The organism is Arthrobacter sp. TJ-270 (assembly GCF_058269075.1).
Genome location: NZ_JBZCNB010000007.1, coordinates 1 through 115,343, shown reverse-complemented (window position 1 = coordinate 115,343; position 115,343 = coordinate 1). Strand labels below are relative to the sequence as shown.

Genomic DNA, 115,343 nt, shown 5'->3' with positions numbered 1-115,343 from the left:
GGAGGACCTGCCCGGGCACGGCGATGCAGTACGTGTCCGCTTCCCTGAGTCTTCATAGATTCTGCGGTTCATCGGCAAGCGGGGCGACCACTACATGTAGTAATGACACTGTTGTAGTTTCACTACATCTAGTTCTAGAATGAGTTGATGGCACGGCTGCAAAAGCCGTCTGTTATCCGATCAAATGGTCAATTCGCTTGAGCTGAGACGAGGTGTGGCATGTACTGTCCGTTCTGCCGCAGTTCCGACTCCCGGGTCGTGGACAGCCGGCTGACTGATGACGGATCAGCAATTCGCCGTCGTCGGCAGTGCCCTGAATGCGGCAAGCGCTTCACGACGGTGGAGACCACCAGCCTGGCTGTCATCAAGCGTTCGGGAGTGGCCGAGCCATTCAGCAGGAGCAAGGTGATCAGCGGCGTGCGCAAGGCGTGTCAGGGCCGTCCGGTCACGGAAGATGACCTGGCCCTTCTGGCGCAGGAAGTCGAGGAGTCCATCCGTGCCAGCGGCGTCGCAGAGATTGATGCCCACGAGGTTGGCCTGGCTATCCTCGGGCCACTCCAGAAGCTGGACCAGGTAGCCTACCTTCGCTTCGCCAGCGTGTACCAGGGCTTCGACTCGCTTGAGGACTTCGAGAAGGCTATCGAGAAACTTCGCCGCGAAGCGGAGAATGCGGCGGGCAAGGTTCCCGCCGGCACACAACGGCCGCTTACGGCCACCTGATCTCCGGTGGTGGCCGCGGAGGGGAAGCCGCTGCCACCACCGGCACCAACAAGGCCGTGCTTCAGGCCGCTGGAACCACGGCCGCCTGCATTACTTCACTTCGATGGGCTGCGCCTCGACGGGCTCGCTTTTGAAGTGAAGCGCCGCCTGCAGTGCTGCTCCGACAATGCCTGCATGGTTCCGCAGCTCTGCAGGGATGATGGGCGTGCGCAGCGACAGGTTGGGCAGGAAGTCCTTGCTGCGCTTGGAAATGCCGCCGCCCACAATGAAGAGTTCGGGCGAAAACAGGAACTCGACGTGTGAGAAGTAGCGCTGCAGTTTGACGGAGTACTCCTCCCAGTCCAGCCCCAGTCGTTCGCGGGCAACGGCTGATGCCTGGGTTTCGGCGTCGTGTCCGTCGATCTCGAGGTGCCCGAGCTCCGCATTTGGAACGAGCTTGCCGTCGAAGATGAAGGCCGAACCTATGCCGGTGCCGAGGGTGATCACAAGGACCGTACCGTTGACGCCCTTGCCGGCACCGTACTGAACCTCTGCAAGACCGGCGGCGTCCGCGTCATTGATGACGTGCACATCACGGCCAAGGACCCTGGTGAACAGGGCATCAACGTCGGTGTCGATCCAGCTCTCGTCGACGTTGGCCGCTGAGCGTGCAACACCGTGCTGGATGATCGCCGGGAAGGTCACTCCGATGGGCAGCGATTGCGGCGGCGCACCTTCCCGGGTGGACAGCTCGGCGACGATGTCGGCGACGACGACGGCGACTGCCTCCGGTGTGGCCGGCCGCGGCGTCTCCACACGGAATCGATCGCCCAGAATCGCCCCGGCGGCAAGGTCGACAATGCCGCCCTTGATGCCGGTGCCGCCGATATCAATACCAATAACCGTGGAGGGCAGCTTCCTGCCGTCCTTCTTCTTGTCGCTGTTCTTGCCCATGATTCTCCAGGGATCGTTTCGAGTGTGTTCGGTCAGCGCACAGGGTGGCGCGCAAGTGCTGCTGGTCTTGCTAGAGGAGCGTCAGCACGTCGGCGCCGGTCTCGGTCACCACCAGCGTGTGCTCGAACTGGGCGGTGCGCTTCCGGTCCTTGGTAACGACGGTCCAGTCATCGGCCCACATGTCCCACTCGATGGTTCCGAGGGTAAGCATGGGTTCAATGGTGAAGACCATCCCGGGTTCGATGATCCGGTTGTAGGCCGGCGCGGCATCATAATGGGGAATGATCAGCCCCGTGTGGAAGGCTTCGCCGACTCCGTGACCTGTGAAGTCCCGCACAACACCGTAGCCGAACCTCTTCGCGTAGGACTCAATGGCACGGCCGATGACGTTTATTTCGCGCCCGGGCGCAACCACCTTGATTGCCCTGTTCAGGGACTCCTGGGTGCGCTCGACCAGCAGACGCGATTCTTCGTCGACCTCGCCGACCAGGAACGTGTAGTTGGTGTCCCCGTGCACACCGTCAATGTAGGCGGTGATGTCAATGTTGATGATGTCGCCGTCGGTGAGCACAGTCGAGTCTGGAATGCCGTGACAGATGACCTCGTTGAGCGAGGAGCACAGCGACTTCGGGAACCCGCGGTAACCGAGCGTGGACGGGTAGGCTCCATGGTCGATTATGAACTGGTGCCCGACTGCATCCAGCTCATCTGTGGTGACGCCCGGCTTGATGTGGCGGCCGACCTCCTGAATAGCCTGTGCTGCGATCTTGCCCGCCCGACGGATCCGCTCGATCATCTCAGGGGACTTGACCTCGGACCCTTCGAACTTCGCGGGACCCGGCCGGCCCACATACTCCGGGCGCTGAATCGACGACGGCACCTTGCGGGGAGGGCTGAGGGTCCCCTGCGTGAGCGTGCCGACGGGTGCGGTAGAGGAATGGTGGGGCATACGCTAGATCCTATCGGTGTGGAACCACGGAGCCGAAAGTGAAAGTAAGACTAAGGAGGCCGCGATGGTGGAGTACTGGTATAACGTCCGAACGCATGAGGTTGAAGAGGACGCACAGTCCGACTGGAGCCAGCTCATTGGGCCATACCCCACACGGGCGGAAGCGGAGCGGGCGTTGGAAAAGGTACAGGAGCGCAACCGGGCCTGGGAGGCTCAGGATGAAGAATAGCGCGCCGCGGACCCCAAAGGGGTCTGCCTAGAAACTGTGCTCCGGGCCGGGAAAACTCCCGTCCCGGACCTGGTCGCCGTAAGCACGGGCAGCATCGGCGAGGACCGAGCGGACATCCGCGAACTGTTTGACGAACTTGGCCTGCTTACCCGAGCGCATGCCGGCCATGTCCTGCCACACCAGCACTTGCCCGGTGGTTGCCGAACCCGCCCCGATACCGATGGTCGGCACACTGACCGTCCGGTCAATTTCAGCCGCGACGTCGGCGGGCACCATTTCCATCAGCACGCAGAAGGCTCCCGCTTCGGCGAGGGCGACGGCGTCGTCAACCACTTGCCGGGCGGCGTCGCCCCTGCCCTGGACGCGGTAGCCGCCGAGTGAATGCTCGCTCTGCGGCGTGAAGCCGACGTGAGCCATAACGGGAATGCCTGCACGGACGATGGCGCGCACAGTATCCGCGTAATTGGCTCCACCTTCCATCTTCACGGCGTGCACGAGGCCTTCCTTCATCAGACGAACGGACGATTCGACGCCCTGCGCAGGAGAAACCTCATAGCTCCCGAACGGCAGGTCCGCGATCACAAGCGCGCGGCTCGCGCCCCTTGCCACTGCTCGGGAGAACAGGATCATCTCGTCGAGAGTGATAGGCAGGGTGGTGGCGTGACCCAATACGTTGTTCGCCGCTGAGTCCCCGACAAGGAGCACCTCTATACCGGCAGCATCGAAAATCTCGGCAGCGTACTGGTCGTAGGCTGTGAGCATGGCAAAGCGCCTGCCCTCGTCTTTCGCGGCCTGCAGATGATGGGTCCGGATCCGGGCCACCGGCGGGGAGGACGGCGTGCTGCCGGGCAGCGATCCGGTGCCGTAAGGGGCTGGGATTTCCGCGGAATTCATGACCACGAGCCTACTTCACGGGTAATGCCCGCGTAACACAAGCCCCGCATACTGTACGGGGCGTGGTTCCGGGGGACGAGGTTCCGCGTTGGCGTGGCATTGTCAGTAAAGTGAGCAGCGGACTGCGGAGCAGACGCTCCGGTTGTGCGGGAGACCGTCGCGGCCGACGGGCAGTGGGAAAAGCTGTGAAGTGGGAAAGAGGTTGGAATGGATCGTCAGCAGGAGTTCGTCCTACGCACCATCGAGGAACGTGACGTCCGTTTCGTGCGGCTCTGGTTCACCGACGTCGTTGGCTCGCTGAAGTCGGTGGCGCTCGCGCCGGCGGAGGTAGAGGGTGCGTTCGAGGAGGGCCTCGGCTTCGACGGATCCTCGATCGAAGGGCTGGCGCGGGTCTTCGAGTCGGACATGCTCGCCCAGCCGGATCCCTCCACCTTCCAGATTCTTCCGTGGCGCGGTGAGAAAGAGCAGACGTCCCGGATGTTCTGCGACATCCTCACTCCCGACGGCCAGCCGTCGTCGGCCGATCCGCGTGGAGTGCTGAAGCGGACCCTGGCCAAAGCCGCCGACATGGGTTTCACGTGCTACACGCACCCAGAGATCGAGTTCTACCTGCTCAAGTCGGACGAGCTTGGCCCGGACGGCCAGCCCGTTCCCGTGGATCAGGCGGGATACTTCGACCACGTACCCGGCGGGGTTGCCCAGGACTTCCGGCGGACCGCCGTCGCGATGCTCGAGTCAGTCGGCATTTCAGTCGAGTTCAGCCACCATGAGGCAGGCCCGGGGCAGAACGAGATCGACCTCCGCTACGCCGACGCACTGCAGACCGCAGACAACATCATGACGTTCCGCACGGTGATCAAGGAGGTGGCGCTGACGCAGAACAGCTACGCAACGTTCATGCCCAAGCCTTTCTCCGACCACCCCGGCTCCGGCATGCACACACACTTTTCGCTGTTCGAGGGTGACACCAATGCGTTCTTCGAAGCGGGCGCCGAGTTCCAGCTCTCGAAAACGGCACGCCAGTTCATCGCCGGCATCCTGCACCATGCACCTGAATTCACCGCAGTAACGAACCAGTTCGTCAACTCCTACAAACGCCTGTGGGGCGGCGGTGAAGCTCCGAGCTACCTGTCCTGGGGACACAACAACCGATCCGCCCTGGTGCGGGTCCCGCTGTACAAGCCGAACAAGGGCCAGTCCGCACGCATCGAGTACCGCGGCATAGACTCGGCCACCAACCCTTACCTTGCATACTCTGTGCTGCTCGGTGCGGGCCTGAAGGGTATTGAAGAGGGCTACGATCTGCCGCCCGGAGCCGAAGACGACGTCTGGAGCCTCACAGCAGCGGAACGGCGTGCAATGGGCCACGATCCGTTGCCGGCCAGCCTGCACGACGCCGTCCGTGCCATGGAGGATTCCGAACTGGTTGCCGAAATCCTCGGCGAGCAGGTGTATGAGAATTTTCTCCGCAACAAACGTGCCGAGTGGCATGACTACCGGATCCAGGTGACCCCTTACGAACTGAGGCGCAACCTCGGGATCCTCTAGCCCGAAAGAAGCAGTACATGAGCCTGAACAGGGAACTGATCAGCAGGGGATTCACGGACCTCGACAAGAGCAGCCGCTTCCTCGCCGCTGCCGAACTTCGCGATATCCCCGAGGACAGGCTCTTCGCAGGGCTCATCCATGCCGCGAATCCCGACCTTGCGCTCCAGTCACTCGTGCGACTGCTCGCGGTCCAGCCGGGGATTCGCGACCTGTTGCAGGAGGACGACGCTGACCCGGAAGCGCTGTTCCGCCTGCTCGGAGCCTCCGAAGCTCTCGCGGAATTCCTGATGCGTCATCCGGAGCACGCCGATGTGGTCCGGATGAGGACCAGCGCTGAACCCGGAAGGGTGGACGCAGCATCACTGCGGACCTCCCTGCTGGATTCCGTCGGCGCAGACGCCCGGGACAGTAATCCCGTAGCCGCTCAGACGGGGGAGGAAGCGTACCGCGCCTTGCGAACGCGCTACCGTCGCCATCTCACTGAACTGGCCATTCGGGACCTTGGTGCTGCGTCGCCGACCGATTTCCTTCCATCTGTCGGACAGGAACTTGCCGACCTCGCGGCAGCGGCGCTCGAAGCAGCTCTCGCGGTCGCACGCGCGGAACTTGCGGCGACCTTCCCTTCCGGGGATATTGCGTCCGTCCGGCTGGCCGTGATCGGGATGGGCAAATGCGGGGCAGGCGAACTCAACTACATCTCCGACGTCGACGTCATCTATGTCATCGAGGCGGATGGTCTGGGAGAGGACACCGCCGTCCGGATTGGGACAAGCCTTGCGGCGGGCATCTCGCGCGCAGTGACCTCGGCTGGCCGGGAACCGGGGCTCTGGGAGGTCGACGCGAACCTGCGCCCCGAGGGCAAGGACGGCCCACTGGTCCGCACCCTCGACTCGCATCTGATGTACTACGCGCGCTGGGCTCAGACCTGGGAGTTCCAGGCGCTGCTCAAGGCCCGTCCCATCGCAGGTGATCCGGGGCTGGGCGCGAGTTATGCTGCGGCGGTATCCGACCTGGTCTGGACGTCGTCGGAACGCGAGGGTTTCGTCGAGTCGGTGCAGGGAATGAGAAGGCGGGTCACGGACAATATCCCGTCCCACGAGGTCAACCGGCAGCTGAAGTTGGGCGCGGGCGGCCTTCGGGATGTCGAATTCACTGTGCAGCTGCTGCAGCTGGTCCACGGCAAAGTTGATGAATCACTCCGTACCCGAGCCACTACGGCAGCAATAGCAGCGCTGAGTTCGGCGGGCTATATCGGTCGGCGGGATGCCCGGGAGTTCGATGAGGCTTACCGGTTCCTCCGTGTGCTTGAACACCGAATTCAGCTCGTTCAGATGCGCCGCACCCACCTCATGCCTGAGGATGAGGCGAACCTCAAGGCGCTGGCGAAATCTTCGGCCAGCTCCCTGCTGGAGACGCGCCCGACGGCGGCTGCGCTCACCGAACAGTGGCACCAGACCAAGCGGCTTGTGCGGCGGTTGCATGAAGCGATCTTCTACCGGCCGCTGCTGAACGCCGCGGCAAACCTCAGTGCTGACGAGGTCCGTCTGACGCCGGAGGCCGCCCGCGCCCGGCTGGCGGCGCTCGGCTATCTAGATCCGCGCGGAGCGATGCGCCATATTGAGGCATTGACCACGGGGATCAGCCGTCGGTCGGCGTTGCAGCGGCAGTTGCTGCCGGTGCTCCTTGACTGGCTCGCCGACGGCGTGGACCCGGACGCCGGCCTGCTCGGATTCCGGCGCCTGAGCGAGTCGCTGGGGGAGACGCACTGGTATCTGGGGATGCTCAGAGACTCGAGGGCCGCAGCCGAGCGTTTGTGTCACATTCTTTCCTCAAGTCGTTTCATCACAGACCTGCTCGAGGTCTCTCCTGAATCGACAAAGTGGCTTGGCTCCGACGAAAAGCTGTTGCCGCTGCCGTTCGAGACTCAATGGCAGGAAATCCAGTCAAAGATGTCCCGACACCCAGCACCAAAGGAGGCGATGCGCCTCATCCGGCTGATCCGGCGCCGGGAGATTTTGCGGATCGCAATCGCGGACAGCTCAGGGTTGCTGACTCAGGAGGATGTGGGTCCGGCGCTGGCGGACGCCGATCGGGCGGCCGTCCTCGGCGCGCTCAACGTTGCCGAAGCGGAGGTGTACGCCGGGGAGCAACCGCTGACCGACGTCGTCGTCATCGCCATGGGACGCCAGGGCGGACGCGAGATCACCTATGGATCCGACGCCGACGTCATGTATGTGCACCGGCCGCGTGACGGAGCCGACCCCGCGGCCGCGCAGACCCAGGCCGAGGGAATCGTCGGTCAACTGCGCCAGCTACTGCAGCAGCCCTGCACGCCGCCGATACTCGCGGAACGGGTCCTCGAGGTGGACGCGGACCTGCGGCCAGAGGGCAAGCAGGGACCCATGGTGCGCTCCCTGGAGTCTTTCCGTGAGTACTACCGGCGCTGGTCCCTGGTCTGGGAGTCGCAGGCACTGCTGCGCGCGCTGCCCATGGCAGGCAATGACCAGCTGGCCGCCGACTTTGTGCAGCTCATTGATCCGCTGCGCTACGAGCGGGACGTTACGGAAGCCGACCTGCGCGAGATACGGCGCATCAAGGCGCGCATGGAATCCGAACGGCTGCCGCGCGGCGCGGACCCATCGCGCCATCTGAAGCTGGGCAGAGGAGGGCTGAGTGACGTTGAGTGGCTCATCCAGCTACTGCAATTGCAGCACGCCCGCGGTATACCGGCGCTGCGGACCACCTCAACCCTAGAGGCGATGGTGGCGGCGGAGGAGCACGGGCTCCTGCCGGCCGACGACGTCGCTACCCTGCGAGCGAGCTGGCGGCTCGCCTCCCGTGTGAGGGCTGCTAACACTGTGTGGGGTGGCAAGCAGTCCGATGTGTTGCCGTCCTCCCGCCGCGACCTCGAAGCGGTGGCCCGCTGGTGCGGCTACGGACCGGGGAAAGGGACGCAGCTTGAAGAGGACTATCTGCGGTTGACCCGCCGGAGTCGCGCGATTTTCGAGCGCTATTTCTACGGCTACGGCGACTGACGCCGTCGCACCTTAAACAGCAGAAGGGCCGCACCGAAATGCGACCCTTCTGCTGTTGTCTGTCTTATTAGACGCCGTAGTACAGCTCGAACTCATACGGGTTCGGGCGTAGGGCGAGCGGGGTGATCTCCACTTCGCGCTTGTACGCGATCCAGGTGTCGATCAGGTCCTGGGTGAATACACCGCCTGCCTGAAGGAACTCGTTATCGGCTTCCAGGGCCAGGAGCGCTTCCTCGAGGGAACCCGGAGCCTTCTGGATGTCCTTGGCCTCCTCGGCGGGGAGCTCGTAGAGGTCCTTGTCGATCGGGTCCGCCGGCTCGATCCGGTTCTTGATTCCGTCAAGGCCGGCCATCAGCTGCGCCGCGAAGGCCAGGTAAGGGTTGGAGGACGGATCCGGAGCGCGGAACTCGATGCGCTTCGCCTTCGGGTTGGAACCGGTGATCGGGATCCGGATGCCGGCCGATCGGTTACCCTGCGAGTACACCATGTTGACGGGGGCCTCAAAGCCCTTGACCAGACGGCGGTACGAGTTGACCGTCGGGTTGGTGAAGGCGAGTACTGCCGAAGCGTGTTTGAGGAGCCCGCCGATGTACCAGCGGGCAAGATCCGAGAGCCCGGCGTAGCCACGCTCGTCGTAGAACAACGGATCGCCGTTGCTCCACAGTGACTGGTGGCAGTGCATGCCGGACCCGTTGTCGCCGAAGATCGGCTTGGGCATGAACGTCGCTGACTTCCCCCAAGCGTTGGCAACATTTTTGATGATGTACTTGAACTTTTGCAGGTCGTCAGCTGCGTGCACCATGGTGGTGAACTTGTAGTTGATCTCGGCCTGACCTGCACCGCCGACCTCGTGATGCGAACGCTCAACCTCAAGGCCGACCGCGTCCAGCTCGACACACATTGCGTCGCGGAGGTCAGCTTGCTTGTCCACGGGAGCTACGGGGAAGTAGCCGCCCTTGAACGGGGTCTTGTAGCCGAGGTTGCCGCCGACTTCCTCACGGCCGGTGTTCCACGGCGCTTCGATCGAGTCGACCTTGTAGAAGCTGCCCTGCGGGCTGGACTCGTACTGAACGTTCTCGAAGATGTAGAACTCTGCCTCGGGAGCGAAGAACGCGGTGTCCGCGATGCCAGTCGATGCCAGGTACGCCTCCGCACGCTCGGCGACGCCACGCGGATCGCGGTGGTAAGGGTCACCGGTGCGGGGATTCACGATGGAGAAGTTCAGCGCAAGGGTCTTTTCGATCCGGAACGGGTCGATGAATGCGGTGGTAACGTCCGGAATCAGCTGCATGTCGGATTCCGCAATGCCCTGGAAACCGCGGATGGACGATCCGTCGAACAGCTGGCCGTGGATGAAGAAGTCAGCATCGACGGACTTCGCAGGGACGTTGAAGTGCTGCTGCACGCCTGGAAGATCGGTGAAACGAATATCGACAAACTTCACATCTTCGTCGGCGATGTACTTGAGGACTTCGTCCGCATTTTTGAACATCGGATTATGCTCCTAACGCATATTCGGGGGAGAGCGACCGGGGCCGGTAGCGCGGGGGAAACGCCGCAAGGCTTAACCTGCTGCGGTCGCAACAGCCTCCACACTATGAATGCGCAGTTACCCACTGGTGTCGCAAATGTTTCCGGCATGTAACTTAAGTGGGGCGCCGCGCATCGGTGCTCGTGTTACACCCTATCGGTTTCTACACTGCACTCCTCTCGGCACACCACTGGTTGCGGCGGCGTATGCTGCCGGCGTGTGCCCGTTCGCGAGCCCTCGGGGCGGCGAGGCACGCAGGTAGAGTGGAGAGGTGATAGACCGCAGAGACATCAGTTCTTGGCTGGAAGGGCCTCCGTCGCGTGGTGAAGGCCACTGGCCTGGTCAGCGCCTCGGCAGGCCGAGGGTCGGCGCCGGGTCCATTGCCCGCCCGGGACGCAGGCTGGGTGCACTTTTAGTCGACTGGGCGCTGAGCAGCCTGATCTCGGCAGCATTCTTCAACTACGACAGCTTGGCAACACTCGGCATTTTCGCGCTTGAACAGATGCTGCTGGTCGGCACGCTCGGATACAGCATTGGGCACCGCGCCTTCGACATGCAGGTACAGAGACTGGAAGGCAAGCCAGCTGGCCTCGGCGCCGCCATCGTGCGCACGCTTTTGATCTGTCTGGTGATTCCCGCGGTGGTTTTCGATGAGGATCAGCGCGGATTGCATGACCGGGCCGTCGGCACGGTGCTGGTGCGGATCTAGCGCTGGTGCGTACTTAGCCGGTGCGGATCAGGAGCACCGGCCCGCTCATCTAGCGGCCCCGGGCTGCCTTGCGGTCCGGGCGCGCTTTGAAGGGATCTACGCCCTTGGGGATGGGCATCCGTGTTGCAAGCGCGCTGAGACGCTTGTCGACGGCGGATACTTCCTGTTTGGTGAGGTTCTTCTTCATCTTCTGCAGCGTCTTGGAGAGGCGCTGCAGTGGGACCTGGCCTTCGCCTTTGCCGGCGTGTACCACGTGGACCGGGACACCAGGAACGATCCTGTTCATTTTGACCCGCTCCGCGTTGACCAGCGGCTTGACGCGGGTGATCGGACCTTCGGCGACGAGTACGATCCCCGGGCGTCCGATTGCGCGGAAGACGGCATCCTGGGTGCGGGCGTTCACAGCCACCGGCTCATCCTTCAGGATCCAGCCACGGCGCAACACGCTGAGGGCCGCTCCTGCACCTCCGGGCTTTCCCTCGATCTGCGCGAAGGCAGCGCGTTCCGCGCGCCTGGACAGAATGAAGAGTGCAGCCAGGAATGCCAGCGGGACGGCGATGAGGAGCATAGTGATTACGTTGTTGATGAGGAATCCGACGAGGAGTCCGACGGCAACTACGGCCAGGAAGGCCAGCACCATAATCCAGACAACGTTGGGATCGTTGCGCCGCGTCATCGCGAACACTTCACCGATCCGCTTGAATGTCCCCGGCTTCTTCGGGGGTTTGTCCGCCTTCGGTTTACGCGAGAAAGGACGGCGCCGTCGCTTCGATCCGTCAGCGTCGAAAGGAGTGCTGGAACTGTTGTCAGTACTGTTGGCCATAGTGCCTTAAGTCTACGGGATACCCAACGCGCATCGGACGTTCGCGCGTTGGCGCGAACGTCCGATGAACTGATGGATCAGCTGTTGCCGTGTTACCCGGCGAGGAGGCTGGACGCTTCCTGGAGGGTGCTTCCCGAGTCCTCGATGTGGGCCAGCTCCGGTGGGAGCTCGAGACCCTTCTTGCGCATCGCCCGTGCCCAGAGCCGGCCAGCGCGGTAGGAGGATCGAACCAATGGGCCGCTCATGACACCCAGGAAGCCGATCTCGTCTGCCTCCTGCTGAAGCTCCACGAATTCCTGTGGTTTGACCCAGCGGTCCACCGGGAGGTGTCGTTCGCTGGGACGCAGATACTGGGTGATGGTGATCAGATCGCAGCCGGCAGCGTGAAGGTCCCGGAGCGCTTCCGAGATTTCGGCGCGGGTCTCGCCCATGCCGAGAATGAGGTTGGACTTCGTGACCATGCCCTGGTCTCTGCCCTGCGTGATGACATCCAGCGAACGCTCGTAACGGAACGCGGGACGAATTCGCTTGAAGATGCGCGGGACTGTCTCCACATTGTGCGCGAAGACCTCCGGGCGTGCCTCGCAGATGCCGGTGATGTGTTCCGGATTGCCCGAGAAGTCAGGAATCAGAATCTCGACGCCGGTTCCCGGGTTGAGCGCATGGATCTGGCGGATGGTCTCGGCGTAGAGCCACACTCCCTCGTCCTCGAGGTCGTCGCGTGCCACTCCTGTGACCGTTGCGTAACGCAGGTTCATTGACTGGACCGATTGGGCAACCTTGAACGGCTCACTGCGGTCAAGAGGAGCCGGCCGTCCGGTGTCAATCTGGCAGAAGTCACAGCGTCGGGTGCATTCGGAGCCGCCGATCAGGAATGTTGCTTCCCGGTCTTCCCAGCATTCGAAAATGTTGGGACATCCCGCTTCCTCGCAGACGGTGTGCAGTCCTTCCTTTTTCACCAGGTTCTTCATGGCCACGAATTCGGGACCGATATTTACCTTGGCTTTGATCCAGTCAGGCTTGCGCTCGACTGGAACGGCTGCGTTACGTGCTTCGACGCGCAGCAGGCGTCTTCCCTCGGGGGCCAGACTCACAGTAAAGCTCCTTCCGGCCGGTCGTTGGCGACGGCCTGTGCTGTCCCGGGTACTAGGGGGTTGCCTTCGGCACCGAGCACCAGTGACGTCTCATTGTTGCGCAGTTCTTCTTCGATCCGAGAAACGATGTCGGCGGGCAACACCGTCCGGCCGAGTTCCTGGGAGATGCTCGTTACTCCGGCGTCCGTGATTCCGCAGGGCACGATCTGGGCGAAAGGCGAGAGGTCATTACTGCAGTTGATTGCAAATCCATGCATAGTCACCCGCCGGTTGATGCGAATTCCGATGGCAGCAATCTTCCGTGCCGGTCCGCGGTGATCGGCGGCCAGCCACACGCCCGACCTCCCCTCGATACGAATGCCCGTGATGCCGTAGTCGCTCAAAACGGCAATGATGACATCCTCGAGGATGCCCACGTAGTCAGCGACGCGGGTGGGTTCGGGAAGGGCAAGGATGGGATAGCCCACCAGCTGGCCCGGTCCGTGCCAGGTCAGTTTGCCGCCCCGGTCCACTGGAACAACGGGAGTGCCGTCGAAAGGCTTTTCGTGCTCTTCGGTCCGTTTTCCCGCGGTGTATACGGGGGAGTGCTCGAGGAGGAGAACGGTACTCGGCGACGTCCCTGCAACAACCGATTCATGCAGAGCCTTCTGCCGGTCCCATCCTTCGAGATAGTCGACGAAGTGGGGGTCGAATCCGATTCGGGCGAACTCCAGAGTCATTCCTCAAGGGTAGACCCGGGCAGCGGTGTTCTCACATTCGCAGAGATGGAGGGGGTGTGGATAACTCCTGCACGGTGAACGGTGATGGCCAAGACTGGTGATTATGGATAATTTCCTTCGCCAAACCGCAGCTGGGCAGGCAGCGGGGTCCACGTGCAACCCCGAGCCGCAAGCGCCCCCGAGGCTAGGCGGTTACCGTACCAGGAGGCTGCTCGGCGTTGGCAGAAGCTCACGAGTCTGGTTGGTAGAGGAGGAGCGCACAGGTGCCAGCAGGGCACTGAAAGTATTTCCCGGCCCCCCGGACGACGAGGAACAGCTGGCACAGCTCAATCGGGAGAGCACAGTGTTGGGCACACTGGACCACCCACACCTCCTGGGAATCCATGGCGTCGTCTCCACGGACCAGGGCTCGGCGATCCTCATGGAATACGCCGGTGGCGGTTCGCTGCTGAATCTCGTGACAGCCCGCGGGCGCTTGAGCGTCGGCGAATGTATCACCGTCCTCGCGCCGATTGCCCAGGCGCTGGCATTCCTCCACGCCGCATCCGTTCAGCACGGTGATGTGTCGCCGGGAAATGTGTTGTTCACGGCAGAAGGGAGACCGCTACTCGCTGACCTGGGAGTGGGCCGCCTTCTCGGTGAAGCGAATGTACGTGCCGCCGGCACACCGGGTTTCGGTGAAGAAGCCCATGGAGAAGGCCATGCCGCCGGTTTCGCCTCCGATGTGTTCTCGCTCGCTGCGGTCGGCTGGTACTCGCTAACCGGGAGCCCGCCCGGACGGGGGACGGACCGGGCGCCGCTCAGCTTGCTCGTGCCTGAAGTACCGCTGGAACTGCTCCACATTCTTGAAGCCGGGTTACACGAAGATTCGGAAGAACGCCCCACCGCTGCCGAAATGGCGGAGACTGTCTTGCGCTCGGCAGCTCCGCAGCCTCTGGACCTCGTAACTGCGGTGCATCCCTCTGTTCTCCCTGAGCTGCTTACCCGGCGCGCTGCAGCCAACAAAGTGGAGAGTCCACGGCGCGGGTTTTCCGTGGTTCTCGAGCGGTTTCGCTCAAGCAGGCCCGCACCGCGGGGTGTTGAGTTACGCCCCCAGCCCCGAGAGGCGGGTCGCCGAAGAGTACGGGTTCTTCGGCAGCCACGCATCCCTCCGAGCGCAGCGGTGCCGCGGGTCGCTGCCGCACTGCTTGTGCTGTGCGGAGCGCTGCTGGGCGGCCCGTACCTTCTCAAAGAGATCGGACTAACAACGGGTGGGGCGGCTCAGGAGCCAGTAGCGGTTGAGGAAGTGAGCGGAGCGAAGAGCGGTTCGACTGGACAGGCGCCGGGCACGGAACTCTCTGCCGAGATGCGGGAAAGGCTGGACGACGCGGATCCGGTTAAGGCCCTTTCCGCCCTTATAACAGTGAGAGCAATGGTCCTGACAACTGGAAATGCCGGGCTCCTGTCACACGTGAACGTCAACGAATCAGAGGCAATGAAGGCTGACCAGGAGCTCCTGTCGGGGCTCAATGAGCGCGGCCACGTATTCAGGGGTCTGAGCATCCGCCTTCAGGAGGCAGTTCTCACGTACTCGATCAACGTTCCGGAAGGCGCAACAGCCGTGAGTGCGACGGTGATCATGTCGGGATACACGGAGATGGACAGCGCAGGCGCAGCGGTGCGCCAGGTCACCGATTCGACGCCGCAGGAACTCGTCTTTGTGCTCGTGAAGCAGGAGGAGACGTGGAAAATCGCCGGTGTGCACAACCAGGGCGGCGTCTGAGAGCCCTACTCCCGTGTGGTTATGATCGGGTAATGGCTCCCTCTCACTATCTGCGCTATCCGCATCTGTCCGGTGATCTCGTCACATTCGCAGCAGAAAACGACATTTGGGTTGCTCCGGTGTCCGGAGGACGCGCCTGGCGGATATCGGCGCTCCAGCAGCCAGTGCGGAGTCCGAGATTTTCGCCTGACGGGTCCACCATCGCGTGGACAGTGGTACAGGGCGCTGCACCCGAGATTGTTGCAGCCGATACCGACGGCGGCAATTTTCGCCGACTCACATACTGGGGCCACCAGAGCACCAGGGTGAAGGGTTTCACCGCGGACGGTCAGATCATTGCAACGAGCGCATTCCGCCACGAGGACCCACGGCACACCTGGGCGTACAAACTGCCTGCCGATGGTTCCCCGGGCAGCGTTGTGCCCTACGGACCCCTCGACGCCATCGTCTACGGCGAAGCGGTCGGGGATGAGCGTCCTGTCGTCATCGGCAGCGTGATCACCCGGGAACAGGCCTGGTGGAAGCGCTACCGCGGGGGTACTGCGGGCAAGTTCTGGATCGATGCGGACGGGTCGGGTGATTTTAGCCGCTTCCTTCCCGAACTGGACGGCAACCTGGCGGATCCCATGTGGGTTGGCGGGCGGCTGGCGTTTCTGTCCGACCACGAGGGATACGGCAACCTTTATTCGGTGAGTGCGAACGGCCAGGACCTTCGGCGCCACACGGACCATGAGGAGTTCTACGTTCGGCACGCAAGCACTGATGGGAGTCGTGTGGTGTACGAATCGGCGGGAACGCTTTGGCTTCTCGACAAACTCGACACCGAAGCGCAGCTTTTGGACATCACGCTGGGTTCGGCTTCCACCGGCCGCCGCCCCCAGCCGCTCAACGTCGCGCGCCATCTTGCAGCCGCAGTTCCGGTCGATGACGGGCGGGCCAGCGTCGTTGAGTCGCACGGAACTCTCCACCTGCTCACCCATCGTGACGGGCCTTCCAGGGTTGTGGACGCAACCGCGGGCGTGCGTGCCCGGCTCGGCAAGCCCATGGGAGTTGACAGAGTTGCGTACATTGCTGACCATGACGGTGAAGAGTCGCTGTACATCCGCAATGTGTTCGAGGTCGACCTTCCTGCCGGGAACGATCATGGCCTTCCGGAAGCCCGCACAGCGGATGACGGTTTGCCGGCGCCCGTGCCGGCTGCCCAACGGGATGGTTCCAGCGGAGACCAGGAGGCTGCCGAGCCGGACCCCACTGCTGATGCTGGAGCGCCGGACGCCGCCGTCGTCGTCGCGCAGGACCAGGCCGGCAGCGCCGCACTGTCCCGCATTCCCTTTGAAGGGAAGTTCAGGGCGAGCAATCTTGCGGTGAGTCCCGATGGCAAGGTCATCGCGGTCGCAGGCGAGATGGGGGAAATACTCGTCCATGAGGTGGGCAGCGCCGATTTCTTCACCCTGTCGACGACGTCCCACGGCGCAATCGACGACCTCGCATTCTCTCCTGACTCCGCCTGGCTGGTCTGGGCGGAGCCCGTAACGGGCGAGGGAGCACGCACCCGCATCCGGTTGGCCCGAGCCGCTAGGGATGCACAGATCCTCAACGTAACCGATGGGCGCTTCCGTGACCACGCGCCGTCATTCACGCCCGACTGCCGGTTCATTGCCTTCCTTTCAGACCGCAGCTTCGATCCGGTGTATGACACCCACCGTTTCGATCTCAGCTTTCCCAGCTCAACCAAACCGTTCCTAGTGGCGCTTGCTGCCGGTACGGCTTCACCGTTCGGACCGGCAGTTCACGACCGGCCGGCGCCTGCTGCCGAGAAGGACGAGTCCGGGCCTGTCGTCGAGGTTGCGGCGGAACGCCTTGCCGAACGGATCATCCCTGTGCCGGTGCCGCAGGGGTCGTATGAGGGCCTGCGGGCCATCGAGAACGCGCTGCTCTGGGTAGCAGCCGACACAATGGGGATCACCGGAGACGGCCGCGCCACCACCGATGCCAAGGAGCCTGCCAAGCGGCTCGAACGCTTCGACATGGTCAAGCGGGAAACGATAACGCTGGTGCAGGAGGCGGACTCCTTTGAGGTCAGCGGCGACGGCAAACGGGCTGTGGTCATCCGCGCCGGAGCCGTTACAGCGGTGCCGACGTCCGGTCCGGCTGATCCTGATTCAACCGAGCGGGTCACTGTGGACCTCAACCGCATCCGCGTTCTGCTCGATCCGCCCAGCGTATGGCGTCAGGCTTTCGAGGACGCCTGGCGTCTCCAGAGGGACTTCTTCTGGGCCGAGGACATGGGAGGCCTTGACTGGGAGACTGTAGGTGATCGCTACCGGCCGCTGTTGGACCGCATCGGGTCACACGATGACCTTGTGGATGTCCTCTGGGAGCTTCATGGTGAACTCGGTACGTCCCACGCCTATGTAACCCCGGCACTTGTCAGCGAGCCGGGCGCCGGCGCGCAGGGTTTCCTCGGTGCCGAGCTCAGTCGGTCCGAGCGCGGCTGGCGGGTGGACCGTATCTTCGCCGGCGAATCGTCGGACCCGCAGGCGGCCGCGCCGCTGGCTGCTCCCGGAGTGGCCGTGGAACCCGGAGATATCATCCAGGCGGTCGACGGCGTTCCTGTTCCTCCCGAACTTGGCCCGTCTGTCCTTCTGACCGGAGCGGGCGGGCGCGCTGTTGAGCTCACGGTCGCAAGACACGACGACGACGGCGGTCAGCCTGCAATGCGCAGAGTGGCGGTCGTCCCGCTGCGCAGCGAAGAACGGCTCCGCTACCAGAACTGGGTGAACGCGAACCGCACGATCGTGCACGAGGCCTCCGACGAGCGCTTCGGATACCTCCACATCCCCGACATGGTTGCACGCGGGTGGGCGCAGCTGCACAGGGACCTCGACCGCGAGACCGCTCGTGACGGGCTCATCATCGATGTGCGTCGCAATCGCGGAGGGCACACGTCGCAATTGGTGGCGGAACTCATCGGACGCAAGGTCACTGCCTGGTCGCTTCCGCGAGGCGAACAGCCCGGAACCTACCCCGCGCACGCACCCCGTGGCCCCGTAGTGATCCTGACCGATGAGTTCGCAGGGTCCGACGGCGACATCATCACGCAGGTCGCGAAGCTTCGGGGCATCGGGCCGGTCATCGGTACGCGCACGTGGGGCGGCGTCGTCGGGATTGACGGGCGGTTCAAGCTGGCTGACGGTACCGGTGTCACGCAACCCCGCTACGCCTTCTGGATGACCGGAGGCGTGGACTGGGGCGTGGAGAACTACGGAGTGGATCCAGATATCGAGGTGCCGTTTCCACCGCACGCTTACGCCTCCCAGGAGGATCCGCAGCTGGAGCACGCCGTCGGTATTCTCCGCGAGATGCTGGAGGAACTGCCTACGGACGTGCCGCCGGTCCGGAACAACTACCCGAACCTGGCTCCACCGCCGCTCCCGCCCCGCCGCTGAATACCGGCAATACACAGGGCGCCCCGTTCACCGCTGACGGTGAAGGGGGCGCCGTGCTTATTGCGTGGTGGTACGGGGATCAGGACTCGAGAGTGGCGTCCAGAGAAATGTCCTTGACAGCCGCGAGGGCCTGCGACACGGGGCACCCGTTCTTCGCATCGTTTGCGAGGCGCTGGAAGTCCTCCTCACTCAGGTCGGGCACAGATGCCTTCACCGTCAGACGGATGGCAGTGATGCCGGCGCCCGGCTGGAAATCGACCTCGGCATTGGTCTCAATGCGCTCAGCGGTCTTACCTTCCTCACTCAGCGCAAGGCTGAATGCCATGGAAAAGCATGCCGAGTGTGCAGCTGCAATCAGTTCTTCCGGGCTCGTCTTGCCTTCAGCCTGCTCCGCGCGGGCCTTCCACGTGACGTCGTAGGTGCCGACGCCGGACGTGTCGAGTGATACCTGCCCTGATCCAGTGGGCAGATCGCCGGACCAGATAGCGTGTGCTGAGCGTGTGGTAGCCATGAGTTCTCCTGTTCAATGGTTGAATCATGCGCACCGGACGGGAAGTCCGGTGTTTCCCCATCAGTTCGACAGGGAAGTCTGTGCGGCCACGTGAAAGACAGAAAGCAGCGCCCCGAGAAACCGGAACGCTGCCTTCTACATTTCCGTGGCGATTACAGGCCGAGATCGGCCTCGAATGCCCCATCCTCAAGACGGGTCTTCAACGACTGCAGGAACCTGCCCGCGTCTGCGCCGTCCACCAGACGGTGATCATAGGTGAGGCACAGGTACATCATGGAACGGATCGCGATGGTGTCTTCACCGTCAGCGTCGGTAACCACCACCGGACGCTTGACGATGGCACCTGTTCCCAGGATGCCGACCTGCGGCTGGTTGATGATCGGAGTGTCGAACAGGGCCCCGACGGAACCAATGTTGGTGATGGTGAAGGTTCCACCGGAAAGCTCATCGGGTCCGATCTGACCGGTGCGGGTGCGTGCACCAACATCGGCGATCTTCTTGGCAAGACCAGCCAGATTGAGGTTGCCGGCATCGTTGATGACCGGGACCAGCAGGCCCTTTTCGGTGTCCACCGCGATAGCCAGATGCTCGGCGTCGTGGTAAGTGACTTCCTTGGCATCTTCGTCGAACGATGCATTCAGTTTGGCGTGCTGCTTCAGCGCCTCCGTCACTGCCTTGGCAATGAAAGGCAGGAAGGTCAGCTTGGCTCCATTCTGCGCCTGGAAGTTGTCCTTGGCCTTCGAGCGGAGGCGGGCTACTCGAGTCATGTCGACCTCGATGACTTGGGTGAGCTGCGCAGAAGCTTCCAGCGACTCCCGCATGCGCCGTGCGATGGTCTGGCGGATCCGCGGAGCCTTCTCTACGGTGCCACGCAGCTTTGAGGCCGCCGGAGCAGCAGGTGCGGGTGACGCTGCGGCTGAGGCAGCACTCGGGGTCTCCTGCTTCGGGGTCTTCTCGGCTTCGGCAGCCTCGAGGACATCCTGCTTGCGGATGCGTCCGCCAACGCCCGTGCCCTTGATCGAGCCCAGATCCACGCCGTGCTGATTGGCCAGCTTGCGAACCAGGGGAGTGACGTATACGGAATCCGTTCCGAAGGACTCCTCCTTCGGCTTCTGCGCGGCTGCGGGTGCCGGAGTTTCCTCGGCCGGAGTCGGCTCGGCGCTCTTGGCCGGTTCCGGCTGGGACTCCGTCTGGGCCGCCGGCTCAGCTGCGGGCTCCTCGCGCTCGGTTGAAGGCGCAGCGGCAACTGGTTCGGCCGACTTCGGCTCAGCCTGCGCTGGGGCGGCGCTGCCGGAGCCGATCACGGCGAGTACAGATCCCACTTCAGCAGTCTCGTCCTCGTTGACCCGGATCTCCTGCAGCGTTCCGGCAACGGGGGAGGGAATCTCGGTGTCTACCTTGTCGGTGGAGACCTCGAGGAGCGGCTCATCAACCTCTACCTCGTCGCCGACTGCCTTGAGCCAGCGCGTGACGGTTCCTTCGGTGACGCTTTCTCCGAGCGCGGGCAGAGTAACTTCGGTTCCCTGTCCGCCGCCCTCGCTGCCACCGGAATCTGAGGGCTGTTCCTTGGCCGGGGCGGCTGCTTCTTCGCCGCCCTGTCCCTCTGATTCCGCAGACTGCTCCTGCTGGTCTTCCTCTGCAGGAGCCTCCGTAGCAGACCCGCCGTCATCCGAACTTCCAGAACCACCCGAACCGTCGCCGATCTTCACGAGAGGAGCACCTACCTCGGCGGTCTCGTCTTCGGCGACAAGGATCTCCTCGATGACACCGGCAATCGGGGATGGGATCTCTGTATCGACCTTGTCGGTTGAGACCTCGAGCAGGGGCTCGTCAACCTCAACGCGGTCGCCGACCTGCTTGAGCCAACGGGTAACGGTACCCTCAGTGACGCTCTCGCCCAGGGCCGGTAAGTTCACGGATTCAGACATGGTGTCCGGTTCTCCTTGTTCGTTCTACCTTCGACCGCCGGTACCGGGAACAGCCGGTCGGTGTGAGGTTGCCAGTGATGCTTTATGGGAGGTTGGTGCAGGTTCAAGCGGCAGCGGAAGCTGCGGTCAGCCGTGGAGCGGTTTGCCGGCGAGGGCGAGGTGGGCCTCGCCCAGGGACTCGTTCTGGGTGGGGTGTGCGTGAACCAGTTGGGCCACGTCCTCCGGGTAAGCTTCCCAGTTCACAATGAGCTGGGCCTCGCCGATCTGCTCGCCCATCCGGGTGCCGATCATGTGGACGCCGACGATCGGACCATCTTTCTCGCGGACCAGCTTTACGATGCCTCCGGTACCGAGAATGGAGCTCTTGCCGTTGCCCGCGAGGTTATATTCCTGTGTATCGACCTTGTCATCGCCCAACTTCTCCTTGGCCGCCTTCTCAGTGAGGCCGACCGAAGCGATCTCCGGTTCACAGTAGGTGACTTTCGGAATGTTGATGTCTTCAACGACGACCGGCTTGAGCCCCGCGATTTCCTCCGCGACAAAGATGCCCTGCTGATAGCCCCGGTGCGCAAGCTGCAGGCCGGGGACGATGTCGCCCACAGCGTAGATGTTGCCGACACCCGTGTGCAGACGCTCGTCGGTGATAACAAAACCGCGGTCGAGGGTGATGCCGGCGTCCTCGTAGCCCAGGCCGTCCGTGACGGGGCCGCGGCCGACTGCAACCAGCAGCAGATCCGCCTCGAAAGTCTTGCCGTCGGCGAGGATGACCTTGACGCCGTCCTCGCTCTGCTCGACCTTTTCGAAGAAGGTGCCGGTGTTGAACTTTATGCCGCGCTTCTTGAAAGCGCGCTCGAGGTTCTTGACGATCACGGCATCTTCATTGGGAACCAGCGATGGCAGGCCTTCAATGATGGTGACGTCGACGCCGAATGACTTCCAGACAGAGGCGAATTCGCAACCGATAACACCGCCGCCAAGCACGATCGCGCTTGAGGGGATGGTGTCCATGGTGAGGGCCTGGTCCGAGGTGATGACCTTGCCGCCGATTTCGAGACCGGGGAGCGAACGTGAGTACGAGCCGGTAGCAAGAACGATGTTCTTGCCGGTGTAGGTGGTGCCGTCAACCTCAACGGTGTTCTGTCCGGTCAGCCGGCCTGCGCCTTCAATGACGGTAATGCCCTTGGACTTGATGAGTCCCTGCAGGCCCTTGTATTTGCCGGCAATGATGCCGTCCTTGTAGGCGTTCACGGCCGTCATGTCGATGGATTCGAAGGTGGCCTTGATGCCGTACTTCTCAGCGGACCGCGCGCTGTCTGCAACCTCGGCTGAATGCAGCAGGGCTTTCGTGGGGATACATCCGTTGTGAAGGCAGGTTCCTCCGAGCTTGGCCTTCTCAACCAGCCCGACAGTGAAGCCGAGCTGAACGGCTCGAAGGGCGGCGGCGTAGCCGCCGCTGCCTCCGCCCAATATCAGGATGTCGAATTCTTGCGCAGTTGCCGTATCGGCCACTTGGACGCTCCCTCGCGTGATCGGTGACGCACTTAGGTTCGCGCGTCTATTGATGTCTGGCGGAATGCTTGGTGTGATCTGGGTTCACCCTATCGCCAGATCACACCATCAGCCACTTGATGAAGGCTGAAGCACACCCCTATGTGTCGAGTCTCACCCCGGGGCGTGCAGGTTCAGGCGGACTGTTTCTCGGCGCGCTCGACGACGTCCTCCACGTAGCCCAGGAGGGTACGAACCCCCACACCTGTGGCGCCCTTCGGCGTGTAACCGTAGGCACCGCCCTCATTGAAGGCAGGACCGGCAATATCGAGGTGTGCCCAGGGAATTTTCTCCCCGTCCACTTCACCGATGAACTCCCGGAGGAACACCGCAGCGGTCATCATGCCACCAAATTTCTCCCCGATGTTTGCGATGTCAGCCACTGTCGAATCGAGGCTCGGACGCAGTTCCTCCGGCAGAGGCATGGGCCAGAACTGCTCACCCACGCGATCGGCAGCAGCTTTCACGGCGTCCCGGACGCCGTCATCACCCATCACCCCCGAGACGCGTTTGCCGAGGGCGACCATCTGGGCGCCCGTGAGCGTGGCTACGTCGATGATGGCATCGGGGTACTCGGCGCTGGCAGCGGCCAGCGCATCAGCCATGACCAGGCGCCCCTCGGCATCGGTGTTGAGTACCTCTACGGTCCGGCCGCCGAAGGTGGTGAGTACGTCTGAAGGCCGCTGAGCCGTGCCGGACGGCATATTCTCCGCCAGACACAACCAGCCGGTGACGCTTACCGGGAGGCCGAGCTGGGCGATTGCCGCGACAGCGGTGAGCACGACGGCGGCGCCTGCCATGTCCAGCTTCATCGTCTGCATCCCGGCACCCGGCTTCAGGGACAGGCCGCCGGAGTCAAACGTGATGCCCTTGCCTACGAACGCGAGGTTGATCTTCGACTTGGCGGGTGTGTACTCAAGCTTTACGAGCCTCGGCGGACGGGACGAGCCCTTGCCAACGCCGAGAATGCCGCCGTAGCCGTCCCTCTCAAGCTTCTTCTCGTCCAGGACGGTCACCTTGACGGGCAGGCCTTTGACATGGTCCCGTGCGAACTGTGCGAACGACTCGGGGTAGAGGTGGCTCGGCGGTTGGTTGACAAGGGTACGGGTCACATTGACGCCCCGTACGAGTGCCTCCACCCGGTCAAGGGCTGCCCGCAGGGAACGGTCCTCAGCAGCCGGAGTGAGAATCGCGACACGCGAGAGGGTCTTTGCCGAGGGCCGCGGAGCCTTGCCGCCGACTGCCGTGTAGTGCTCCGTGTATGTATAGCTACCGAGCAGGATGCCCTCGGCTACGGCAGCGGCCTGCTCAACGGTGGCTGCGGGAAGTGCAACAGCAATGCTTTCCACACCGCCCAGCTGCCGTGCGGCGGCTCCAGCCGCACGGCGCAGTGTCTCATCGGAGAGCGGGGTACCCGGTGCGCTGCGTCCGGTGCCGGCAAGGACGAGCACGTCCGCTCCGGTCTCGGGCAGTCCAGGGAAACGGCGCACTTCGTCAGCAGCTCCGGTAACTCCCAGCGAGGGGAGGGTGTCGGTCAGTGCCCGGGCGGATTTCGCCGAGAGTGGGCTGTCCAGGAGGATCGGACCGTCCGGGCTCTGGCCGGTGCCGATCACCAGCACCTCGCACTCGGATTTCTTGATGTCCCGGGAGACTGCGGTCAGGTGAATATCGCGGGTATTGCTCACGAAGGTTCGTCCTCGCTTCCGATGGCTGGAGATTACTGCAGGGGCGTGCGGGTTTCGCCACGCTCTTGGGGTTCCTACCGATCGTAGTCGCACCCTGTGACATGCGTCCTATGGACGCGTTCAGGGGAATGAGTACGAGCTGCGGGGGTGTTAGACAACTGAGATCTACAGGCGATCAACTAGGGTTGACAACCAGAGTGGTACCTACTGTGACGAAGGATCGCGGCATCGGCGGCGATCCTATTTACCTGAGCTGAGGAGGAAGCAATGTTGGAGCCGCTAAGCCTTTACAACGTGAGCAACTCAATCAGCGAAGATCCGACCCTGCGGGGACTTCCACTGATCGCTGGGTTCACCGGTTTTGTCGATGCCGGCCAGGTGGTCGCACAAGTACGCGATGAGCTGCTGGGTTCCCTAAACAATGAGGTGCTGGCGGTTTTCGACACCGACCAACTCATTGATTACCGCAGTCGCCGCCCACGCATCACGTTTGAGCAGGATCATCTCAGGGATTATCAGCCTCCGGCGCTTGAGCTTCGGGTACTTCAGGACGGGTTGGGGGAGAGGTTTCTACTGCTGAGCGGCATGGAACCGGACCTTCAATGGGAAAGGTTCTGCGCCGCCGTCGGACAGTTGATCTCCCTGCTTGAGGTGCCGCTGGTCGCCTGGGTCCATTCGCTGCCCATGCCTGTTCCCCATACGCGCCCGCTTGGCGTGACGGTACACGGAAACCGGGGTGACCTGATCGAGGGGATGGGCTCCGCCTGGAAACCCACTGCGGAGCTGCAGTCCTCTGTTGGCCATCTTCTTGAACTGCGTCTCACGGAAACGGGACACGACGTCGTCGGTTACGTGGTGCACGTGCCGCATTATCTGGCGGAGGCCGAGTACCCGCCTGCCGCGGTGACTGCCCTGGAGTACCTTGGCGCATCCATCGGCCGCGTCCTGCCCACCGACCGGATGCGGGAAGCCGGCCGGGACGTGGAGCGGCAGATCACACGGCAGGTGGACAATTCAGCCGAGGTGCAGGGGGTGGTGTCCTCGCTGGAGAAGCGCTACGACGAGCATACGGATGGCTCCCGGCGTTCCCTGCTGGTCAAGCAGAACATGGAATTGGCCAGCGCCGAAGAGCTCGCAGCCGCCGTTGAGGCCTTCCTGGCCGGACCGCGCGCAGCCGACGAGCTCGCCGATACGCTGAACAGCGCAGACGAAGATGAATTCCCCGAGCCTGGCAGCGCGGCTCCCGAGCCGACCACTGACGACGACGGTTCCCCGGCAACCGGTGAAGACGGAGGGGAACGGGCTGGGGACTGATTCGGAACACCGGACGGACCGGCGTGCCTGGGTGGTATGGGCCGCCGGAGTCCTGGCGTACCTGATAGCGGTCACCCAGCGCACTTCTTTCGGGGTCGCAGGTATTGAGGCAACTGAACGTTTCGATGCCACAGCGTCCGCGTTGGCTGTCTTCACTGTGGCGCAGCTCGTGGTCTACGCAGGAATGCAGATCCCGGTAGGGGTGCTGGTCGACCGGTTTGGACCGCGCGTCATGATTGTCAGCGGGGCCGTCCTGATGGCGTTGGGACAGACCCAGCTTGCCTTCGCTGAGTCCATCACGGCGGGAATCGTTGGACGCCTGTTGGTTGGCGGCGGCGACGCCATGACGTTTGTCGCGGTGCTCAGGCTGCTGCCTGCCTGGTTCGAAACCCGGAAAATTCCGGTGCTGACCCAACTGACAGGCATCCTCGGCCAGCTCGGGCAGATCCTCAGTGTCGTACCCTTCCTCGCCATACTGCAGGTCGTGGGATGGAGCAGCGCTTTTCTCTCCGCAGCCGGGCTCGGCATCCTTGCGGCTGCACTGGGCCTGACACTGATCCGTGATCACCCGGAAGGAAGCGACCAGCGAAACCGGATATCCCTGCGGCAGACCGGCGTCTCTCTGTCGGAGGCATGGAAGCAACCTGGAACCCGCCTCGGCCTGTGGTGCCACTTCACGACGCAGTTCTCGGGAACGGTCTTCGTCCTCATCTGGGGCTACCCCTACCTGGTGAGCGCGCAGGAACTCGCGGCTCCGACGGCTTCACTGCTGATGACGCTCTTCGTGGTGGTCGGCATGATCTGCGGGCCGCTTCTTGGCGTTTACGTTGCCAGGCATCCGCTGCGCCGCTCGACCATGGTCCTGGCAATCACGGCGGTCACCGCACTTGCCTGGCTGGTGGTTCTGACCTATCCGGGTCGAGCGCCAGTCTGGCTGCTTGTGCTGCTGGTCGTGACGCTGGCGGTCGGGGGACCTGGATCCATGATCGGCTTCGACTTCGCCAGGACGTTCAATCCGGCGTCCCGCCTCGGGACCGCAACCGGCATTGTGAACATCGGTGGATTCACAGCGGCCCTCCTCACAATGTTCGCCGTGGGGCTTGTTCTCGATGTGCTGCTGGCAAGCGGCTTCTCCAACGGCGACCTGTATGCCCTGGATTCCTTCCGGATCGCTTTTTCGGTGCAGTTCCTTGTCCTTGGAATCGGTACGGTCGCGATCGTGGTGCTCCGTCGCCGGGTTCGTGCCCAGCTGGCGCGTCAGTCGATCATTGTGCCCCCGCTTCGGCAGGCGATCGCAAGGGAACTACGACGACGCCGCGAAGCCCGCAGGTAGCGACCCTTCCTCCACACCGGCTTGGTTCATGGCAGTTACCCACATAGCGCGGCAACAGCGTCTCCGGTCCCGGCTGCGGTATCAGAGTCGTAAGCATGACAGCTAACGCATCCCGTTCCGACGCACCCATCAAGGTCAGCTCTCCCGCCGACATCCTCAGCTACGTCCCGCACGTCCTCGGCTTTCAGCCGCGCGAGAGCCTGGTGTTCCTCACCATGTCGGGCAAGCGCGTCGGCGCCACCCTCCGCCTGGACCTTCCGTCCCCGGACACGGATCCTTTGGACTACGCGGCAACAGTCCGGGACTACCTTGAATCCGATTCGTCGGCCGACGGCGCGTTGATGGTCATTTACACCGACACCGCATGGGCGGAGCCCGACGCGCCGCCACATGCTCCAATGGTCCATTGCCTCGATCTGGTCCTTGACGCAGCAGGCCTGACCCTGCTGGACGGGTGGCTGGTCAGCTCCACACACTGGCGGGACTACTTCTGCGAGGACGCGTCATGCTGTCCATGGCCGGGGCACCCTCTTACCCGCATCACTGAGAGCATCCTCAACGCTGAGTTGGTCTTCCAGGGAAGCACGTACGCCGAATCGCTGGAAGCGGCCTTGGGCACTGTCGACGCCGTTCACAATGAAGAGGTCCACAGACTCACTTCCGCCTACATGGAGCGATGGCACGGCAAATGGGACAGGTCCAGTCTGGGCCGTGACAGCCTTTTGCTTTGGAATGCACTCATCACTGACGAGGGGGAGGCAGCGAGCACCGGGGAAGCGCCGGAAGTGATCGCCTTTCTCCTTGCCGGGCTCGCCAGCGCTCCTGTGCGCGACAGCGTCATCGTGCTGGCTGCCGTCGGCCTCAGTGCCGCCCAGGCGGCGGCTGTCGATGGTGGCGTCCTGCCGGCAGACCCGGAGGAGGTGGGCCTCCCGGCGGCCTGCGAAGTGATGAAGAGGGGTCTGCATGCGGGTGAAGCCGCGGAACCGGCGCGCGTGGAGGCAGAGGCTGCAGGGAACCCTGCCCTTCTCTTCCGGGAGGTTTTCCTTGCCACGCTCGGCACGCCCGACTGGAACCGCCTGGATGCGGCACACGCCCTCTTCCTGAGGCTGACGGCCGTAGCAAGCGGGCAGCCGCGGGCTGCTCTCCTCAGCATCCTCGGCTGGCTTGAGTGGGCACGTGGCAGGGGCTCCCGTGCGCACCATTATCTTCAGGAGGCGCTCGACGAGGCCCCGGGATATACCCTCGCTGAACTCCTGCTGGCGTTGGTCGGCACCGGGTCACTCGCTCAATGGGCTCGCCGGCGCGAAACTGCCTGGACTTCGGATTCCCGCCGCGCCGCCTAAGCGGGCCGATACATCCGGCATGCTCTGGGAACGGCTCTTACGCGGTACGGGTGCAGGTTGGCAGAGCGATCTACGCGAGAGCCGGGGTGCCCCGATCCTACGTCCAGGAATTACGTGCCTTCCGCAAAGCGTGCGACAATGGAATTTGAGACCCGGTTGGGTTCGTGTTTCAGATCGACGCGCAATAGATTTGCGGATGTGGTGTTCACACCACTGCATCTCCGCAAGGGAATAGCGCACTCGGCGGAGCTGTTGTATGTATCAACAGTTTCCGAAGATGGGTCTGATTTCAAACACGGACTTGACAGGGTCATAGTGGTGTTGCCCCCTTGGTGGCGCCGCAAACCGCCGTATGAAAGGTTCTTGAGTGTCGGCCAAGAAGACAACAGCACCGGTGTTAACCGAACCCGGTACAACTGCAACCAAGCGCAAAGCCTCCGCCGCGAAACCGGCGTCGAAGGCTGGTACCGCGCGCGGTGCCAAGCGCGCGGCAAACGAGAGCAGTGTAAACACGAAGGCTCCCGCGGAGGATCTTCCCGAGCAGGAGATCGAGCCCGGAGCTGCGGACGTCGACAGTGCAGACACCGACGCAGCCGAACCGGAGGTTGCGGAAGCACCCACCGGCAGCGGCTTCGTCTATTCGGACGCTGACGACGACGACGCGCCCGCGCAGCAGGTGGTTTCCGCTGGCGCCACCGCGGACCCGGTCAAGGATTACCTGAAGCAAATCGGCAAGGTAGCGCTGCTCAATGCTGAGCAGGAAGTCGATCTGGCCCTGCGCATCGAGGCTGGTCTCTTCGCCGAGGAGAAGCTCGCGGCGAACGAGAACATCGACCCGAAACTGCGTCGGGAACTCGAATGGGTTATCCATGACGGAAAGCGCGCCAAGAACCACCTCCTGGAGGCGAACCTCCGTCTGGTCGTCTCGCTGGCCAAGCGCTACACCGGCCGTGGCATGCTTTTCCTGGACCTGATCCAGGAAGGCAACCTTGGCCTCATCCGCGCGGTGGAGAAGTTCGATTACACGAAGGGCTTCAAGTTCTCCACCTATGCGACGTGGTGGATCCGCCAGGCGATCACCCGTGCCATGGCGGACCAGGCCCGCACCATCCGTATTCCGGTTCACATGGTTGAAGTCATTAACAAACTGGCTCGTGTTCAGCGCCAGATGCTGCAGGACCTTGGCCGGGAACCGACCCCGGAAGAGCTGGCACTCGAACTGGACATGACCCCTGAGAAGGTCGTGGAGGTCCAGAAGTACGGCCGTGAGCCCATCTCGCTCCACACCCCGCTGGGCGAAGACGGTGACTCCGAGTTCGGTGACCTCATCGAAGACTCTGAAGCTGTCGTCCCGGCTGACGCCGTGAGCTTCACCCTCCTGCAGGAGCAGCTCCATTCCGTCCTGGACACCCTGTCCGAACGGGAAGCCGGGGTAGTAGCAATGCGGTTCGGTCTCACGGACGGTCAGCCTAAGACCCTTGACGAAATCGGCAAGGTCTATGGGGTCACCCGTGAGCGCATCCGGCAGATAGAGTCCAAAACCATGTCGAAGCTACGGCACCCGTCGCGATCCCAGGTTCTGCGGGACTACCTCGACTAGAATCCTGAATCGGGCACCGTGAGGTCCCGGCACGCACAACATACAGGAAGAACCCCCTCCGAGGAGGGGGTTCTTCCTGTATGTCGTGCCATCCAGTAGGAGGCTCCACCACGATGGCGATTAAGCCTCTACAGCGCTCTGGGACTTCTCGGTCAACCGGGCAGTTTCGTCCTGCCACTCGGAAGTCTGCGGACGAAGGGTGCTCTCCACAGCGCGTGCGTGATGGCCGCAGAAGAGAAGCTCACCACCGGAGGACTGAAGGACTGCGCGAACATACGCCTGGGCTCCGCACCGGTCACAACGGTGAAGCGCGGTCAGCTCGCGGGTTGCTGTAGCTGTTGTCATGGATGCCTCCTTAGTGGTTCCTGTACTTCATATAACCACTATTCGTAGCCGTTTCTTCGCAAGCTGGGTGTGCTTTCGCTGAGCGCGTATCCTCCCGCGCGCGGTCCAAGCGCGGGCTGATCGCCCCGGCAAGCCTGCCGTCACTAGCGCAAATGACAGAATATGCTTGGTACGGCGCGCCGCTCCCGTCGCGCACACCACCCCGCGATAGACCTCAATCCCAAGGAGTTTCCAAGGAAGTGGCCCCCAGCTCTGAATACACAGCCCGCCATCTTTCCGTACTCGAGGGTCTTGAGGCGGTACGCAAACGCCCGGGTATGTACATCGGGTCCACTGACTCCCGTGGCCTCATGCACTGCCTCTGGGAGATCATCGACAACTCTGTCGATGAGGCCCTGGCAGGCCATGGACAAAGCATCACGGTCATCCTCCACGCCGACGGCTCGGTGGAAGTGCACGATGACGGACGCGGAATTCCCGTGGACGCTGAACCCAAGACGGGGCTCAGCGGCGTTGAAGTGGTCTTCACCAAGCTCCACGCCGGCGGAAAATTCGGCGGCGGCTCCTACACCGCATCCGGCGGCCTCCACGGCGTGGGCGCCAGCGTGGTCAATGCCCTTTCCGCCCGTCTCGACGTGCAGGTGGACAGGGGCGGCAAGACCTACCAGATGTCCTTCCGCAGGGGCGAACCCGGGAATTTCGCCGACGAGCGCAAGCCTTTGCCGACAGCGAAGTTCTCTCCCTTCGTCGACAGCTCCCGCCTCGAAGTCGTGGGCACCACAAAACGCGGAGTTACCGGTACCAGGATCCGCTACTGGGCAGACCGCCAAATTTTCACTGCCGATGCCAAATTCTCCTATGAGGAACTGCAGGCACGCGCGCGGCAGACCTCCTTCCTTGTTCCAGGTCTCCGGATCACGCTGCGGGACGAACGCGGCCTTCCCGGCCATGACGGCGTGGTGGAGGAAGTGTTCCACCACGACGGCGGAATCTCAGAGTTCGTGGAATTCCTCGCCATCGATCACGCAGTGACCGACGTGTGGAGGCTCCACGGCTCCGGGCGGTTCAAGGAATCCGTGCCCGTCCTCGATGACCAGGGACACAGCCGGATCGCTGAAGTGGAACGCGACTGTGAGGTGGACATCGCGCTGCGCTGGGGCATCGGTTATGACACGACGGTCAAGAGCTTCGTCAACATCATCGCCACCCCCAAGGGCGGAACCCATCAGGCCGGATTCGAACAGGCGCTCCTGAAGACGTTCCGGAAGGTAGTCGAAGCCAATGCCCGCAAGCTCAAGGCAGGCAATGACAAGCTGGAGAAGGACGACGTCTTCGCCGGCCTCACGGCAGTGCTGACCGTTCGTCTGGCCGAGCCGCAGTTCGAAGGACAGACAAAGGAGATCCTCGGAACATCCGCCGTCCGGGCCATCGTCGCAAAGGTCGTGGAAACGCAGATCCTGGCCAAACTCAATTCTTCGGCGCGCGGAGACAAGGCCCAGTCCGCGCTCCTGCTGGAGAAGGTCGTCGCCGAAATGAAGTCGCGGGTTTCGGCGCGCGTACACAAGGAGACACAGCGCCGGAAGAATGCGCTGGAGACGTCCTCCATGCCCACCAAGCTGGCTGACTGCCGCATCGACGACGTTGAGCGTTCCGAACTGTTCATCGTCGAGGGAGACAGCGCACTGGGCACAGCGAAGCTTGCCCGGTCCTCTGACTACCAGGCGCTGCTGCCCATTCGCGGGAAGATCCTCAACGTCCAGAAGGCTTCGGTCGGCGATATGCTTTCCAACGCCGAGTGTGCAGCCCTGATCCAGGTTGTTGGTGCCGGATCAGGCCGCAGCTTCCAACTCGACGCAGCCCGCTATGGGAAGGTCATCCTGATGACGGACGCGGACGTGGACGGCGCCCATATCCGCACCCTGCTCCTGACCCTTTTCTTCCGGTATATGCGCCCCCTCGTCGATGCAGGTCGTGTCTTCGCGGCCGTCCCGCCGCTGCATCGGGTGGAGATCCTCAACCCGGGGAGCAAGGCGAACGAAACCGTCTACACCTACTCGGAGCAGGAACTGCACAGGTTGCTGGCCACGCTCGAACGCGAGGGGAGGCGCTACAAGGAACCTATCCAGCGCTACAAGGGGCTGGGGGAGATGGACGCCGGTCAGTTGGCTGAAACCACCATGGATCCGCGCCACCGCACATTGCGCAGGGTGCGGATCCAGGAGGCCGAAGCCGCCGAACGGGTGTTCGACCTGCTGATGGGCAGCGATGTCGCACCGCGGAAAGACTTCATCGTCGCCGGCGCCGCGTCGCTGGATCGGGAACGCATCGACGCCTGAGCGGTGACGCCGCCGGCCCTGAAGCACCTGCGGCGGGCCGCAAATTTGGTCAGTCGAAGAGACCCGGCGCGATCAGCAGCACCGTGGGCACCATGAGCAGCAGCGCCGATGTCGCCAGCGCGGCGAAGGACTGCACGGGGGAGAGCGGTCGCTTCGGTTCCAGCAGACGGCGCAGCCTGCGAACGGTGGAGAGCGAGGCGTCTTCCTGATCCGGATCCGGTTCGATGCTGCCATCCGGGGGCGCCTGTTTCGGCGCAACAGTCGCCGGTCCGTGTGACCCGGTGGCCACTATCGCGATCGCGCCGACGAGGGTTTCCTGATCCACCTGCTTGACTGCCTCGTCGTCGGCGAGCATCTCAATGAGTTCGTTGACTGCCCGTTGGGCCAGGCGCGACGTCGGAAGCCAGGGCAGGGCAGAGCGCCACGCTGCAAAGGCCCACAGCAGAAGATGATGGCGCTGGCTTAGGTGGGCACGCTCATGTACCAGTACGGCCCGCAGTTCCTCCTCCGACAGCAGCCCCATCAAACCATCCGAAAGGACCGTTACGGAACGTGCGCCGCCGGGCAGGCAGTAAGCGACCGGGGTCGGGTGCTTGATCACGAGGGTGGACGGATTGGTGCGCGAGGGTGAGCTCAGCAGGTTCAGCAGGTTTCGGTGCCGTCGTCGCTGTCCCGTGATCCGCACATAGGTGATGAGCAGCGTGAAGACGAGATGCGCGGTCAGCAGGGTCGCCGCACTGAGGGCGAATACGTGAACCAGCCCGAGAGTGTCTGCCGGCCGATTGTTCACCAGGACGTCCCAGAGCCCGCGTAACGCTTGGAGCAGGTTGTCTCCCAGCGGCTCGAGTCCCCAGACCAGCATGGCGCCGATCATCGAGAGGCCACCGGCAAGGGCGATTGCCTGCCACAGGATCATGGCAGTGAACGGCGAGCGCGAGGGCCACTGCGCCCTGGAGAGCGCGATCGGGGCAGGCCATGCCAGAACCACGGCGAGCGTGGCCAGGAAGTGGGAGGCCCAGAACATCGGGTGCTAGTTGCTGCCCAGGAGCCGCCGGAGGGTGCGGGCCTCGCTCTCGGAAACGCTGCCGATGAAACGGGCGAGGACTGCTTCGCGATCGGGGGCAGTCACCAGGACCTCGTGCATGAGTTCGGCGGTGTGATCTTCCCGGCTGGTCACTGCGCGGTAGCGGTGCGGGCGGGTGTCGCGCTCGCGCTCGACCAGGCCCTTCTTTTCCAGTCGGGACAGTACGGTCAGCACGGTGGTTACCGCAAGTTCCTTGCCCTCTGCGGTGCCTTCCGGGGCAAGCGCCAACGCATCACGGAGAGCGTTGGCCGTCAAGGCCTCCTGGGTACCCCACAGCAGGTCCATGACTGTGCGTTCGAGCTCACCGAGCGTGGCCATTCTTGTTCCTTCGTCCATTTGTTCCCGCTGGTCTGCGGGTATTGCGGTCGTAAAGCCGGTTCCAACTCCTCTAATCTACAACTTTTTTGCCAAAGGTTCTACGCCATGTAGAAGAGGACCCGGAAGTTGTTCTACGATGTGTAGAAGATACTTTTCTACGACATGTAGAACTTGGGATCATCGCCTGTGCTTGTGGAATCGAGGACCTGTGGAAGCACTTGAAATCGCCCGGTGGCAGTTCGGCATCACCACCGTTTACCACTTTTTGATGGTGCCGCTGACGATCGGCCTCGGCCTGGTTGTCGCGGTCATGCAGACCCAGTGGTACCGGACAGGCGAGGAACACTACCTGCGCATGACCAAGTTCTGGGGAAAGCTCTTCCTCATCAACTTCATCATGGGCGTGGCCACCGGGCTGGTGCAGGAGTTCCAGTTCGGGCTCGCATGGAGCGAATACAGCCGGTTCGTCGGCGACGTCTTCGGTGCTCCCCTCGCCATGGAGGCGCTGCTCGCGTTCTTCGTCGAGTCGACCTTCCTCGGCCTCTGGATCTTCGGTTGGCAGCGGCTGCCCAAGGTGCTGCATCTCGGTTCACTGTGGGCCGCGGTACTGGCATCCGTCTTCTCCGCCTACTTCATCATCGTGGCCAACTCCTGGATGCAGCATCCCGTCGGCGTGGAGCTCGTGGACGGGCGCGCACGCATGGTGGACGCCTGGGCGGTCTTCACCAACAACACCGCACTGGTTGCCTTCACCCACACGGTGTTCGGTGCCCTCGCGGTGGCCGGCGGTTTCCTCCTGGGCATCGCCTGGTACCACCTCTGGAAGCGGCGCCACGACGGCCTGGACACGGTCGACGACGACGGCACGGTGGTCGTCGGCAAGGATGACACCCGGTCACGCGGCCTCATGGACCACCAGGTGTGGCTGCGCTCAGCGCGAATCGGCGCCGTCGTCGCGCTTGTTTCATTCGCCGGGACGGCAGTCTCGGGTGACCTGCAGGCGAAGCTGATGTTCGAACAGCAGCCTATGAAAATGGCGGCAGCTGAGGCCGCCTGCCACGACGGCACCGGTTTCTCCGTCCTCTCGGTGGGCAATCTGGGTTCCCAGAACTGCGACGACATAGTGGCGGTCTTCGAAGTGCCCGGCCTGCTGTCCTTCCTCGCGAACGGTGATTTCACCACCGAGGTCAGAGGCGTCAACACGCTTCTGCCGGAATACGAGGAGCAGTACGGAAAGACCCTTCCCAATGACCCCATGTACGGCGAGCGCGCCGGAATGCCCATCGACTACCTCCCGGTCATGGAGGTTACCTACTGGGGTTTCCGCATCATGATCGGCTTCGGCGTGATGGCGGCCGGCGCAGCCGCGGTAGCACTGTGGATTTTGCGGAAGGGGACGGTCCCCGAATCGCGCCGGCTCATGCAGCTTGCGGTGTTCGGGATCCTCGCCCCCTTCGGAGCCAACTCCGCCGGCTGGATCTTCACGGAGATGGGCCGCCAGCCCTTCGTGGTAGCGCCCAACCCGGATCCCAGCGGCGTCGACGGCGTGTTCATGTTCACGGCCGCGGCCGTGTCGCCCGGGGTGTCACTGGCCGAACTCGTCTTTTCCCTGGTTGCGCTAACCCTCGTTTACGCCGTCCTGCTGGTCGTCGAGGTGAGGCTGCTCTTCACCTATGTGCGCGGCGGCGTTGCCTCGGCCATGCCGGAACTTGCCGCACCCAGCGACGACGACAGCTCCTCCCGCGGAAAGGATGACGACGATGTCCTCGCCTTCGCCTACTGACTTCCCGACCCGAATCCTACCCCGCGGAAAGGAACACCGCGCATGAACGAACTGCTTCCGACGATCTGGTTCATCCTGATCGCAGTGCTGTGGACCGGTTACCTCTTCCTCGAGGGGTTCGACCTCGGCGTCGGCATGCTGATGAAACTCTTCGCACGGACGGACCGCGAGCGGAGGGTCCTCCTCAACACCGTAGGCCCCGTGTGGGACGGCAACGAGGTATGGCTCGTGACTGCCATCGGCGCCACCCTTGCGGCCTTCCCGCTCTGGTACGCATCGCTGCTCTCCACGCTCTACCTGCCCTTCGTCCTGGTGCTCCTGGCACTGATCTTTCGGGCGGTCGCCTTTGAATACCGGGGGAAGATGAACAGCGACCAGTGGCGCCGCCGCTGGGACCGGGCGATCTTCTTCGGCTCCTTCACCTCAGCGGCAGGGATCGGCGCGGCCCTCGCACTGACAACCACCGGCCTGCCGCTCAACGAGAACGGCGACCGGGTGGGTGGACCGTTCGTCTGGCTGACGTTCGATGCGCTCCTTGGCGCCGCCGCCGTCGTGCTGTTTTGCATTGCCCATGCGCTGGCGTTTCTGGTCCTGAAGACCGACGGCCCTATCCGGGAGCGGGCACGCAGGCTCCTGGTGCGGCTGCTGCCCATCGCCGTCGTGCCGTTGCTGCTCTGGGCCGCGAGGGTATACATCGCGGACGGAACCGTCTGGACGGGCCTCGCCCTGCTCGGTGCAGTCGTCGCGGCCGTTGCGTCGTGGTTCGCGGAGCGTTCCTCGCGCGACGGTTGGGGTTTCATCTGGCTGGGAGTTGCGCTGGCGGCGTCACTGGCGTGCATCTTCGGCTCGGTCTATCCGGTTGTGCTGCCATCAACGCTCAACGAGGCGTTCAGCCTCACGGTCGAGAACGCATCCAGTTCTCCCTACACACTTGGGCTGATGAGCATCATCGCCGCCTTCGGCGTGCCGCTGGTGCTCGCGTACCAGGGCTGGACCTACTGGGTCTTCCGGAAACGCGTCACTGAGCAGAGCATCCCCGAAGCGCATTCCGTGAGCCCGCTGTGATCGACCGGGTGCTGGCCCGCGGACCGGCGGGTGCCGCCGTCCCGGTAGGGCCAATCTATGTCCTAGGCGTCCTCGCGGCGGTGAAGGCGGCCGCTCTGATTCTGGTCGCAGAAGCAATTGCCCGGGGCGTTGCTTCACTGGCGGGCGGTCTGGAGCCTGCGGTGGAACTGCTCTGGCTAGGGCTGGCCGGCGCAGGGCTCCGCGCCGGTGCCGCCTGGGCACAGCAGGGAACCGCGCAGCAACTCGCACACGGCGTGAAGGAGCAGCTGCGCCGCGAAGCGCTTGGGCGGGTGCTCGCTGAGGGCGGTTCCGGAAGCGGCAAGCAGGGCACGGGAGCGCTCAGCGTGCTGCTCACGCGCGGACTCGACGGCCTCGACAAGTACCACACCCAATATCTGCCCGCCCTGATCACCTGCGCCGTGGTCCCTCTCCTGGTCGGCGCGCGCATCCTTGCCGCTGACTGGATCAGCGCAGTCGTCATCGTGGTGACCATTCCGCTGATCCCGGTATTCATGGTGCTCATCGGCTGGCATACGCAGGACCGCACGGCAGACGCGCGGGCCTCGCTGGACCGGCTGTCGGACCACCTGCTGGAACTGGCGAAGGGCTTGCCGGCGCTCGTCGGCCTCGGCCGTGCCAGCGCCCAGACCCGCGCGCTCCAGGACATCGGCGCGGGATACTCGCGCCGCACCATGGAAACGCTGCGCATCGCCTTCCTGTCTTCCCTCGCCCTCGAACTCATCAGCACGATCTCGGTTGCCGTTGTAGCCGTCTTCGTCGGGGTACGCCTTATTCACGGGGACGTGGGACTCGAGGTCGGCCTGCTCGCCCTTATCCTTGCCCCGGAGTGCTACCTGCCGCTTCGGGATCTGGGAGCCGCGCATCACGCCAGCGACGACGGACTTGAGGTTGGACGCAACGTGCGCGCCATCATCGACTCGCCCCCGGCTCCCCGAGCGGCGCAAGGACAGGACGACGGCGCACCCGCCGGAGCGGAGGAACTCACCTTCCGGTTCGACGGCTCCGAGGCGCCGATCGTGCAGAACCTCAGCTTCACGCTGGTCCCGGGGACCATCACCGCGGTGCGGGGAGCCAGCGGCTCGGGAAAGTCCACGCTGATGGGCCTGCTCGCCGGAATGCCCCAGCCCGGTCTCCAGATAACCGGAGCAGCGACACCGATTCCCGGACCGATCGCTTGGGTACCGCAGCATCCCGAGCCACTCCTTCGTACTGTTCGGGAAGAACTCGCCTTCTACGCCGACTCGCCCCCGGACGACGAACCGCTCCTGCGCGCCCTTGCGCGAGTGGGAGGCACGCATCTGCTGGACAAGTCGACGGGCGAACTGAGCCCGGGAGAGCTCCGGCGGCTCGCGCTGGCGAGGGCCCTGCTGCGCATTGAGCCCACCGGCGGAACCCTCCTGCTCGATGAACCCACAGCGCACGTGGATGAAGCCTCCTCGGACATCATCCGCCGCACCGTCAACCACCTGCGCGGAACCGTGACGGTTGTGCTCATCGCGCACGACGACGAGACCGCAGCCCTTGCCGACCGGACGATCGACCTTGGGCCGGCGGTGGACAGGCAAATGCAGGCCGGTCGGCTTCCTCGATCTGGTGCTCCAGCCCGCCGGGAAACGGCCCCGGAACCGGCAGAGCCGGCAACTGCGGTAGGGGAGCCTGTCCATCAGGACGGGCCGCCCGAACCGACGGACAACCGCGCGACCCCCCACACTTTTCTCCGTGAGCTCGCCCTGGTGCGTCCCTGGTCGCCACGGTTCCTCGCAGCGCTCGCCTTCGGTACGGGTTCGTCAGTCTTCGCCGTCGCGCTCACCGCCCTCTCGGGCTGGCTGATCGTCCGGGCCTCCGAGCAGCCGCCCATCCTCTATCTGCTGGCCGCCATCGTCGGCGTGCGGTTCTTCGGAATCGGCCGTTCCCTGCTGCGCTACTGTGAGCGACTGTGGCTGCATGAGAGCATCCTGCAGACGGCCGACGCCATCCGGCTACGGCTATGGCAAACCCTGCTGGGACGTGCCGAATCCTGGCGCTCGCTCTCCCGCGGGTCCGGGGGCATCGAACGCCTTGTGGGTGACATCGACGAGCTGCGCGACACCGCTGCGCGGGCAACCTTCCCGCCGCTCACCGCCGTCCTGACCGGCCTGGCCGCCATCGGAACGACGGCGATTCTCCTGCCTTCCGCTATCGGTTGGCAGGTCTTCGCGGTCGCCGTCGGGCTCCTGGCTGCCCCGGCCGCCGCGCTGCTGGCGGAACGCTCGGCAGGAGCGGCGGGAATCAGCCTGCGCGCGGCTTCCCTTGCGGAAACAACCAGCCTTCTCCAGGCGTCGCGGGACATCTCCGTCAACGGGCTCACCTGCCGGGCCCTCGACCGCCTCGCGCGACTGGAAGCCGGCGCCGCCCGCGGCCTGCGGCGCAGTTCCTGGGCAGCCGGCACGGGGCAAGCGCTCGTCATCCTCGGCTGCACGGCCGCCGCGATCGCCATTCTCGCCGGCTCCGGCGGGCAGTCCGCGGAGGTGGTGGCCGTCGTCGTACTCATGCAGCTTGCGCTGATCGAGCCGCTTGCTCTCGGGGTTGCCGCCGTGCAGCAGTGGGGTCCGTTCGGTGCCGTGACGCGGCGGCTCGACGCGAACCTGCAGCCCCGGCCCGCCCTGGAGGGTCAGGCGGGTCCGGGACGTGTGCCGGAGACCGTGCGGGCAGAGGAAGCACCTGCCCTCGCGTTGGTGGATGCCGCCGTCGGGTACGAGCCGGGCATCAATGTGGTGGAGGGCGTCACCCTTGAGGTGCGCAGCGGGTCCTGGACCGCGCTCACCGGCCCCTCGGGCAGCGGCAAGTCCACCATCATCGGCGCGCTGCTTGGATTCCTCCCGCTGAGCCGCGGCAGGTACCTCGTCAGCGCTTCGGAGGATCCCGGGCCGGGCGCGCTGCCTGCCGCCTGGTGCCCGCAGGAAGGCTACCTGTTCGATTCATCCGTGCGGGCGAACCTCCTGCTCGCCTGCGACCCGAACGAGTTGCCCGGGGACGATGAGCTCTGGCGCGTGCTCGAGCGGGTGGGACTGGCCGTCGCCGTACGTGACCGCACCGGGGGACTGGATGCCAGGATCGGCGCCGGCGGGAGCCGCCTCTCGGGCGGACAGCGGCAGCGCCTTGCCGTGGCACGCGCACTGCTGACCCGCGCTCCGGCACTGATCCTCGACGAGCCCACCGCCCACCTGGATTCCGACGGCGCCGGCCGGCTCATGCGCGACCTGCGCAACGGCCTGGGTGACAAACCAGTTCTGCTCGTCACCCACGACCGGGCGGAGGCACTCAGGTGCGACACCGGCGTCGAACTTTCTCCGGGCAATACCGGCAATCACCTACGCTGGGAGCATGCCTACGCCTGAGCTGAAACCCACCGACCAGCAGCTGCGCTGGCGGGCAATAACGGACGCGGACATCGACGGCTGGGAGGCCCTGCTGCGCCGGATGGCCGTCGCGGACAAGCCGGACTGGATCGAGCAGCGGGCGGATCTCGAGGAAGTACTCGAGGCCTCGAAGAACGACCCCGAGCTGGACACGATTCTGGGCCTGGACGAGGAAGGAACCCCCCGGGCTTTCGGCCGAATCAGCGCCAATCCCGGTTCACAACTGGTCCACGTCTTCGGAGGTGTCGACCCTGCGTGGCGGCGGAGGGGGATCGGCAGTTCGATTCATGACTGGCACCTCGCACGGGCCCGGCAACGGCTGAGGGACGCCGGAATCGAGGGCGGTTTCATCCGTTCCTACGTCGAAGAGCTGAACCCGGGCCACCAGGCGCTGATGGAGTCCAAAGGCAGCAGCATTGTCCGATGGTTCACGGAGATGACACGGGATCTGTCGGAGGACATTCCGGAAGTCGATCTCGATCCGGAGTTCGAGATCGTGACCTTCAGCGACGACCTCTCCGAAGCAATCCGCTTGGCCCACAACGACGCATTCCGGGACCACTGGGGAAGTGAACCCCGCGACGAGGAAAGCTGGCGGTACACCGTCACACACCCCGAGTTCCGGGCCGAGTGGAGCCTCGCGGTGATCGACAATTCGTCCGGTGATGTGGTTGGCTATGCGATCGCCAGCTATGACCCTGAGTCAAAGGAGCTCGTCGGCCACGACGAGGGCTACATCGAGCTGCTCGGCGTGAGACGCGACTGGCGCGGGCGCCGTCTTGCACCGGCGCTCCTCGCCGAAGCCATGCGCCGGTTCAAGGCAAGCGGCATGGAAAACGCCGGCCTCGGCGTGGACACCGAGAATCCGTCGGGCGCCCTTGGCCTGTACGAGCGCATGGGATACACGCCCACCCGCCGGTCGATGGCCTACGAGAAGCGGCTCGGGACGCCGGAATAACGCCGGAATAGCCTCACCTGGGCTTGGGGACATCAGGGTCTAGGCAGGGCTGGGACCGATAGCCTCGACCGGCTGCGACAGCGCCACACCGGAACCGTCGCGGCGGCCATGTTCCGTTGGAAGCGCCCGTGCCACACCTGTAGCCGACACCGCCCGCGCCGGCCCATGTCCGGCCCACGCAAGCGCCAGGTGGTCCTCGCCCTTCAGGAACCGGTGGCAGCGCACGCCGCCGGTGGCCCGCCCCTTGGCCGGGTACTCGGCGAACTCCGTGACCTTGACCGAGCCCGGAGTAGTCCCCGGCAGGGCCTCACTGCCCGCTGCAATGGTCACGACGACGGCGTCAGGATCGTCCGCCTTCACCGCACCAAAGTGGACGACGGCGTCGTCACCGGCCAGCTTGATGCCGGCCACCCCGCCGGCCATGCGGCCCTGTTGCCGTACCGCGGAGGCGTTGAAGCGCAGCAGCTGCGCCTCACGGGTGACGAAGACGAGGTCGTCGGCGTCGCCGGCCGGAGCAAGGCCCACCACGCTGTCCTTGGGCTTCAGGGTGATCGCTTCCCAATCATCGCGGTTGAGGGGGTAGTCGGGGACAACGCGCTTGACCACGCCCTGCGCGGTACCGAGCGCGAAGGACTTGTCCAGGGGCACGAGGCCCACCAGGGACTCGCCGCGTTCGAGCGTGATGAATTCCTTGACCGAGACTCCGCCGGCCAGATTCGGGATTCCGTTCGTGGGAGGGAGCGCGGGCATGTCCACCACCTGCAGCCGCACCATGCGTCCGGAGGAGGTCAGGGCTCCGATCTCCGCGCGGGCGGTGGTCGCGACGATGGAGGTGAAGGCGTCGTGCTTCACCCGCTGGCCGCCGTCGGCGATGGGCTCCTGGCCCGTTGTGCGTGCAAGCTGACCGGAGGTCGAAAGGACGACCCAGCACGGATCGTCCGCGATCTCGAGGGTCAGCGGCGCCTTGGCGCCGTTGCCTGCCGGCGTAGGCAGAACGGTGCCCCTCAACGGGGCGCTTGCCTCCGATTCGAGCAGCACGGTGCGCCGCGGGGTGGCAAACTGCTCCGCGATGGCGGCGAGCTCCTCGGAAACCAGACCGCGCAGCCTCTGCTCAGAGCCGAGGATCTCCTCGAGTTCAGCAATTTCCCTGCGCAGTTCGTCCTGCTCCTTCTCCAGCTCGATGCGCGAGTACTTGGTCAACTGGCGCAGGCGGAGCTCGAGGATGTAGTTGGCCTGGATCTCCGTCAGGTCGTAGATCGACATGAGCCTTGTCCGGGCCGCTGCTGCCTCATCGGAGGAACGAATAATCTGGATGACCTCATCGATATCCACGATGGCGATGAGCAGGCCCTCCACCAGGTGGAGGCGATCCTTCTTCTTTCCAAGCCGGTAGGAGGTGCGGCGCCGGACAACCGAGATGCGGTGGCTGATGTACACCTGCAGCAGTTCCACGAGCCCGAGGGTTCGCGGCTGGCCGTCTACCAGGGTGACGTTGTTGATGCCGAAGGAGTCCTCCATCGGGGAGTACCGGTAGAGCTGCGCGAGCACCGCGTTCGGGTTGAACCCGTTCTTCAGCTCGATGACCAGACGCAATCCGTGCGTACGGTCCGTCAGGTCCACGATGTCGGAAATGCCCTGCAGCTTCTTCGCTGTCACGGCGTCCTTGATTTTTTCGATGACCTTCTCGGGTCCCACCATGTACGGCAGTTCAGTGACCACGAGGCCGGTGCGGCGTGCCGAGAGTTGCTCAACCTCCACCGCGGCCCGTGTCTTGAATGATCCGCGGCCCGTGGCATAGGCGTCCCGGATGCCGTCCAGGCCGACGATCTTGCCGCCGCTGGGGAGGTCGGGTCCGGGAACGAAGCGCATGATGTCATCCAGCGTCGCGTCCGGGTTGTCGATCAGGTGCCGGGCCGCCGCGATGACCTCACCGAGGTTGTGCGGAGCCATGTTGGTGGCCATGCCGACGGCTATGCCGGTTGCTCCGTTGACGAGGAGATTCGGAAAGGCTGCGGGCAGGACTTCGGGCTGCGTGAGCTGGTTGTCATAGTTCGGGATGAAGTCGACGACGTCCTCGCCGAGGTGGTCCGTCATCGTGAGCGCCGCTGCGGCGAGGCGGGCCTCGGTGTAACGGGCCGCTGCGGGGCCGTCATCAAGCGAACCGAAGTTTCCGTGCCCGTCGATGAGCGGCAGACGCAGCGAGAAGTCCTGGGCCATCCGGACCATGGCGTCGTAGATGGCGGCGTCCCCGTGGGGGTGGAGCTTGCCCATGACCTCGCCCACGACACGCGCTGACTTCACGTGGCCGCGGTCGGGGCGCAGGCCCATGTCAGTCATCATGTACAGGATCCGGCGCTGCACCGGCTTCAGGCCGTCGCGGGCGTCGGGAAGTGCGCGCGAATAGATCACCGAGTAGGCGTACTCCAGGAAGGAGCCCTCCATCTCGGAGGTGACGTCAATGTCGATGATCTTCTCGGTGTAATCCGTATCCGGTGGTGTTGCTTGGCGCCTGGCCATGGTGTTTCGGGTCCTTCGGCAGCTGATTGCGTAACTGTGCTTGCGGTGGTCGTCGGGAGGGCTGTGTTTGGCCGCGGTATCGGGTCGCAGTGGTGCTTGGCTGACGGAACCGCAGCCGCCCACTACTGTGAGTCTATGGTGGCTGACGGACTATACCCTGAATATTGGGAGGCAGACGTCGTGTTGCGGGACGGCTCCACCGGCCATCTGAGGCCCATCGCGCCGTCGGACGCCGATGCCGTTCAGGCCTTTCACATGAAGCAGTCCCAGAACTCCATCTACCTCCGCTTCTTCACGTACAAGTCTTCGTTGAGCGAGAAGGAACTCAGACGGTTCACCGAGGTTGACCATGTGGGCAGGGTGGCTTTCGTGGTGACCCGCGGCCAGGACATCATCGGTATCGGCCGCTACGACCGCCTGGATGATCCGGACGAGGCCGAGGTGGCCTTCAACGTCTCGGACGCCTACCAGGGCAGGGGACTGGGATCCATCCTGCTCGAGCACCTTGCGGTGGCCGCACGGGAGAACGGCATCCGGCGCTTCACCGCCGAGGTGCTGCCCGAAAACAGGAAGATGATTACGGTATTCGCCGAAGCGGGTTACGAAGTGGACCGCCGGTTCGACGACGGCGTGGTCGAACTGACCTTCAACATCGACCCGACCGAGAAGTCCCGCGCGGTCATGGAAGCACGGGAGCACCGTGCGGAGGCCCGCAGCATGCAAACGCTGCTCATGCCGTCGTCAGTCGCGGTGATTGGGGCCAGCCGCAGTTGGGGGAGCGTGGGTTATTCCCTCCTCGAGCACATCGTCGACGGCGGCTTCACCGGACCCGTCGCCGGAGTCAATCCTGAAGCGTTCGAACTGAACGGCATGGTTGCGTACGGCTCCATTGCGGAGGTGCCGGGTCCCGTGGACCTCGCCGTGATCGCGGTGCCGTACGACCAGGTCCTCCCTGTCGTCGAGGAGTGCGGACGCGGGGGCGTGAAGGGCCTGCTCGTGGCGACGGCAGGTTTCGCGGACGACGACGGCGAGGGGCTGGCGCGGCAGCGCGCGCTGGTGCACAGCGCCCGATCCTATGGCATGCGGGTGGTGGGACCGGCGTCCCTTGGCATCATCAATACCGATCCCGAAGTCCGGCTGAACGCGTCGATGGCGCCTGAACTGCCGAAACGCGGAGGGCTCGGCCTCTTCAGCCAGTCGGCGGCGATCGGCGTCATGCTCCACGCAGCCGCCAGCAGGCGTTCGCTTGGATTGTCCTCAGCGCTGTCGGCGGGCAACCGGGCCGATGTGTCCGGCAATGACGCGATGCAGTACTGGGAAGACGATCCGAAGACGCGGGCCGTTGCGCTCTACCTGGAGTCGATCGGCAACCCGCGCAAGTTCTCACGCATAGCCCGCAGGTTGTCCAGGATGAAGCCGGTCATCGTCGCCAAGTCCGATGTGATGGGACTGCAGCTGCCGCCCGGTCACGCGGTGCGCACGACGCAGGCCCCGAGCGGCGCCCTGAACGCCATGCTGCGCCAGTCCGGCGTGATCCGGGTCGAGACCACCGAACAGCTGATGGACGTGGCGCAGATCGTGGTCGGCCAGCCTGTTCCCGATGGTCCCGGCGTAGCTGTGTTCAGCAACTCCCTGGCCCTCGGAAAGGTCCTCGCGGACGCCGCCCTTGCGCACGAGCTCGACGTGGTTCGGATGAACGCACACCTCGATCTCGACGCGGGCCAGTCGGTCGCACTGCCCGAGCTGAAGGCATCGCTCACCGAAGCTCTCGACGATCCGGCCGTTCACTCCCTGATTCTTACGCTCATCCCCGCGGTAGGGCTCGCCCCCAACGCGATCCTGCCGGTACTGCAGGAGTGCGGCAGGGCAGCGGGAAAGCCGGTGGTTGCATGCTTCACGGGCGTACTGGACCCAGCCGCGCAGCTTGAGGGCTTGTGGTCCGCCGCGGTTCCCGGTGGCGAGGACGAGGGTATGGGACTGCCGTGTTTCGCCAGTCCGGGAGCGGCCGTGTCGGCGCTGGGCGCCGTCGTACGTTACAGCCGGTGGCGCGTGGGCGAGCACGGTGTTTTCGCCGAGCTCAGCGATGTCAACGAGGAGGACGCAGCGGCCTTGCTCGGCGGCGTCCTGTCCGGCGTGAGGGATGTGGGGCTGCGCCGCCTGGATAGCGACCAGACACGCCGGCTCCTCTGCAGCTACGGGATCGAAGCTCTGCCCTCGATCCCGGTCGACTCGGCTGACGAGGCAGTTCAGGCCGCTGAGTCGCTGGGATGGCCGGTGGCGCTCAAGACGGTCGATGAGAATCTTCGGCACCGCCTGGACTTCGGCGGAGTGCGGCTCAACATCCCCGACGTGGCAGGGCTGCGCGCCGGGATAGAGGCCATGCGCGCCGAGCTCCGTGCATTCGGTGACCATGGCCTGGAGGTGCAGACCATGGCGCCGGCCGGGCAAGCGTGTGTCGTGCGGGCGATCGAGGATCCGCTCCTGGGACCGGTGGTTTCGTTCGGCATGGCGGGCGATGCGGTCAACCTGCTCGATGACTGGGCCCACGGCATCCCTCCGCTTACCACCGTCGACGCTGCTGACCTGGTCCGGACGCCGCGGGCAAGCAGGCGGTTGTTCGGCTACCAGGGCTTGCCGCCGGTGGACATCCCGGCCGTGGAGGATCTGGTGTTGCGGGTAGCCCTACTCAAGGACAGGCACCCCGAAATTGCGTTGATGCACTTCAACCCTGTCCTGGTTTCACCGGCCGGGCTTGCCGTCCTGAATGCGGAGATCAGCGTCGGAAACCCCCAGCAGCGCACTGACAGCGCCCGCCGGGCGATGCGCGACTGACCGCCGGCAGTCGGCTGCTCCCCGGGGGCTGCACCGGTTAGGCGTGCGCCATAGCCATAAGTCACACTGGAACCATGACTCCATCGCTGTCGGCGGAACGCCGCGACCTGGATGCCTCCCTGGAACGAGCGGGTTTTTATCCCCGTTTGGTGGCCGACGTCGTCCATGATGCCCTGGACGGCAGGGAACCGCTCTCCCACGTGGTTCATCTGGAGACCCACTTCGAGCGCACGGAGGTGCGCCGGCACATCACCGTCCTCGTCCTGACCGAAGACATGCTTGTTGTCACGCACGTTGATGACCAGCAGCTGGACGACGCCGGGGAGCAGATGACGGCGCAGGTATCCACGGAGTCGGTGCCGGTCAGCCAGATCCGCTCAGTGGTGCTTAGCTACCTTTACTCGCAGCCGCAGAGCTACAAGCCGTCTGACCCAGCGCGCGAGCTCACACTCGGAATCGCCTGGTCCGGCGGCCAGCGTATCGACATGGGCCCGGCCAGCTGTGGTGATCCGCAGTGCGATGCCGACCACGGATACACCGGAACCATCGCGCAGGAAGACATTGTGCTGCGTGTGAGCGCGGAAGCAGACGGGCTGCAGGCCGTGCAGAATGCCAAGTCCTTCGCCCGGGCGCTTCGTACTGTGAGTACGGCCAATCCGTCCGTCGCCGGCGTCGTCGTCAATCAGCAGGGCACCAGCCGGAGGCAGCCCGGGCTGACCACCCGTTTCAGCCGCGCGCACCACGGGCGGTAATTCGACCCGTGACAGCAACTCCTCTCCACCGGGAGCCGCTCCCGGCTGCCCCGGCGTACGGCCGCTCAACGATTGCCGAGGTCTTCACCAGCTCCGCTGCAGCCCTTGACGTTCCCGGATTCACCAACACCCTCGACCTGCCGTCCGCCCGGAGGATTTGCGTGGTGCTGGTCGACGGTCTCGGCGCCTCCCTGCTGCGGCAGCGCTCGGGACACGCGCCTTTCCTGCGCCGGTTCCTGGATTCGTCGCGCAAGGTCGGCTCCGTCTTTCCCAGTACGACGGCGGCAGCCCTCGCCTCGCTCGGCACCGGTATGGCGCCCGGGCAGCACGGCCTGGTCGGCTATGACGTCCTCGATCCCGCTCAGGGCAGGGTCGTGAACATGCTCGGCGGGTGGGATGCTGCGGTGAAGCCGGAACACTGGCAGCCGCACCCCACAGTGTTCGAACGGGTGGCAGCGCAGTTGCCCGTCACGAGCGTCGGCCTCACTCGATTCGACGGCTCGGGTCTCACCCGGGCGGCGCTGCGCGGCGGCACGTACGTGGCGGGGAGTACTCCCGAAGCACGCGTTCAGGCGGTGTGCAAGGCACTCGCGGCCACCGATCAGGCTTTGGTGTACCTCTACCTGAACGAGTTGGACAAGACCGGGCACCGCTCGGGCTGCACATCACCCGAGTGGGGTGACCGGCTTGAAGACATCGACCGGACAATGCGGTCTCTCACCGCGAAGCTGCCGCCCCACACACTCCTGTTGCTGACTGCCGATCACGGAATGGTGGACGTAGCACCGGAGCAGCACGTCGACTTCTCGGCTGATCTTGCGCTGATTGACGGCGTGGCGCATACCGGTGGCGAGCCGCGGATGGTGCACCTCTACACAGAACCCGATCTGACCGAAACCGGGTTGGAGCGTCTGGTTGAATCCTGGCGGCAGGAGCACGGGGCGCGGGCGTGGGTTCTCACCCGGGCCGAGGCAATTACTGCGGGATTCTTCGGCGAGGTTGCTCCGGAGGTCGAGCCGCGGATTGGAAACGTACTGGTGGCTGCCCGGGAACCCGTGGCGTTCTACGACACCCGCAGGGTTCCGGCATCCGCTCTTGAGGTTATCGGGCAGCACGGCTCCATTACGCGCGCCGAGCGGGAGGTACCGTTGCTGACCCTCGTGAAGCCGGGCCCCGGCCCGGTGCGCATGGTGGGACGCTGACCAATGGCCGAACTGGTTTTCTTCTCCGGAACCATGGATTGCGGAAAATCGACCCTTGCCCTGCAGATGGACTACAACCACAGCGCCCGGGGGCGCGGTGGTCTGCTTTTCAGCTCGCACGATCGTGCAGGCGAATCAGTGATCTCAAGTCGCCTTGGCTTCAGCGCCCAGGCCGTGGAAGTCCGCCCGGAAACTGATTTCTGGGAGGAACTCGTCCGACGGCGCACCCACGGCACGCGCGTCGACTACCTCATCTGTGACGAGGCGCAGTTCTACACCCGCGAGCAGATTGAACAGCTGGCGCGCATTGTCGATGACATGGATATCGATGTATTCGCGTTCGGCATCACCTCCGATTTCCGCACCGAGCTTTTCCCCGGGTCGCAACGGCTGATCGAATTGGCGGACAGGACCCAGATCCTGCAGGTCGAGGCGCTGTGCTGGTGCGGTCGCCGGGCCACCCACAACGCGCGAACAGTGGACGGCGTCATGGTCGTCGAGGGTGAACAGATGGTAGTCGGGGATGTCGATCCGCCCACTGTTGAGCACGATCCGGGCCAGCCCCGGCTGACCGGCGGCGGTTTGGACGAACTCGGCTTACCCGCCGGCCCCATAATCAGTTACGAAACGCTGTGCCGGCGGCACCATATGCGCAACGTGACCGCCCATACTGCCCGCAGGCACGCCGGTAGCGACGAGCCTTTGCCGTTTCATCCGGCAGCCGCGCGACTCTAATCGCCCTTGGTTCCGAAGACGATCTCGTCCCAGCTGGGCACGCTGGAACGCCGGGGCTTCATCTTCCGATCGGCGTGGTGATCCGGCGTTTTGGGTGCCGCAGGGTGTGATTCATCAGGTTCCGGGGAGCGCTCGGCTGCCCGCTCTGGGCGGTGGTTCTCCTGACGCGAAGCCGGAGCAGGCGTGCCCTCCCCGTCACCCGCAAAGGACTGCGGGCGGGCGATCACGCTGATCTCACGCGTATCCGTGCTGACACCTTCGAACAGGCGAGGCGTGCCGTCGTCGTACGTGGCCTCAGCAGTCTCTCCCTCAAAGATAGAGGGAGCAAGGCTCAAACCGGGGAAGCTCCGAGACTCCGCGGCAGCCGGTGAAGCGTCGGCCTCTTCTGTGCCATCGTGCCCCTGGCGGGGGTGGGCGGCAGGAATGTGGCCCTTGGCGAGCATGAGGGCCAGCGCGTCATCGCCGTCCTCATCCACACCGAGCCGCTGCCCGCGACGCGACCGCAGTACTTCCAGCAGCTCATCGGCGTCGGCGTCGGCCCCGGCGTCAGCGCCTTCCGGTTCCTCAACGGCCGCATCCGTCTCGAAGTCAAAGACCCGGTCGGTAACGGCGCTAAGCCTCCGCGAGGGAAGCGGCCCGTCGAGCGGTTCGAGTTCGCTCAGTACCTGGGCCCAGCGGTTGGCGTTCAGCACGGTGCGCCGGGACGGGTTGAACGTCCACTGCGCCGGTGGTTCCTCTCCGACAGAAGCGGCAGACCCCGTGGGCAGCTCGAACCGGACGACGACGGTCCAGAGGCCATCAGGCTTGCGCCACGCATCCCATTCGGCGGTGTCGGGATCCACTCCAAAGGCCTGCAGGCGATAGCGGACCATGTCATCGAGCTGGGCCGGGTTCTCCCCGAAGGCGGAGCGGTAGCCGTCATTGGAAGGCAGGGGAGAGGCAACCTCTACGCGCTGCGCCAGCTGGGCCATGTAGTCACGTTCAGCCCGGACGGGGCCTTCATAGCGCAGCACATGCTGCAGGTCCACGCCGGTTTCGTCCACGATTTCCTGGGCAGTTGAACCGCCACGGATCCTCGCCTGGATGTCGCGGGGGCTCAGGGCCGGCCGCTTGTCCTTGTCTGCGGACGGTTTCTGTTGCGCCGGACGTGTGGATGGCCTGGTGCTCGCCATCCGCAGCGCCTCGTTGATAGGCAGGTGGAACGAAGCTCCACCCTCACCGCTCAGCAGCAGATGACCTCCGCCCTCATCCACGCCTACCAGCCGTAGCTCCTGCATGAAAAACCCTCCAGCCGACATACATTACTTCCGGTGAAACTCTGCCATTCAAAGAGGCCCGTTCCTACTTCATCCTTGGTGTGGCGCGGAACTTGTGTGCCGATTCGCTTTTAAAGGGGCGATCCGCAACAATCTCTGCGGTACGGGCACAAATTGGACCGCTTCAGCGTTGTGACACGGACAGGATCCTGTCCTTAACGGCACCGTTCCTGTATCGCCGATTCCACCGTGACACTCATAGACCACCGATAGACCACATACACCCACCGGAGCGTGAACAACTTACTATGGCGACTGACTACGATGCGCCGCGGAAGACCGACGACGAACTCAGCGAAGACTCTATTGAAGAGCTGAAGACGCGTCGCACGGACAAGCAATCCGCGGTTGTCGACGAGGACGAGGCCGATGCAGCGGAGGGCTTCGAACTTCCGGGCGCCGACCTCTCCGGCGAAGAACTGCTCGTGCGGGTGCTTCCCGCCCAGGCTGACGAATTCACCTGTTCCTCCTGTTTCCTGGTGCGCCACCGCTCGCAGATCGCGAAGGAGAAGGACGGGCTGGTCTTCTGCAAGGACTGCGAAGGCTGATTTCGCAGGACCCAAAGACTGAAAGCGGGAGCGTCAGCGCTCCCTTACGCTCCTCGCGACGGGGCGGTCAGGGCGGCTGTCAGCTGCTCGGGCCGCCTCGTTGACGTTAACCAGTACGGAGTAGGGTCTTCGGCGTCGTTGATGGTGATCTTGACGACTGGGGAAATCCATCCCCGGATGCAGAGGTACGCCTTTCCATGAAGCTCGGTTCCACGCTGGGCGGTCGCATCGGCGCCGGTGAATGCCTCCACATCCCCGAGATACTTCCGCTCGATCTGGGCTTTGCCCACCTGAAGCTCCGTCGGGGTCACCCTGATAAGAGGGGTGGACAGAATGAGCAGCGTCGTCAGGACGGCAGCAACAACGATGGCAGCCACGATCGCTGCCTGGACGCTGATCGGAATGAAAGTAAAGACCGAGGCGACAGCCGCGCCCGCAACCACCATCCAGATCCACGGTGCCGGCCACAACTTCTCTTCGTAAACGACGGATTCACCGGCAGATCCTGTAGGCATGTCAGCTAGCTAAGCACCTTTCCGGTGGCTTTTCATCCTGGTATGGAGGCGTGGACGAGCGGACGGAAGCGATACAGTAAATGGAGCAGAGGGCTCCGATGCATTCCGCACTTTCGGCGCTTCGCGCCGTTGGGCGGCGCACGCCAGGCCCGCCATCATAAAACCGTGCAGGAGAAGACATGCTTGATACCGCTGAAGCATTGTCCGTACAGATCAAAATGCTCGACGACGGCCTGGAACCCCCTGCCTACGCGCACCCGGGGGATGCGGGCGCGGACCTTCGCACCCGCATCGACTTCGAACTGAAGCCCGGAGAGCGCGCACTGGTTCCCACCGGCGTCTCGCTCGCCCTGCCGCCCGGTTACGCAGCATTTGTCCATCCCCGATCCGGGCTGGCAGCGAAGCACGGGATCACCGTCGTCAATGCCCCCGGCACCGTTGACGCGGGCTACCGGGGGGAGATCGCCGTGACGCTCCTCAATACCGACGCCTCCACTCCGTTGTCCTTCCGCAGGGGCGACAGGATCGCCCAGCTGGTCATCCAGAAGGTGGAGTACGCAACGTTCGTGGCTGTGGATGAGCTGCCCAGCTCAGTACGCGGAGCCGGTGGATTCGGGTCAACCGGAGGATTTGCTCCCACCGCCGGTGCAACACGCTGAAGCAATCGACTGGCAGCGACAGGCTGCCGATGACCATTGAAGGAGGAACCCGACCATGATCTTCGGGCGCCGCAAGAAGAATGAATCAGACACGAGTTCAAGCACGGCATCGAGCCCCGCTGAAGAGGCTGAGGACGTCCGCGAAGAACCCGAGGCCACCGATGCTCCGGCTGAAGACCAGACGGCGGCCGGCCGTGAAGCGACAGGCCCGTTCGATGACTCGGAGAAAGAAACAGCCGAGGGCTATATCGACCTGGGCGCGCTGCGCATTGCTGCTGCCGAAAACTTATCGCTACGCCTCGAGGTCGAGGAACGGACCAAACGGGTTATCGCGGTCACGCTGGACATCAAGGGCTCCAACCTGCAGCTCCAGGCATTCGCCGCTCCCCGTTCCGAAGGGCTCTGGGATGAGATCCGGGGACAGATCGCGGCATCCGTAGGCTCGCAGGGCGGAACCGTTGCCGAGCGCCAGGGCGAGTTCGGGACCGAACTGATCGCCAAGCTCCCGGCACAGACGCCCGACGGCCGTGCCGGATTCCGCGTCGCCAGGTTCGTGGGCGTGGACGGGCCACGCTGGTTCCTCCGCGGCGTCTTCGGGGGCCCGGCTGCCGTGGATCCTGCCGTAGCAGAGCCGATGGAGCAGCTCTTCCGGAACGTCGTGGTGGTTCGCGGGGACCATCCGCTGCCTCCACGTGAACTGCTGGCGCTCAGGCTGCCGAAGGATGCCGCAGCCCAGAAGCAGCAGGCCGAACAGCCCAAGGCGACACCGGATGACCCGCTTCAGCGAGGTCCCGAGATTACCCACATTGGCTGACCAGGGTCCACCCAGCTATCCGGCAGGGTCGCAGGTCCCGCTGCCGAGTCGCGGACGGTTTGCCGGCAACGGCTTCGTCGAGCGGGTGACTATCCTGCCCCGCACTGCTGCGCCACACTTCTCGGCGATAGTGGCCGTGCACTCCGATCGCTCCACCACCGGCCATCGAGCCGCACAGGCGGACAGCCGTGTCCAGCTCGTGTGGACCGGTCAGCGCAGGATACCCGGCATCGACCCCGGAATTTCGCTCGCTTTCGAGGGGATGGTCAGCATCGTCGATGGAATCCCCACTATTCACAACCCGCGGTACGAGATCATCGGCCGTCCTGAGGAGTCACCGTGAACCAACCCGCTGAGGACCGTCCCGGCAGTGATGCGTCTGACAAGCACGACGAGCCCGCCGCGGACCAGGGTATGGGAGCCATCGCGGGTCAGTATGCGGCGAAGGCCGGAGTCCGTCAGGACGAAAGCGGGCGCATTGACGTGCTGCAGTCGATCGGAGGTGTACGCGGGCTGGCGGAGAGCATTCTGCCCGGCCTGCTCTTCACGGTCGTCTTCACCATCCTGCGGGACCTGCAGTTGTCACTGATCGTTGCCCTGGCAGTCTCCGCCGTGTTCACGGTCATCCGCCTGCTGACCAAGACGCCCCTTACGCAGGCCCTGTCGGGATTGGTCGGCGTAGGTATTTGTGCATTCGTAGCCAACCGGACTGGCAATGCGCAGGACTTCTTTCTTCCCGGGTTCTTCACCAACGCCGCCTATATCGTGGGGATGGTCATTTCCATCGCTGTCCGTTGGCCGCTGGCGGGCCTGCTCTTCGGCTTCATCCGGGGCGAGGGCACGGACTGGCGCAAGCACGCACCGAGGGTTCGGGCGTACTCGATCGCCACCTGGCTGATCATCACCGTGCTGGCACTGCGGCTCATCGTCCAGGTACCGCTGTACCTTGCCGACAACATCGCAGCGCTCGGCGCCACCCGGGTTGCCATGGGCGTCCCGCTCTACGCGCTCGGACTCTGGTTCGCCTGGCTGGTATCCCGGCCGGCGCTCGAAAAGCAGCAGCACCCTCCGGCCTAATTTGCTCTAGGAAACAGGCCGGAGCGCCGAACGCAGTGCGTCCTCGGCTGCAATGGTCGCTACGAAGAACAGCTCATCGCCGGCTTCAACGACATCATCGGGGCTCGGGGTAATTGGGGTGTCGTCGCGGAGGATCGCCACCGCCGTGCAGTCCGCCGGAAGCTCGATCGATCCCAGCAGTCGCCCGATGAGAGGTGAATCCTGCGCCACAGTGAACTCGACGATGGCTGACACTCCCGTGCGGAGCGTCAGCAGACGCACGAGGTCGCCGATCTCAACTGCTTCCTCCACGAGGGCGGTCATGAGGCGCGGTGTGTTCACAGCAACGTCCACGCCCCAGGAGTCATCGAACATCCAGTCGTTCTTCGGGTTGTTGACCCGCCCAACGGTGCGTCCCACGCCGAACTCGCTCTTGGCGAGCAGTGACACCACGAGATTCACCTTGTCGTCACCCGTGGCGGAAACGACGACGTCGGCCTCCTCCAGTTTGGCGTCCTTCAAGGTGGTGAGTTCGCAGGCGTCGCCGATCAGCCAGCGCGCGCCCTTCAGCCCGCTACGGCCCACTGCCTCGGGCTTCTCGTCGATCAACAGGATGTCGTGGTTGTTGGACAGCAGTTCCCGGGCGATCGATGACCCGACACTTCCCGCCCCCGCGATGACGACCTTCATTCCTGCTCCTCCGGCGGCTGCTTGGACAGCACCCGCGCCACTTCGTCCGTTGCGGCGGTTTCCATCATGGCGTGGACCACGTCGCCTTCCTGGTAACTGGTACCTCTGCCCGGCAGCATCCCCTCGCCGAAGCGGGTGAGATAGGCGACGCGGACACCCGCCGCGGCCTCAATCTCCTTGATCGACCGTCCGAGCCACCCTTCGTGGAGCGCAAGCTCCCCGAGGATCAGCCGCCCGGAGGACTCACGGAAGTCCCCGTTGATGCTCTGTTCGGGGAGGATCCGGCGCAGTACCTGGTCGGCGCTCCAGCGGACCGCCGCCACGGTGGGTATGCCGAGCCGCTGGTAGATCTCGGCACGTCCGGGGTCATAGATTCTCGCAACGACGTGCGGTACGTGGAAGATCTCGCGGGCAACGCGCGTGGCGAGGATATTGGAGTTGTCTCCGCTGGAGACGGCGGCAAAGGCGTAGGCACTCTCGATATCGGCGTTCTTCAGCGTGTCCCGGTCGAACCCTACGCCCGTCACCTTGCGGCCGCCGAACGAGCCCCGCAACCTGCGGAAGGCGCGATCATCCTGGTCGATGATCGCCACGCTGTGGCCTGATTCGTCCAACGTGTGCGCCAGGCTGGCTCCGACGCGGCCGCAGCCCATGATTACGAAATGCGCCACTGCGCCACCCCTGGTTGTCTACTGCTGATTATGTTCCAAGCGTAGTGGAGGGAGGACAGTACAAACGCGCTAGTCTGTGGGCTGTGCTGACTTTCTTTGACGCCGCCAAGCGGGTGCTGGTGGGCAAGCCGTTCCGCAATGACCGGCTTCGGCATGGAAAGCTGCCCAAGAGGATCGCCATGCCGCTGTTTTCGACCAGTGCGCTCTCCTCGGCCGCCTACTCACCGGACGAAATTCTCCTCACCCTCGCGCTGGCCGGCGTGGCCGCTGTTGCCGTATCGCCCTGGGTGGGCCTTGCCGTCATTGTGGTCCTGCTGGTGGTTATCGCGTCCTACCGTCAGTCAGTCCACGCGTATCCATCCGGCGGGGGTGACTATGAGATCGCCCGGCGCAATCTGGGCGACGGCGCGGGCGTAACAGTGGCCGCGGCGCTCATGGTGGACTACGTCCTCACTGTCGCGGTTTCAGTTTCGGCCGGCGCCCACTACGTGATTTCTCTGGCGCCGGGGCTGGCAGGCACGCAGAGCGCCCTGGCGGTGGGCGCCGTCGTCGTCCTGGTGCTTGTGAACCTGCGCGGATTCACGCGCGACGCGCGCGTCCTGGCCGTGCCGTCCTATGTCTTCATGGGCGCCATCCTGGCGCTTTGCACAGCCGGCATTGTGCAGCGTCTCACCGGGACGCTCGGTGAGGCGCCCAGCGCGCGCTTCGAGATCATCCCGGACCCCGCCTTCGAGAGCGGGCTGGTGGGGCTTGCCGGCGCGCTGCTCATCCTGCGTGCATTCTCCTCCGGCGCAGCGGCGCTGACCGGCGTCGAAGCCCCGAGTGCCAACGTGCCGAGCTTTGAAGCGCCACGCAGCAGGAACGCGGCAAGCACCCTGCTCATCCTGGGCGTGGTCGCGTCGCTGATGACAGCTGGAGTGATCTACCTGGCGAACGCCACGCGTGTGCACGTGGTGCAGAACCCGTCCGAGCAGCTGCTGCTCAACGGTGAGCCTGTGGGGGAGTCCTACGTCCAGAATCCGGTCATCAGCCAGCTCGCCCGGACCATTTTCGACGGGGGAAGCCTGCCGTTCATCGTCGTTGTCGCGGCGACTGCGCTCATCCTGCTGCTGGCGGCGCACGGTGCATTCAACGGCTTCCCCGTACTGGCATCGATCCTCGCCAGGGACGGGTACCTTCCACGCCAACTGCGCACCCGCGGGGACCGTCTCACCTTCAGCAACGGCATCATGGCACTTGGCCTTGGTGCGATCCTGCTGATTCTCGTGTTCCGGGCTGATGTCACGCAGCTGGTGCAGCTATACATCGTGGGTGTCTTCGTGTCCTTCACCGCAACCCAGCTTGCCTTGATCAAGCACTGGAGCCGCGAGCTGCGCAGCACCGTCGACAAGAAGCGCCGCTGGCGGATGAACAAATCCCGTGCCATCAACTCGATCGGATTCGTGCTCACAGCCGCCGTACTCGTGGTGGTGCTTGTGACCAAGTTCGAGTTCGGTGCCTGGATCGCGGTACTGGCCATGGCTGTGCTGTTCGTGGTCATGTTCAGCATCAAGGCCCACTACGACAAGGTCGCCCGCGAATTGGCCATCGACGATGCGGCTTCGGCGCGCGCCCTTCCCTCGCGCGTCCACGCCGTCATCCTCGTCTCGCACGTGCGCAAGCCCGTGCTGCGCGCGCTCGCCTTCGCACGCGCCTCCCGCCCCTCGAGACTCGACGCGGTCGTGGTCGACGTCGACCCGGAGGAGACCAGACGCACGCTGGAAGACTGGGACCGCCTCGAGGTACCGGTGCCGATCACCGTCCTCGCTTCTCCCTACCGCGACACAATCCAGCCGATCATGGACTACATCCAGTCCATGCGGCGGGATTCACCGCGCGACCTCATCGTTGTCTACATCCCCGAATACGTCGTCGGAAAGTGGTGGGAACAGCTGGTCCACAACCAGACGGCGCTGCGCATCAAGACCCGGCTGCATTTCGAACCGGGGGTTATGGTGGCAAGCGTGCCATGGCAGTTGGCCTCTTCCGAAGCAGCCCGAAAATTCCAGGACCTCAGGTGACCCAGACTCCAGAACTACTCGAACTGACCATCGGACCGCCCGCGCACGGCGGGCACTGCGTTGCCCGGCACGAGGGCAGGGTGATCTTCGTGCGCCACGCGCTGCCGGGCGAAGTCGTGAAGGCCCGCCTGACCGAGCACGACGATGGCGCCCGCTTCTGGCGCGCGGACGCCACCGAGGTGGTGCAGCCCTCGCCGGACCGGGTGAACCACCCGTGGCCGCTCGCGGATGCTGTCCTCGCCGGAATGCGCGGCACCCGGCCCGTCGGCGGGGCGGAGTTCGGCCACATTGACCTGCCTGCCCAGCGCCGCCTGAAGGCCGACATCTTTTCCGAGCAGCTTGCGCGTCTGGGCAAGGTTGACCGTCCGGTCACGGTGGAACCCGTTCCGGATGAGACTCCCGACGGACTCGGGTGGCGTACCCGCGTTGGATTCGCCGTCGATCCCGACGGGCACCTTGCCATGCACGAGCACCGTTCGGCCGTGCTGATTCCTGTGGCTGACATGCCGCTGGCCGTTCCGGCGATCAACGAACTCGCCCTGTGGAATTTGGACTTCAGCGGGGTGGATGGTGTCGAGGTCGCAGCGGGCTCCGGTGATGATGAGCCGCTGGTGCTGCTGAAGACCCAGCAGGATCCACCAGGCCGCGAGATCCGCGCGTTGGCCGACGGGATCGAGGGCGCCTCGGTGGCGACCTGGAACCCGGAATCGGGGTCCGTTACCCGGCTGCGCGGCCGTACGTGGGTCCGCGAAGTCGTGGGAGCCCATAGCTTCCGGGTAACGGGGGCGGGGTTCTGGCAAATCCATCGCAGTGCGCCACGGGTCCTGACCGGGGCAGTGCTGGAGGGCCTCGATCCCGCACCCGGTGAGCGGGTGGCGGACCTGTACGCCGGCGCCGGACTGTTCACCGCTGCCCTTGCCGAACGTGTGGGGGAGACAGGTTCGGTACTCTCCGTTGAAGGTTCTACTGCGGCCAGCCGCGATGCACGGAGGAACCTCCACGGTCAGGCGCACGTGGACATTGTGCAGGGGAAGGTTGAGAAGGTGCTGCGTGAGCGCAGGCCGCACTTCGACGCGGTCGTGCTTGACCCGCCCCGGGCGGGAGCCGGAAAGGACACTGTCCGGGCAATCACCGGGACCGGCGCAAAGGCCGTGGTGTACGTATCCTGCGATCCGGCATCTTTCGCCCGGGACGTCGCGTACTTCGCGACGTCGGGATGGCAGCTTGACTCCCTGCGCGTCTTCGACCTGTATCCCCATACCCACCACATGGAGTCAGTGGCGGTGCTCCGTCCGGTGTGAGCGCCCCGGGCTGCCCACAAACGGATAGGATGAAAAAGGTTGTTCCGGGTGGACTTCGCAGCGAACACGTACCTGCGAAACCGATACCTGCTCCTGCCGGAGTATTAGGTGCTCCTAACTAGCAGCTCGCGCCCGCCGGAACAAGGATAGAAGACGGCGAGAGGAGTCCTGACATGAGTAGTGTGGACAGCTTCGGTTCCAAAGGCGTACTAGACGTCGCCGGTGCCGAATATGAGATTTTCCGGTTGAACGCAGTTGAAGGCGCCGAGAGCCTTCCGTACAGCCTCAAGGTTCTGCTCGAGAACCTGCTGCGCACCGAGGACGGCGCAAACATCACTGCGGATCACATTCGCGCCCTCGCGAACTGGGACGCCGACGCCCAGCCGAACACAGAAATCCAGTTCACCCCGGCGCGCGTCCTCATGCAGGACTTCACCGGTGTGCCCTGCGTTGTGGACCTGGCGACCATGCGGGAAGCCGTGAAGGAGCTGGGCGGAGACCCGGCACGCGTGAACCCGCTGGCACCCGCGGAGATGGTGATTGACCACTCCGTGCAGATTGACGTCTTCGGTAACTCGGATGCCATCCAGCGCAACATGGAGATCGAATACGAGCGCAACGGTGAGCGTTACCAGTTCCTGCGTTGGGGCCAGACCGCCTTCGACGACTTCAAGGTTGTTCCGCCCGGAACCGGCATTGTGCACCAGGTCAACATCGAGTACCTGGCCCGCACCATCATGACGCGCGAGGTAGACACCGAAACCGGCACAGTGCTGCGCGCCTATCCTGACACCTGCGTCGGCACCGACTCACACACCACCATGGTCAACGGTCTGGGTGTACTGGGCTGGGGCGTTGGCGGCATTGAGGCCGAGGCAGCGATGCTGGGACAGCCCGTATCGATGCTGATCCCGCGCGTTGTGGGCTTCAAGCTCACCGGCGCAATCCCGGCTGGTGCAACGGCAACCGATGTCGTCCTGACCATCACCGAGATGCTGCGCAAGCACGGCGTCGTCGGGAAGTTTGTGGAGTTCTACGGCGAGGGTGTTGCAGAAGTTCCGCTCGCGAACCGCGCCACCATCGGCAACATGAGCCCGGAGTTCGGCTCGACGGCAGCAATGTTCCCCATCGACGACGTCACGCTCGAATACCTGCGCCTCACCGGGCGTTCGGAAGAGAGCGTCGCGCTGGTGGAGTCCTACACGAAGGAACAGGGCCTCTGGCATGATCCCTCGCGCGAGATCCGCTTCTCCGAGTACATCGAGCTCGACCTGTCCACGGTTGTTCCGTCCATCGCAGGTCCCAAGCGCCCCCAGGACCGCATCGCGCTGACCAACGCCAAGGAGCAGTTCCGCAAGGACATCCACAACTACACCGGCCACGGTGACGAGGCGGCGCTGGACGAGGCCCTGGAGGAATCCTTCCCCGCCTCTGATGTGCCGGCCATGACCTCCACCCTGAAGCACTCCGCTGCGGCATCGGCAAGCGGACGTCCGTCCAAACCGGTCAATGTGAAAATGGCCGATGGCCGCGAGTTCGTACTGGACCACGGTGCGGTGAGCATCGCGTCGATCACCTCGTGCACCAACACCTCGAACCCCTCGGTAATGCTGGCGGCAGCACTGCTTGCACGCAACGCGGTCGAAAAGGGCCTCACCTCCCAGCCTTGGGTCAAGACGTCTGTTGCTCCCGGTTCGAAGGTTGTCACTGACTACTACGACAAGTCCGGACTCACTCCCTACCTGGAGAAGCTCGGATTCTTCATCGTCGGGTATGGCTGCGCTACCTGCATCGGTAACTCGGGCCCGCTTGAGGAGGAAATCTCCCACGCAATCCAGAACAATGACCTCTCGGTCGCTGCAGTGCTTTCGGGCAACCGCAACTTCGAGGGCCGGATCAACCCCGACGTGAAGATGAACTACCTCGCGTCGCCGCCGCTGGTGATTGCGTACGCTCTCGCCGGGACCATGGACTTTGACTTCGAGAACGATGCCCTCGGACAGGATGAGTCGGGCAACGACATCTTCCTCCGGGACATCTGGCCGAGCCCCACCGAAGTCCAGCAGGTCATCGATTCCTCCATCGACGAGGCCATGTTCGCCAAGGGTTACGAGGGCGTGTTTGACGGCGATGAGCGCTGGAAGGCCCTGGATACTCCCGAGGGTGACACCTTTGCCTGGAACAGCGATTCCACCTACGTGCGCAAGCCCCCGTACTTCGAGGGCATGCAGGCGCAGCCGGAGCCGGTTTCCAACATTGAAGGAGCCCGCGTCCTCGCCAGACTCGGCGATTCCGTCACCACCGACCACATCAGCCCCGCAGGCTCGTTCAAGTCCGACAGCCCGGCCGGCCGCTACCTCCTCGAGCACGGTGTCGCCCGGAAGGACTTCAACTCCTACGGATCCCGCCGAGGCAACCACGAGGTCATGATCCGCGGCACCTTCGCGAACATCCGGCTGCGCAACACGCTGTTGGACGGCGTCGAGGGCGGCTTCACCCGCGACTTCACCCAGACCGGCGGCCCGCAGGCGTACATCTATGACGCCGCCATGAACTACCAGGCCGCAGGAACGCCGCTCGTGGTCCTCGCCGGCAAGGAGTACGGTTCGGGATCATCCCGTGACTGGGCTGCCAAGGGAACCGCGCTGCTCGGTGTCAAGGCGGTCATCGCCGAAAGCTACGAGCGTATCCACCGGTCGAACCTGATTGGTATGGGCGTGCTCCCGCTGCAGTTCCCGGCCGGGCAGAACGCTGCAACGCTTGGGCTTACCGGTACCGAAACGTTCTCCATCGAGGGTGTCACGGAGCTCAACAACGGCAACACCCCGGCAACCGTCAAGGTGACCGCCACTCCGGAAGAGGAAGGCAACCCCGTGACGTTCGACGCAGTTCTGCGCATCGACACGCCGGGTGAAGCCGACTACTACCGCAACGGCGGCATCCTGCAGTACGTGCTGCGCCAGCTGGCAGCAGCGTCCTAACCGAGTGCTCCGCCAGAACACGCCGTCTCCGGTAACGGAGGCGGCGTGTTCTGTGTTGAGCGGGCGGCGCGGTCACGGCGGGGCACGGAGTGACGGCGGGCCACGTTAGAGTTAACGGCGAGTGAGCACGCATAGGTGTCGCAGATCACAAGTATCAGAAGGAGGCGCGATGGGACTCCTGGAGACCATCCACAGCCCACAAGACCTCACCAGGTTGTCAGGACAGCAGCTTTCCCGTCTGGCCGCGGAGATCCGAGCCTTCCTCATCCGCACTGTCTCTCGTACGGGCGGCCATCTCGGCCCGAACCTGGGTGTCGTCGAACTGACGATCGCCATTCACCGTGTGTTTGACTCCCCGCGCGACAGCATCGTTTTCGACACCGGCCACCAGTCTTACGTACACAAGCTCCTCACAGGCCGCCAGGACTTCGACTCCCTCCGGCAGCAGGGCGGACTTTCGGGCTACCCCTCCCGTGCTGAATCAGTGCACGACGTCGTTGAGAGCTCACATGCCTCGTCCTCGCTGTCCTGGGCGGATGGAATCTCCCGCGCGCGGTTGCTGAACGGCGAGGAGGACCGCTCCGCCGTCGTTCTCATTGGTGACGGTGCGCTCACCGGTGGCATGGCGTGGGAGGCCATCAACAACATTGCGGCGGACAAGCGGCGCCGCGTCGTCATCGTCGTGAATGACAATGGGCGTTCCTACGCGCCCACCATCGGCGGCGTGGCCGATTATCTCGCTTCCCTCCGTCCTACCCTCGACTCCGTCCGTACCCACCGCGTGTATGAAGGCACTCTGGACTGGTGGAAGCGGAAACTGCAGAACGGCGGGCCCGTCGGACGCTTCGCCTACAAGAGCCTGCACGCAACCAAGAAAGGCGTGAAGGACTGGTGGGCGCCCCAGGGCCTCTTCGAGGACCTGGGCATGAAGTACATCGGCCCGATCAACGGCCATGACCTCGCGGCGGTGGAGAATGCGCTGAACCACGCCAAGAACTACGGTGGCCCGGTCATTGTCCACGCCATCACCGAGAAGGGCCACGGGTACGCACCAGCCCGGGCGCACGAGGCAGACCAGTTCCACGCAGTCGGAATCATCGATCCCGAGACGGGCGAGCCGATCGGCGCCGGCGGCCTGCAGTCATGGACGTCGGTGTTCGCCGAGGAGATCGCGGCCATTGCCGACGAGCGGAAGGACATTGTCGGAATCACCGGCGCCATGCTCATTCCGGTTGGACTCCACAAGTTCGCGGCAAAGCATCCGGACCGCGTGTTCGACGTCGGAATCGCCGAACAGCATGCGCTCACCAGTGCCGCCGGCATGGCATTCGGTGGTCTGCATCCGGTGGTCGCGTTGTACGCCACCTTCCTGAACCGTGCGTTCGATCAGCTCCTGATGGACGTCGCCCTCCACAAGGCGGGCGTGACTCTCGTTCTGGACCGCTCCGGCGTGACCGGCCCGGACGGCGCGTCCCACCACGGCATGTGGGATCTCTCGATGCTCCAGATCGTTCCCGGGCTGCATCTGGCCGCGCCGCGCGACGCAACCCGGCTTCGGGAGGAGCTCCGTGAGGCCGTTGCCATCAGCGACGCGCCATCGGTGGTGCGTTACTCAAAGGGAAATGTCGGCGTTGAGGTTGAGGCCGTCGAGCGGCTTTCCGACGGTGTGGATGTCCTTTGCCGCAGGCCGGCAGGCTCACGCCAGAACGATGTCCTCATTGTCAGCGTCGGTGCCATGAGTGAAATGGCGCTCGATGTGTCTAACAGGCTGGGAGCACAGGGGATCAGCTCCACCGTCATCGATCCCCGGTGGGTGCTGCCCGTGGCCCGCTCGGTCATTCAGATGGCTGCAGAGCACCGCATCGTCGTCGTTATCGAGGACGGGGTGCGTGCCGGTGGTGTCGGTTCGCGAATCCGCCAGGAGATGCGGTCGGCGGGCGTCGACACGGCGCTCAACGAGGTGGGCCTGCCGGTCGAGTTCCTGGATCATGGTTCGCGCAGTGAAGTGATGGAGCGGGTTGGACTGACGGCCCGCAAGGTCGCGCAGGACATCGTCGAGCAGGTGCTCGGCACCAAGGTTCCTGTGGCCCGTCCGCTGCCCGGCGAGGTGCCCTCGGCTACGGCGCAGCTGCCCAAGCTCTGATCACTCGCCCGGCCCGGCGTCTCAGCCGAGGAATGCCCGGGAGAAGCTGAAGAACACCGACGCCGCGGCCCCCACCAGGAGAAGCGCGGTCAGTGGCCATGCCCATTCTGCAAGGAAGCGGCGGACGCCCGCCGGAACCGGAAGATCTCCCTTGATGACGTTTCGCGCCGTGAGCAGGACGGTAAGCACGATCATGACCGCCCACACTGCCATGCAGTACAGGCAGAGGATATGGATTGCGAACAGTGCCTGGCTCCACAGCCACGCAACGAACACGAAACCGAGGCTCACTCCGGCCTGAAGTCCGCGCCAGTACCAGCGGGCCGGACGCGCGCCTGAGAACAGGACCATCGCCGTCGTCAGGATCACCGGGAAAGCGACGATGCCGATGAGCGGGTTCGGGAAGCCGAACAGTGCTGCCTGCCAGGTGCGGAAGACCTCACCGCAGGAGACGAACGGGCTGATATCGCAGGAGGTCACGTAGCTGGGGTCCTGGTACAGGGCAAGTCGCTCGAGAACCAGCTGGCCCGAGGCCAGGAAGCCGACGACGCCGCATACCGCCATCACCCAGGCCATACCCCGATCTGTGGCGAAGGCGGGCACGCTGCTTTCCCTCAGGCTGTCGGAGCCGGTTCGGCCGGCCCGGGAACCCTTGTCCATGTACCCTCCTGTGGTCACCCACCAGCGAGTCTAACGGCCGGTACAGCGGGCAGTGATGGGCATGTGAGACAATGAACGTGGCTGGCGCAGGAACCACATTCCGGCGCCGGTCCAGTGACAGGCTTCCGGTTCTTCCGGCGACGCTCCTGCGGATTTGGCACTTCCATGGTGAACCCCGCAGAATCCGCCGGGTAGAACCCGCGCTGGTTTTCAGCGATCGGCAGGAAAAGCGCCACTGGTCTTCGAGTGATGCCGCGCCCCATGGTTGGCGCGACCTCGGACGGCACAATAACGACTTCCGGGTGACGCGAGCATCAGCGCCGTGGACATCCGACCAATCGCCTCGGGGCGCCGGAATGTGGACGGGGTTCCCGAGGGTGGAGCACAGCCGAATATGGATACAAACGCATCAGACACCTCCGAGGTCCTGACGGATGCAGTGGAGCAAGAAGCACCTGCACGCAAGGCGCCGCGTACGCGCCGCAAGAAGGTCGACGACGTTGTAGTCGAGAGCCCGGGAGCGTCACCCGAACCTGGGGATGCCGAGAACGCCCCGCAGCCAGTGCGCCGCCGCACCAATCGTCGGGCAACGCAGCCCGAGGCCACTGTGCCCGAGTCGCCGACCCAACCTCCGTCGGTCGGAACAGACCCGGCCGTGGTAGCCGCGCCGGTTCCTTCCGGAGATGCCGGCGCCGCTGAAGCCGGACAGCCGGTGGGGGATGATGCCCCGGCGGGGCGCAAGCCCGCACGCGCCCGGCGCACCCGCAAATCTCCCGCCGCAGACAGCACCGAGCCGGTTGCAGAGCCGGTTGCAGAGGTTCCCGCTACTGACGAAACCGCAGCCGGGGAAGCCGCACCGGAACGCCCTGTCCGACGCCGTCGTGTGAGCACCAAAGCCGCAACGACTCAGGACGCCGTTGGCGAGCTGGCAGCAACCGAACCGGTGCCAACCGAGCCGGCAGTATCGGAGTCCGCAGTATCGGAGTCCGCAGGAACGGACGCTGAGTCCGTCGATGCTCCTGTCGAGACCGTCTCCGAAGAAGAGCCCCGACGTTCCCGCTCGACACGTTCGCGTAACCGTCGGGGAACGCGCGGCCCCGAGCAGGCGCCCGATGCAGCCGAAATGACCAGTGGCGAGGCAGACAGTGCAGCAGCCGGTGTCGAGGGTGGCTCGCACGCTCCCGGCAGCGACCGGAGTGCCGCAGCCGGCTCCCCGCTGGCCGCTGAGGAAGAGGCTTCCACTAGCGACGAAGCGGATGACCGGCGCGGACTGGACCCGTTCGCGGTTCCGGACTCGCCGGTTTCGCTGCTTTTCCACGCCCCCGACCTCACAGCCGTCGTGCCGCGGACTACACCCAAGACCACCCCCGAGGCCGAGCCGGAAGATGAAACCGAAGGTGACGACGACGGTGGACGCGGGCGTCGTCGGAATCGGCGCAGCCGGAGCCGCAACCGGTCCGCTGAGGGCGAAGGCGCAGAGTCCGAGCCGCGGACGCAGGGTCCCGCCGAATCCGACGAGGAGAGCGAGTCGGTGACCTCCCGCCGTCGCCGCCGTCGCCGCCGCGGTGAAGAGGACCTTGAACTGACCGGCGGCTCGGACGATGATCCGCCAAACACCATCACTCGGGTCCGCGCGCCCCGGCAGAGCCAGGAAGCGCCGTCGGACCGCGTCACCAGCGTGAAGGGCTCCACGCGCCTCGAAGCCAAGAAGCAGCGTCGTCGTGAGTCACGGGATTCGGGCAGGCGTCGTCATGTCATCACCGAAGCGGAGTTCCTTGCCCGCCGCGAGTCCGTCGACCGCCAGATGGTGGTCCGGCAGCGCGACGACAGGATCCAGATCGGCGTCATGGAGGACGGTGTCCTCGCTGAGCACTTCGTGTCCAAGACCCAGCAGGATTCGCTGATCGGCAACGTATACCTCGGCAAGGTGCAGAACGTCCTGCCCAGCATGGAGGCAGCGTTCATCGATATCGGGCGCGGACGCAATGCCGTGTTGTACGCCGGCGAGGTCAATTGGGACGCAGCAGGCCTGGACGGCCAGCCGCGGCGCATCGAACTTGCGCTGAAGTCGGGCGACTCGGTGCTGGTACAGGTCACCAAGGACCCGGTGGGCCACAAGGGCGCACGCCTGACCAGCCAGATCTCACTGCCCGGGCGCTACCTGGTGTACGTGCCGGGCGGTTCGATGACCGGCATCTCCCGGAAGCTTCCCGACGTCGAACGCAACCGGCTCAAGCGGATCCTCAAGGACCGCCTGCCCGAGAACGCCGGGGTCATCGTGCGCACGGCGGCCGAGGGTGCCAGCGAAGAGGAACTGACCCACGACATCAACCGCCTTCGCTCGCAGTGGGAAACGATCGAGGGCAAGGCGAAGTCGACCAAGACCCTCGCTCCGGAACTCCTCTACGGAGAGCCGGACCTCACCATCAAGGTGGTCAGGGACGTCTTCAACGAGGACTTCTCCAAGCTGATCGTTTCCGGCGAGGAGGCATGGGACACCATCGAGGCGTACGTCATGTACGTTGCTCCCGACCTCGTGGGCAGGCTTGAGAAGTGGACCAAGGACGAGGACATCTTCGCTGCACGGCGCATCGATGAACAGATCCACAAGGCGTTGGACCGCAAGGTGTTCCTGCCTTCGGGCGGCTCACTGGTGATCGACCGGACCGAAGCCATGACCGTGGTAGACGTGAACACGGGCAAATTCACCGGCAGCGGCGGCAACCTTGAGGAAACCGTCACCAAGAACAACCTCGAAGCAGCCGAGGAAGTTGTCCGGCAGCTTCGGTTGCGGGACATCGGCGGCATCATTGTCATCGACTTCATCGACATGGTGCTCGAAGCGAACCGCGACCTCGTGTTGCGGCGGCTCGTGGAGTGCCTGGGACGTGACCGCACCAAGCACCAGGTCGCCGAGGTCACCTCGCTCGGCCTTGTCCAGATGACGCGTAAGCGCATGGGAACCGGCTTGCTTGAGGTGTTCGGCGAGAATTGCGAGCACTGTGGCGGTCGCGGCGTCGTCACCCACGAGGAGCCGGTGGAGCACCGCAGGCACGTCGTTTCGCCGGAGAACCACCAGCAGCACCTGCGGCAGGAGAAGATGTCCCGCAGCGAGCGCAAGCGGCGGGCGAAGAGCCAGCCGGTGGAGGAACACGTTCCCGCGCCGGAACAGAAGCCCGACGACGCTGAACGCCAGGCCCGCGCTGAAGCTGCCCGGGCAGCCCTCGCGAATATTGCCGCCGCTACCCACGCCGCGCATGAGCACGATCACGAGCTCGAGAACCACCCGATGGGTGAAGCGCTGGCGCCCGGCGCGGTGTTGACGATTAACGGCGAGCAGGTGGTCCTGCCGCGCGCGGAAAACGCACCCGTTTCGATTCGACCGGAGCCGCGGCTGACTCTGGAAAGCCTGACGGAGGCCTTCGACCGCTTCCCGGCCGGCGATGAGACTGAGCCCGCCGCTCCGGCCCCGGAGGAGCCTGTGAAGGTCGACGGCGTGCCCGTCGATCCCGTAAGGGAAGCTACCTCCGGTCCGGACGCGGCGAAGCAGAACGTCGCCGCAGCGGACGGTGCGGCGCCCTCGTCCGGGCGTCGTGCCCGGCGGCACCGTGCTGCCAGCAGCGCGCAGGGCTCGGCCGCGAACGCCACGATCGAAAGAGCCGCCGGTGAGGCCAGCGCGCCGTCAACCGGAACGCAGTACGTTGCGCGGGCCGGGAAGCCTGCACCGAAGACACAGCAGTCGGAAGAGCCGATGATCCTCGGAGTCGGAGTCCCCGCCTCAGAGCTCTAGGTCTTCCTCTAATGCGCAGAACACGCCGTTCCCCCCACCAGGGAGCGGCGTGTTTCGTTATGCCTGTGGTCTTCCATGACCCGCGCCCGCACCGCAGGGTAGGCTGGGACGTAGTGACACGCGGTGCCCGGTCCGGGCTGAGATGAAACGCGTTGAACCTGATCTAGAGATGGCCGCCGGACAGGCGGCCTTTGGCCTAGCGGAGGGATGTCGCGGATGAGTATTCGCACGCTCGTGGAACCTGTAGAACACAACGAACCATTGTCGGCGGTAGCTCGGGTGCGGATCATTCCGCGCGTGCTGAGCATAGCCGGTACTGACCCCACCGGAGGCGCCGGCATTCAGGCGGACCTGAAAAGCATTGGCGCGCAGGGCGGGTACGGCATGGCCGTTGTTACCTCACTCGTCGCCCAGAACACCCGGGGAGTGCGCAGCGTGCACACCCCGCCGCCGGCCTTCCTGGAAGAGCAGCTGACCGCTGTCAGCGACGATGTTGCCATCGACGCGGTGAAGATCGGCATGCTCGGTGACGTGGAGACCATCCGGACGGTTCGCCGGTGGCTGCCGCGGGCGTCCGGCGCCGTCGTCGTCCTCGACCCGGTCATGGTGGCAACGAGCGGGGACCGGCTTCTGGCTCCGGATGCCGAAGACGAGCTGCGCGCCCTGGTGCCGCTGGCGGACCTCGTGACTCCCAACCTGCCCGAGCTCGCAGTCCTGCTGAACGAGCCGGTTGCCGCGAGCTGGGAAGCTGCCCTGGAGCAGGGTAAACGCCTCGCAGCGTCCGCAGGCACCTCGGTGCTGGTCAAGGGAGGTCACCTCGAGAGCGGGGCGGGGGATGAGTCTGGCGACTCGGCGTGCCCCGATGCGCTCGTTGGCCCGTCCGCCGACGGCAGCACCGTCACTGTGGTGGGCGGCACCCGCATCAACACGCGGAACACGCACGGCACCGGCTGCTCGCTGTCCGCGGCACTGGCTACAGTCCAGGTGCAAACCCGGGACTGGCACCAGTCACTGCTCATCGTGAAGAGATGGCTTCGGGGCGCGCTCGAACGCGCGGATGAACTCAACGTAGGGGAGGGCAACGGGCCGATCCACCACTTCCACGAGTTCGTGCCGGCCCGGACTTCGAACACTCCGGGGACCGCGCAGGACACGCGCCCCTTCAGTGAGCAGGTGTGGGAGCTCACTTCCCGCCATCGTTCAGCAATCGACACGCTGGGCTTCGTGAGTGCTCTCGGGGACGGGACCCTGCCCGACGATCAATTCGCCTACTACCTGGCACAGGATGCTCTTTACCTGAGGGATTACTCCCGCGTGCTCTCCAGGGCCAGCTCCCTTGCACCCACCGAAGCTGAACAGCTCTTCTGGGCAGGCTCCGCGCTGAACTGCCTTGAGGTGGAGTCCGAACTCCATCGGACGTGGCTCTCCGGGCGGGAATTGCCGACGAAGCAGGGTCCGGTGACCAAAGCGTACGTGGACCACCTTTTGGCAGCCTCCGCCAACGCCGGCTACGCGGTCCTCGTGGCGGCGGTACTGCCGTGCTTCTGGCTCTACGCGCACGTCGGCACCGCCCTCCACGCACAGTGGAGCGACTCGGGAGCCAGTACGGAGCACCCCTACGCTGAATGGATTCGGACGTACGCCGATCCCGCGTTCGCTGAGGCCACTGCGCGTGCGATTGCCTTCGCAGACGCCGCTTTCGCCCGTGCATCGACCGCAGACAAAGCGGCGATGATCGACGCTTTCGAAGCCTCGGCCTGGTACGAGCATGAGTTCTTCGACGCGCCGACTCGCCTTGATTTGCGGGAATCCGCGAAATTGCCGTAATCTTGATCTTCGGTGCTGCGCCCTCGTATGACTATTTTGGGGCGTGACTGTGCCGTGAGTGCACAAGCACCCCTCCGGCTGCGCTATCAACAGCGTATGGTCCCGGAACAGTATGCAAACAGTTAGATCGTCGAGAGAAGTGAGTTCCCAAGTGGTGTACGCGATTGTCCGCGCAGGCGGCCGCCAAGAAAAGGTTTCCGTGGGAGACCTCGTTACCCTTGACCGCGTCCCCGGTGAGGCCGGCAGCAGCTTCCAGCTGCCTGCTCTCCTTCTGGTAGACGGCGACAAGGTGACTTCAGCAGCACAGGACCTGGCAAAGGTAACTGTCACTGCCGAAATCGTTGAGAATCTTCGGGGCCCGAAGATTGTTATCCAGAAGTTCAAGAACAAGACCGGATACAAGAAGCGCCAGGGTCACCGTTCAGAGCTCACCAAGGTCAAGATCACGGGCATCAAGTAGCCCTCACCGGTTACTCGATCCATAGATTCTGTTTCAGAAAAAGGCAGGCATAACAGATGGCACATAAGAAGGGTGCGAGTTCCACTCGCAACGGTCGCGACTCCAACGCCCAGTACCTCGGCGTGAAGCGCTTCGGCGGACAGGTCGTCAAGGCAGGCGAAATCATCGTCCGCCAGCGCGGAACCCACTTCCACCCCGGCGCCAACGTTGGCCGTGGCGGCGATGACACGCTTTTCGCGCTGGAAGCCGGTGCCGTTGAATTCGGCACCCGCCGCGGGCGTCGTGTTGTGAACATCGTGGGTGCGGCTGCCGAGTAGTACTCGCAACCGCACACCATAGCAGCGTTATACAAAAGCACTAGGGTGGGGTGAGCCAGACCGGCTCACCCCACTTTCTTTTAAGCCGGATAAAATCGGCATTGATGTGAGATTCTCAAGAGGAGTACACCGTGGCAAGCTTCGTTGACCGGGTAGTTCTGCACGTCTCGGGCGGCACCGGCGGACACGGGTGCGTCTCGGTCAAGCGGGAAAAATTCAAGCCGCTGGGCGGGCCCGACGGCGGAAACGGCGGTGACGGCGGAGCCGTCATCCTGCGCGTCGACCCGCAGACAACCACCCTCCTGGACTATCACCACGCCCCGCACCGGCACGCCACCAACGGTGGAAACGGTATGGGCGACTGGCGTGAGGGCCGTAAGGGCGAAACGCTTATCCTTCCCGTTCCGGACGGCACGGTCGTCAAGACGCGTGACGGCGAGGTGCTCGCTGACCTGGTCGGCGAGGGGACCGAGTTCGTCGCCGCAGCCGGGGGACAGGGCGGCCTGGGCAACTCGTCGCTGTCGTCGCAGAAGCGCAAGGCCCCCGGTTTTGCACTCCTGGGCATTCCGGGTGATGCCCGTGACGTCGTCCTGGAACTGAAGTCGATCGCTGACATCGCACTTGTCGGATTCCCGTCGGCGGGCAAGTCCAGCCTGATCGCTGCCATGTCCGCTGCCCGGCCGAAGATCGCGGATTACCCCTTCACTACCCTTCGCCCGAACCTGGGCGTCGTGGAGGCCGGCGACGTCCGCTTCACCATCGCCGATGTTCCCGGACTCATCGAGGGAGCAAGCGAAGGCAGGGGTCTGGGACACGACTTCCTCCGCCACGTCGAGCGTTGCGCCGCCCTCGTGCACGTGCTGGACTGCGCCGCGCTTGAGACTGACAGGGACCCCCTGCGGGATCTCGAGATCATCGAAAGTGAACTTGATCGCTACGCCGTCGATATGAGTTACGCCGGTCCCGGCGGCGAGGTTGTGCCCCTCAACCAGCGTCCCCGCCTCGTGGCTCTGAACAAGGTCGACGTGCCTGACGGTCGCGACATGGCCGAGTTTGTGCGCCCTGAACTCGAATCCCGCGGGTACCGGGTGTTCGAGGTGTCCGCTGCGAGCCATGAAGGGCTCCGGCAGCTCGGATTCGCCATGGCCGAGATTGTGCGCGATGCCCGTGTGAAGCTCGAGTCCGCGCCGCCGGTTGTCACGCCCGCGGTCCTCCGCCCCCGTGCAGTCAACGAAAAGGGATTCGTGATCCGGCGAGAGGAAAAGAACCTCGAACCGCTCTTCCGTGTCCTGGGAGAGAAGCCTGAGCGCTGGGTCAAGCAGACCGACTTCACAAATGACGAGGCCGTTGGCTACCTTGCCGATCGGCTCGCTAAGTTGGGTGTTGAGGAACAGCTCTTTAAGAGCGGTGCCAAGCCCGGCGACACCGTGGTGATCGGCGAAGGCGACGGCGTCGTCTTTGACTGGGAGCCCACCATGATGGGGGGTGCTGAACTTTTGGCATCACCCCGCGGCACCGACATCCGTCTCGCGGAGTTTGTGCGTCCCACACGTGACCAGAAGCGTGAGGATCACCAGACCCGTAAGGACGCCCGGGCTGCCGCGCGCGCTGAGCTCGAGGCGGAGAGGAAGGCCGGCATCTGGACTGAGTCTGTCAACTACAAGAACTCCGGCCCCAAGCCCGCGGGTAGTGACGGCGGCGCTGATGGCGACCCTGACGACGGAGCCTGACACACCGCCTGACCTTAGACAATAGAAACCGACAGAAGGAATAGATGACCGTAAAGCGCCCACTCAAGACCCGTTCCGGACTGGCGAAAGCCAAGAGAATTGTTGTCAAGGTAGGTTCGTCCTCTCTCACGTCACTCTCCGGAGGACTCTCCGACGAAGCGCTATTCGCTCTATCCGATGTGCTGGCTGCCCGCCACAACGAAGGCACCGAGGTCATCCTCGTTTCTTCCGGCGCGATCGCAGCCGGCCTGGCTCCGCTGGGCCTTGCGCGGCGGCCCAACCAGCTCTCGTCCCAGCAGGCAGCTGCCAGCGTGGGACAGGGGCTGCTTATGGCCCGCTACACCCACGCGTTCGGTGCTCACGGCGTCACGGTCAGCCAGGTTCTGCTGACCCTCGATGACCTGATGCGGCGAAGCCACTACGCAAATGCCCACCGTGCAATGGAACGGCTGCTGAACTTCGGTGTGGTCCCCATTGTCAACGAGAACGACACGGTAGCCAGCTCCGAAATCCGCTTCGGCGACAATGACCGCCTCGCCGCCCTGGTGGCGCACCTGGTGAAGGCCGACGCGCTCGTCCTGCTCTCCGACGTCGACTCCCTGTACGACGGTCCGCCCAAGGCGGGAGCAAAGCGCATCCCGGAAGTCCGCGGACCCGAGGACCTTGAGGGCGTGAGCATCGGCCGGACGGGGAAGGCCGGCGTCGGAACCGGCGGCATGGTTACGAAAGTTGAAGCCGCGACCATCGCTGCTTCCTCCGGCATTCCCGCTCTGGTCACTTCTACGGAGAACGCGCGACGCGCCCTCGCGGGTGAGGACGTCGGCACCTGGTTCACCACGAACGGCCGCCGCCAGCCGATCCGTCTGCTGTGGCTGGCTCATCTGGCCCGCATTCAGGGCACGCTGACTCTCGACGACGGCGCGGCGAAGGCTGTGGGGCAGCGGCGGCGTTCGCTCCTGCCGGCAGGGATCGTGTCAGTCGGCGGCGAGTTCGAGGCCGGCGACCCGGTCGAGATGGTGGACCGCGCAGGCACGGTGATCGCCCGGGGGCTCGTGAACTACAGCTCATTCGAACTGCCCCGGATGCTGGGCAGGTCCACCGGCGAGCTCTCAAGGGAGCTCGGCCGCGAATACGAGCGCTCGGTGGTTCACGTCAATGACCTGGTGGTCCTGAACGCCGTCACCTCTGACTGACCCCGGCTGGGGTTGTGTGGACGCCCTCGTTAGACTGGAGGGATGACTGACGTGACTACACAGCAGACTGCCCACCAGACCACCACCGACCCTGCAGACCGCGAGCAGCCGGCCACACCGGTGAACGTCGAGCAGGCTGTGCACGCCATCGCGGACCGTGCCCGCACCGCCTCCCGGATCACTGCCCGGGCCAACCGCTCCCATAAAGACAAGGCGCTCGTGGCGATCGGCGAGGCACTGGTTGCCAAACAGGCCGTGATCCTGCGTGCCAACCAGCAGGACCTCGAGGCCGGGCGCGCCAACGGCACGTCCAAGGCGCTGCTGGACCGGCTCAGCCTGAGCGAAGAGCGCATCGCCGGGCTGGCTGAAGCGCTCGAGAACCTTGCGGGGCTGCCCGATCCGGTGGGAACGGTAGAACGGGGCCAGACGCTGCCCAACGGCGTCCGCCTCCGGCAAGTGCACGTCCCCCTCGGCGTGGTCGCGGCCATCTATGAGGCGCGTCCCAACGTCACGGTGGACATCGCCGGCCTCGCGCTCAAGAGCGGCAACGCCGTCATCCTCCGCGGGGGAAGCGCAGCCGCGCATACCAATGCCGCGCTGCTTGGCATCATCCGCGACTCCCTCGACCGCACTGGTTTGCCGGCCGACGCCGTACAGACCGTCGACGAGTTCGGCCGCGAGGGAGCCAACGTCCTGATGAAGGCCCGCGGCCGGGTGGATGTCCTCATTCCCCGCGGCGGCCACGACCTCATCCAGACCGTCGTCAAGAATGCCGCGGTGCCCGTCATCGAGACCGGCGAGGGCAACGTCCATATCTACCTCGACGAGAGCGCGGACGAGGAGATGGCTGTTGACATCCTGCTCAATGCGAAGACCCAGCGGCCCAGCGTGTGCAACACGGTTGAAACCCTTCTTGTCCACAGAGAGGCCAAGGCAGCCCCCGCCGTCCTGGAAGCACTGTCCCGGGCCGGCGTCCGGATCCACGCGGACAGCCGGGTCCAGGCCATCCTTCCGGAGGGCGTCACGGCGGAGCCGGCGAACGACGACGACTGGGCACGTGAGTACATGGACCTGGATATTGCGGTGGCCATGGTGGACACGGTGGACGAAGCCCTGGAACACATCAGGACCTGGAGCACCGGTCACACTGAAGCAATCATCACCAATAATTTGGCACGATCCGAACAGTTCATCGCCGGTGTGGATTCAGCCGCGGTCATTGTGAACGCCTCCACCCGCTTCACGGACGGCGGCGAACTGGGCCTGGGTGCGGAGGTGGGTATCTCCACGCAGAAGATGCACGCGCGCGGCCCGATGGGTCTGCGCGAACTCACCACCACGAAGTGGATCATCCAGGGCGACGGGCAAATTCGGCGGTAAGGGGCTGACGGGCGGCTCGGGCGCGCTGCGCCTGACGCGCAGTTCGAGCGGTATGCCGTTAGCGCGTAGGATAGTACGGAAACTGTACTGAAATTACGCCTCGATCCGTGCCCGGCCGGCGTGCGGACACCTCGTTCCCAAGGGGAGAAGAATGCTGACCCAGATCCTCAACGTTGCAGTGGTTGCAGGCGAAGCTGCTGAACACCACGCTGAGCTTCCTATGCCTGCCATTGCGTACGGTGCCCTCATCATGGGAGCACTGCTGGTGCTGATGTTCGCCACCATCGCGTTCACCAGTTTGGGGCACCGCCATGAGGCGGTTCCGGAGCACGCGGATCCGCATCGTCAGCACCCCAACAAGCACGATCACGGCGAAGCTTCCCGGCTCTGATCTCCTTGAGCGCTCCTCCCAAGTCCACTACCGAGCAGGGGATTCACCTGAGCGCTTTGAGCTCCGGCGGCTCAGCCCGCTGGCGTCTGGGGGTGATGGGTGGAACTTTCGATCCGATCCACCACGGTCACCTCGTTGCGGCCAGTGAGGTAGCCGCGGCGTTCGATCTGGACGAAGTGGTGTTTGTCCCTACCGGCCAGCCGTGGCAGAAGAACGTCAAGGAAGTCAGCCCGGCTGAGCACCGCTACCTCATGACCGTGGTGGCCACGGCATCGAATCCGCGGTTCACGGTGAGCAGGGTGGATATCGACCGTCCGGGCCCGACTTACACGATCGACACCCTCCGCGACTTGCACGCAACCCGTCCGGAGGCGGAGCTGTTCTTCATCACCGGCGCGGACGCCATGGCGCAGATCCTGTCATGGAAGAACGTTGATGAGCTGTGGTCGCTTGCACATTTTGTCGGGGTCACGAGGCCGGGGCATGAACTGAGTACCCAGCGCAAGGACGTCAGCCTGATGGAGGTGCCGGCGATGGCGATCTCCTCGACGGACTGCCGGCGGCGGGTGTCCGATGATGAACCGGTCTGGTATCTCGTTCCGGATGGCGTTGTGCAGTACATCGCCAAGCATGGGCTCTACCGGAAGGGCAGGCCCAACACGGGAACGCCGGTCCAACCTGAAGTGTCCACAACAACATGACAACCACTGGGTGAAGAAGTAATGAGTAACGGTCACGAGTCCGCACAGAGCCGGAGGTCACTCCGGCACGCGCGCGCGACTTCTGGCGGGGATCATCAAATGCCGTCCCTTGAAGGGTCCGAGGCTTCCATGGGGTCCGGACACCAACCGCTTGCGAGACTCACCAAACCGGCAGTCGTCAGCCTTGAGCCTGCGCCGACCCGCGAGCGGCGCAGCCGGCGGGCAGCCGATGCACCGTTGGACGCGCCGTCGTCGGCTGCTTCAACGGAACGTGTGTCGCAGGTCCGTGCCCGCGACCGGGAGATGCTCCGCAACTATCGTGCGCTGGCGGACCAGCCGGCTGAGCTGCCCTCCAGCGTTCCAACTCGGCGGCAGCTTCGTCTTCAGCAGCAGGCCGCCCGGGAAAAGGCGCTGCAGAACGAAGGTGCAGTGACACCCGACCATGACAACCAGGCAGAGACTGCCCATCGAGGCGAGATGACGGTGGAGCAGGCGCTGGCAGCCCGTGAAGCAATCATCAACCAGGCGAAGAATCAGGTCGCGGTGATGGAAGCAGCCGCCAAGGAAGATCCCTTCTCGGTGGACCTGGATATCCTTGCCCAGCAGAAGGCGCTTGCCGAGCGGGCAGCCGTGCTCAATACACGTGCGCAGAAGATTCAGCAGCTCACGCAGGAGAACCGTCAGCGCAAGCCGCTACTCAATGACCCGACGACGGCGCACAACCTTTCGATCGTCTCACCGGTGGAGTTCATTCGCCCCCTGGAGGAGAGCCCGGACGCTGCGGCGCCGTCAACCTCCCATATTCCTGTCGTGACCAAGACGCCGCCCGCCTCGAGCAGCCCTTCGCAGGGTCCATCGGCGCCTGCAGTGGCACTCCAGCGGGCGGCGTCCGACGGCGTTACCCCCATCCGTGCGCGCAGCGCCCACGGACTGGATCCCCTTGACGCCATGACCGCGGGCCTGGCTCGCGTTCAGCGCACGCGGATAGTGCAGTATTCGGTAGTTGGTTTGGGCGCACTCGCGCTCATTACCGGAATCATGATGATTGTCGGCGGCGTTTAGCCGCTGACCACACCCTAGGAGATTAGTGAGCGCATCGGAATCGTCCATTGCGATTGCCCGCACCGCAGCACGTGCGGCAACGGACAAGATTGCACAGGACATCGTGGCCATGGATGTCAGTGAACGCCTCGCGATCACTGATGTCTTCCTCGTGGCCTCGGCCCCCAGCGAAAGGCAAGTCAACGCGATTGTCGACGGCATTGAGGAAGAACTCTCCAAGCAGGATCTGAAGCCCGTTCGGCGCGAGGGCCGGAGCGAAGGCCGTTGGGTGCTGCTTGACTACGCAGAGGTGGTCATACACGTCCAGCACCAGGAGGACCGCGTCTTCTACGCCCTGGAGCGGTTGTGGGGCGACTGCCCCAAGGTGGATCTCCAGTTGGAGGACGGCGCAAACCCTGCGGCCCCCGGCAATGGGTCTGCTGACGCGGCAGCTGCCGACACAGCGCCTGCCGACGCCGAGTGAGTCCACGCGCCGTCGACAGCGCGGCGGGTGACTCCGCGCCGGAGGGCCGCAGGATCGTATTCTGGCGGCACGGGCGGACCGAGTGGAATGCGCGCGGCCTGTTCCAGGGCCAGGAAGACATTGCCCTCGACGATCTCGGAAGGCAACAGGCCACGCAGGCTGCTTACGAGCTGAAGCACCTGTGGCCGTCGCTCATTGTCTCGTCGGACCTTGAGCGGGCGCGGGAAACCGCTGCCGCGCTGTGCGTAGCCACCGGGGTCACCCCCGGCACTGACGCGCGGTTCCGGGAGACCTACGCCGGCCGCTGGCAGGGTCTTGCCTTCGCCGAGATCGGCCGCAGGTTCCCGGAAGACCAGCAGGCCTGGCATGAGGGCGATCCTCGCGTCACCGCCGGCGGGGGAGAGAGCCGGCTTCAGGTGGGGGAGCGAATGAAAGCTGGAACGCTTGACGCGGTTGCCGAACTGCGGCCGGGCCAGACCCTCGTGGTGGTCAGCCATGGTGGAGCCATTCGAGCCGGGGTTGCCGCTCTGATGGGCATTCCGCCGGAGCTGTGGGGGTCACTGGCGGGTGTGGCGAACTGTCACTGGTCGGTGCTCGAAGAGCTGAATCCGTCCTCGTCGCCGGTGCCGCTGAGATGGCAATTAACCGAGCACAACGTCGGTTTGGCGTCCATGCCGTCCACCCCGTTGGAGGGCTGAAGCGGCCTAACCGCGCCGATTTTGCGGGGGCCGGAAAATTGTCTAAACTGGACGAGTTGCTTCGGCCGGTCAGGGCGGGGCAAGCGAGTTTGGGGCTGTGGCGCAGCTGGTAGCGCACCTGCATGGCATGCAGGGGGTCAGGGGTTCGAGTCCCCTCAGCTCCACCAAATAATCCGCTGGAACAAAGGGAAGCAGCCCGGTTTCAGCGGATTTTTTTCGCCCAGAAACACTGAGCTTGGGTAACAGTTGCACAACCAGGCGTTCTCAAAGTGCTTCGAGGGGTGACATAACGGCGTCGAGGCGTGCAGAGTGATAGGACGCGATGTTGTAGATGGGGGACTGCAATGACGAACACCACTTTGCTGCCTGCCCGGGGAGATGGCGCCAGCGCAGTCAGTCGCTGGATGCAGCAGGAAGCCGGAAGCCGGCCAGCGTTCAACTCTATTGACGAGGCGCACAACGCCGTTGACGCGGTGCTCGAGTGTGAGGACAACCCAGCGGGCGATCCAATCGTTCCCATGGGAGATGGCGTCCCTCTGACCTCTGAGCAAAGACTGTGCTCCGAAAACGTCCAGGTGGACCTCTACTCGGACGAGGAGTCGCTACAGCAGAGCTTCGACATCTGGGCCGACTCGCACCAGGGCGAAGTGCACCTCGTCCGCGGTCGTAACTGGTTGGTGGTCGACGTCACCGACGTCGCTAATGGTGAACCGACAACCTGGGACCTGGAGCATCTGGCCGAGGAACTCGACGGCCAGTATGCGGTGGTTGGATAAGGCGGGGGATCACATGGAAGCGTCGAGCATGTCCAGGAAGACAATGCGGGTTGGAATCGCGCTTGGGATGATAGCGGTGCTCCTAGTCGTCTTCAGCCGGCAAATCGTTGGGAACTTCGGCACCACGACGCTTGTCGACGGTACGATCCTGGCCGTCATGGTAACGATCATTCACCAATTCCTAATCGCCGCGTTCGTGGCGTTCTCCGCCGCGCTGGTGGCTGCATCGCTCGTTATGCGTCACACCGAGTCGATGATGGAAGAGATGGCGGGGGTTCGTGGTGCGACAACGAGCAGCCGGCCCGACGCCTAACTCCGCAGATGTCATGATGCTTTTCACAGCGGGGTTCGAGTCCACTCAGCTCCACCAAAATCTCAATATCAAGTGCCTCGCCTCACGGCGGGGCATTTTTGTTTAGATTGACCTCATGAACCCGCTCACCGAACTCACCCTGGAACAGCTGCAACAACGGACGAGCATCAAGTGGCGACAATACCCGGCCGATGTTCTCCCACTGTGGGTCGCTGAGATGGACGTTCCACTGGCACCACCCATCCATGCCACGTTGCAGCAGGCGATAGACCGTGGTGACACCGGCTACCCGGCGGGGGATGACTACACAGAGGCGTTCCGCGGCTTTGCGGCCGACCGTTGGGGCTGGGACGACGTCGGACTCCACCGGACGGCCCTCGTCCCCGACGTCATGATGGGCATTGTTGAGACGCTGCGGCTGATCACGAACCCGGGAGACGTGGTTGTGATTACTCCTCCCGTCTACGCACCGTTCTTCGCTTTCGTCACCCATGCCGACCGGACCATCTTCCAAGCGCCGCTTGGCGGCGATGACCGCCTGGACCTGGACGGCCTCGATCGCGCGTTCCAGCAGGCACGGGCCCGGTCGGAGCGCCCCGTGTTCCTGCTGAGCAACCCGCACAATCCCACCGGTGTGGTCCACACCCGGCAGGAGCTCGAAGAGCTCTCGGTCCTTGCCCGCCGTTACGGCGTACGGGTCATCTCGGATGAGATCCACGGGCCGCTCGTGCTCTCCGGCGCCCGCTTCACGCCCTACCTCAGCGTTGAGGGAAGCGATGACGCCTTTGCGCTGACTTCCGCCTCAAAGGCCTGGAACCTTGCAGGTCTGAAAGCGGCGCTCCTTGTCGCCGGACGGGCAGCGGCATCCGACCTCGCCCGGCTTCCGGAAGAAGTCAGTCACGGTCCAAGCCACCTCGGCGTCCTAGCACACGCGGCTGCCTTCCGGGAAGGAGGTTCCTGGCTTGACGCCCTGCTGGCCGGACTTGATGACAATCGCAATCTTCTCCACCGGTTGGTCGCCGAGCATCTCCCCGAGATATCGCTGCGGCGCCCGGAAGGGACATATCTGGCGTGGCTCGACTTCCGTGCGCTGAACCTGGACGAGCCCTCATCAAGCGGTGATCCCGACGTCGTTCCCGAGGTTGCCGGACCGGCACGGTTCTTCCTCGATCACGCCCGCGTCGCCCTGAGTTCGGGGCATGTGTTCGGACATGGGGGAGCGGGCCACGCGCGGATCAACTACGCCACCCATCCCGAGATCCTTATCGAAGCCATCCAGCGCATGGGCCGTGCGCTCAGGGAACGGAGATTGGGCTAACCCCGGGCGGCATACGCCTTGAGCACACGGTCCGCCGCGCCACCGAGGTTCCATTCGGTGGCCAGTTTCTTCAGTGTCTCCTCCTGCCCGGCATCAAGCGGCTGGATCCGTGAGTCGAAAGTACCGAGGTCCAGGTCCAGGACCACGCCCACGACCGTAGGGGCGACAGCCAGGTAATCGGCAGCAGCTGTCAGTTTCTGGCGTACCGACGCAGACATGGCGCTGGACGGATCCTTGCTTGCCTCGATGATCCCGTCAAGATCAATGAATTCCCTGAGCAGGCTGGCCGCTGTCTTGTCACCGATGCCGGAGACCCCGGGGAGTCCGTCGGAGGTGTCACCCCTCAGCGCGGCAAAGTCGGAGTACTGGCCGGGAAGTACACCGTACTTGCCTACCACCGTCACATCGGTCACCGCTTCTAGCTTGCTCATTCCCCTGGCGGTGTAGAGAACGCGAACGGCCGTGCCGTCGTCGACCAGCTGGAACAGATCCCGATCACCGGTCACGATATCCACTGGCGAGGTGGCCTGACTGGCAAGGCTGCCGATGACGTCATCCGCCTCGTGATCCGCCGCTCCAATGATCGGCAGGTTGAGCGCGGTAAGGACCTCGCGGATAAGGGGGAGTTGAGCAACCAGGCCCTCTGGCGTCTCCTCTACATCCGGGCCTCCCTGAACCTTCCTGGCCACCCGATGTTCCTTGTAGCTGGGGATGAGGTCTACCCGCCACGCGGGCCGCCAGTCATCGTCCCAACACGCCACGAGGTGCGTTGGCTCGTAGTCTGTCGCCAGGCGGGCGATCATGTCCAGCAACCCGCGGACGGCGTTGACCGGCATCCCACTGGGTGCTTTGAGGCTGTCGGGCAGCCCGTAGAAGGCACGGAAGTACAGGGACGGAGTATCCAGAAGCATCAGTCGTTCGGCCACCCTCCGATCTTTTCACGGGCGGAGCCCGGAAACGACGACGCCGGCACGAAACGAAGCGGCGATGTCACCTTCAGAAATAAATCCATTTGATCGACGAAAACCCTTGAAGCTTTGAGTAGACAGGTTCAGACTGGTCTCGGCAACCTGAAGACAAGCGAAATGTGGGGAATCATGAGTGGACAGATGCGGTGCCGCCAGTGCCGGAGAACCTGGATCGTCGAGACCAAGACCGCAGAAACAGTCACCTCCCGGAACCACACCTTCCTCCATCCCGGCCACAAGACGGTGACCGTGTGGAAACCTGCCGAGCAGCACGCCGAAGCCACGGCCTAGGCCTTTTGCGTTAGCTATTGATCGCGCGCCGGCATCCCACTGACCTGTGGCAACGCGGTTCGATCATGCAAGACTAAAGGCATGGCAACCGACCAGGCACCTTCCGAGCAGGCACCATCTGACGGAGCACCAGCCGAAGCACTCAGTGCACCTCCAGCTGACACGGCTCCGTCCGAGAACGTACAGTCCGCGCCTCCGCCGCTGCCGCCTCACCAGGATGAGATCCGGGAGCGAACGCATCTCGGCCTGAAGATCGGCGACACGTGGCACGCAGCGCAGACACGCATCGCACACCAGCGCGGCCGCGTCGAGACAATCATTCCTTACACCGGCTACGGAACCACCAAGTGGGTCCGGATCCTGGGACGGGTGGTTCTGTCCAACCCGCGGGACCTCAAGCCGCTCGAAGGCAAGGAGATGATGAAGCCCCTCAAGGAAGGGCTTCGTGGCTGGCGTAACTTCGTCAGTGCGCCGGTGCGCTACGCCGAGGTGACTTTGGAGTTCGACGGAACAAGCGCCGTCGTGCATGCGGACCGGGGCGGCGTGATCGACGTTCGTGTCGAAGCTTCGCTGGAGCCCGGTTGGCATACCGTCCGGATCAAGTCCGGGGACTCCGTGGTGGCGGATGCTCCCGTTAGGGTCGTCGAGGACACCGTAACCTTCGGAGTTGTGTCCGACATCGACGACACCGTGATGGTGACAGCACTGCCACGGCCCTTCCTCGCGGCCTGGAACACATTCGTCCTGGACGAGCATGCGCGCACGCCCACTCCCGGCATGTCGGTTCTCATGGAGAGAATTGTCCGGAAGCATCCTTCAGCGCCGGTGCTGTACCTGTCCACCGGCGCCTGGAATGTGGCACCTGCGCTGACCCGCTTCCTGTCGAGGAATCTCTACCCCGCCGGGCCCAAGCTGCTCACCGACTGGGGTCCAACCCGCGACCGCTGGTTCCGCAGCGGCCGGGAGCACAAGCGTTCCTCGCTGGAGCGGCTTGCCGAAGAATTCCCCTCCGTGAAGTGGCTGCTGATCGGCGACGACGGCCAGCATGACGAGGCAATCTATGCGGAGTTCGCACGGAACCATCCGGGAAACGTCCGGGCGATTGCCATCCGGCAGCTCTCCGCGAGCGAGGCAGTACTGGCCGGCGGTAGGTCCAAGGCCAATCCCTCCGGTTCCACACCCGGCATCCCGTGGATTTACGCGAGGGACGGTGCAGGCATGTCCGAGCAGTTGAGCGACATGGGAATCGTCGAAAGCGCCGTCCGGATTGACCCGGAGGACGAAGCCTAAACCAACCGGTCCTCGGGACTGTCGGCGGTGCCATCGTAGGTGGGTCCGGATTCAGAACGCACCGTCAGCAGGATCCGTCGCAGATCCATACCGAGCGCCGCCGTTGCCTGGACACGCCCTTCCGCTGCCTGCATGTTTATCTGCTGGAGGAGGTGTTCAACGGCCTCCTCAGCCTCTGTCATGGTGGAGCTTTCCGGATCCCACTCTTCGATGGCTGCGGCGGTGCGGGCGATCGCATCGCCGAGGGGCTGTACCAGGGCAGGGGGCAGGGGAGTGGACTCCGGGGTGTGCCAGATGACGCCGGCCAGCACCTCGGTCATGTCCTGAACGTAAAAGGCGATTCGCTCCATGGCCTGCAGCCAGTGATAGTCCGCAGCGAGGTCGCGCTTGTGGCGCCGCCGTCGTGGATTCCCACGCCTGCTGTTGTCCGCGAGCTGGACGGCGGACCGGACCTCTTGGCCGAGCCGGGACAGTTTGCTCTCGCGTTCCGCCCATTCCTCGTGTTCGGGCGGCCAGGACTCGTTGATTGCTTCGGCCATGTCGGAGAGCTGCTGGGCCAGCAGCGCACGAAAGTTCTGGAGACCGCGGACGGCGCCGTCGAGGTGCAGGGGCGGGAACACCAGCATGTTGACGAGAAGGCCGACGCTCACACCGACCAGCATCTGAATGAGATAGCTGAAGGAGTACTCCTGGGGGTCCTCGCCGCCTACCAACAGGACGAACAGCGAGGCGATCGGGATCCAGTCACGGCCCGCACCAAGTCTTGGCAGTCCGGCCGCAAGTACCCCGACGCCGACGACGATGGCTACGGACACTACGGAGACGTCACCGATGAGGATGATTGGAAACGCCAGTGCAAACCCCATCGCCAGGCCGATCAGGGTCTCGAATCCCTGACGGGCCGAGCCGGCCACCGTTGGGTACATGCAGGCCACCGCGCCGAGCGGGGCGTAGTACGGGTATTGGGCGGCGACTCCGGGCATCCGCAGCGCGATCCACCATGCGATGCCCGCGGCGAGGGCGGTCTTGATCGCCAGGAGCACCCTTTCATGGGTGAGCAACTGCCGGGCGCGGGTCCGTACCCCCGAGCCGGTAAGTGAACGTGGCATTTCATCAGTATGGCAACCGTTTATGAGAGTCTCGTGAGTGTACTCATGACGGGCGCGACGAAATGTTGCGTAGCCCCCTGCAACATTGTTGAAGGCCGGCTCGGCAGTGCCGTAACGTTCACGTCAAGTTACTTCCGTAACGGGTCAGCGACTCCCCTTTTGCGGGGAGTGTGGGTGCCCCCATGTGGGCCTGACATTTGTTTCGCAGGAGTTCCCTGCCACGCGGCCGCGTGGTGTTTGGGTCTTGTCCTGCTTCCTTTCCTTATTTCATGCTGGTTGTGCCTGCTTTTAAGTGTTGTTTCGAGCGGCAACCGGATGTCCTAACGACCGAGGATACGAATGTCACCTCTATCAAAGTCCGTCCATACCGTGGGTCCGCCGGCTTGCGAGCCGTACCCCGCCCTGTCCTATGAACTTTTCCCTCCCCGCAGCACCAGCGCAGCCGAAGCGCTCTGGCGCACAATCCGTGAACTTGAGCAGACCAGTCCCGATTATGTCTCGGTGACCTATGGCGCCTCCGGCTCCAACCGGGACACCGCCGTGGAACTGCTCTCCAGGCTTCTCGCCGAGACCTCACTGCGGCCTCTAGCCCACCTCACCTGTGTGGGAAACAGCCGCGAATACCTGACGGATCTCGTCGACGAGCTCATCACCCTCGGCGTCCGGGGCATTCTGGCACTCCGCGGGGACACCCCGAAAGATCCCACCGTAGGTCGGGGTGACCTGTCCTACGCCAGCGACCTGGTGAGCCTCATCCGTCAGGCCGAGCGCCGCAGGACGGCGCATCTATGCGCTGGCCGGCTTGCTGTGGGCGTCGCTGCATACGCCACCAGGCATCCGGAATCACCGAGCTTCGACCACGATATCGAGGCGCTGCTCGCCAAGCAGGCGGCAGGGGCTGATTTCGCAATCACACAGGTGTTTTTCCACTCCGACCACTTCAAGCGACTGGTGTCGGCCGCCCGTCGTGCCGGCGTCGAAATTCCCATCATCCCGGGCGTCATGCCCCTCACCAGTGTGCGACGGCTCAACCGCCTGAGCGAGCTTGCCGGCATCGAAATGGACTACCAGCTGCGTGACCGGCTGGCAGCCGCCGACGACGACGCCGCGCGCCGCCGCATCGGTGTCCAGGCCACGGTGGACCTCGCCAACGCAGCGCTCGACGCCGGAGCTCCGGGGATCCACCTGTACACCTTCAACGAGCACGCGGCAGCGCTTGACGTGCTCGAAAACCTTCAGCTTCGCCGACCCCCCGTTCCGGGTGGGCTCGGACGCACCGCTTAACGAACCTAACGACCGCTAGAAAAAGGACATTCTTATGACCACCGCATTCCCGAAAGCCACCATCGTCGGATACCCGCGCATCGGCCGTCGCCGCGAGCTGAAGAAGGCTGTCGAGGCCTACTGGGCCGGCCGCACTTCAGCCGCAGAGCTGGAGACCACCGCCGCCGAGCTGCGTGCCGCCTCCTATGCCCGCTTGAGCGAGCTCGGGCTGGAGGCAGGCAACTACTCCATCCCGGCGTCGTTCTCCCTTTACGACCAGGTGCTGGACACCGCCGTCACCTTCGGTGCCGTGTCGGACCGCTTCAAGGACCTGTACGACGGCGACGGCTCGCTGGGCCTGGACGCCTACTTCACGCTCGCCCGCGGTGACAAGGAGCGCCAGCCGCTCGAAATGACGAAGTGGTTTGACACGAACTACCACTACCTCGTGCCCGAGATCGGCCCCGAGACCGCCTTCTCACTCGCGAACGACTGGGTTCTGCGCGACGTCGCCGAAGCCGCCGAGGCCGGGTACACCGTGCGGCCGACCCTGATCGGTCCCGTCACCTTCCTGCTGCTCAGCAAGGCTGCCGACGAGGCGCCTGCCGGCTTCAACCCGCTCAGCCGCCTGGACGACCTGCTTCCGCTCTACGTCGAGCTGCTGGGCAAGCTGGCCGAGGCCGGCGTCGAGTGGGTTCAGCTTGAGGAGCCTGCCCTCGTTGCAGACCAGGTGCTTCCTGAGAGTGAGGTAGCGGCCGCCGTCGAGCGTGCCTACGCAGTCCTCGCCACGGAGGCGCAGAACCGCCCGGCGATCCTGGTCACCAGCCAGTACGGTTCGCTCGGTTCGCTGCTGCCGGTGCTCGCGGGGACCGCTATCGACGCCCTGCACATCGACGTCTTCAAGGGCGCCGTTCCTGCCGCAGAGGAGCTGTCAAACCTCGGATCAACCATCCTGGTCGCCGGCGTCGTGGACGGACACAACATCTGGAAGGCCGACCTCGGGGCCGCCGCCTACAAGTTGGCCGAACTGGAAGCTTCCGTGCCCGCGCTAGCCGTGTCCACCTCTACGTCCCTGCAGCACGTCCCGCACGACGTCGAGGACGAGCAGCAGCTCGACGCACAGCTGCGCAGTTGGCTGGCATTCGCAAACCAGAAGGTGACCGAGGTCGTCACGCTCGCGCGGGCGATCGGCAACTCGGGAGCCATCGACGCCGAAATCGCTGCAACCGATGAGGTGCTCGCGTCACGCGCCGGGGCAGCAGGTGTGAACCGCAGTGAGGTGCGTGACCGCGCCGCCGCGCTTTCGCCGTCGGACTTCTCCCGCGGTGACTTCGCTGCGCGTCTCGCCGCCCAGGAAGAGGCACTGAACCTGCCCGCGCTGCCGACCACCACCATCGGTTCCTTCCCGCAGACCGCCGAGGTGCGCTCGGCTCGCGCCCGTGCCAACAAGGGCGACCTGACCGCTGAGCAGTACGAGCAGCTCATGAAGGACGAGATCAAGCGCGTCATCGACCTCCAGGAGGAGCTGGGCTTCGATGTCCTAGTTCACGGTGAGCCGGAGCGCAATGACATGGTCCAGTACTTCGCTGAGAACCTGGACGGCTTCGACGTCACCGTTCACGGTTGGGTCCAGTCATACGGTTCGCGCTGCACCCGGCCGTCCATCCTGTGGGGTGACGTCAGCCGCCCGGCTCCGATCACCGTTCCGTGGACGGAATTCGCACAGACGCTCACCGACAAGCCGGTCAAGGGCATGCTGACCGGCCCCGTCACCATCCTCGCGTGGTCCTTCGTCCGTGACGACCTGCCGCTGGGCGACACCGCGAACCAGGTTGCCCTCGCCCTCCGCGACGAGGTCTCCGATCTGGAAGCCGCCGGCATCAAGATAATCCAGGTGGATGAGCCGGCGCTGCGTGAACTCCTGCCGCTGCGCAAGGAGGATCAGGCCGAGTACCTCGAATGGTCGGTCAACTCCTTCAAGCTTTCGACGTCGTCCGCGGCTCCCGAGACGCAGATCCACACCCACCTGTGCTACTCGGAGTTCGGCGCGATCATCGATGCCATCGACGGGCTTGACGCCGATGTCACCTCGATTGAAGCGGCCCGTTCACGCATGGAGGTTGTGCACGACCTCGAGGAGCACGGCTTCAAGCGCGGCGTCGGTCCGGGCGTCTACGACATCCACTCGCCGCGCATTCCCGGCCAGGAAGAGGTCGTCGAACTGCTCGAGAAGGCTGTCCAGCATGTGCCGGCACGCCAGCTCTGGGTGAACCCGGACTGCGGCCTGAAGACCCGCGGCTACGCCGAGACCGAGGAGTCGCTGCGGAACCTGGTCAACGCCACGGTGGCTGTCCGCTCCCAGCTGGAGGCTTCGGTCTCCTAGCAACTACCTCGCTGGAAGAAGCACCTGAAGCGCGGGCCGGTTTCCGGTCCGCGCTTCTGCATTATCTGATGCGCTGGAGATTACGCCGGACGGCTGCTCGTCCGCGGGGCGATCTGCCGGTCCTTCAGGACATCGGTGAGCTGGTCCATGAAGAGGCGCACCTCGGTGGTCTGCTTTCCCGCAATCTGCAGGGCGAAGATGCTGCGCGCGAGGCGGATCTCGGGAACGTCCAGCGCAACGATGCCCTCCGGTGAGCTCAGCATGGCAAGCTCGGGCACTAGCGCAGCGCCCATGCCGGCCGCCGCCATGGCCAGGCTGGCGTTGAAATCGTCGCAGTACGCCGCGATATGCGGATGCAGGTTGCAGCTGGCAAACAATCTCTCGATGACCGTTGCATCTGAGGTGCCGGGGTGGTGCATGATCCAGGGCATATCCGCCAGCTGCTCGGCCGAGACCGTGGAATCCTCTGCGATTCCCCATGCCGCCGGCAGCACCACGCGAAAATTGTCATCGCCGATCCACTGCCGGCTTACCGACGAGGGCCAGGCCAGCCCGCCCTGCCCCACCTGGAACACCAGGGCGAGATCGAGTTCCCCACCGGTGCGCAGCCCATGAATGGTCTGCGCCGGCTCGCCGACAAAGACCTTCAGGTTGATGCCGAGCTGTTTCCACTGCGGCGTGCCAATGAGGCGGGGGAGAGCGAAAGTGGCGAGGCTCGGGAAAATACCCAACCGCAATTCCTGCGTCGCTGCCGCTCCGGCCTTGGCCGTTGACGCCATGAGAGTGTCGATATCCGTCAGCACCTTCGAAGCGTGGCGTGACATTACGACGGCGGCCTCCGTAGGAATCGCACTCCGCGCGGACCGCGTGAAGAGAGTGACGCCGGTGTCCCGTTCGAGGGCCGACATCTGCTGCGAAACCGCTGATGCTGTGTACCCGAGCCGGGTGGCGGCGGACGCAAAGGATCCGTGCCGAATGACCTCAAGCAGGGTCCGCAGATGAACGGGATTGACCACGTCGACATCCTCTCACGCCTCATTTCGGCTTCGACCTGCCACATTGCGTGCCGGACCGTTTCCGTGTGGTTAGATCCTGCCCGATGGGTACAGCGACACGCCGAGCAGACACGACACGCACTCGATTTTCCTGTGTGGACAGCGCTCCACAGGCTGTGGACCGGGGTGCCTGAAACCGCGGGTTTGAGCGGTTTCCGATGCCTCGTGCATGTGGATTCCCTGTGGACGAATCGACCAGCAAATGACATACTTGTAATACATCATCTTGGGGTCGGCGCCGCCACGTTGCACTAGATGTAGTATCTAGATATCGAATCACCTGCTGGCGAGGCAGTCTCCGCATCGACCGTTTGACGGTCGGAAGAGCGGTATGAAGCTCACCAACATTAGCCGAATAACAGCACTTCACAAGGGGAGTCAGGGACATGACCGTCACGGTTTACACCAAGCCAGCATGCGTACAGTGCAACGCCACCTACCGGGCCCTGGACAAGAAGGGCATCGCCTACCAGAGCGTCGATATTTCACAGGATCCTGCGGCGCTGGAGCGGGTTCGTTCGCTCGGCTACATGCAGGCGCCCGTCGTCATCACCGACCAGGATCACTGGTCCGGATTCCGTCCTGACAAGATCAACGAACTCGCCCAGGGGTCGGTCAGTTCCGTAGCCTAGTTCGGGCTGCACCTTTCACCCATTCGCGAGGGCGGATGTAGTCGGCATGACAATACCAACCATCAGCCGAAGTGCCCGCGGAAGGGCAGTTGGGGAGCCGTTGGAGACTGACGCGTCGCTTATCTACTTTTCGTCGGCGTCGGACAATACTCACCGGTTCGTCAGCAAACTGCCCGTCCGTTCCGCGCGTATTCCGCTCCTCACCAAGGAAGACACGCTGCACACGCTGAGGCCGTTCGTGCTGATTCTGCCCACCTATGGCGGAATCAGCGGCCAGGGAGCAGTACCCAGGCAGGTGATCAAGTTCCTCAACGTCGCGGACAACCGCCGCCTGCTTCGGGGAGTGATCGGCGCCGGCAACACAAACTTCGGAGACACCTACTGCCTTGCTGCGGATATCGTCGCAGCAAAGTGCGGTGTTCCCGTTCTGTATAGATTTGAACTTATGGGCACGTCCGAGGACGTTGACCGGGTAACCCAAGGATTGGAAGAGTTTTGGACATGACAGTCGCTGAAACAGAAGCACCCGCACTTCCCGAGCGTTTCAAGGGCCTGGGCTATCACGAGCTCAACGCCATGCTCAATCTGTACGGCCCGAACGGCGAGATCCAGTTCGAGGCCGACCGGGAAGCCGCGCACCAGTACTTCCTGCAGCACGTCAACAACAACACCGTCTTCTTCCATGACCTTGAGGAAAAGCTCGACTACCTCGTGAAGAACGAGTACTACGAGCGGGAAACCCTCGACCAGTACACGATGAACTTCATCCGTGACCTGTACAAGCGTGCCTACGGGAAGAAATTCCGGTTCGAAACCTTCCTCGGCGCGTTCAAGTTCTACACCTCGTACACGCTCAAGACATTCGACGGCAAGCGCTACCTGGAGCGTTACGAGGACCGCGTCTGCATGGTTGCCATGCACCTCGCACGGGGCAATGAGGAACTAGCCACCCGCATGGTGGACGAGATCATCGAGGGCCGGTTCCAGCCGGCAACCCCAACCTTCCTTAATGCCGGCAAGAGGCAGCGCGGCGAGCTGGTTTCCTGCTTCCTGCTGCGTATCGAAGACAACATGGAGTCCATCGGGCGCTCCATCAACTCGGCGCTCCAGCTGTCCAAGCGCGGCGGCGGCGTGGCGTTCGCGTTGACCAACATCCGCGAGGTCGGCGCGCCGATCAAGCAGATCGAGAACCAGTCCTCCGGTGTCATCCCCGTGATGAAGCTTCTCGAAGACAGCTTCTCCTACGCCAACCAGCTCGGTGCCCGCCAGGGCGCCGGTGCCGTGTACCTCCACGCGCACCACCCGGACATCAACCGCTTCCTCGACACGAAGCGTGAAAACGCCGACGAGAAGATCCGCATCAAGACCCTCTCACTGGGCGTCGTCGTCCCGGACATCACCTTCGAGCTGGCGAAGAAGGACGAGGACATGTACCTCTTCTCGCCCTACGACGTTGAGCGCGTCTACGGTATGCCGTTCTCGGATGTCTCGGTCACCGAGAAGTACTACGAGATGGTTGATGACTCACGGATCAAGAAGACCAAGATCAAGGCCCGCGAGTTCTTCCAGACGCTCGCCGAGATCCAGTTCGAGTCGGGCTACCCGTACATCATGTTCGAAGACACCGTGAACCGGGCCAACCCGATTGACGGCAAGATCATCATGTCCAACCTGTGCTCGGAGATCCTGCAGGTTTCGCAGCCCACCACGTACAACGATGACCTCTCCTACGCCGACACCGGCAAGGACATCTCGTGCAACCTGGGCTCGCTGAACATCGCGAAAACCATGGACTCGCCTGATTTCGGCAACACGATCGAGACCGCCATCCGTGCGCTCTCGGCCGTCTCGGACATGTCCAACATCACCTCGGTGCCATCGATCGCCAAGGGAAATGACTCCTCACACGCCATCGGGCTCGGCCAGATGAACCTTCACGGTTACCTGGCCCGGGAACGGGTGCACTACGGCTCCGAGGAGGGTTTGGACTTCACCAACATTTACTTCTACTCGGTGGTCTACCACGCCGTGCGGGCTTCCAACCTGCTGGCGAAGGAGACCGGGCAGACCTTCGGCGGTTTTGAGAAGTCGAAGTACGCGTCCGGAGAGTTCTTCGACAAGTACACCGATCAGGAGTGGGTCCCGCAGACCGAGCGGGTGAAGGAACTGTTTACCAAGGTGCACATTCCCACCCAGGATGATTGGCGTGAGCTCAAGGCCTCTGTCATGGAGCACGGCATTTACAACCAGAACCTGCAGGCCGTGCCCCCGACCGGTTCGATCAGCTACATCAACAACTCGACCTCGTCCATCCACCCGGTGGCAGCGAAGATCGAGATCCGCAAGGAAGGCAAGTTGGGACGCGTGTACTACCCGGCGCCGTACCTGACGAACGACAACCTGGAGTACTACCAGGACGCGTATGAGATCGGCTTCGAGAAGGTCATCGACACCTACGCCGCTGCCACCCAGCACGTGGACCAGGGCCTTTCGCTGACGCTGTTCTTCAAGGACACTGCCACCACACGCGACATCAACCGTGCGCAGATTTACGCCTGGCGCAAGGGCATCAAGACGCTTTACTACATCCGGCTCCGCCAGCTTGCGCTGGAGGGCACTGAGGTGGAGGGTTGCGTCAGCTGCATGCTGTAACGCGGTAGTAAGCCAACGACGACGTCGGCGGGCCGGCGTTCAAAAGCCGGCTCGCCGTCGTCGTACATTAGTTAATGGAATTCACCGCCCTTGAAAGGGCAGTTCGAACGAACGGGACAAGGGGTCACAATGACCGAGAAGGTTAAGTTGCTGTCGCACGTTGAGGCGATCAACTGGAACCGTATTCAGGACGACAAGGATGTCGAGGTCTGGAACCGTCTGGTCAATAACTTCTGGCTGCCTGAAAAGGTGCCGCTGTCCAACGACGTCCAGTCCTGGAACACGCTGACGCCAGTAGAGCAGCAGCTCACCATGCGCGTGTTCACCGGCCTGACACTCCTGGACACCATCCAGGGCACCGTTGGCGCCGTCTCGCTGATCCCCGATGCGATCACCCCGCACGAAGAAGCCGTGTACACGAACATCGCGTTCATGGAATCGGTGCATGCCAAGAGCTACTCCTCCATCTTTTCCACGCTGGCCTCCACCAAGGAGATTGACGAGGCATTCCGGTGGTCTACGGAGAACGTGAACCTTCAGAAGAAGGCCCACATCGTCATGGATTACTACCAGGGCGATGATCCGCTAAAGCGGAAGGTGGCCTCCACGCTGCTGGAGAGCTTCTTGTTCTACTCCGGCTTCTACCTGCCCATGTACTGGTCCTCGCGTGCCAAGCTGACGAACACGGCGGATCTGATCCGGTTGATCATCCGCGATGAGGCAGTTCACGGGTACTACATCGGGTACAAATTCCAGAAGGGCCTGGAGAAGGTTTCCGAGGAGAAACGCCAGGAAATCAAGGATTACACTTTCGAACTGCTCTTTGAGCTGTATGAAAACGAAGTTCAGTACACGCATGACCTGTACGACGGCGTTGGCCTGGCCGAGGACGTCAAGAAGTTCCTGCACTACAACGCCAACAAGGCGTTGATGAACCTGGGCTACGAGGCGATGTTCCCGTCGTCGGTCACGGACGTGAACCCGGCGATCCTGTCGGCGCTGTCACCGAACGCGGATGAGAACCACGACTTCTTCTCGGGGTCGGGATCGTCGTATGTCATCGGCAAGGCAGTCAACACTGAAGACGAGGATTGGGACTTCTAGTTCCTTGTGAGATCGGAGGCTAGTTGGCGATTGGTGCGCTAGTTGGCGAAACGGGACTGAAACTTTGGCGAAAACTGGCCTTGTGGCGGTTACCAACATCTGAATACCCTGGTGAGATCTTGGCAGCGCAGTCCGTGAGCTATCGCGACCTCTCCAAGAGTATTGCGTGGTGATGGTGAGGCGCCGGAAGTGTGAGATCCTGACCCATCTGAGCAAAATCTCCTTACCTCAGCAAAATCATGTACCTAACTGAGCATTGCTCAGATATGTCGGTAATCAGAAACCATCCCATCCCGTCATGGCTCGATGGGAGAACGTTTTTCGTTCCTTTGTTCCACCTCAAGAACCAGGAGTTGAATGACATGGCCGACTATAGCGTGACCAAAAGTGATGGCGGAATGTGGCAGGCAAAGCGCGATGGGACTTCAAGGGCCTCGCCTGTTCACTCGACACAGGCTGGCGCCGCGAAGGCGGCCAAAAGCTACTCGGGTAACAACGGGGGTGGTGAGGTAAGGATCAGTGGAACCGACGGGAAAATCCGAGCCAAGGACACTGAGAAGCCCGGCAAAGATCCCCGAAATATCAGAGGCTAACCCCGGGTGGCGCCTACTTTGGGACGTTGCGGCACTGCGGGTTATCGTCGGCAGGGCTGACTGTTGGCCCCTAGGCTCCTGCTCCTGTGGGGACGCGATGGTGTAGGAGCTTTCAAACGCTTACGTCAGCGCTGGTAGTCGAATAGGCGCTACCATCTGCGATTCATCCGTCTGTGCTTGCCCTATTGCGAGTCGGTGTGGAGGTTGAATCAGTGATTCACGTCGGCGCAACCGATCTTCTTCAACGGGGAAGATTGCTCCCCCGCCGAGTTTCACCAGTTTCACCGCGTGTGATTGGGCAGCAGGCTGCTGCACAATCGGCTGTCGGCCCCTGCGGTGAACGCCCTCATGCGTGGCAGGTTGCGATACAATGTTCGGTCAGGTCGGGCGACGCTGCCGTCAGGGTATCGCCGAGTTTCCATACCCCCTATTGGAGCCTTGACGCTGCTGCTGCGGGCGGATCTCATGTGGTTCGATCGTCATCAATAATGTTCGTACTAACGATGGGCTGTGATGGCATCGCGGCAATGGTGGCGGGTAGCTTTGGCGATGTTTGCGGTGGGGTGGGGTGCAAATCAATTTGCACCCCTCCTTCTGGTCTACCAGAAATACATTCCCGCGACAGAGGTGGCAGCATCCTTCGGCGCGTACGCTCTCGGGCTCATCCCTGCATTTCTAGTCGCCGCACGACTCTCGGACAGATATGGCCGTCGCCGCGTCATGCGCCCTGTGCTGGTTCTCTCGGTCGTTGCCACTGTCGTCCTGCTGCTCGGAGCCCATGAGACCTGGTTGCTCCTGGCCGGCCGGATACTTGCCGGGGTCGCCTCCGGTGCCGCTTTCGGACCCGGCACCGCCTGGATCAAGGAACTCTCCACTGAGGCCCCCGCCGGCAGCGGTGCCCGACGAGCGGCGGTTTCGCTTTCCGCAGGGTTCGCCGCCGGTCCATTCACCGCCGGAATCCTCGCGCAATGGCTCCCATATCCGCTAGTCCTGCCCTACATCGTCCACATCCTCCTAATGCTTGGCATCTCCCCACTCGTATGGTTCGCAACGGAAACCGTGAGAGAACAACCTCAGACGGCACGGGTTCAACCCGAACTGCGTAGGACGATCACGTCCTCAACATTCCTACGCAAGGTATTGCCAAATGCACCATGGGTGTTCGGCGCCGCAACGACGACCGTCGCTGTTTTACCGGGTTTAGTTGACGTGGGTCAGTTCAACATCGCTGTCAGCGGAGCTTCAGCAGGGCTCACCCTCGGAACCGGAGCCCTCGTGCAACCCCTCGCGCGACGACTCGAACAGCGTCGGGCCGGGCTCACGCTCCATGTGGGAAATGGGTGCTTGATTGCTGGGCTGCTGCTGGCCTCGGTTACGGCGGCAACCGCAGAACCTTTCCTGCTCATCCCATGCGCCATCATCCTCGGTAGCGCTTATGGGATGCTCCTCATCGCCGGACTGGCAATGAGCGAAGACCTCGCCGCACCGAAGGATCTCGCTACCGTAACGGCGTGGTTCTACTGCCTAACCTACATAGGGTTCGCTTTCCCCTTTGTCGTCGCTGCACTCAGTGAACATGCCTTGCCGCCGCAATGGACTCTCCTCGGCGCAGCAACCCTCGCACTTCTCACATGGCTGGGAAGCTCAACCACCATACGGCCCCGTCAACGAGGTCCCGGTCCTGATCCTCGTCTGGACTCTTACCGCCGGGGTGTTCTTGACTAGATTTTCATGCATTGACCGTTAAGGCTGCGCTAAGGGCTGGATGGTGTGCGCCCTTCGCCTCCGTGGTGCTATTTAACGGGGTATTGATCGGCGCGGAGTGCGCGGGCGAGGTGCGCTGCGTTTCGGGCGAGGCCCGCATTGGTGGAGGCGACGGGATCCGGAACCTGGTCGAGGTCTTTGAAGTCCACGGTCTGCATGGCTTCGCCCACCCAGTAGGTGCCTCCCTGCGCCGGGAGGGTGAAGCCGACGTCGTTGAGGCCCTGCATCATGTCCGCGATGGTCTTGTGTGCGCCGTCTTCATTGCCCACAACGGCGACGGTCGCAACCTTCCCGTACATGATGGGCCGTCCCTGTTCATCAGTTTCGGACAGTTCCGCGTCGAGGCGTTCCATGACCTGCTGGGCGACGCTGCACGGGTGTCCCAACCAGATCGGGGTGGACAACACTAGGATGTCAGCGGCGAGGATCAGCTTTCTGATGGCTGGCCATTCGTCCCCGTCGCCCATGTCGGTGAGGACGCCTCGTCTGACGTTGTAGTCGACGACCCGGACCGAGGAAGTCTCAACGCCCTGTCCCTTGAGCTCATCAAGGATGTGCTGGGCCATCAGCTCGCTGCTGGACGGTTCGGGGGAGGGGGTGAGGGTGCAGGTAAGGGCAAGAGCGGTCAGATCAGTCACGGGAGTCCTTTCGGGAGGCAGGAGGTTGGGCCCTGCTCGTCGTCGTGCGCCTTATGCCCGTCTTGGGTCAGATGTCTTCCACGAACTAGTCCCGTTCATATCGCCGGTCAGCAAACCGGTCAGTCATGAATTTCCGGGACGCACCCTTTGGCAGCGGTTCACGCTTGTACGGTTGCCACGCTACCCAGAAAGCCAGCCCCTTTCTAGAGAAGACAGCACAGGGGTTATGAGTGGGGGGTTCGAGCCGAGATACTACACAGTGAATTCTGCCCAGAGGGGGTAGTGGTCGGAGATTCGCCAGGACACCTCGTTCTTCGTCAGGCCGGTGTAGACGTGGGGGAGGAAGTCGATGTGCCCGGCGCAGCCGGTGTAGGTGAGGGTTTGGAGCATGCTGGTTCCGTCGGGCTCAGAGAACCAGGCGATCTGGTCGTAGAAGTGCCGGGTCTTGTCGTTGTCGAAGATCGTGCGCGGTACCGTGTCGAGCTCCGTGGGCGCCCACAGTCCGGTGGACACGAACACCTCATACAACGGGTCCCCGATGCGGTCGAGGTTGAAGTCTCCCAGGACGAGCAGGGTCTCGTTCCAGTCATCAGGGCGTTCGGCCCAGTCCCGCATCCACTGGGCGAACGCTGTCAGTTCGGGCAGCCGGTCAGCGGCCCTGTCACCCCAGAGGACGCGCACACTGGTCAGCACGAACCCGGCCTAGCCGCGGGTGCACCCGGCCGCGTACGGGGTTCGGGCGAACTGTGCTACCGGGCCGTCGGTTCCCGGTGGCAGGACGATTTCGCCGACCAGGCCCGAGGGTTGGACCCGGGCCGTGTCGTACAGGTAGGACAGGCGTTCCCCGTTGCCGGCGGCGCCTTCGGTGACGTCGGAGGTGATGAACCGCCAGCCCGGGCCCAGCAGGCTCATCAGGTGGTGCAGGGCGGTGGTGTTGCGGCGGACCTCCTGCAATGCCAGCACATCGAACCGGGACGCTATCTCGGCGATGCACGCCATCGCATGGAGGTCCCTTTTCGGGGAATCCCGGGGCCCCGTCGCCCACTTCTCCGTCAGATCCCGAACGCCCGCACACTTCAGGTCCCGATCAGCAGGTTCGACGCTTTCTTGTCGGGCACAGTGTTATCCAGGGCCGCCGACAGCCGGGTGACGTCTCTGGCCACGGCAGCATGAGGATCGCTCGTCATGGGTTCCATCGAATCACACCAGCGCACCCTCCCAACGGTGCCAGCCGGAGCGGAGTGCCGGTGGGGTGCTCTACAAGCTCGTGCCTGTTGGTGGGTCGATATGGTCGAAGGTTGCCGAGAGTCCCTCGGCCGGGCAATGGGGGACGCTGAGTGGTTCTGGTTTGTTGCCACGGTCCCTCTAGTAGCAGCGGTCTCTTCCGGGTTGCTCGCCTTGGCGACCTACAGGGCCTCCTTGCGTGTGCGCGACAAGGAAGACAGAGACTAGGGCTTGCCGGCCGCCAGAAATTCGAGGATGTTCAGGGGATTGAGTGCCGCTGAGGAGCAACTTGATGGGCTGCAATCCAGATTCTCTGCGATCGATTGTTCGAGCTGCTGTCACCTGAGAGCAGGCACACGATGACGGCTGCATTAGAGCTCACCTCCAACTGTCCTCGGCAAATTGCTGAACCGGACGTACTGACCAACCTCGTTTCTGACGCCGTGCATACAGAAAGACGTGTACCCCGGCGGCATGCGCGATCACGTTGGACTTTGGCGAATTGGCGGCTATCCCATAGATGCGCCGATGAAGTCCTCACTGGTGGTGGCTGTTTTGGAGAACGCTGTGCGCTCACGCCGGCCGGCTGGGCCAGTGATGCACTCGGACCGCGGATCCCGAATTCGGACTCGTCGTTTCGTCGAATCACTTCGACAGCACGGGATCACAGGTTCAATGGGCAGGGTCGGCGCTTGAGCGGACAACGCCGCGACGAAATCGTTCTTCTCGCTTTGCAGAAGAACGTCCTAAGCCTTCAGCGACGCCACCAGACAGGGGCTCCGGCTGGCCACCACGACCTGGATCGAGCGGTCCTACCAGCGCTGGCGTCGGCAACCGCGGGGAAAACTTGCACCCATCGGATATGAAAGAATCAACCGGACCGCGCTCACAGCGGCCTAAGACTCCCGAGTCGACAAAAGTCCGGGCAGTCCTTGTACTGTTTCCCTCATCGGGGTTATTCCTGGCGTAAGCAATTCCGGGTGACCGAGCGGAAGCTTCCATGCCGCCACGGAGTTGGTGGATTCAATGCCTCGCCGCCTTGGCGTCGCAACATGGGAATGATCGAAATGACGGTTATCAGGGAGAGCACCTATGGATGATGCACGTTTAGCAAATACGCTACGAGTAGCAGTAGTCCAGTTCGAAGCTGTCCCTGATGATGTGGCAGCGAACTTGGATACAGTCCATAGCTTGTCGGCGAGAGCGGCTTCGGACGGCGCGCAGATGGTCGCATTCCCGGAGCTTTGCCTGCTGGGCTATTGGCACCTTACTCGCCAGCCCACGAATCGTCTGCGGGAACTGGCGCAGGGCCGGGATGGGATCGCCGTTACACAGGTGCAGCGGATGGCTGCCGAGTTGGACATGGGTATTGGCGTGGGGTTCCTCGAGGCGGAGGGGGATAGCCTTTTCAATTCCTACGCTGTGTGTATGCCCGATGGTACTTTGCATGTACACCGTAAGCTCCATGCTTTTGAGCATGAAGCAATATCGAGCGGAGACTCGTACACGGTCTTCGACACCCCTTGGGGGATCAGGATGGGGATTCTGATCTGTTGGGATAACAACCTCGTCGAGAATGTACGAGCCACCGCCCTGCTGGGGGCTACTGTTCTAGTCGCGCCTCATCAGACCGGCGGTACGAAATCCAGGAGTCCCCATGGGATGCGCCCGCTTCCCCGCTCTCTGTGGGATAACCGCCGTGAAGACCCGGACGCGCTCGAGGCTGCGGTCAATGGGCCCTCCGGACGTGAATGGCTAATGCGCTGGCTACCGTCCCGCGCCCATGACAATGGCATTTTCGTACTCTTCAGCAACGGTATCGGAATCGATGACGATGAAATACGTACCGGTAACGCGATGATTATTGACCCCTACGGTCGTGTCGTCGCTGAGACCCCCGTAGCGGACACTGCCGTCGTCGTGGCCGACCTTGACTTGGACTTGCTGCCTCTGGCAACCGGCCGAAGGTGGCTTCTTGGGCGGCGCCCGGAGTTGTACTCGGTCCTTACACAGCCCTCAGGTATGGAAAGGGATGCCCGTACGGCTCGTCACTCCGCGTCTCCCGTGCCGATGTCCTTTCGTGTGAAGAACCCGCGAGAATAACTGATCCATGGCGCGTGTTGACGCCGACTTCACCGCCCGACAGAGACTGCATGCTTGAATCCTCGGGCGCCACTGGGGTCGTGGGGTCGAAGAACGCGATCCGTAGGTTACTTCTGGTAGAGCCGAGTGCCTTCAGCGAACACTGAAACGACATTCCAAGCGTGGTCGAAGAGCACCAAGTCGGCGGTGAATCCGGCGCGGAGTAGTCCGAATGTCTCAGAAAGCCCCAGAACGCGCGCCGGGGAGAGGGTGAGGGCTTGGATGGCTGGTACAGCTGGGATTCCGGCATCAAGGGCGTGCCTTAACGCCACGTCGAGCGTCAGCGTTGATCCGGCGAGTGAGCCGTTACCCTGAAGCCGGGCAACACGGTTGTGCACGTCGACGGTCAGTCCTCCCAGCTGATATTGCCCGTCGGGCGCGCCGGCGGCGGCCATGGCGTCGGTAACCAGGACGACGCGGTGTGGAGCGAGAGTGAAGAGCATTGCTGCGATGGTTGGGTGGACGTGGTGTCCGTCGAGAATCACCTCGAGGTAGGCTCCGCCTGTTAATGCGGCGCCTACCGGGCCGGGGTCGCGGTGGTGCAGGCCTGGCATGCCGTTGAATGCGTGGGTCAGGAGCGTCGCGCCAGCGTGGATCGCGGAGCGGGACTGCTCGTATCCCGCCTCGGTGTGGCCAATCGCAACCGTGACGTCTGCGGTCGCGAAGCGGCTGATTGCCTGCAGGCCGCCGGCGCGCTCAGGGGCGAGGGTGATCTGCCGGAGAGTGCCGCGGGCGGCGTCGATCAGGCGGTCGACGCGGTAGGGGGAAGGATCGGTGAGGTGGTCCGCATTGTGTGCGCCGCGCTTGCCGAGTGACAGGAACGGCCCCTCGAGGTGGCTACCGAGCAGGAGGGGATTGGTCTCGGTGAGGTCGGCGATGCTGGATAGCGAGCGGGTCAGTTCTTCGAGGGGGTTGGACACGAGGCTCACCACAGCGCGGGTGGTTCCGTGAGGGTGGTGGGCTGCCAGCGAATGTGTGATGGCACCGGCTCCGTCCTCGTGACTGTATCCGCCGCCTCCGTGCATATGGAGGTCGATGAAGCCGGGGGTGAGGTAGTTCCCGGCGCCGTTGATTATGGTGCCTGCCCGGTGTTCCCGCCAGCTCGTTCCCGTGCCTGTGGCGGTGATGGTACTGCCGCTGGTCACTAGCCAGAAGTCGGGCGTTTCGCCATCAGCGTCGATCTTCGTGGTGCTGTGAATGGCGACAGTACTCATTTTCGCTTCCCTCTATTCTGTTCCTCTCGGTATCCAGATAATATTCGCGCAGTGCTAGATGCTGGGCTGCACCCTCATCCAGCACGACGGTCGCCCGTCGGTGCATCTGAAGCACCGACGCTGGACACATGCTGGAAACGGGTCCCTCGAGGGCTGCACGTACCGCCTCGGCCTTGGCTGGTCCTTGAGCGACGAGCAACACCTCGGCGGCGTCAAGGATCGTGCCGAGCCCTTGGGTGAGACATTGGCGGGGGACCTCGTTGGGAGTGGCGAAGAAGCGTGCATTGTCCCTGCGGGTGTCGGCGGTCAGTGTTTTCGGCCGCGTGCGGGAGGACAGGGAGGAGCTTGGCTCGTTGAAGCCGATGTGCCCATTTCGCCCAATTCCCAGCAGTTGCAGGTCAACGCCGCCAACAGCGGCCATAGCTGCCTCATAACGCTCACATTCAGAGTCAAGGTCGCCAGCACATCCGTCAGGAACATGGACATTGTCCGGGTCGAGGCGGAGTCTGTTGGTTACCTCCTGGTGGACCACCGAACGGTAGCTTTGCGGGCTCTCCGCTGGCAGGCCTACGTACTCGTCGAGCGCGAACGCGTTGAGTTGCGCGATGGCAGGAGTCCACTGCTCCGCCAGTGCGCGGTAGATAACCAGGGGAGAAGACCCTGTTGCGACGCCGAGGGTGTGGATCTTACCTTTGTGCACGCCATCGAGGATGATTCCGGCGCCGTAGGCGCCGATCTCCTTGGCACTGTCGAGGATGACTACACGCATGGCGAAATCCGATCTAAGTGAGGGGCACTGAGAGCATTAGGAGTGTTCGGGTGCCACGATAACCTTCGTTCCGCGCGATTCGAACGCGGATTTCTGTTCGCGGGTGATACCGCTGTCAGTGATCAGGTTGCTGAAAACGTAGCCGGTCATCGTGGCGAAATTCCGTGTGCCGATTTTGGAGGAGTCAGCGACGATGAACGTCTCGGAAGCCCGTCGTGCCATCAGTGCGTTGACCTCCGCTTCCCCCTCATCGCTGACTGTCGGCCCGATGGTCGGGTCCAGTCCGTTGACTCCGATGAAAGCGATGTCGAGGGCGACGCGTTGAAGTATCACGTCCGTGTACGGTCCGACCAGTTCATAGGATCGCGGGTTGACTACGCCACCTGTAACCATGATGCGGATGTTTGGCCGCACTACGAGTTGAGCTGCGATGTTGATGGCGTTAGTGACGACGGTGAGGGCCGGTTTGTTGGACGGTTCCATCAAATCTGGTCGCATTCCGAGAACCTGAGCAATGGCTGTGCTGGTGGTTCCGCCGCACAGCCCGATTACGGAGCCTTTCGGGACGAGGGCGCTGGCCGCTTGGGCGATCGCCTGCTTCTCGCGGGTGTGATCGTCCCGGCTGTATCGGGCGGGCAGGTCGTAGGCGACAGCCTCCATGGTGGCGCCGCCACGCGTCCTGGTCAGTAGGCGTTGCGCGGCGAGTGTGTCGAGGTCTCGTCGGGCTGTAGCGGGGGAGACACCGAGACGGGTGACGATGTCTTCAACGAGAACGCTCCCGTCAGCCGCAAGGAGGTCGAGGATGGCGTTGAGTCTCTCGGTTTTTTTCACCTGTTCAACCTACGCGATCGGCTGTTGTGGGCTGCAGGGCCAGAAGGGTGAGCATCCTGGCGGCTTCCGCTGCAAGGGCGTCGCGGCCCGCGGCTACATACTTACGGGAGTCAACGAGGTCCGGCCGGGCTGCGAGGACTTCGCGTACGGCTCGCGTGAAGAAGCCGTTCAAGTGGGTGGAGACGTTGATTTTGGTCATCCCTGCGCGGACAGCTTGAACGAGGACATCGTCGGGTACACCGGAGGATCCATGGAGTACTAGCGGCACGTGGACCGAGCGCTTCAACCGCGCGATCAGCTCAAGATCCAGAGCGGCGCCGCGCTCGGTCATCGCGTGGGAGGAACCAACAGCGACAGCCAAGGCGTCGACGCCGGTAGCTTCTGTGAAGGCTGCCGCTTCGTCGGGGTCGGTCCTTACACCGGGAGCGTGGGCTCCGTCCTTGCCGCCGACCTTCCCGAGCTCGGCTTCTACAAAGATGTCCAAGGCATGGGCACGCTCAACAACGCGCGCGGTGGTGGCGACGTTTTCCTCGAAGGGGAGGTGAGCGCCGTCGTACATGACTGAACCGAATCCAAGGTCGAAGGCTTGATACACGAGCCTTTCATCCTCTGCGTGGTCCAGGTGTAGGGCCACGGGCACTTTCGCAGCACGGGCAACCGCAGCCGCACCTACGGTTATCGGTTCCAAAGCGCCATGGTAGACAGCACAGTTTTGCGAGATCTGCAGGATGACAGGGAGGCCTGCGAGTGCCGCTCCACTAACGATGGCCTCGGCCGTCTCGAGGTGGAGCACGTTGAAACTGCCGATTCCGCCGCCAGCTGCGACTGCAGAATCGACCAGCATACGAGTGGAGACCAATGCCATTAGGAATCCTTCGCTGAAGTTGGACGTGCTGCCGAAGAAGATGCGGCTGGTGACTGGCCTGGCACGGTACCGCGACGGCGGACAAACACGGCGTCGGACATGACGCGAAAGTCCTCGTGAAGCGCTCCGGCTGTCGGCATCAGAACCGCAGAGGCCGACCAACCAGTAGCGGCGCGCAGCAAATCCGGCACGTTCCTGGAACCCTGTGCGAGCAGGACCGCAACGGCGGCCACAGCAGCGTCACCGGCGCCCGTCGGATTGCCGGCGAGCACTGCGGGAAAGCGGGCGTGCCAGAACGTAGCCGGATCGCGGCTGTCGAAGGCCAGCATGCCCTCCTCGCCTTGGCTTACAAGGACAAGACCGGCCCCGAGAGCCAGGAGCTTCCTGGCCCCCTTTTCGAGACTGGTCTCATCCGTGGACTCGAGCAGCTCATGATGATTCGGCTTCAGCACAGTGGCCCCGGCACGGGCGGCGGCTAGCAGGGCTGCGCCCGACGTGTCGATGATCGTGGGCACGCGGAGGGCCTTGGCCGCTTCGACCAGGTCTGGGTAAAAGTCCTCCGGCGCGTTCAGCGGGAGGCTGCCCGAGCCGACGAGGCACCCGGATTGCGGCAAACGCTGTAGAACGATTTGCGAAATGCGGCCCCATTCTTCGTCACTAAGTTCGCAGCCCTCCTCATTCAGAAGGGTCGCTTGTCCGGCGGCATGATCGTAGATGGCGATGCTTCGCCGGGTAGGACGCGAGACGTGCACCAGCGAATGCGGAATGCCTGCCGCCGCGAGGTCGGTCTTGACCAGGACGCCGGAGTCGCCCCCTACGGGAAGGATCGCGTGGACCTGAGAGCCGCTTTGGTGGATCACCCGCGCGACATTCAGCCCCTTGCCCCCAGCGTTCACCACCGGCGCCGAAACCCGGTGGGAATGGCCGAGCGTGAGGGTGGGCACGCTGTAGGTGGTATCCAATGCCGGATTCGGAGTAATTGTCAGAACCTGCGCGGATGGCGTCATCTGCTGGCCCTCGCAAGGTCTCGGGCACGCATAGCGGCCCCGATTAATCCCGCATCCTGCCCGAGGAGGGAGGTCTTCAGCCGCGGGACCCGCAGAAAGGAGAGTTGTTCCTCGACCCGTCTGGCGAGCGGGTCCATGAGGGCGGGTCCCGCCTGCGCTAATCCGCCGCCCATGATTACGGTCTCAGTGCCGATCATTGCGACGAGCTGACAAATGCTGAAGGCAAGCGCATTCACGGCGTCGGTCCAGATCTCGCGAGCGTCGTGGTCACCAGCCTGAGCGGCCGCCAGTACTTCGCGGGCTCCAGAGACCGTACGCCCTGTACGCGAGTTGTACCGGCGAGTAATGGCACCTGCTGATCCGATCGTTTCCAGGCAACCGGAAGCACCGCATCGGCACGGCAAACCGCCAGGGACTTGGGCATGACCGAGTTCACCAGCGTAGCCGCTGGCTCGGACCGGGCGTCCCTCACAAAAAACTGCACCGGCGATTCCTGTCCCCACAATGAGAACGACTGCGTCATCGGATCCAAGCCCCGCGCCTGCGCGCATTTCTGCGTCGCCAGCTGCACTCACATCATGACCGAAGGCAACCGGGAGCCCGGTCGCCTTGGCGACACGCTCTCTGAACGGGTAGTGGTCCCACCCGAAGTTGCTGGCGAAAAGTCCGATGCCTGCGGCATCGTCGACGAGTCCAGGTACCACTAGTCCTAAGGCGCTTATCTCAACGTCCGGATGACCAGCGGTATAGGTGGCGGCGAGCTCGACGACCTGTTCTACCACCAGATCACCGGCGCGGCGGTCGTCGTGGGGAGAGGGAATCCGCATAATTCCGCGGAAGTTGCCGTCCCCGTCGATTACCGCCGATTTCGTATCCGTGCCGCCAACATCGATTGCCAGGACTCCGTGGCCGGGGCCTACCGGACCCAAGAAAGGGCGGGGGTCTGGTGTGTTCGAGGGCACGAGTCAGCCTTCGAGGACGACTGACCGGGAAAGGTTACGGGGGGTGTCAGGGTCCAAATCGCGTGCACGTGCGCGATCCAAGGTGATTTTGTGGATGCGGACGAGATCGGCCAGCGGATGAGCGCCAGTGCTGACATGCAGGGCGCCGGTGGCCTCGACCTCATCACGCAGTCCGGTGGGCTCTTGCCCGAAAACCCAGGTAACCCTTCCAGGCTGGGCGATAGCGATCGGGCCGTGCCGATATTCCATTGCAGGATACGATTCCGTCCAGCCCTGAACCCCCTCGCGCATCTTCAGGGCGCCCTCATGCGCAAGCCCGATGGTCCAGCCAGTACCCAGGAAACTGAACTGATCGGCCGTCAATAGTTCCGGAGGAGTTGTAGCTGCGACAGCGTCCCGTGCGTCGGCTACGGCGGAACTGAGATCGACCCCCACAGAGGTCAAAAGGTACACCAGAGCGGAGGTTGCGAAGCGGGTCTGGACCACGGAGGACTCGTCCGCATACGGCAGCCCTGCGACGGAATCGGCGAGAGCGGCGGCAGGGGAGTCGACATCTCCCACGATCACGACCGTGGGGACCTTTCCCTTCAATTCTTCCAGCAGGGAGAGGATCTCACTGGTGGTGCCCGAGCGGGTGATAGCAACTACGGAATCATAGCGGCGCGTATATACAGCGGAAGCCTCCGACGCCGGGTAGGCGTCGGTCTCTCCGTTTCCCGAACTCTCCCGGGCAGCAGCGTATGACTGCGCCATGAACCAGGAGGTTCCGCAGCCCACGACCGCGACCCTCTGGCCATGTTCAGGCAAGTACTGCTCAGTGGCTGATTGAGCGATTGCGCGTTCCCAGCAATCCGGCTGCGATGACAATTCGCTCTCCATGTGCCGACCAGCATGGTGGGCTGCGGTTCGTTGTTCGGGAAGCTGGGACACAATTCTCCTCGGAGACGCTGAGCGGTATCGATCAATGATTACCCCTGATCGTACCGGAGGATTTTCAATCATGTAAGAGCATTAGCTGTTGCGCCCAATCATGAGTGTGAAAGCCGACGCGCCACTTGTTGCTTGGACTGAAAAGCTTGACCTGAGGTCTAGGTCACGTCATGCTATGGAAGATGAACTGCTCAAGTATGACCGTTCGCTCGTCTTGCAGATCAATTTGAATCACTATCAGCCAGAGCCCCCTTACCAAATCCACAGAACATGGACGTCCTGGGACCATCTCCGAAAAGGAATCAAGCAATGAAGAACAGATTGAGGATGAGTATGGTGGCGATGGCCGCCGTTGGGACACTCGCTGTGTCCTCCTGCGGGTTTGGCGGCGGCGGAACGCCCGACGCCGAGGGTGAGACAACCCTGAACATGCTGGTTCCCAGCTACTCGGACGGCACCAAAGCCCTTTGGGAAGGCGTAATCGAGGACTTCGAGGCAGCCAACGAGGGAATCACGGTCAACCTGCAGATTGAATCGTGGGAGAACCTCGAGCAGGTTCTGCAGACCAAGATTCAGGCAGGTGAGGCTCCCGACATCTACAATGGCGGAGCATTCTCCGCCTTCGCCGCCGAGGGCCTGCTCTATCCCGCAGAGGAAATCGCATCGGAGGAGACGCTGAATGATTTCCAGGAATCGTTCGCGGAAAACGAGACCTTCGAAGGAACCCAGTACGCACTGCCGCTTCTCGCATCCGCCCGCGCACTGTTCTACAACCAGGACCTGTTTGACGAAGCGGGCGTCGAGGCGCCACCGACCAACTGGGACGAACTGTACGACGCTGCCGCGAAAATCACAGAGACGGGCACCCCTGGCTACGGCATGCCGCTCGGCTCCGAAGAAGCCCAGGGCGAAGCAATGATCTGGTTCGCAGGCAACGGTGGCGGATTCGGCGACGAGGAAGAAATCCGGATAAACACCCCCGAAAACCTTGAAGCAGCGCAGTTCATGAAAAAGATGATTGAGGATGGAGTCACGCAACCGGACCCGGGCGCAACGCAGCGCACCCCCATGATCAACGTCTTCGTTCAGGGAGAAATCGGCATGGTCTACGGCCTTCCGCAGACCGTCGGGCAGATTGAGGAATCCAACCCCGACCTGAACTACGGGGTGACAAATGTGCCCACCAACACCGGGGAACCTGCCACCCTCGGAGTCGCTGACCGTCTGATGGCCTTCAAGAACGACGGTGAAAAGCAGGAAGCAATCACTGCCTTCATGGACTTCTTCTTCGCTGAGGACCAGTACGTGCCGTGGGTGGAGACCGAGGGCTTCCTCCCGACGACTAAGTCAGGCTCTGAGGCGATGGCCTCAAACGAGACGTTGAAGCCATTCCTTGAGATGCTGCCCAACGCGAAGTTCTACCCGACCTCCAACCCGGCCTGGAACGCCACCGATGGTGCGTTCAAGTCACTCATGGGTCTGTTGGAGACACAGGAACCCGAATCCGTGCTTGAGCAGATCCAGGCAAAGGCCGACGCCGCGGGCTAAGGCACCAGAGTGAGGGGAGCCGGCGTGTCCTCGTCGGCTCCCCTCCTGTCCCAGCAGATCGGGTAGCACCCATGAGTACCTTCCAGCAGCCCCCTATCACCCACGTCCGGACGACACGCGGCCGTCATTGGGCAAGCCTCGTTGCAGCGCTTCCGTGGATCGGCCCGGTTCTGATCCTGATTTTCGGCGTCGTGCTGTTCCCCGCCGCCTACATGATCTACAACTCCACCCGACGCATCAGCCAGGCCGGAACCAACATCGAGGGTGTCGGATTCGCCAATTTCAGCACGGTGCTGGATGACCCGAACCTGCCTCGAATCCTTCTCAACACCCTGGTGTGGGTTGTGGTGGTCGTGACGGTTACTGTGATCCTCTCTCTCGCACTCGCGAACTTCCTCAATAAACCCTTCCCGGGCCGAACCCTGGTCCGCATGACCGTGGTTGTTCCCTGGGCCGCGAGCGTAGTTATGACGACCACAGTTTTCTACTACGGCCTGGACCGCAACTACGGCATCATGAATGCGTTCTTAGTTGACGTTGGGATACTCGATAGTCCCTACGGCTTCACAAAGAACGTCACAACTGCTCTTGCCGTGGCGATCGTCGTCGGCATCTTCGTTTCGATTCCGTTCACCACGTACACCCTCTTGGCCGGGCTGCAGGCGGTTTCCGGGGACATGCTCGAAGCCGCCAAAATGGATGGTGCAGACAGGTTCCGTACGTACTTCTCGGTGGTCCTGCCTCAGCTGCGCGGCGCACTGGCAGTCGCAGTGCTCATCAACGTGATCAACGTCTTCAATAACCTGCCCATTCTGCGCATCATGACCGGCTCGATTCCCGGCTACAGCGCCGACACCCTCATGACGTACATCTTCAAGGTGCTTCAGTTCGACCGGCGCCTGGACCTCGCAAGCGCACTGAGCGTGATCAACTTCGCCATTGTGATCGTGATCGTTGCCGCCTACGTGAAGATCGTCAAGCCGATGAAAGAGGATTGACATGGCAGTTGCAGCACCGCAGAGAACCTCCTCCCAACCTCCTGTCGAGCCCCGTGCCAAGAAGTACGGAGCCGACGGCGTCAGCGGGCGCAGGATGGCAGGAAGAGTTGTGGTTGGGATACTGATAGCTCTCCTCTTCCTGATTCCGTATCTCATCATGATTGTTGGGTCCCTCAAGACGAGGTCGGAGATTCTCGGAGTTCCGCCGCGTTATCTCCCGCAGGATGGTCTGCAGTTCAGCAATTACCTGACCATGTGGTCCACTCCTGAGACTCCCCTGCCGTATAACCTCATTTCGACCGTGATCATCGCGGTATTCGCCACCTTGCTGGTCCTGCTTGTTGCCACGCCTGCGGCCTATTACACGGCTCGTTACAACTTCCCCGGCAAGCTGGCCTTCCTCTTCCTTGTCATCGTGACCCAGATGCTGCAGCCGGCCGTGCTGACGGCCGGTCTCTTCAGGCAGATGCTCGTGCTCGACATCAACGACACCTGGCTGGCCATGATCCTGATCAACGCGGCATTCAATCTGTCCTTTGCACTGTGGATCATGCACAGCTTCTTCGCCGGTATTCCGAAGGAAGTCGACGAGGCGGCGCAACTGGACGGCGCGGGCCGTCTGGCCGTGCTCTTTCGGATCAACCTCCCGCTTGTCTGGCCGGGGATCGTCACTGCCATCATCTTCACGTTTGTTGCTTCGTGGAACGAGTTCGCGGCCAGCCTGGTCATCATGTCGACGGCGGAGAACCAGCCGTTGTCGGTTGCACTCACGAAGTTCATCGGGCAGTACGCAACAAGCTGGCAGTACGTCTTCGGTGTCTCGATCGTCGCAATCGTTCCGGTGATCATCCTTTTCGCCCTCATCGAGAAGAGGCTTATCGGAGGACTCACGGCAGGCGCCGTAAAGTGATTTCCGTAACGCGCCCGTCGCCACCTGCCGTCGAAATAGCGGTGACCTCACAGGCAGGGGCGCGTGCGGCGATCACGGGAGGAGCCGACAGGATCGAACTCTGTGCTGCCCTCGAGCTGGGAGGACTAACCCCAAGCCAGACGATGATTGAGCAGACCGTCGCAACAGGCATTCCGGTACACGTTTTGATTCGCTGCAGGCCCGGGGGCTTCGTCTACTCCCCAGAAGAGGTCGACTGGATGGCCGATGAGGCGCTCAAGGCCGTTGCCGCTGGTGCAGCGGGCATTGTGGCCGGCGCCCTCACCGCGGATGGGCGGATCGACAGTCGAGCAATGACACGAATCTCGGCGGCCGCACGTGATACTGCTGCTGGCGCACAGGTGACGTTTCACCGGGCTATAGACCAACTTCAGGAAGCCGCCGCGCACCTCGGCGATCTTGTTTCTATCGGCGTCGATCGTGTCCTTACCTCGGGAAGCGCCCCACCGCCGATCGGGGACTGGGGGCGATCGACGCGATGTTGAACTGTGGGACGGGCATCGAGATCATGGCCGGTGGCGGCGTGTCCACTGAACATCTCCGCCGGATTATTGCGGTCCGTGTGCACGCAGTGCATCTGTCAGCGAAGAAACCCGTACGAGAAGTGTCCGGGAACCAAATCCTCCTCGGCGAGGTTGTCCCGACCGAGACAGCCTCGCACTACGAGACAGACGAGTCTCTCGTCCGTGAAGCAGTTCAGATAGCGCGGGAATAATATTCCCGAGGACGCATTGGCGGTGCGCGGTTCACATGTGGCGGATGTCCTCGGCGGAAGGCCCTTCCTCCTCCGGAGAGCGGCGAGTGATCAACTCCTTGGCACGATGCCATGCTGAGGTCCGCAAGGGGGCGCTATCAACGAACTGATGAACTGGCAGGGATGGACGGGGATGCTCGACAGCGACCCCCCCAGCCGGTGCGGCGCTCGGAAACTTGATACAGCGTTTTTTGACGCTCGACGGCGTACGTCTCAAAAGACGTGTACCTTGGGCCCCCGTGTGAAGTGCCTTCCGTCCGCCTTGGGGTTGCCCCGCGGAGCAGCAAGCATCCGGGTTTGACTGAGCCTGCCGACGCCCATCGACGCCGATAGCCGAGACCTCTACGACGAGGTGGGTGCAGCTGACCGCGGGTGGCGGGACTAGGCCGGTACGATTCTCGCCATGAGCGCTAGGTCCAGAGGCGGTAGGTCGGGCGGATTTTGCGTGGCTAGGAGAAGCGGTTCGGACGGAGAAGCACCAGCTCTGGCGGCTGGTCGGGCATACGGATGGGGTCCGGACAGGGGGTGCAGGAATCCCTTCCCGCGCCGACGATGAGGTGGAGGACGTTATGAGCCCGTTAAACGCCGAGCCAGTAACCAGCAGCACCTCGATCCTCAAGACGCAGGAGGTTGATCTCTCCGCCATCGCGGAGAAGCCCGACGAGTATCTGCTGGACATCTTCGAGCACCCAGCTGAAGCGGCTGCTTTGTGGCACCAGCGCCGGCAACGTGAGAAGCAGTGGAACGAGGGTTTGGTTCAGCTTCGGTGCCAGGGCGTGGAGCTCATCGACGTCAGCATGGTCGACGACGTCGTCGCGCTCTGGTCGTACGTGCTCAACCTGGTCGAGGAGTTCCTGGAGAACGGCCGCGCCGAGGCTTCCTTCCCTGATCAGCCGATCCTGATCCTCCTGGCAACTGTCCGGGGGCGCACGTCCTTCAGCGTCGGGAACACCCGTGTCATGGTCGAGCCGGTCCCGTTCATGTTCAGCCTGGTGGATGAGGCAGAACGGTTCTTCCTCTGGCTGGAACAGAACTTGGGAGAAGCCGTCCCGTCGAATCAGATCACTGCGATACGCGAACGCTTGTGACGCCTGTGGGTCTCCGCGGCCGTCGGGCTGAGGAGCGTAGACTGAGAACTCTCAACCCATGAGTGAAGACGGGCCCGACATGGATGCTTCTGGTGACGGTGGTCGTCCGACTGGGAGGGAATCTCTCCGAGGTGTCGGATGGGTGGCCGCCGCGTCGGCAGCCGCGACAACGTTGGTGTTCATCCCGATACTTGTCCGCAGCCCCTCCACGACACAAGCAGTTCCGCCCGGCTGGCTCGTCGCCCTGATTCTGGTTGCACCCTTGTCCGCTTACCTGGTTAGCCGCCTCATAGGTATCGTCCTGAGTATCTCGTTGTCCCTGTTGGCGGGGTTACCCCAGGTGCCTCTGATGGTTCTGCTGTCGACGGCGGGAGTCTGGCTTGACGTGCAGCGCGGCCACCTCATGCCCGGATCAGGCGAGGAAGCGATGTCCTACGGAATAGGGACAACCGTCGCATTCGCCGTTGGGATCCTCCTGCTGATCGCGGTGGCCGCCGGCACCAGATTGGGTGCTCGACCCCGAGGAACAAGGAAGAGGCTCCGCCATCCCATGGCTGGGTAGATATTTGATTGTGTGTTGCCTGCCCCGAGAAAGGATGCACCGTGAGAAGGCTCCAACTGGAAACGCGCCCGACCTGCGGATCCTGCGCGTCCCGGGTCACCTCAGCCGTGAGCGCCCTCGAGGACGTTACGGCTGTCCGGGTCGACCTCGTCTCGGGCGGGACCTCAACCGTCGCTGTCCGCAGCAACCAGCCAGTGCCTCCCGCCGCAGTACGTTCAGCGGTCGAGCAGGCCGGCTATCGACTCACCAACGCCTGACCTTCCGGGTGGGTGTGGGCAGGAGGCCACTGACATGGCTGAGCCAGAGGGCAGTTCACGGCCACCAAGAGCTCACCGCGACTTGGTATAACGTGTGGCACATGCCCATCAAACTCGAGAACGTCGGCATCGCGGTCCGCGACCTCGACGCGACGATTGCTTTCTTTACCGACCTTGGGCTCACCGTCATTGGCCGTGACACGGTCAGCGGGGAGTGGACTGACACCGCCGTCGGTCTCGACGGCAACCATGCCAACATCGCCATGCTCCAGACACCAGACGGCAACGGTCGCCTCGAGCTCTTCGAGTACATCCACCCCGATGCGATTGAGACGGAGCCCACTCGACCCAACGAGATCGGCATGCACCGCGTTGCCTTCTCGGTCGACGATATCGACGAGGCCCTCGAGATTGCCGCAAGGCACGGCTGCCACCCGTTGCGCGGCGTCGCAACATACAGTGACGTCTACAAGCTCACCTATGTCCGCGGCCCCAGCGGCATCATTGTGATGCTCGCCCAGGAACTGAACAAGAGCTGAACGCAGTCAATTCGTCAGCGCGTCTATCCACGCGGACCTGATTGCAACGGACTGCCTCATCTGGCGCCGGTGCTTTCGGAACGATGTGTTCATGGAGAGGGGCGCAGCCGGGGGGAAGCTGGTCTATTTGTCCGGGCCGTTGAACAGCGGGGAATCGATGTCGTCGGTGTCGTGTTCTTCTGCGCCCTGATCGTTGTGCACCCGCTTCAGGGAGATTCCCTCAAGGTAAGACGGTACGGGAGGATCCTTCTCTTCATCACTTGTCATGCGCCGAATTCTAGGGGCTCTAGATTCGAACTGGCGCAGTAATGCGTAAGGCAAAAGTTCTCGGACGGCGGCTTGTGGTCGAAGAGTAACCGCCAATCATATGCGATCGCGGCTAACGATATTTCGGCCCCCTGACGCCGGATGTCTCTCTATGACTGATCCCTCACCGGGCACTGCTCACTGAAATGTATACACTCACAAAGGGGCAAGAACTTGACGGCTTAGCACCGCGATGTCTTTTCGCGGGAAAAACCCGGACCCGCACTGCCGTTGCCGTCCAGGCCGCGACGTGCGCTTGCACCAGGTACGCCTGCCAAGGGCAGCGTATCCACACAGCACTTTCCGGGGTTTGGCGGCGACGATAAAGTTGCCGGTACGCTGACTGATTCCCGGATACGAACTCTCGCGGGCGGTTATCGAACCGACGCCAAGAGGGGAAGGCGCTCTCGTCCCGCCAAGCCATTTTTTTGCTGGTCGACTCCGGACTCGGCAGGGCGCAGGGAGGCGATGACATTCTCCAACGCGGTGCGGAGATCCTTATCGGCCAGGCCAGTGGACCGATCGAATTCCTTTTCCTCCGCCTCGAGGATCGACAGGAGATGCCGGCCAACCGCGGTGAGCTCCACCAGGACGACGCGGCGGTCAACATGGTCTCGCACCCGGCGGACGAAACCCCGCAGCTCTAGCCGCTCCACGGTCTTCCCCACGGTCTGGGGTTGGATGTGCAGCACGTCGGCTAAGCGGGCCTGGGCGATCGCCTGCCCGACAGTGAGCACCCGCAACAGAGTCAGACCGGAAAGGGTGATCCCATGAGATCTCAGCCGCTCGTTCTCGTAGCGTTCGTTCAAGCGGGCCGCCGTATTGAGCAGACGCCCGATCGACCATGAGCTGATTTCCACTGTTTTCCAACTTCCCTAGGTGCCCCTGCCCGGGCGGATTGCACACCGGAGGCTGATAGGTAAGCCTACTGACCGTTGTCAGATTTCACCCGGTGTTTATCGCGTAGTTTTCCTCAAGAAACGGTCACCCGTGGATGAGCCGAACCGCGGGGGTGTCCGGTTCCTTCTGCTCAACGTCGCGACGGTCCAGCTCTTCGGTGAGTTCTTCTTTCCGAATCTCTGTCTCGAACGCCGGTATGCCGTCACGGACGTACTCAAGATCGAGCTCACGGTGTACCTTGCTGTTGAGGATCTCGACCTCGGCAAGATCGAGGTGAGAGAGATCTTCGGGGAACGGATCAGAGGGGTCGAGTCTGGTACTCAAGTATTCGCCTATCGAACAGTATTTTCAGGCCTTCTGCTAGACCCCGGCCCTGAGGAAGAAACCCCGTGGCAGTCAGTATCATAACTGTCCACCGCGTCCGGGCGGCTCAGTGACGATTGGAGTCGTTACAGTACTCGGCTTTCGTGTCAGCGATGGTCGAAAAGTGAGCCGTTTTGTGGGTTGAAAAGTGAGCCACTTTGACTTGGTTATTCTGCCGTATTTTCCGGTCTTGTCGAGGGTAGGGACTCTGCTTGGGTGTGTTTGAGGCGGTAGCTGGAGCCTTTGAGGGTGACGACTTCAGCGTGATGGACGATGCGGTCGATCATGGCCGAGGCGACGACCTGGTCACCGAATACGTCTCCCCAGCGTGCGAAGGGCAGGTTCGAGGTCAGGATCAGCGAGGCGTGTTCGTAGCGTGAGGACACGAGCTGGAAGAACAGGTTCGCGGCGTCTTGTTCGAAGGGGATGTAGCCGACCTCGTCAACGATGATGAGCCGGTAGCGGCGCAGCCGGACCAGTTCCTGCGGCAGCCGCCCATTCTGATGAGCGGTTTGAAGCCGGGCGACCCAGTCGGTGGCGGTAGCGAACAGGACCCG

General features: G+C 63.5%; 102 protein-coding genes, 1 tRNA gene, 1 pseudogene and 1 riboswitch (1 of these 105 running past the window's edge). Of the genes and pseudogenes, 67 read left to right on the top strand and 37 right to left on the bottom strand.

The features are described 5' to 3' along the window. On the top strand, positions 1 to 58 hold the end of the coding sequence (gene hisD, locus AC4D2M_RS13480; protein WP_490892402.1) for a histidinol dehydrogenase. 1,304 nt of this gene lie to the left of the window's left edge; 58 of the gene's 1,362 nt are visible here — the last part of the coding sequence; the start codon falls outside the window, past its left edge; its stop codon occupies positions 56 to 58. 161 nt (positions 59 to 219) lie between these two features. Then, positions 220 to 720 carry a transcriptional regulator NrdR gene (gene nrdR, locus AC4D2M_RS13475; RefSeq protein ID WP_490892401.1) on the top strand — a complete coding sequence of 167 codons (501 nt, stop codon included), beginning with the start codon at positions 220 to 222 and terminating at the stop codon, positions 718 to 720. Positions 721 to 810: 90 nt separating this feature from the next. Here nrdR and ppgK read toward each other — a convergent pair whose 3' ends face one another. Then, positions 811 to 1,653, bottom strand: coding sequence for a polyphosphate--glucose phosphotransferase (ppgK, locus tag AC4D2M_RS13470; protein ID WP_490892400.1), 843 nt, complete (start codon positions 1,651 to 1,653; stop codon positions 811 to 813). A gap of 70 nt (positions 1,654 to 1,723) precedes the next feature. Next, positions 1,724 to 2,602, bottom strand: a complete 879-nt coding sequence (gene map, locus AC4D2M_RS13465; protein WP_490892399.1) for a type I methionyl aminopeptidase — start codon at positions 2,600 to 2,602, stop codon at positions 1,724 to 1,726. A 64-nt stretch (positions 2,603 to 2,666) separates the two neighbouring features. On the opposite strand from map, the gene AC4D2M_RS13460 reads away from it, so the two are divergent. Beyond that, the gene (locus AC4D2M_RS13460) at positions 2,667 to 2,831 is read left to right on the top strand and encodes an SPOR domain-containing protein (RefSeq protein WP_490892398.1); all 165 of its coding nucleotides are present in this window, start codon (positions 2,667 to 2,669) and stop codon (positions 2,829 to 2,831) included. Positions 2,832 to 2,858: 27 nt separating this feature from the next. Here AC4D2M_RS13460 and panB read toward each other — a convergent pair whose 3' ends face one another. Next, entirely contained in the window at positions 2,859 to 3,725 is an 867-nt protein-coding gene (gene panB, locus AC4D2M_RS13455; RefSeq protein WP_490892397.1) for a 3-methyl-2-oxobutanoate hydroxymethyltransferase, read from the bottom strand. 207 nt (positions 3,726 to 3,932) lie between these two features. Between panB and AC4D2M_RS13450 the strand changes: the two genes are divergently transcribed. Both AC4D2M_RS13450 and AC4D2M_RS13445 read left to right on the top strand, forming a co-directional pair. Beyond that, on the top strand, positions 3,933 to 5,273 hold the full coding sequence (locus AC4D2M_RS13450; RefSeq protein WP_490892396.1) for a glutamine synthetase family protein: 1,341 nt from the start codon (positions 3,933 to 3,935) through the stop codon (positions 5,271 to 5,273). Between the two features lie 17 nt (positions 5,274 to 5,290). After that, positions 5,291 to 8,308, top strand: a complete 3,018-nt coding sequence (locus AC4D2M_RS13445; protein WP_490892395.1) for a bifunctional [glutamine synthetase] adenylyltransferase/[glutamine synthetase]-adenylyl-L-tyrosine phosphorylase — start codon at positions 5,291 to 5,293, stop codon at positions 8,306 to 8,308. Between the two features lie 67 nt (positions 8,309 to 8,375). Here the strand turns inward: AC4D2M_RS13445 and glnA are convergent, their stop codons facing one another. Then, positions 8,376 to 9,800, bottom strand: coding sequence for a type I glutamate--ammonia ligase (gene glnA, locus AC4D2M_RS13440; RefSeq protein WP_490892394.1), 1,425 nt, complete (start codon positions 9,798 to 9,800; stop codon positions 8,376 to 8,378). A gap of 310 nt (positions 9,801 to 10,110) precedes the next feature. Here glnA and AC4D2M_RS13435 point away from each other — a divergent pair, with 310 nt between their 5' ends. After that, positions 10,111 to 10,548, top strand: coding sequence for an RDD family protein (locus AC4D2M_RS13435; protein WP_490892393.1), 438 nt, complete (start codon positions 10,111 to 10,113; stop codon positions 10,546 to 10,548). 49 nt (positions 10,549 to 10,597) lie between these two features. On the opposite strand, the gene AC4D2M_RS13430 is transcribed toward AC4D2M_RS13435, so the two are convergent. The 3 genes from AC4D2M_RS13430 to lipB form a co-directional block, all read right to left on the bottom strand. Then, positions 10,598 to 11,371 (bottom strand): DUF4191 domain-containing protein, encoded by a 774-nt coding sequence (locus AC4D2M_RS13430; protein ID WP_490892392.1) that lies wholly within the window; start codon positions 11,369 to 11,371, stop codon positions 10,598 to 10,600. Positions 11,372 to 11,463: 92 nt separating this feature from the next. Further along, entirely contained in the window at positions 11,464 to 12,465 is a 1,002-nt protein-coding gene (gene lipA / locus AC4D2M_RS13425) for a lipoyl synthase (RefSeq protein ID WP_490892391.1), read from the bottom strand. Beyond that, positions 12,462 to 13,184, bottom strand: a complete 723-nt coding sequence (gene lipB / locus AC4D2M_RS13420; protein ID WP_490892390.1) for a lipoyl(octanoyl) transferase LipB — start codon at positions 13,182 to 13,184, stop codon at positions 12,462 to 12,464. The genes lipA and lipB overlap by 4 nt, the downstream gene beginning before the upstream one ends. A 103-nt stretch (positions 13,185 to 13,287) precedes the next feature. Between lipB and AC4D2M_RS13415 the strand changes: the two genes are divergently transcribed. Together AC4D2M_RS13415 and AC4D2M_RS13410 are read left to right on the top strand one after the other, a co-directional pair. After that, complete coding sequence (locus AC4D2M_RS13415; RefSeq protein WP_490892389.1) at positions 13,288 to 14,946, top strand: serine/threonine protein kinase; 1,659 nt, start codon at positions 13,288 to 13,290, stop codon at positions 14,944 to 14,946. A gap of 32 nt (positions 14,947 to 14,978) precedes the next feature. Then, positions 14,979 to 18,395, top strand: coding sequence for a S41 family peptidase (locus AC4D2M_RS13410; protein ID WP_490892388.1), 3,417 nt, complete (start codon positions 14,979 to 14,981; stop codon positions 18,393 to 18,395). 79 nt (positions 18,396 to 18,474) lie between these two features. Here the strand turns inward: AC4D2M_RS13410 and AC4D2M_RS13405 are convergent, their stop codons facing one another. From AC4D2M_RS13405 to AC4D2M_RS13390, 4 genes are all read right to left on the bottom strand, one after another. Further along, a complete protein-coding gene (locus AC4D2M_RS13405; RefSeq protein WP_490892387.1) occupies positions 18,475 to 18,906 on the bottom strand; it encodes an OsmC family peroxiredoxin in 432 nt (143 codons plus the stop codon). Between the two features lie 152 nt (positions 18,907 to 19,058). Further along, positions 19,059 to 20,834 carry a 2-oxoglutarate dehydrogenase, E2 component, dihydrolipoamide succinyltransferase gene (sucB, locus tag AC4D2M_RS13400; RefSeq protein WP_490892386.1) on the bottom strand — a complete coding sequence of 592 codons (1,776 nt, stop codon included), beginning with the start codon at positions 20,832 to 20,834 and terminating at the stop codon, positions 19,059 to 19,061. Positions 20,835 to 20,960: 126 nt separating this feature from the next. Next, positions 20,961 to 22,343: a dihydrolipoyl dehydrogenase gene (gene lpdA, locus AC4D2M_RS13395; RefSeq protein WP_490892385.1), complete on the bottom strand. Its 1,383-nt coding sequence runs from the start codon at positions 22,341 to 22,343 to the stop codon at positions 20,961 to 20,963. 173 nt (positions 22,344 to 22,516) lie between these two features. Then, entirely contained in the window at positions 22,517 to 24,067 is a 1,551-nt protein-coding gene (locus AC4D2M_RS13390; protein WP_490892384.1) for a leucyl aminopeptidase, read from the bottom strand. A gap of 267 nt (positions 24,068 to 24,334) precedes the next feature. On the opposite strand from AC4D2M_RS13390, the gene AC4D2M_RS13385 reads away from it, so the two are divergent. The 4 genes from AC4D2M_RS13385 (at position 24,335) to AC4D2M_RS13370 (ending at position 29,657) form a co-directional block, all read left to right on the top strand. Beyond that, on the top strand, positions 24,335 to 25,381 hold the full coding sequence (locus tag AC4D2M_RS13385) for a proteasome assembly chaperone family protein (protein ID WP_490892383.1): 1,047 nt from the start codon (positions 24,335 to 24,337) through the stop codon (positions 25,379 to 25,381). After that, positions 25,350 to 26,714: an MFS transporter gene (locus AC4D2M_RS13380; protein WP_490892382.1), complete on the top strand. Its 1,365-nt coding sequence runs from the start codon at positions 25,350 to 25,352 to the stop codon at positions 26,712 to 26,714. The genes AC4D2M_RS13385 and AC4D2M_RS13380 overlap by 32 nt, the downstream gene beginning before the upstream one ends. 95 nt (positions 26,715 to 26,809) lie before the next feature. Beyond that, positions 26,810 to 28,057 carry a DUF4192 domain-containing protein gene (locus AC4D2M_RS13375; protein ID WP_490892381.1) on the top strand — a complete coding sequence of 416 codons (1,248 nt, stop codon included), beginning with the start codon at positions 26,810 to 26,812 and terminating at the stop codon, positions 28,055 to 28,057. 367 nt (positions 28,058 to 28,424) lie between these two features. Continuing rightward, a complete protein-coding gene (locus AC4D2M_RS13370) occupies positions 28,425 to 29,657 on the top strand; it encodes an RNA polymerase sigma factor (RefSeq protein WP_490892380.1) in 1,233 nt (410 codons plus the stop codon). A gap of 120 nt (positions 29,658 to 29,777) precedes the next feature. Here the strand turns inward: AC4D2M_RS13370 and AC4D2M_RS13365 are convergent, their stop codons facing one another. Then, positions 29,778 to 30,002, bottom strand: a complete 225-nt coding sequence (locus AC4D2M_RS13365; RefSeq protein WP_490892379.1) for a DUF7455 domain-containing protein — start codon at positions 30,000 to 30,002, stop codon at positions 29,778 to 29,780. Between the two features lie 239 nt (positions 30,003 to 30,241). Between AC4D2M_RS13365 and AC4D2M_RS13360 the strand changes: the two genes are divergently transcribed. After that, positions 30,242 to 32,338 carry a DNA gyrase/topoisomerase IV subunit B gene (locus tag AC4D2M_RS13360; RefSeq protein WP_490892378.1) on the top strand — a complete coding sequence of 699 codons (2,097 nt, stop codon included), beginning with the start codon at positions 30,242 to 30,244 and terminating at the stop codon, positions 32,336 to 32,338. A 49-nt stretch (positions 32,339 to 32,387) separates the two neighbouring features. On the opposite strand, the gene AC4D2M_RS13355 is transcribed toward AC4D2M_RS13360, so the two are convergent. Continuing rightward, entirely contained in the window at positions 32,388 to 33,362 is a 975-nt protein-coding gene (locus tag AC4D2M_RS13355) for a M56 family metallopeptidase (protein WP_490892377.1), read from the bottom strand. Positions 33,363 to 33,368: 6 nt separating this feature from the next. After that, positions 33,369 to 33,740 (bottom strand): BlaI/MecI/CopY family transcriptional regulator, encoded by a 372-nt coding sequence (locus AC4D2M_RS13350; protein WP_490892376.1) that lies wholly within the window; start codon positions 33,738 to 33,740, stop codon positions 33,369 to 33,371. A 208-nt stretch (positions 33,741 to 33,948) separates the two neighbouring features. On the opposite strand from AC4D2M_RS13350, the gene AC4D2M_RS13345 reads away from it, so the two are divergent. Genes AC4D2M_RS13345 through AC4D2M_RS13330 form a run of 4 tightly spaced genes read left to right on the top strand, consistent with a single transcriptional unit; the run spans position 33,949 to position 40,965 of the window. After that, complete coding sequence (locus AC4D2M_RS13345; RefSeq protein WP_490892375.1) at positions 33,949 to 35,523, top strand: cytochrome ubiquinol oxidase subunit I; 1,575 nt, start codon at positions 33,949 to 33,951, stop codon at positions 35,521 to 35,523. Positions 35,524 to 35,565: 42 nt separating this feature from the next. Then, positions 35,566 to 36,588: a cytochrome d ubiquinol oxidase subunit II gene (gene cydB, locus AC4D2M_RS13340; RefSeq protein WP_490892374.1), complete on the top strand. Its 1,023-nt coding sequence runs from the start codon at positions 35,566 to 35,568 to the stop codon at positions 36,586 to 36,588. Next, positions 36,585 to 39,986 carry a thiol reductant ABC exporter subunit CydD gene (cydD, locus tag AC4D2M_RS13335; RefSeq protein WP_490892373.1) on the top strand — a complete coding sequence of 1,134 codons (3,402 nt, stop codon included), beginning with the start codon at positions 36,585 to 36,587 and terminating at the stop codon, positions 39,984 to 39,986. Before cydB ends, cydD begins: the two co-directional genes overlap by 4 nt. Continuing rightward, positions 39,973 to 40,965, top strand: coding sequence for a GNAT family N-acetyltransferase (locus tag AC4D2M_RS13330; protein WP_490892372.1), 993 nt, complete (start codon positions 39,973 to 39,975; stop codon positions 40,963 to 40,965). Before cydD ends, AC4D2M_RS13330 begins: the two co-directional genes overlap by 14 nt. 39 nt (positions 40,966 to 41,004) lie before the next feature. On the opposite strand, the gene AC4D2M_RS13325 is transcribed toward AC4D2M_RS13330, so the two are convergent. Further along, entirely contained in the window at positions 41,005 to 43,482 is a 2,478-nt protein-coding gene (locus AC4D2M_RS13325) for a DNA gyrase/topoisomerase IV subunit A (protein ID WP_490892371.1), read from the bottom strand. 135 nt (positions 43,483 to 43,617) lie between these two features. Here AC4D2M_RS13325 and AC4D2M_RS13320 point away from each other — a divergent pair, with 135 nt between their 5' ends. The 4 genes from AC4D2M_RS13320 to AC4D2M_RS13305 all read left to right on the top strand — a co-directional run bounded on the left by AC4D2M_RS13320 (position 43,618) and on the right by AC4D2M_RS13305 (position 49,003). Continuing rightward, positions 43,618 to 46,314 (top strand): bifunctional acetate--CoA ligase family protein/GNAT family N-acetyltransferase, encoded by a 2,697-nt coding sequence (locus AC4D2M_RS13320; RefSeq protein ID WP_490892370.1) that lies wholly within the window; start codon positions 43,618 to 43,620, stop codon positions 46,312 to 46,314. Between the two features lie 74 nt (positions 46,315 to 46,388). After that, on the top strand, positions 46,389 to 47,066 hold the full coding sequence (locus tag AC4D2M_RS13315) for a DUF5998 family protein (RefSeq protein ID WP_490892369.1): 678 nt from the start codon (positions 46,389 to 46,391) through the stop codon (positions 47,064 to 47,066). Between the two features lie 8 nt (positions 47,067 to 47,074). Next, positions 47,075 to 48,268, top strand: coding sequence for an alkaline phosphatase family protein (locus AC4D2M_RS13310; protein ID WP_490892368.1), 1,194 nt, complete (start codon positions 47,075 to 47,077; stop codon positions 48,266 to 48,268). Positions 48,269 to 48,271: 3 nt separating this feature from the next. Next, on the top strand, positions 48,272 to 49,003 hold the full coding sequence (locus tag AC4D2M_RS13305) for a thymidine kinase (RefSeq protein WP_490892367.1): 732 nt from the start codon (positions 48,272 to 48,274) through the stop codon (positions 49,001 to 49,003). Here the strand turns inward: AC4D2M_RS13305 and sepH are convergent. Next, positions 49,000 to 50,280, bottom strand: coding sequence for a septation protein SepH (gene sepH, locus AC4D2M_RS13300; protein WP_490892366.1), 1,281 nt, complete (start codon positions 50,278 to 50,280; stop codon positions 49,000 to 49,002). The two genes, AC4D2M_RS13305 and sepH, sit on opposite strands and share 4 nt — an antisense overlap. Before the next feature lie 287 nt (positions 50,281 to 50,567). On the opposite strand from sepH, the gene AC4D2M_RS13295 reads away from it, so the two are divergent. Beyond that, positions 50,568 to 50,867 (top strand): DUF4193 domain-containing protein, encoded by a 300-nt coding sequence (locus tag AC4D2M_RS13295; protein ID WP_490892365.1) that lies wholly within the window; start codon positions 50,568 to 50,570, stop codon positions 50,865 to 50,867. Positions 50,868 to 50,911: 44 nt separating this feature from the next. Here the strand turns inward: AC4D2M_RS13295 and AC4D2M_RS13290 are convergent, their stop codons facing one another. After that, a complete protein-coding gene (locus AC4D2M_RS13290) occupies positions 50,912 to 51,382 on the bottom strand; it encodes a DUF3093 domain-containing protein (RefSeq protein ID WP_490892364.1) in 471 nt (156 codons plus the stop codon). A gap of 179 nt (positions 51,383 to 51,561) precedes the next feature. Here AC4D2M_RS13290 and dut point away from each other — a divergent pair, with 179 nt between their 5' ends. The 4 genes from dut (at position 51,562) to AC4D2M_RS13270 (ending at position 53,932) form a co-directional block, all read left to right on the top strand. Then, positions 51,562 to 52,041, top strand: a complete 480-nt coding sequence (dut, locus tag AC4D2M_RS13285) for a dUTP diphosphatase (protein WP_490892363.1) — start codon at positions 51,562 to 51,564, stop codon at positions 52,039 to 52,041. A 55-nt stretch (positions 52,042 to 52,096) separates the two neighbouring features. Continuing rightward, positions 52,097 to 52,855, top strand: coding sequence for a DUF3710 domain-containing protein (locus tag AC4D2M_RS13280; RefSeq protein WP_490892362.1), 759 nt, complete (start codon positions 52,097 to 52,099; stop codon positions 52,853 to 52,855). After that, the gene (locus AC4D2M_RS13275) at positions 52,848 to 53,198 is read left to right on the top strand and encodes a hypothetical protein (RefSeq protein ID WP_490892361.1); all 351 of its coding nucleotides are present in this window, start codon (positions 52,848 to 52,850) and stop codon (positions 53,196 to 53,198) included. Before AC4D2M_RS13280 ends, AC4D2M_RS13275 begins: the two co-directional genes overlap by 8 nt. Before the next feature lie 71 nt (positions 53,199 to 53,269). After that, entirely contained in the window at positions 53,270 to 53,932 is a 663-nt protein-coding gene (locus AC4D2M_RS13270) for a DUF3159 domain-containing protein (RefSeq protein WP_490892480.1), read from the top strand. 6 nt (positions 53,933 to 53,938) lie between these two features. On the opposite strand, the gene AC4D2M_RS13265 is transcribed toward AC4D2M_RS13270, so the two are convergent. Together AC4D2M_RS13265 and AC4D2M_RS13260 are read right to left on the bottom strand one after the other, a co-directional pair. Beyond that, positions 53,939 to 54,601, bottom strand: coding sequence for a potassium channel family protein (locus AC4D2M_RS13265; RefSeq protein WP_490892360.1), 663 nt, complete (start codon positions 54,599 to 54,601; stop codon positions 53,939 to 53,941). Beyond that, complete coding sequence (locus tag AC4D2M_RS13260) at positions 54,598 to 55,272, bottom strand: potassium channel family protein (RefSeq protein WP_490892359.1); 675 nt, start codon at positions 55,270 to 55,272, stop codon at positions 54,598 to 54,600. Before AC4D2M_RS13260 ends, AC4D2M_RS13265 begins: the two co-directional genes overlap by 4 nt. 83 nt (positions 55,273 to 55,355) lie before the next feature. Between AC4D2M_RS13260 and AC4D2M_RS13255 the strand changes: the two genes are divergently transcribed. From AC4D2M_RS13255 to dxs, 4 genes are all read left to right on the top strand, one after another. Then, the gene (locus AC4D2M_RS13255; protein WP_490892358.1) at positions 55,356 to 57,332 is read left to right on the top strand and encodes an APC family permease; all 1,977 of its coding nucleotides are present in this window, start codon (positions 55,356 to 55,358) and stop codon (positions 57,330 to 57,332) included. Continuing rightward, complete coding sequence (locus AC4D2M_RS13250) at positions 57,329 to 58,633, top strand: class I SAM-dependent RNA methyltransferase (RefSeq protein ID WP_490892357.1); 1,305 nt, start codon at positions 57,329 to 57,331, stop codon at positions 58,631 to 58,633. Before AC4D2M_RS13255 ends, AC4D2M_RS13250 begins: the two co-directional genes overlap by 4 nt. A 173-nt stretch (positions 58,634 to 58,806) precedes the next feature. After that, positions 58,807 to 61,614, top strand: coding sequence for an aconitate hydratase AcnA (acnA, locus tag AC4D2M_RS13245; RefSeq protein WP_490892356.1), 2,808 nt, complete (start codon positions 58,807 to 58,809; stop codon positions 61,612 to 61,614). 169 nt (positions 61,615 to 61,783) lie between these two features. Further along, positions 61,784 to 63,757, top strand: a complete 1,974-nt coding sequence (gene dxs, locus AC4D2M_RS13240) for a 1-deoxy-D-xylulose-5-phosphate synthase (RefSeq protein ID WP_490892355.1) — start codon at positions 61,784 to 61,786, stop codon at positions 63,755 to 63,757. A gap of 21 nt (positions 63,758 to 63,778) precedes the next feature. On the opposite strand, the gene AC4D2M_RS13235 is transcribed toward dxs, so the two are convergent. Further along, positions 63,779 to 64,417, bottom strand: a complete 639-nt coding sequence (locus AC4D2M_RS13235; protein WP_490892354.1) for a vitamin K epoxide reductase family protein — start codon at positions 64,415 to 64,417, stop codon at positions 63,779 to 63,781. A 322-nt stretch (positions 64,418 to 64,739) separates the two neighbouring features. On the opposite strand from AC4D2M_RS13235, the gene AC4D2M_RS13230 reads away from it, so the two are divergent. The 16 genes from AC4D2M_RS13230 (at position 64,740) to AC4D2M_RS13155 (ending at position 80,836) form a co-directional block, all read left to right on the top strand. After that, entirely contained in the window at positions 64,740 to 68,207 is a 3,468-nt protein-coding gene (locus AC4D2M_RS13230; protein WP_490892353.1) for an Rne/Rng family ribonuclease, read from the top strand. 109 nt (positions 68,208 to 68,316) lie between these two features. Then, a riboswitch (TPP riboswitch) is annotated at positions 68,317 to 68,432 on the top strand. Further along, complete coding sequence (locus AC4D2M_RS13225; RefSeq protein WP_490892352.1) at positions 68,424 to 70,034, top strand: bifunctional hydroxymethylpyrimidine kinase/phosphomethylpyrimidine kinase; 1,611 nt, start codon at positions 68,424 to 68,426, stop codon at positions 70,032 to 70,034. Its footprint overlaps the riboswitch before it by 9 nt. A 151-nt stretch (positions 70,035 to 70,185) precedes the next feature. Further along, the gene (gene rplU, locus AC4D2M_RS13220) at positions 70,186 to 70,494 is read left to right on the top strand and encodes a 50S ribosomal protein L21 (RefSeq protein ID WP_299165252.1); all 309 of its coding nucleotides are present in this window, start codon (positions 70,186 to 70,188) and stop codon (positions 70,492 to 70,494) included. Positions 70,495 to 70,550: 56 nt separating this feature from the next. Further along, positions 70,551 to 70,811, top strand: a complete 261-nt coding sequence (rpmA, locus tag AC4D2M_RS13215) for a 50S ribosomal protein L27 (protein WP_026545518.1) — start codon at positions 70,551 to 70,553, stop codon at positions 70,809 to 70,811. A 131-nt stretch (positions 70,812 to 70,942) separates the two neighbouring features. Beyond that, the gene (gene obgE / locus AC4D2M_RS13210; protein ID WP_490892351.1) at positions 70,943 to 72,541 is read left to right on the top strand and encodes a GTPase ObgE; all 1,599 of its coding nucleotides are present in this window, start codon (positions 70,943 to 70,945) and stop codon (positions 72,539 to 72,541) included. A 44-nt stretch (positions 72,542 to 72,585) separates the two neighbouring features. Continuing rightward, a complete protein-coding gene (proB, locus tag AC4D2M_RS13205) occupies positions 72,586 to 73,734 on the top strand; it encodes a glutamate 5-kinase (RefSeq protein WP_490892350.1) in 1,149 nt (382 codons plus the stop codon). Positions 73,735 to 73,776: 42 nt separating this feature from the next. Further along, a complete protein-coding gene (locus AC4D2M_RS13200) occupies positions 73,777 to 75,114 on the top strand; it encodes a glutamate-5-semialdehyde dehydrogenase (RefSeq protein ID WP_490892349.1) in 1,338 nt (445 codons plus the stop codon). A gap of 151 nt (positions 75,115 to 75,265) precedes the next feature. Further along, complete coding sequence (locus AC4D2M_RS13195) at positions 75,266 to 75,505, top strand: hypothetical protein (protein WP_490892348.1); 240 nt, start codon at positions 75,266 to 75,268, stop codon at positions 75,503 to 75,505. A 56-nt stretch (positions 75,506 to 75,561) separates the two neighbouring features. After that, on the top strand, positions 75,562 to 76,206 hold the full coding sequence (gene nadD / locus AC4D2M_RS13190; RefSeq protein ID WP_490892479.1) for a nicotinate-nucleotide adenylyltransferase: 645 nt from the start codon (positions 75,562 to 75,564) through the stop codon (positions 76,204 to 76,206). Between the two features lie 99 nt (positions 76,207 to 76,305). Further along, positions 76,306 to 77,268 carry a hypothetical protein gene (locus AC4D2M_RS13185; RefSeq protein WP_490892347.1) on the top strand — a complete coding sequence of 321 codons (963 nt, stop codon included), beginning with the start codon at positions 76,306 to 76,308 and terminating at the stop codon, positions 77,266 to 77,268. A 25-nt stretch (positions 77,269 to 77,293) separates the two neighbouring features. Next, positions 77,294 to 77,731 carry a ribosome silencing factor gene (gene rsfS, locus AC4D2M_RS13180; protein ID WP_490892346.1) on the top strand — a complete coding sequence of 146 codons (438 nt, stop codon included), beginning with the start codon at positions 77,294 to 77,296 and terminating at the stop codon, positions 77,729 to 77,731. Beyond that, the gene (locus tag AC4D2M_RS13175; RefSeq protein ID WP_490892345.1) at positions 77,728 to 78,429 is read left to right on the top strand and encodes a histidine phosphatase family protein; all 702 of its coding nucleotides are present in this window, start codon (positions 77,728 to 77,730) and stop codon (positions 78,427 to 78,429) included. The genes rsfS and AC4D2M_RS13175 overlap by 4 nt, the downstream gene beginning before the upstream one ends. 91 nt (positions 78,430 to 78,520) lie before the next feature. Then, positions 78,521 to 78,596 (top strand) — tRNA-Ala (locus AC4D2M_RS13170). A gap of 177 nt (positions 78,597 to 78,773) precedes the next feature. Beyond that, complete coding sequence (locus AC4D2M_RS13165) at positions 78,774 to 79,205, top strand: hypothetical protein (protein WP_490892344.1); 432 nt, start codon at positions 78,774 to 78,776, stop codon at positions 79,203 to 79,205. A gap of 28 nt (positions 79,206 to 79,233) precedes the next feature. Continuing rightward, positions 79,234 to 79,518: a hypothetical protein gene (locus AC4D2M_RS13160; RefSeq protein WP_490892343.1), complete on the top strand. Its 285-nt coding sequence runs from the start codon at positions 79,234 to 79,236 to the stop codon at positions 79,516 to 79,518. 115 nt (positions 79,519 to 79,633) lie between these two features. Beyond that, positions 79,634 to 80,836: a MalY/PatB family protein gene (locus AC4D2M_RS13155; protein ID WP_490892342.1), complete on the top strand. Its 1,203-nt coding sequence runs from the start codon at positions 79,634 to 79,636 to the stop codon at positions 80,834 to 80,836. Here the strand turns inward: AC4D2M_RS13155 and AC4D2M_RS13150 are convergent. Continuing rightward, positions 80,833 to 81,762, bottom strand: coding sequence for a 5'-3' exonuclease (locus AC4D2M_RS13150; RefSeq protein ID WP_490892341.1), 930 nt, complete (start codon positions 81,760 to 81,762; stop codon positions 80,833 to 80,835). The genes AC4D2M_RS13155 and AC4D2M_RS13150 overlap by 4 nt on opposite strands. 171 nt (positions 81,763 to 81,933) lie before the next feature. Here AC4D2M_RS13150 and AC4D2M_RS13145 point away from each other — a divergent pair, with 171 nt between their 5' ends. Together AC4D2M_RS13145 and AC4D2M_RS13140 are read left to right on the top strand one after the other, a co-directional pair. Next, on the top strand, positions 81,934 to 82,095 hold the full coding sequence (locus tag AC4D2M_RS13145) for a hypothetical protein (protein ID WP_490892340.1): 162 nt from the start codon (positions 81,934 to 81,936) through the stop codon (positions 82,093 to 82,095). Positions 82,096 to 82,176: 81 nt separating this feature from the next. Continuing rightward, complete coding sequence (locus tag AC4D2M_RS13140) at positions 82,177 to 83,385, top strand: App1 family protein phosphatidate phosphatase (RefSeq protein WP_490892339.1); 1,209 nt, start codon at positions 82,177 to 82,179, stop codon at positions 83,383 to 83,385. Here AC4D2M_RS13140 and AC4D2M_RS13135 read toward each other — a convergent pair. Further along, a complete protein-coding gene (locus AC4D2M_RS13135; RefSeq protein ID WP_490892338.1) occupies positions 83,382 to 84,494 on the bottom strand; it encodes an FUSC family protein in 1,113 nt (370 codons plus the stop codon). The two genes, AC4D2M_RS13140 and AC4D2M_RS13135, sit on opposite strands and share 4 nt — an antisense overlap. 339 nt (positions 84,495 to 84,833) lie before the next feature. On the opposite strand from AC4D2M_RS13135, the gene AC4D2M_RS13130 reads away from it, so the two are divergent. Further along, entirely contained in the window at positions 84,834 to 85,778 is a 945-nt protein-coding gene (locus tag AC4D2M_RS13130) for a methylenetetrahydrofolate reductase (protein WP_490892337.1), read from the top strand. A gap of 34 nt (positions 85,779 to 85,812) precedes the next feature. Next, positions 85,813 to 88,140 carry a 5-methyltetrahydropteroyltriglutamate--homocysteine S-methyltransferase gene (gene metE, locus AC4D2M_RS13125; RefSeq protein ID WP_490892336.1) on the top strand — a complete coding sequence of 776 codons (2,328 nt, stop codon included), beginning with the start codon at positions 85,813 to 85,815 and terminating at the stop codon, positions 88,138 to 88,140. An 80-nt stretch (positions 88,141 to 88,220) separates the two neighbouring features. Here the strand turns inward: metE and AC4D2M_RS13120 are convergent, their stop codons facing one another. After that, entirely contained in the window at positions 88,221 to 89,156 is a 936-nt protein-coding gene (locus AC4D2M_RS13120; protein WP_490892335.1) for a LysR family transcriptional regulator, read from the bottom strand. A gap of 425 nt (positions 89,157 to 89,581) precedes the next feature. On the opposite strand from AC4D2M_RS13120, the gene nrdH reads away from it, so the two are divergent. The 6 genes from nrdH (at position 89,582) to AC4D2M_RS13090 (ending at position 95,901) form a co-directional block, all read left to right on the top strand. Then, positions 89,582 to 89,827, top strand: a complete 246-nt coding sequence (gene nrdH / locus AC4D2M_RS13115; RefSeq protein ID WP_490892334.1) for a glutaredoxin-like protein NrdH — start codon at positions 89,582 to 89,584, stop codon at positions 89,825 to 89,827. A 46-nt stretch (positions 89,828 to 89,873) separates the two neighbouring features. After that, a complete protein-coding gene (gene nrdI, locus AC4D2M_RS13110; protein ID WP_490892333.1) occupies positions 89,874 to 90,332 on the top strand; it encodes a class Ib ribonucleoside-diphosphate reductase assembly flavoprotein NrdI in 459 nt (152 codons plus the stop codon). Continuing rightward, complete coding sequence (gene nrdE / locus AC4D2M_RS13105; RefSeq protein WP_490892332.1) at positions 90,329 to 92,479, top strand: class 1b ribonucleoside-diphosphate reductase subunit alpha; 2,151 nt, start codon at positions 90,329 to 90,331, stop codon at positions 92,477 to 92,479. Before nrdI ends, nrdE begins: the two co-directional genes overlap by 4 nt. A 129-nt stretch (positions 92,480 to 92,608) precedes the next feature. Then, a complete protein-coding gene (gene nrdF / locus AC4D2M_RS13100; protein WP_490892331.1) occupies positions 92,609 to 93,583 on the top strand; it encodes a class 1b ribonucleoside-diphosphate reductase subunit beta in 975 nt (324 codons plus the stop codon). A gap of 239 nt (positions 93,584 to 93,822) precedes the next feature. Then, positions 93,823 to 94,176: a DUF2188 domain-containing protein gene (locus tag AC4D2M_RS13095; RefSeq protein ID WP_490892330.1), complete on the top strand. Its 354-nt coding sequence runs from the start codon at positions 93,823 to 93,825 to the stop codon at positions 94,174 to 94,176. A 513-nt stretch (positions 94,177 to 94,689) separates the two neighbouring features. Further along, positions 94,690 to 95,901 (top strand): MFS transporter, encoded by a 1,212-nt coding sequence (locus tag AC4D2M_RS13090; RefSeq protein ID WP_490892329.1) that lies wholly within the window; start codon positions 94,690 to 94,692, stop codon positions 95,899 to 95,901. A gap of 68 nt (positions 95,902 to 95,969) precedes the next feature. On the opposite strand, the gene AC4D2M_RS13085 is transcribed toward AC4D2M_RS13090, so the two are convergent. The 3 genes from AC4D2M_RS13085 to AC4D2M_RS13075 all read right to left on the bottom strand — a co-directional run bounded on the left by AC4D2M_RS13085 (position 95,970) and on the right by AC4D2M_RS13075 (position 97,577). Further along, entirely contained in the window at positions 95,970 to 96,578 is a 609-nt protein-coding gene (locus tag AC4D2M_RS13085; protein ID WP_490892328.1) for a flavodoxin family protein, read from the bottom strand. Positions 96,579 to 96,830: 252 nt separating this feature from the next. Further along, positions 96,831 to 97,271 (bottom strand): exonuclease/endonuclease/phosphatase family protein, encoded by a 441-nt coding sequence (locus AC4D2M_RS13080; protein WP_490892327.1) that lies wholly within the window; start codon positions 97,269 to 97,271, stop codon positions 96,831 to 96,833. Between the two features lie 9 nt (positions 97,272 to 97,280). After that, positions 97,281 to 97,577: a hypothetical protein gene (locus AC4D2M_RS13075; RefSeq protein WP_490892326.1), complete on the bottom strand. Its 297-nt coding sequence runs from the start codon at positions 97,575 to 97,577 to the stop codon at positions 97,281 to 97,283. Between the two features lie 669 nt (positions 97,578 to 98,246). Here AC4D2M_RS13075 and AC4D2M_RS13070 point away from each other — a divergent pair. Both AC4D2M_RS13070 and AC4D2M_RS13065 read left to right on the top strand, forming a co-directional pair. Then, positions 98,247 to 98,702: pseudogene (locus AC4D2M_RS13070) on the top strand (DDE-type integrase/transposase/recombinase); the annotation flags it as partial. Positions 98,703 to 98,894: 192 nt separating this feature from the next. Beyond that, positions 98,895 to 99,905, top strand: a complete 1,011-nt coding sequence (locus tag AC4D2M_RS13065) for a nitrilase-related carbon-nitrogen hydrolase (protein ID WP_490892325.1) — start codon at positions 98,895 to 98,897, stop codon at positions 99,903 to 99,905. A gap of 107 nt (positions 99,906 to 100,012) precedes the next feature. Here the strand turns inward: AC4D2M_RS13065 and nagA are convergent, their stop codons facing one another. From nagA to AC4D2M_RS13030, 7 genes are read right to left on the bottom strand one after another with little or no spacing between them, the layout of a single operon-like run. Then, positions 100,013 to 101,158 (bottom strand): N-acetylglucosamine-6-phosphate deacetylase, encoded by a 1,146-nt coding sequence (gene nagA / locus AC4D2M_RS13060; RefSeq protein ID WP_490892324.1) that lies wholly within the window; start codon positions 101,156 to 101,158, stop codon positions 100,013 to 100,015. Continuing rightward, positions 101,115 to 101,927: a glucosamine-6-phosphate deaminase gene (gene nagB, locus AC4D2M_RS13055; RefSeq protein ID WP_490892323.1), complete on the bottom strand. Its 813-nt coding sequence runs from the start codon at positions 101,925 to 101,927 to the stop codon at positions 101,115 to 101,117. The genes nagA and nagB overlap by 44 nt, the downstream gene beginning before the upstream one ends. A gap of 36 nt (positions 101,928 to 101,963) precedes the next feature. Beyond that, positions 101,964 to 102,758, bottom strand: coding sequence for a DeoR/GlpR family DNA-binding transcription regulator (locus AC4D2M_RS13050; RefSeq protein WP_490892322.1), 795 nt, complete (start codon positions 102,756 to 102,758; stop codon positions 101,964 to 101,966). A 4-nt stretch (positions 102,759 to 102,762) separates the two neighbouring features. Then, positions 102,763 to 103,623 carry a class II fructose-bisphosphate aldolase gene (locus AC4D2M_RS13045; RefSeq protein WP_490892321.1) on the bottom strand — a complete coding sequence of 287 codons (861 nt, stop codon included), beginning with the start codon at positions 103,621 to 103,623 and terminating at the stop codon, positions 102,763 to 102,765. After that, positions 103,623 to 104,630 carry a 1-phosphofructokinase family hexose kinase gene (locus AC4D2M_RS13040; RefSeq protein WP_490892320.1) on the bottom strand — a complete coding sequence of 336 codons (1,008 nt, stop codon included), beginning with the start codon at positions 104,628 to 104,630 and terminating at the stop codon, positions 103,623 to 103,625. Before AC4D2M_RS13040 ends, AC4D2M_RS13045 begins: the two co-directional genes overlap by 1 nt. Then, positions 104,627 to 105,592 (bottom strand): ROK family protein, encoded by a 966-nt coding sequence (locus tag AC4D2M_RS13035; protein WP_490892319.1) that lies wholly within the window; start codon positions 105,590 to 105,592, stop codon positions 104,627 to 104,629. Before AC4D2M_RS13035 ends, AC4D2M_RS13040 begins: the two co-directional genes overlap by 4 nt. A 3-nt stretch (positions 105,593 to 105,595) precedes the next feature. After that, positions 105,596 to 106,471: an SIS domain-containing protein gene (locus AC4D2M_RS13030; RefSeq protein WP_490892318.1), complete on the bottom strand. Its 876-nt coding sequence runs from the start codon at positions 106,469 to 106,471 to the stop codon at positions 105,596 to 105,598. Positions 106,472 to 106,831: 360 nt separating this feature from the next. Between AC4D2M_RS13030 and AC4D2M_RS13025 the strand changes: the two genes are divergently transcribed. The 9 genes from AC4D2M_RS13025 to AC4D2M_RS12985 all read left to right on the top strand — a co-directional run bounded on the left by AC4D2M_RS13025 (position 106,832) and on the right by AC4D2M_RS12985 (position 113,217). Continuing rightward, positions 106,832 to 108,070 (top strand): ABC transporter substrate-binding protein, encoded by a 1,239-nt coding sequence (locus AC4D2M_RS13025; protein WP_490892317.1) that lies wholly within the window; start codon positions 106,832 to 106,834, stop codon positions 108,068 to 108,070. Positions 108,071 to 108,141: 71 nt separating this feature from the next. Further along, a complete protein-coding gene (locus tag AC4D2M_RS13020; RefSeq protein WP_490892316.1) occupies positions 108,142 to 109,068 on the top strand; it encodes a carbohydrate ABC transporter permease in 927 nt (308 codons plus the stop codon). Position 109,069: 1 nt separating this feature from the next. Next, positions 109,070 to 109,978, top strand: coding sequence for a carbohydrate ABC transporter permease (locus tag AC4D2M_RS13015; RefSeq protein ID WP_490892315.1), 909 nt, complete (start codon positions 109,070 to 109,072; stop codon positions 109,976 to 109,978). Then, positions 109,975 to 110,502: a copper homeostasis protein CutC gene (locus tag AC4D2M_RS13010; protein WP_490892314.1), complete on the top strand. Its 528-nt coding sequence runs from the start codon at positions 109,975 to 109,977 to the stop codon at positions 110,500 to 110,502. Before AC4D2M_RS13015 ends, AC4D2M_RS13010 begins: the two co-directional genes overlap by 4 nt. After that, on the top strand, positions 110,496 to 110,732 hold the full coding sequence (locus AC4D2M_RS13005) for a hypothetical protein (protein WP_490892313.1): 237 nt from the start codon (positions 110,496 to 110,498) through the stop codon (positions 110,730 to 110,732). Before AC4D2M_RS13010 ends, AC4D2M_RS13005 begins: the two co-directional genes overlap by 7 nt. 608 nt (positions 110,733 to 111,340) lie before the next feature. Then, positions 111,341 to 111,859 (top strand): hypothetical protein, encoded by a 519-nt coding sequence (locus tag AC4D2M_RS13000; protein WP_490892312.1) that lies wholly within the window; start codon positions 111,341 to 111,343, stop codon positions 111,857 to 111,859. Between the two features lie 58 nt (positions 111,860 to 111,917). Next, positions 111,918 to 112,421 carry a hypothetical protein gene (locus AC4D2M_RS12995; protein ID WP_490892311.1) on the top strand — a complete coding sequence of 168 codons (504 nt, stop codon included), beginning with the start codon at positions 111,918 to 111,920 and terminating at the stop codon, positions 112,419 to 112,421. Positions 112,422 to 112,462: 41 nt separating this feature from the next. Then, entirely contained in the window at positions 112,463 to 112,678 is a 216-nt protein-coding gene (locus AC4D2M_RS12990) for a heavy-metal-associated domain-containing protein (protein WP_490892310.1), read from the top strand. 101 nt (positions 112,679 to 112,779) lie between these two features. Beyond that, positions 112,780 to 113,217, top strand: coding sequence for a VOC family protein (locus tag AC4D2M_RS12985; protein ID WP_490892309.1), 438 nt, complete (start codon positions 112,780 to 112,782; stop codon positions 113,215 to 113,217). A gap of 123 nt (positions 113,218 to 113,340) precedes the next feature. On the opposite strand, the gene AC4D2M_RS12980 is transcribed toward AC4D2M_RS12985, so the two are convergent. The 4 genes from AC4D2M_RS12980 to AC4D2M_RS12965 form a co-directional block, all read right to left on the bottom strand. Further along, a complete protein-coding gene (locus AC4D2M_RS12980; protein ID WP_490892308.1) occupies positions 113,341 to 113,484 on the bottom strand; it encodes a hypothetical protein in 144 nt (47 codons plus the stop codon). A gap of 413 nt (positions 113,485 to 113,897) precedes the next feature. Then, positions 113,898 to 114,383: a MarR family winged helix-turn-helix transcriptional regulator gene (locus AC4D2M_RS12975; RefSeq protein ID WP_490892307.1), complete on the bottom strand. Its 486-nt coding sequence runs from the start codon at positions 114,381 to 114,383 to the stop codon at positions 113,898 to 113,900. Positions 114,384 to 114,507: 124 nt separating this feature from the next. Continuing rightward, the gene (locus AC4D2M_RS12970; RefSeq protein WP_490892306.1) at positions 114,508 to 114,747 is read right to left on the bottom strand and encodes a hypothetical protein; all 240 of its coding nucleotides are present in this window, start codon (positions 114,745 to 114,747) and stop codon (positions 114,508 to 114,510) included. 206 nt (positions 114,748 to 114,953) lie between these two features. Continuing rightward, a partial coding sequence (locus AC4D2M_RS12965; RefSeq protein WP_490892305.1) for an ATP-binding protein occupies positions 114,954 to 115,343 on the bottom strand: 390 nt, incomplete at its 5' end.

Bases quoted from the DNA above. Each gene is read 5' to 3' on its own strand.
- AC4D2M_RS13385 (WP_490892383.1), top strand. From the start codon at position 24,335: ATGTTGGAGCCGCTAAGCCTTTACAACGTGAGCAACTCAATCAGCGAA.
- AC4D2M_RS13200 (WP_490892349.1), top strand. From the start codon at position 73,777: ATGACTGACGTGACTACACAGCAGACTGCCCACCAGACCACCACCGAC.
- sucB (WP_490892386.1), bottom strand. From the start codon at position 20,834: ATGTCTGAATCCGTGAACTTACCGGCCCTGGGCGAGAGCGTCACTGAG.
- nrdH (WP_490892334.1), top strand. From the start codon at position 89,582: ATGACCGTCACGGTTTACACCAAGCCAGCATGCGTACAGTGCAACGCC.
- AC4D2M_RS13325 (WP_490892371.1), bottom strand. From the start codon at position 43,482: ATGGCCAGGCGCCAAGCAACACCACCGGATACGGATTACACCGAGAAG.
- AC4D2M_RS13005 (WP_490892313.1), top strand. From the start codon at position 110,496: ATGTTGAACTGTGGGACGGGCATCGAGATCATGGCCGGTGGCGGCGTG.
- AC4D2M_RS13295 (WP_490892365.1), top strand. From the start codon at position 50,568: ATGGCGACTGACTACGATGCGCCGCGGAAGACCGACGACGAACTCAGC.
- AC4D2M_RS13290 (WP_490892364.1), bottom strand. From the start codon at position 51,382: ATGCCTACAGGATCTGCCGGTGAATCCGTCGTTTACGAAGAGAAGTTG.
- AC4D2M_RS13030 (WP_490892318.1), bottom strand. From the start codon at position 106,471: ATGGAGAGCGAATTGTCATCGCAGCCGGATTGCTGGGAACGCGCAATC.
- AC4D2M_RS13350 (WP_490892376.1), bottom strand. From the start codon at position 33,740: ATGGCCACGCTCGGTGAGCTCGAACGCACAGTCATGGACCTGCTGTGG.
- AC4D2M_RS13445 (WP_490892395.1), top strand. From the start codon at position 5,291: ATGAGCCTGAACAGGGAACTGATCAGCAGGGGATTCACGGACCTCGAC.
- dut (WP_490892363.1), top strand. From the start codon at position 51,562: ATGCTTGATACCGCTGAAGCATTGTCCGTACAGATCAAAATGCTCGAC.
- AC4D2M_RS13270 (WP_490892480.1), top strand. From the start codon at position 53,270: ATGGGAGCCATCGCGGGTCAGTATGCGGCGAAGGCCGGAGTCCGTCAG.
- AC4D2M_RS13160 (WP_490892343.1), top strand. From the start codon at position 79,234: ATGTCCAGGAAGACAATGCGGGTTGGAATCGCGCTTGGGATGATAGCG.
- AC4D2M_RS13235 (WP_490892354.1), bottom strand. From the start codon at position 64,417: ATGGACAAGGGTTCCCGGGCCGGCCGAACCGGCTCCGACAGCCTGAGG.
- AC4D2M_RS13305 (WP_490892367.1), top strand. From the start codon at position 48,272: ATGGCCGAACTGGTTTTCTTCTCCGGAACCATGGATTGCGGAAAATCG.
- metE (WP_490892336.1), top strand. From the start codon at position 85,813: ATGACCACCGCATTCCCGAAAGCCACCATCGTCGGATACCCGCGCATC.
- AC4D2M_RS13195 (WP_490892348.1), top strand. From the start codon at position 75,266: ATGCTGACCCAGATCCTCAACGTTGCAGTGGTTGCAGGCGAAGCTGCT.
- AC4D2M_RS13165 (WP_490892344.1), top strand. From the start codon at position 78,774: ATGACGAACACCACTTTGCTGCCTGCCCGGGGAGATGGCGCCAGCGCA.
- AC4D2M_RS13020 (WP_490892316.1), top strand. From the start codon at position 108,142: ATGAGTACCTTCCAGCAGCCCCCTATCACCCACGTCCGGACGACACGC.
- AC4D2M_RS12985 (WP_490892309.1), top strand. From the start codon at position 112,780: ATGCCCATCAAACTCGAGAACGTCGGCATCGCGGTCCGCGACCTCGAC.
- AC4D2M_RS13185 (WP_490892347.1), top strand. From the start codon at position 76,306: ATGCCGTCCCTTGAAGGGTCCGAGGCTTCCATGGGGTCCGGACACCAA.
- AC4D2M_RS13015 (WP_490892315.1), top strand. From the start codon at position 109,070: ATGGCAGTTGCAGCACCGCAGAGAACCTCCTCCCAACCTCCTGTCGAG.
- nrdE (WP_490892332.1), top strand. From the start codon at position 90,329: ATGACAGTCGCTGAAACAGAAGCACCCGCACTTCCCGAGCGTTTCAAG.
- nagA (WP_490892324.1), bottom strand. From the start codon at position 101,158: ATGAGTACTGTCGCCATTCACAGCACCACGAAGATCGACGCTGATGGC.
- AC4D2M_RS13460 (WP_490892398.1), top strand. From the start codon at position 2,667: ATGGTGGAGTACTGGTATAACGTCCGAACGCATGAGGTTGAAGAGGAC.
- AC4D2M_RS13140 (WP_490892339.1), top strand. From the start codon at position 82,177: ATGGCAACCGACCAGGCACCTTCCGAGCAGGCACCATCTGACGGAGCA.
- panB (WP_490892397.1), bottom strand. From the start codon at position 3,725: ATGAATTCCGCGGAAATCCCAGCCCCTTACGGCACCGGATCGCTGCCC.
- glnA (WP_490892394.1), bottom strand. From the start codon at position 9,800: ATGTTCAAAAATGCGGACGAAGTCCTCAAGTACATCGCCGACGAAGAT.
- map (WP_490892399.1), bottom strand. From the start codon at position 2,602: ATGCCCCACCATTCCTCTACCGCACCCGTCGGCACGCTCACGCAGGGG.
- AC4D2M_RS13155 (WP_490892342.1), top strand. From the start codon at position 79,634: ATGAACCCGCTCACCGAACTCACCCTGGAACAGCTGCAACAACGGACG.
- AC4D2M_RS13450 (WP_490892396.1), top strand. From the start codon at position 3,933: ATGGATCGTCAGCAGGAGTTCGTCCTACGCACCATCGAGGAACGTGAC.
- sepH (WP_490892366.1), bottom strand. From the start codon at position 50,280: ATGCAGGAGCTACGGCTGGTAGGCGTGGATGAGGGCGGAGGTCATCTG.
- AC4D2M_RS13000 (WP_490892312.1), top strand. From the start codon at position 111,341: ATGAGCCCGTTAAACGCCGAGCCAGTAACCAGCAGCACCTCGATCCTC.
- AC4D2M_RS13130 (WP_490892337.1), top strand. From the start codon at position 84,834: ATGTCACCTCTATCAAAGTCCGTCCATACCGTGGGTCCGCCGGCTTGC.
- acnA (WP_490892356.1), top strand. From the start codon at position 58,807: ATGAGTAGTGTGGACAGCTTCGGTTCCAAAGGCGTACTAGACGTCGCC.
- AC4D2M_RS13330 (WP_490892372.1), top strand. From the start codon at position 39,973: ATGCCTACGCCTGAGCTGAAACCCACCGACCAGCAGCTGCGCTGGCGG.
- AC4D2M_RS13415 (WP_490892389.1), top strand. From the start codon at position 13,288: ATGGATAATTTCCTTCGCCAAACCGCAGCTGGGCAGGCAGCGGGGTCC.
- nrdI (WP_490892333.1), top strand. From the start codon at position 89,874: ATGACAATACCAACCATCAGCCGAAGTGCCCGCGGAAGGGCAGTTGGG.
- AC4D2M_RS13225 (WP_490892352.1), top strand. From the start codon at position 68,424: ATGAGTATTCGCACGCTCGTGGAACCTGTAGAACACAACGAACCATTG.
- AC4D2M_RS13365 (WP_490892379.1), bottom strand. From the start codon at position 30,002: ATGACAACAGCTACAGCAACCCGCGAGCTGACCGCGCTTCACCGTTGT.
- AC4D2M_RS13090 (WP_490892329.1), top strand. From the start codon at position 94,690: ATGGCATCGCGGCAATGGTGGCGGGTAGCTTTGGCGATGTTTGCGGTG.
- nagB (WP_490892323.1), bottom strand. From the start codon at position 101,927: ATGCGTGTAGTCATCCTCGACAGTGCCAAGGAGATCGGCGCCTACGGC.
- nrdF (WP_490892331.1), top strand. From the start codon at position 92,609: ATGACCGAGAAGGTTAAGTTGCTGTCGCACGTTGAGGCGATCAACTGG.
- AC4D2M_RS13320 (WP_490892370.1), top strand. From the start codon at position 43,618: ATGGTGGCTGACGGACTATACCCTGAATATTGGGAGGCAGACGTCGTG.
- lipB (WP_490892390.1), bottom strand. From the start codon at position 13,184: ATGACTCTGGAGTTCGCCCGAATCGGATTCGACCCCCACTTCGTCGAC.
- AC4D2M_RS13265 (WP_490892360.1), bottom strand. From the start codon at position 54,601: ATGAAGGTCGTCATCGCGGGGGCGGGAAGTGTCGGGTCATCGATCGCC.
- AC4D2M_RS13045 (WP_490892321.1), bottom strand. From the start codon at position 103,623: ATGGCATTGGTCTCCACTCGTATGCTGGTCGATTCTGCAGTCGCAGCT.
- cydB (WP_490892374.1), top strand. From the start codon at position 35,566: ATGAACGAACTGCTTCCGACGATCTGGTTCATCCTGATCGCAGTGCTG.
- AC4D2M_RS13410 (WP_490892388.1), top strand. From the start codon at position 14,979: ATGGCTCCCTCTCACTATCTGCGCTATCCGCATCTGTCCGGTGATCTC.
- AC4D2M_RS13065 (WP_490892325.1), top strand. From the start codon at position 98,895: ATGGATGATGCACGTTTAGCAAATACGCTACGAGTAGCAGTAGTCCAG.
- AC4D2M_RS13355 (WP_490892377.1), bottom strand. From the start codon at position 33,362: ATGTTCTGGGCCTCCCACTTCCTGGCCACGCTCGCCGTGGTTCTGGCA.
- AC4D2M_RS13430 (WP_490892392.1), bottom strand. From the start codon at position 11,371: ATGGCCAACAGTACTGACAACAGTTCCAGCACTCCTTTCGACGCTGAC.
- AC4D2M_RS13040 (WP_490892320.1), bottom strand. From the start codon at position 104,630: ATGACGCCATCCGCGCAGGTTCTGACAATTACTCCGAATCCGGCATTG.
- dxs (WP_490892355.1), top strand. From the start codon at position 61,784: ATGGGACTCCTGGAGACCATCCACAGCCCACAAGACCTCACCAGGTTG.
- AC4D2M_RS12980 (WP_490892308.1), bottom strand. From the start codon at position 113,484: ATGACAAGTGATGAAGAGAAGGATCCTCCCGTACCGTCTTACCTTGAG.
- AC4D2M_RS13375 (WP_490892381.1), top strand. From the start codon at position 26,810: ATGACAGCTAACGCATCCCGTTCCGACGCACCCATCAAGGTCAGCTCT.
- AC4D2M_RS13405 (WP_490892387.1), bottom strand. From the start codon at position 18,906: ATGGCTACCACACGCTCAGCACACGCTATCTGGTCCGGCGATCTGCCC.
- AC4D2M_RS13280 (WP_490892362.1), top strand. From the start codon at position 52,097: ATGATCTTCGGGCGCCGCAAGAAGAATGAATCAGACACGAGTTCAAGC.
- AC4D2M_RS13145 (WP_490892340.1), top strand. From the start codon at position 81,934: ATGAGTGGACAGATGCGGTGCCGCCAGTGCCGGAGAACCTGGATCGTC.
- AC4D2M_RS13315 (WP_490892369.1), top strand. From the start codon at position 46,389: ATGACTCCATCGCTGTCGGCGGAACGCCGCGACCTGGATGCCTCCCTG.
- rpmA (WP_026545518.1), top strand. From the start codon at position 70,551: ATGGCACATAAGAAGGGTGCGAGTTCCACTCGCAACGGTCGCGACTCC.
- AC4D2M_RS13075 (WP_490892326.1), bottom strand. From the start codon at position 97,577: ATGGCGTGCATCGCCGAGATAGCGTCCCGGTTCGATGTGCTGGCATTG.
- AC4D2M_RS13025 (WP_490892317.1), top strand. From the start codon at position 106,832: ATGAAGAACAGATTGAGGATGAGTATGGTGGCGATGGCCGCCGTTGGG.
- AC4D2M_RS13095 (WP_490892330.1), top strand. From the start codon at position 93,823: ATGTACCTAACTGAGCATTGCTCAGATATGTCGGTAATCAGAAACCAT.
- proB (WP_490892350.1), top strand. From the start codon at position 72,586: ATGACCGTAAAGCGCCCACTCAAGACCCGTTCCGGACTGGCGAAAGCC.
- AC4D2M_RS12995 (WP_490892311.1), top strand. From the start codon at position 111,918: ATGAGTGAAGACGGGCCCGACATGGATGCTTCTGGTGACGGTGGTCGT.
- ppgK (WP_490892400.1), bottom strand. From the start codon at position 1,653: ATGGGCAAGAACAGCGACAAGAAGAAGGACGGCAGGAAGCTGCCCTCC.
- AC4D2M_RS13135 (WP_490892338.1), bottom strand. From the start codon at position 84,494: ATGCCACGTTCACTTACCGGCTCGGGGGTACGGACCCGCGCCCGGCAG.
- nrdR (WP_490892401.1), top strand. From the start codon at position 220: ATGTACTGTCCGTTCTGCCGCAGTTCCGACTCCCGGGTCGTGGACAGC.